The 111,286-nt window shown below is 64.7% G+C and carries 114 protein-coding genes and 3 tRNA genes (1 of these 117 only partly in view); 65 read left to right on the forward strand and 52 right to left on the reverse strand.

The annotated features are described in order from the left end of the window. Window positions 1-48, forward strand: the 3' portion of a protein-coding gene (locus E2484_RS09390; protein WP_137284936.1) for a short-chain fatty acid transporter. It extends 1,389 nt beyond the left edge of the window; 48 of the gene's 1,437 nt are visible here — the last part of the coding sequence; the start codon falls outside the window, past its left edge; its stop codon occupies window positions 46-48. 141 nt (window positions 49-189) lie between these two features. On the opposite strand, the gene E2484_RS25495 is transcribed toward E2484_RS09390, so the two are convergent. The 5 genes from E2484_RS25495 to E2484_RS09410 form a co-directional block, all read right to left on the reverse strand. Next, window positions 190-321, reverse strand: coding sequence for a hypothetical protein (locus E2484_RS25495; protein WP_321112240.1), 132 nt, complete (start codon window positions 319-321; stop codon window positions 190-192). A gap of 28 nt (window positions 322-349) precedes the next feature. Next, entirely contained in the window at window positions 350-706 is a 357-nt protein-coding gene (locus E2484_RS09395; protein ID WP_137284937.1) for a beta propeller repeat protein, read from the reverse strand. 305 nt (window positions 707-1,011) lie between these two features. After that, window positions 1,012-2,601 carry an amidohydrolase gene (locus E2484_RS09400; protein ID WP_137284938.1) on the reverse strand — a complete coding sequence of 530 codons (1,590 nt, stop codon included), beginning with the start codon at window positions 2,599-2,601 and terminating at the stop codon, window positions 1,012-1,014. A 63-nt stretch (window positions 2,602-2,664) separates the two neighbouring features. Continuing rightward, complete coding sequence (locus E2484_RS09405) at window positions 2,665-2,955, reverse strand: HalOD1 output domain-containing protein (RefSeq protein ID WP_137284939.1); 291 nt, start codon at window positions 2,953-2,955, stop codon at window positions 2,665-2,667. Between the two features lie 113 nt (window positions 2,956-3,068). Then, window positions 3,069-3,713, reverse strand: coding sequence for a helix-turn-helix domain-containing protein (locus E2484_RS09410; RefSeq protein ID WP_137284940.1), 645 nt, complete (start codon window positions 3,711-3,713; stop codon window positions 3,069-3,071). 144 nt (window positions 3,714-3,857) lie between these two features. On the opposite strand from E2484_RS09410, the gene E2484_RS09415 reads away from it, so the two are divergent. After that, a complete protein-coding gene (locus E2484_RS09415; protein WP_137284941.1) occupies window positions 3,858-4,943 on the forward strand; it encodes a thiamine pyrophosphate-dependent enzyme in 1,086 nt (361 codons plus the stop codon). 26 nt (window positions 4,944-4,969) lie between these two features. Here the strand turns inward: E2484_RS09415 and E2484_RS09420 are convergent, their stop codons facing one another. Beyond that, window positions 4,970-5,200: an Lrp/AsnC ligand binding domain-containing protein gene (locus E2484_RS09420; protein WP_137284942.1), complete on the reverse strand. Its 231-nt coding sequence runs from the start codon at window positions 5,198-5,200 to the stop codon at window positions 4,970-4,972. 82 nt (window positions 5,201-5,282) lie between these two features. Here E2484_RS09420 and E2484_RS09425 point away from each other — a divergent pair, with 82 nt between their 5' ends. Continuing rightward, window positions 5,283-5,978 (forward strand): potassium channel family protein, encoded by a 696-nt coding sequence (locus tag E2484_RS09425; protein ID WP_137284943.1) that lies wholly within the window; start codon window positions 5,283-5,285, stop codon window positions 5,976-5,978. Window position 5,979: 1 nt separating this feature from the next. Continuing rightward, a complete protein-coding gene (locus E2484_RS09430) occupies window positions 5,980-6,210 on the forward strand; it encodes an Lrp/AsnC family transcriptional regulator (protein ID WP_137284944.1) in 231 nt (76 codons plus the stop codon). Here E2484_RS09430 and E2484_RS09435 read toward each other — a convergent pair. Then, a complete protein-coding gene (locus tag E2484_RS09435; RefSeq protein ID WP_321112243.1) occupies window positions 6,207-6,773 on the reverse strand; it encodes a DUF5813 family protein in 567 nt (188 codons plus the stop codon). The two genes, E2484_RS09430 and E2484_RS09435, sit on opposite strands and share 4 nt — an antisense overlap. A gap of 99 nt (window positions 6,774-6,872) precedes the next feature. On the opposite strand from E2484_RS09435, the gene E2484_RS09440 reads away from it, so the two are divergent. Continuing rightward, window positions 6,873-9,242, forward strand: coding sequence for a PAS domain-containing protein (locus E2484_RS09440; RefSeq protein WP_137284945.1), 2,370 nt, complete (start codon window positions 6,873-6,875; stop codon window positions 9,240-9,242). 267 nt (window positions 9,243-9,509) lie between these two features. On the opposite strand, the gene E2484_RS09445 is transcribed toward E2484_RS09440, so the two are convergent. Continuing rightward, window positions 9,510-9,592: transfer RNA gene (locus E2484_RS09445), tRNA-Leu, on the reverse strand. 336 nt (window positions 9,593-9,928) lie between these two features. On the opposite strand from E2484_RS09445, the gene E2484_RS09450 reads away from it, so the two are divergent. The 5 genes from E2484_RS09450 (at window position 9,929) to E2484_RS09470 (ending at window position 16,106) form a co-directional block, all read left to right on the forward strand. Next, window positions 9,929-11,539 carry an ABC transporter substrate-binding protein gene (locus E2484_RS09450; protein ID WP_137284946.1) on the forward strand — a complete coding sequence of 537 codons (1,611 nt, stop codon included), beginning with the start codon at window positions 9,929-9,931 and terminating at the stop codon, window positions 11,537-11,539. Window positions 11,540-11,612: 73 nt separating this feature from the next. Beyond that, on the forward strand, window positions 11,613-12,614 hold the full coding sequence (locus E2484_RS09455) for an ABC transporter permease (protein ID WP_321112246.1): 1,002 nt from the start codon (window positions 11,613-11,615) through the stop codon (window positions 12,612-12,614). 2 nt (window positions 12,615-12,616) lie between these two features. Then, entirely contained in the window at window positions 12,617-13,618 is a 1,002-nt protein-coding gene (locus tag E2484_RS09460) for an ABC transporter permease (protein ID WP_137284947.1), read from the forward strand. A 6-nt stretch (window positions 13,619-13,624) separates the two neighbouring features. Further along, the gene (locus E2484_RS09465) at window positions 13,625-14,797 is read left to right on the forward strand and encodes an ABC transporter ATP-binding protein (protein WP_137284948.1); all 1,173 of its coding nucleotides are present in this window, start codon (window positions 13,625-13,627) and stop codon (window positions 14,795-14,797) included. Further along, complete coding sequence (locus E2484_RS09470) at window positions 14,790-16,106, forward strand: ABC transporter ATP-binding protein (protein ID WP_137284949.1); 1,317 nt, start codon at window positions 14,790-14,792, stop codon at window positions 16,104-16,106. The genes E2484_RS09465 and E2484_RS09470 overlap by 8 nt, the downstream gene beginning before the upstream one ends. 21 nt (window positions 16,107-16,127) lie before the next feature. Here the strand turns inward: E2484_RS09470 and E2484_RS09475 are convergent, their stop codons facing one another. From E2484_RS09475 to E2484_RS09510, 8 genes are all read right to left on the reverse strand, one after another. After that, on the reverse strand, window positions 16,128-16,619 hold the full coding sequence (locus E2484_RS09475) for a hypothetical protein (RefSeq protein WP_137284950.1): 492 nt from the start codon (window positions 16,617-16,619) through the stop codon (window positions 16,128-16,130). 13 nt (window positions 16,620-16,632) lie between these two features. Then, window positions 16,633-17,181, reverse strand: coding sequence for a peptidylprolyl isomerase (locus E2484_RS09480; RefSeq protein WP_137284951.1), 549 nt, complete (start codon window positions 17,179-17,181; stop codon window positions 16,633-16,635). A gap of 107 nt (window positions 17,182-17,288) precedes the next feature. Beyond that, complete coding sequence (locus E2484_RS09485; protein ID WP_137284952.1) at window positions 17,289-17,690, reverse strand: winged helix-turn-helix domain-containing protein; 402 nt, start codon at window positions 17,688-17,690, stop codon at window positions 17,289-17,291. 191 nt (window positions 17,691-17,881) lie between these two features. Beyond that, entirely contained in the window at window positions 17,882-18,946 is a 1,065-nt protein-coding gene (locus E2484_RS09490) for an ABC transporter ATP-binding protein (protein ID WP_137284953.1), read from the reverse strand. Continuing rightward, on the reverse strand, window positions 18,939-20,198 hold the full coding sequence (locus E2484_RS09495) for an ABC transporter ATP-binding protein (protein WP_137284954.1): 1,260 nt from the start codon (window positions 20,196-20,198) through the stop codon (window positions 18,939-18,941). The genes E2484_RS09490 and E2484_RS09495 overlap by 8 nt, the downstream gene beginning before the upstream one ends. Beyond that, the gene (locus E2484_RS09500) at window positions 20,198-21,214 is read right to left on the reverse strand and encodes an ABC transporter permease (protein WP_137284955.1); all 1,017 of its coding nucleotides are present in this window, start codon (window positions 21,212-21,214) and stop codon (window positions 20,198-20,200) included. The genes E2484_RS09495 and E2484_RS09500 overlap by 1 nt, the downstream gene beginning before the upstream one ends. Next, the gene (locus E2484_RS09505; protein WP_137284956.1) at window positions 21,211-22,200 is read right to left on the reverse strand and encodes an ABC transporter permease; all 990 of its coding nucleotides are present in this window, start codon (window positions 22,198-22,200) and stop codon (window positions 21,211-21,213) included. Before E2484_RS09505 ends, E2484_RS09500 begins: the two co-directional genes overlap by 4 nt. 72 nt (window positions 22,201-22,272) lie before the next feature. Beyond that, on the reverse strand, window positions 22,273-23,910 hold the full coding sequence (locus tag E2484_RS09510) for an ABC transporter substrate-binding protein (RefSeq protein ID WP_137284957.1): 1,638 nt from the start codon (window positions 23,908-23,910) through the stop codon (window positions 22,273-22,275). 131 nt (window positions 23,911-24,041) lie between these two features. Here E2484_RS09510 and E2484_RS09515 point away from each other — a divergent pair, with 131 nt between their 5' ends. From E2484_RS09515 to E2484_RS09535, 5 genes are all read left to right on the forward strand, one after another. Continuing rightward, window positions 24,042-24,692: a reverse transcriptase-like protein gene (locus tag E2484_RS09515; protein WP_137284958.1), complete on the forward strand. Its 651-nt coding sequence runs from the start codon at window positions 24,042-24,044 to the stop codon at window positions 24,690-24,692. Between the two features lie 569 nt (window positions 24,693-25,261). Continuing rightward, entirely contained in the window at window positions 25,262-25,774 is a 513-nt protein-coding gene (locus E2484_RS09520) for a CBS domain-containing protein (RefSeq protein WP_137285349.1), read from the forward strand. A 78-nt stretch (window positions 25,775-25,852) separates the two neighbouring features. Next, window positions 25,853-26,785: a DMT family transporter gene (locus E2484_RS09525; protein WP_137284959.1), complete on the forward strand. Its 933-nt coding sequence runs from the start codon at window positions 25,853-25,855 to the stop codon at window positions 26,783-26,785. A gap of 106 nt (window positions 26,786-26,891) precedes the next feature. Then, complete coding sequence (locus tag E2484_RS09530; protein WP_137284960.1) at window positions 26,892-27,116, forward strand: hypothetical protein; 225 nt, start codon at window positions 26,892-26,894, stop codon at window positions 27,114-27,116. Between the two features lie 84 nt (window positions 27,117-27,200). After that, the gene (locus E2484_RS09535; RefSeq protein WP_137284961.1) at window positions 27,201-27,914 is read left to right on the forward strand and encodes a PepSY domain-containing protein; all 714 of its coding nucleotides are present in this window, start codon (window positions 27,201-27,203) and stop codon (window positions 27,912-27,914) included. Window positions 27,915-27,926: 12 nt separating this feature from the next. Here the strand turns inward: E2484_RS09535 and E2484_RS09540 are convergent, their stop codons facing one another. Both E2484_RS09540 and E2484_RS09545 read right to left on the reverse strand, forming a co-directional pair. Next, window positions 27,927-28,895 carry an aldo/keto reductase gene (locus tag E2484_RS09540; RefSeq protein ID WP_137284962.1) on the reverse strand — a complete coding sequence of 323 codons (969 nt, stop codon included), beginning with the start codon at window positions 28,893-28,895 and terminating at the stop codon, window positions 27,927-27,929. A 105-nt stretch (window positions 28,896-29,000) separates the two neighbouring features. Next, window positions 29,001-29,297: a hypothetical protein gene (locus E2484_RS09545; RefSeq protein WP_137284963.1), complete on the reverse strand. Its 297-nt coding sequence runs from the start codon at window positions 29,295-29,297 to the stop codon at window positions 29,001-29,003. A gap of 346 nt (window positions 29,298-29,643) precedes the next feature. Between E2484_RS09545 and E2484_RS09550 the strand changes: the two genes are divergently transcribed. Both E2484_RS09550 and E2484_RS09555 read left to right on the forward strand, forming a co-directional pair. After that, entirely contained in the window at window positions 29,644-29,913 is a 270-nt protein-coding gene (locus E2484_RS09550) for a MarR family transcriptional regulator (protein WP_137284964.1), read from the forward strand. A gap of 267 nt (window positions 29,914-30,180) precedes the next feature. Beyond that, window positions 30,181-30,519 carry a DUF7344 domain-containing protein gene (locus E2484_RS09555; RefSeq protein WP_137284965.1) on the forward strand — a complete coding sequence of 113 codons (339 nt, stop codon included), beginning with the start codon at window positions 30,181-30,183 and terminating at the stop codon, window positions 30,517-30,519. A 20-nt stretch (window positions 30,520-30,539) separates the two neighbouring features. Here the strand turns inward: E2484_RS09555 and E2484_RS24875 are convergent, their stop codons facing one another. From E2484_RS24875 to E2484_RS09565, 3 genes are all read right to left on the reverse strand, one after another. Then, window positions 30,540-30,710 carry a hypothetical protein gene (locus tag E2484_RS24875; protein ID WP_170977280.1) on the reverse strand — a complete coding sequence of 57 codons (171 nt, stop codon included), beginning with the start codon at window positions 30,708-30,710 and terminating at the stop codon, window positions 30,540-30,542. 8 nt (window positions 30,711-30,718) lie between these two features. Beyond that, window positions 30,719-31,666 (reverse strand): BGTF surface domain-containing protein, encoded by a 948-nt coding sequence (locus E2484_RS09560; RefSeq protein ID WP_137284966.1) that lies wholly within the window; start codon window positions 31,664-31,666, stop codon window positions 30,719-30,721. A gap of 221 nt (window positions 31,667-31,887) precedes the next feature. Further along, window positions 31,888-32,037 (reverse strand) — tRNA-Met (locus E2484_RS09565). A gap of 404 nt (window positions 32,038-32,441) precedes the next feature. Here E2484_RS09565 and E2484_RS09570 point away from each other — a divergent pair. Continuing rightward, on the forward strand, window positions 32,442-33,698 hold the full coding sequence (locus tag E2484_RS09570) for a DUF7115 domain-containing protein (RefSeq protein ID WP_137284967.1): 1,257 nt from the start codon (window positions 32,442-32,444) through the stop codon (window positions 33,696-33,698). A gap of 16 nt (window positions 33,699-33,714) precedes the next feature. On the opposite strand, the gene E2484_RS09575 is transcribed toward E2484_RS09570, so the two are convergent. Then, the gene (locus E2484_RS09575; RefSeq protein ID WP_321112253.1) at window positions 33,715-34,149 is read right to left on the reverse strand and encodes a DUF5830 family protein; all 435 of its coding nucleotides are present in this window, start codon (window positions 34,147-34,149) and stop codon (window positions 33,715-33,717) included. Window positions 34,150-34,363: 214 nt separating this feature from the next. On the opposite strand from E2484_RS09575, the gene E2484_RS09580 reads away from it, so the two are divergent. The 4 genes from E2484_RS09580 to E2484_RS09595 all read left to right on the forward strand — a co-directional run bounded on the left by E2484_RS09580 (window position 34,364) and on the right by E2484_RS09595 (window position 37,224). Then, complete coding sequence (locus E2484_RS09580) at window positions 34,364-35,011, forward strand: TVP38/TMEM64 family protein (protein ID WP_137284968.1); 648 nt, start codon at window positions 34,364-34,366, stop codon at window positions 35,009-35,011. 127 nt (window positions 35,012-35,138) lie between these two features. Beyond that, on the forward strand, window positions 35,139-36,608 hold the full coding sequence (locus E2484_RS09585) for a molybdopterin-dependent oxidoreductase (protein WP_137284969.1): 1,470 nt from the start codon (window positions 35,139-35,141) through the stop codon (window positions 36,606-36,608). A 37-nt stretch (window positions 36,609-36,645) separates the two neighbouring features. Next, window positions 36,646-36,921, forward strand: coding sequence for an ArsR/SmtB family transcription factor (locus tag E2484_RS09590; protein ID WP_137284970.1), 276 nt, complete (start codon window positions 36,646-36,648; stop codon window positions 36,919-36,921). A gap of 15 nt (window positions 36,922-36,936) precedes the next feature. Further along, window positions 36,937-37,224, forward strand: a complete 288-nt coding sequence (locus tag E2484_RS09595) for a hypothetical protein (protein WP_137284971.1) — start codon at window positions 36,937-36,939, stop codon at window positions 37,222-37,224. Here E2484_RS09595 and E2484_RS24880 read toward each other — a convergent pair whose 3' ends face one another. The 3 genes from E2484_RS24880 to E2484_RS09605 all read right to left on the reverse strand — a co-directional run bounded on the left by E2484_RS24880 (window position 37,225) and on the right by E2484_RS09605 (window position 41,917). Next, window positions 37,225-37,377, reverse strand: coding sequence for an HVO_2523 family zinc finger protein (locus E2484_RS24880; protein WP_170977281.1), 153 nt, complete (start codon window positions 37,375-37,377; stop codon window positions 37,225-37,227). Between the two features lie 26 nt (window positions 37,378-37,403). Continuing rightward, the gene (locus E2484_RS09600) at window positions 37,404-38,654 is read right to left on the reverse strand and encodes an aryl-sulfate sulfotransferase (protein WP_137284972.1); all 1,251 of its coding nucleotides are present in this window, start codon (window positions 38,652-38,654) and stop codon (window positions 37,404-37,406) included. A 131-nt stretch (window positions 38,655-38,785) separates the two neighbouring features. Beyond that, window positions 38,786-41,917, reverse strand: a complete 3,132-nt coding sequence (locus E2484_RS09605) for an adenosylcobalamin-dependent ribonucleoside-diphosphate reductase (RefSeq protein WP_137284973.1) — start codon at window positions 41,915-41,917, stop codon at window positions 38,786-38,788. Between the two features lie 399 nt (window positions 41,918-42,316). Here E2484_RS09605 and E2484_RS09610 point away from each other — a divergent pair, with 399 nt between their 5' ends. Continuing rightward, window positions 42,317-42,496 (forward strand): hypothetical protein, encoded by a 180-nt coding sequence (locus E2484_RS09610; protein WP_137284974.1) that lies wholly within the window; start codon window positions 42,317-42,319, stop codon window positions 42,494-42,496. Window positions 42,497-42,624: 128 nt separating this feature from the next. Here E2484_RS09610 and trpG read toward each other — a convergent pair whose 3' ends face one another. Genes trpG through trpD form a run of 4 tightly spaced genes read right to left on the reverse strand, consistent with a single transcriptional unit; the run spans window position 42,625 to window position 46,512 of the window. Beyond that, the gene (gene trpG, locus E2484_RS09615) at window positions 42,625-43,245 is read right to left on the reverse strand and encodes an anthranilate synthase component II (protein ID WP_137284975.1); all 621 of its coding nucleotides are present in this window, start codon (window positions 43,243-43,245) and stop codon (window positions 42,625-42,627) included. Then, on the reverse strand, window positions 43,242-44,852 hold the full coding sequence (gene trpE / locus E2484_RS09620) for an anthranilate synthase component I (RefSeq protein WP_137284976.1): 1,611 nt from the start codon (window positions 44,850-44,852) through the stop codon (window positions 43,242-43,244). Before trpE ends, trpG begins: the two co-directional genes overlap by 4 nt. Further along, window positions 44,849-45,511 (reverse strand): phosphoribosylanthranilate isomerase, encoded by a 663-nt coding sequence (locus E2484_RS09625; RefSeq protein ID WP_137284977.1) that lies wholly within the window; start codon window positions 45,509-45,511, stop codon window positions 44,849-44,851. Before E2484_RS09625 ends, trpE begins: the two co-directional genes overlap by 4 nt. Next, entirely contained in the window at window positions 45,508-46,512 is a 1,005-nt protein-coding gene (gene trpD / locus E2484_RS09630; protein ID WP_137284978.1) for an anthranilate phosphoribosyltransferase, read from the reverse strand. Before trpD ends, E2484_RS09625 begins: the two co-directional genes overlap by 4 nt. 848 nt (window positions 46,513-47,360) lie before the next feature. Here trpD and E2484_RS09635 point away from each other — a divergent pair. From E2484_RS09635 to E2484_RS09645, 4 genes are all read left to right on the forward strand, one after another. Then, window positions 47,361-47,434 (forward strand) — tRNA-Val (locus E2484_RS09635). A 316-nt stretch (window positions 47,435-47,750) separates the two neighbouring features. After that, window positions 47,751-48,020 (forward strand): hypothetical protein, encoded by a 270-nt coding sequence (locus tag E2484_RS24885; RefSeq protein WP_170977282.1) that lies wholly within the window; start codon window positions 47,751-47,753, stop codon window positions 48,018-48,020. A 94-nt stretch (window positions 48,021-48,114) separates the two neighbouring features. Beyond that, the gene (locus E2484_RS09640) at window positions 48,115-48,342 is read left to right on the forward strand and encodes a hypothetical protein (protein WP_137284979.1); all 228 of its coding nucleotides are present in this window, start codon (window positions 48,115-48,117) and stop codon (window positions 48,340-48,342) included. Between the two features lie 519 nt (window positions 48,343-48,861). Then, window positions 48,862-50,496 carry an alkaline phosphatase family protein gene (locus E2484_RS09645; RefSeq protein ID WP_137284980.1) on the forward strand — a complete coding sequence of 545 codons (1,635 nt, stop codon included), beginning with the start codon at window positions 48,862-48,864 and terminating at the stop codon, window positions 50,494-50,496. A gap of 3 nt (window positions 50,497-50,499) precedes the next feature. Here the strand turns inward: E2484_RS09645 and E2484_RS09650 are convergent, their stop codons facing one another. The 4 genes from E2484_RS09650 to E2484_RS09665 all read right to left on the reverse strand — a co-directional run bounded on the left by E2484_RS09650 (window position 50,500) and on the right by E2484_RS09665 (window position 53,289). Next, the gene (locus E2484_RS09650; protein WP_137284981.1) at window positions 50,500-51,351 is read right to left on the reverse strand and encodes a Rieske 2Fe-2S domain-containing protein; all 852 of its coding nucleotides are present in this window, start codon (window positions 51,349-51,351) and stop codon (window positions 50,500-50,502) included. A 208-nt stretch (window positions 51,352-51,559) separates the two neighbouring features. Beyond that, window positions 51,560-52,123 (reverse strand): DUF7504 family protein, encoded by a 564-nt coding sequence (locus tag E2484_RS09655; protein WP_137284982.1) that lies wholly within the window; start codon window positions 52,121-52,123, stop codon window positions 51,560-51,562. Between the two features lie 2 nt (window positions 52,124-52,125). Next, window positions 52,126-52,794 carry a DUF7344 domain-containing protein gene (locus E2484_RS09660; RefSeq protein ID WP_137284983.1) on the reverse strand — a complete coding sequence of 223 codons (669 nt, stop codon included), beginning with the start codon at window positions 52,792-52,794 and terminating at the stop codon, window positions 52,126-52,128. A 189-nt stretch (window positions 52,795-52,983) separates the two neighbouring features. Beyond that, on the reverse strand, window positions 52,984-53,289 hold the full coding sequence (locus E2484_RS09665) for a lycopene cyclase domain-containing protein (RefSeq protein ID WP_137284984.1): 306 nt from the start codon (window positions 53,287-53,289) through the stop codon (window positions 52,984-52,986). Between the two features lie 115 nt (window positions 53,290-53,404). Here E2484_RS09665 and E2484_RS09670 point away from each other — a divergent pair, with 115 nt between their 5' ends. Further along, on the forward strand, window positions 53,405-54,547 hold the full coding sequence (locus E2484_RS09670) for a CBS domain-containing protein (protein ID WP_137284985.1): 1,143 nt from the start codon (window positions 53,405-53,407) through the stop codon (window positions 54,545-54,547). Between the two features lie 8 nt (window positions 54,548-54,555). Here the strand turns inward: E2484_RS09670 and E2484_RS09675 are convergent, their stop codons facing one another. Further along, window positions 54,556-55,557 carry a PhoU domain-containing protein gene (locus E2484_RS09675; protein ID WP_137284986.1) on the reverse strand — a complete coding sequence of 334 codons (1,002 nt, stop codon included), beginning with the start codon at window positions 55,555-55,557 and terminating at the stop codon, window positions 54,556-54,558. A 269-nt stretch (window positions 55,558-55,826) separates the two neighbouring features. Here E2484_RS09675 and E2484_RS09680 point away from each other — a divergent pair, with 269 nt between their 5' ends. The 5 genes from E2484_RS09680 to E2484_RS09700 all read left to right on the forward strand — a co-directional run bounded on the left by E2484_RS09680 (window position 55,827) and on the right by E2484_RS09700 (window position 61,567). Continuing rightward, window positions 55,827-56,915 carry a PstS family phosphate ABC transporter substrate-binding protein gene (locus tag E2484_RS09680; RefSeq protein WP_137284987.1) on the forward strand — a complete coding sequence of 363 codons (1,089 nt, stop codon included), beginning with the start codon at window positions 55,827-55,829 and terminating at the stop codon, window positions 56,913-56,915. A gap of 50 nt (window positions 56,916-56,965) precedes the next feature. Continuing rightward, window positions 56,966-57,985 (forward strand): phosphate ABC transporter permease subunit PstC, encoded by a 1,020-nt coding sequence (pstC, locus tag E2484_RS09685; RefSeq protein ID WP_321112259.1) that lies wholly within the window; start codon window positions 56,966-56,968, stop codon window positions 57,983-57,985. Beyond that, window positions 57,982-59,604, forward strand: a complete 1,623-nt coding sequence (gene pstA, locus E2484_RS09690) for a phosphate ABC transporter permease PstA (RefSeq protein WP_137284989.1) — start codon at window positions 57,982-57,984, stop codon at window positions 59,602-59,604. Before pstC ends, pstA begins: the two co-directional genes overlap by 4 nt. Beyond that, the gene (gene pstB / locus E2484_RS09695; RefSeq protein ID WP_137284990.1) at window positions 59,601-60,518 is read left to right on the forward strand and encodes a phosphate ABC transporter ATP-binding protein PstB; all 918 of its coding nucleotides are present in this window, start codon (window positions 59,601-59,603) and stop codon (window positions 60,516-60,518) included. The genes pstA and pstB overlap by 4 nt, the downstream gene beginning before the upstream one ends. A gap of 218 nt (window positions 60,519-60,736) precedes the next feature. Continuing rightward, window positions 60,737-61,567 carry a DUF4097 family beta strand repeat-containing protein gene (locus E2484_RS09700; RefSeq protein ID WP_137284991.1) on the forward strand — a complete coding sequence of 277 codons (831 nt, stop codon included), beginning with the start codon at window positions 60,737-60,739 and terminating at the stop codon, window positions 61,565-61,567. Window positions 61,568-61,644: 77 nt separating this feature from the next. Here E2484_RS09700 and E2484_RS09705 read toward each other — a convergent pair whose 3' ends face one another. Genes E2484_RS09705 through E2484_RS09715 form a run of 3 tightly spaced genes read right to left on the reverse strand, consistent with a single transcriptional unit; the run spans window position 61,645 to window position 62,538 of the window. Then, window positions 61,645-61,917 carry a DUF7521 family protein gene (locus tag E2484_RS09705; RefSeq protein ID WP_137284992.1) on the reverse strand — a complete coding sequence of 91 codons (273 nt, stop codon included), beginning with the start codon at window positions 61,915-61,917 and terminating at the stop codon, window positions 61,645-61,647. Then, window positions 61,907-62,224: a hypothetical protein gene (locus E2484_RS09710; RefSeq protein ID WP_137284993.1), complete on the reverse strand. Its 318-nt coding sequence runs from the start codon at window positions 62,222-62,224 to the stop codon at window positions 61,907-61,909. The genes E2484_RS09705 and E2484_RS09710 overlap by 11 nt, the downstream gene beginning before the upstream one ends. After that, the gene (locus E2484_RS09715) at window positions 62,221-62,538 is read right to left on the reverse strand and encodes a helix-turn-helix domain-containing protein (RefSeq protein ID WP_137285351.1); all 318 of its coding nucleotides are present in this window, start codon (window positions 62,536-62,538) and stop codon (window positions 62,221-62,223) included. Before E2484_RS09715 ends, E2484_RS09710 begins: the two co-directional genes overlap by 4 nt. A gap of 401 nt (window positions 62,539-62,939) precedes the next feature. On the opposite strand from E2484_RS09715, the gene E2484_RS09720 reads away from it, so the two are divergent. Further along, the gene (locus E2484_RS09720) at window positions 62,940-63,596 is read left to right on the forward strand and encodes a sensor domain-containing protein (protein ID WP_321112265.1); all 657 of its coding nucleotides are present in this window, start codon (window positions 62,940-62,942) and stop codon (window positions 63,594-63,596) included. Window positions 63,597-63,715: 119 nt separating this feature from the next. Here the strand turns inward: E2484_RS09720 and phoU are convergent, their stop codons facing one another. Then, a complete protein-coding gene (gene phoU / locus E2484_RS09725) occupies window positions 63,716-64,393 on the reverse strand; it encodes a phosphate signaling complex protein PhoU (protein ID WP_137284995.1) in 678 nt (225 codons plus the stop codon). Window positions 64,394-64,746: 353 nt separating this feature from the next. Then, window positions 64,747-66,972, reverse strand: coding sequence for a CDC48 family AAA ATPase (locus E2484_RS09730; RefSeq protein WP_137284996.1), 2,226 nt, complete (start codon window positions 66,970-66,972; stop codon window positions 64,747-64,749). A gap of 587 nt (window positions 66,973-67,559) precedes the next feature. On the opposite strand from E2484_RS09730, the gene larC reads away from it, so the two are divergent. Continuing rightward, complete coding sequence (gene larC, locus E2484_RS09735; RefSeq protein ID WP_137284997.1) at window positions 67,560-68,915, forward strand: nickel pincer cofactor biosynthesis protein LarC; 1,356 nt, start codon at window positions 67,560-67,562, stop codon at window positions 68,913-68,915. Between the two features lie 51 nt (window positions 68,916-68,966). On the opposite strand, the gene E2484_RS09740 is transcribed toward larC, so the two are convergent. Further along, on the reverse strand, window positions 68,967-69,731 hold the full coding sequence (locus E2484_RS09740; protein ID WP_137284998.1) for a hypothetical protein: 765 nt from the start codon (window positions 69,729-69,731) through the stop codon (window positions 68,967-68,969). Between the two features lie 443 nt (window positions 69,732-70,174). On the opposite strand from E2484_RS09740, the gene radB reads away from it, so the two are divergent. Next, window positions 70,175-70,894 (forward strand): DNA repair and recombination protein RadB, encoded by a 720-nt coding sequence (gene radB, locus E2484_RS09745; protein WP_137284999.1) that lies wholly within the window; start codon window positions 70,175-70,177, stop codon window positions 70,892-70,894. Between the two features lie 188 nt (window positions 70,895-71,082). Further along, on the forward strand, window positions 71,083-71,691 hold the full coding sequence (locus tag E2484_RS09750) for a hypothetical protein (protein ID WP_137285000.1): 609 nt from the start codon (window positions 71,083-71,085) through the stop codon (window positions 71,689-71,691). Window positions 71,692-71,694: 3 nt separating this feature from the next. Here E2484_RS09750 and E2484_RS09755 read toward each other — a convergent pair whose 3' ends face one another. After that, the gene (locus tag E2484_RS09755) at window positions 71,695-72,069 is read right to left on the reverse strand and encodes a 30S ribosomal protein S8e (protein ID WP_137285001.1); all 375 of its coding nucleotides are present in this window, start codon (window positions 72,067-72,069) and stop codon (window positions 71,695-71,697) included. Between the two features lie 233 nt (window positions 72,070-72,302). Here E2484_RS09755 and E2484_RS09760 point away from each other — a divergent pair, with 233 nt between their 5' ends. The 3 genes from E2484_RS09760 (at window position 72,303) to E2484_RS09770 (ending at window position 75,725) form a co-directional block, all read left to right on the forward strand. Beyond that, the gene (locus E2484_RS09760) at window positions 72,303-73,736 is read left to right on the forward strand and encodes an MFS transporter (protein WP_137285002.1); all 1,434 of its coding nucleotides are present in this window, start codon (window positions 72,303-72,305) and stop codon (window positions 73,734-73,736) included. A gap of 55 nt (window positions 73,737-73,791) precedes the next feature. After that, the gene (locus tag E2484_RS09765) at window positions 73,792-74,400 is read left to right on the forward strand and encodes a hypothetical protein (RefSeq protein WP_137285003.1); all 609 of its coding nucleotides are present in this window, start codon (window positions 73,792-73,794) and stop codon (window positions 74,398-74,400) included. A gap of 83 nt (window positions 74,401-74,483) precedes the next feature. Beyond that, window positions 74,484-75,725, forward strand: coding sequence for an AI-2E family transporter (locus E2484_RS09770; protein ID WP_137285004.1), 1,242 nt, complete (start codon window positions 74,484-74,486; stop codon window positions 75,723-75,725). 21 nt (window positions 75,726-75,746) lie between these two features. On the opposite strand, the gene E2484_RS09775 is transcribed toward E2484_RS09770, so the two are convergent. Further along, the gene (locus E2484_RS09775) at window positions 75,747-77,171 is read right to left on the reverse strand and encodes a glycosyltransferase family 1 protein (protein ID WP_137285005.1); all 1,425 of its coding nucleotides are present in this window, start codon (window positions 77,169-77,171) and stop codon (window positions 75,747-75,749) included. Window positions 77,172-77,535: 364 nt separating this feature from the next. Between E2484_RS09775 and E2484_RS09780 the strand changes: the two genes are divergently transcribed. Further along, window positions 77,536-78,258, forward strand: a complete 723-nt coding sequence (locus E2484_RS09780; RefSeq protein WP_137285006.1) for a sugar phosphate isomerase/epimerase family protein — start codon at window positions 77,536-77,538, stop codon at window positions 78,256-78,258. Here the strand turns inward: E2484_RS09780 and E2484_RS09785 are convergent. Further along, window positions 78,247-79,650, reverse strand: coding sequence for a glycosyltransferase (locus E2484_RS09785; protein ID WP_137285007.1), 1,404 nt, complete (start codon window positions 79,648-79,650; stop codon window positions 78,247-78,249). The two genes, E2484_RS09780 and E2484_RS09785, sit on opposite strands and share 12 nt — an antisense overlap. A 209-nt stretch (window positions 79,651-79,859) precedes the next feature. On the opposite strand from E2484_RS09785, the gene dnaG reads away from it, so the two are divergent. Further along, window positions 79,860-81,356, forward strand: coding sequence for a DNA primase DnaG (dnaG, locus tag E2484_RS09790; protein ID WP_137285008.1), 1,497 nt, complete (start codon window positions 79,860-79,862; stop codon window positions 81,354-81,356). 98 nt (window positions 81,357-81,454) lie between these two features. Here the strand turns inward: dnaG and E2484_RS09795 are convergent, their stop codons facing one another. Together E2484_RS09795 and E2484_RS09800 are read right to left on the reverse strand one after the other, a co-directional pair. Then, window positions 81,455-81,877: a GNAT family N-acetyltransferase gene (locus tag E2484_RS09795; protein WP_137285009.1), complete on the reverse strand. Its 423-nt coding sequence runs from the start codon at window positions 81,875-81,877 to the stop codon at window positions 81,455-81,457. Further along, window positions 81,874-83,178 carry a DUF92 domain-containing protein gene (locus E2484_RS09800; RefSeq protein WP_137285010.1) on the reverse strand — a complete coding sequence of 435 codons (1,305 nt, stop codon included), beginning with the start codon at window positions 83,176-83,178 and terminating at the stop codon, window positions 81,874-81,876. The genes E2484_RS09795 and E2484_RS09800 overlap by 4 nt, the downstream gene beginning before the upstream one ends. 364 nt (window positions 83,179-83,542) lie before the next feature. Here E2484_RS09800 and E2484_RS09805 point away from each other — a divergent pair, with 364 nt between their 5' ends. After that, on the forward strand, window positions 83,543-84,151 hold the full coding sequence (locus E2484_RS09805; RefSeq protein ID WP_137285011.1) for an undecaprenyl diphosphate synthase family protein: 609 nt from the start codon (window positions 83,543-83,545) through the stop codon (window positions 84,149-84,151). A gap of 1 nt (window position 84,152) precedes the next feature. On the opposite strand, the gene uppS is transcribed toward E2484_RS09805, so the two are convergent. Then, window positions 84,153-85,103 (reverse strand): polyprenyl diphosphate synthase, encoded by a 951-nt coding sequence (gene uppS, locus E2484_RS09810; RefSeq protein WP_137285012.1) that lies wholly within the window; start codon window positions 85,101-85,103, stop codon window positions 84,153-84,155. 134 nt (window positions 85,104-85,237) lie between these two features. Here uppS and E2484_RS09815 point away from each other — a divergent pair, with 134 nt between their 5' ends. From E2484_RS09815 to E2484_RS09855, 9 genes are all read left to right on the forward strand, one after another. Continuing rightward, the gene (locus E2484_RS09815) at window positions 85,238-85,432 is read left to right on the forward strand and encodes a cold-shock protein (RefSeq protein ID WP_137285013.1); all 195 of its coding nucleotides are present in this window, start codon (window positions 85,238-85,240) and stop codon (window positions 85,430-85,432) included. Between the two features lie 102 nt (window positions 85,433-85,534). Then, entirely contained in the window at window positions 85,535-85,936 is a 402-nt protein-coding gene (locus tag E2484_RS09820; protein ID WP_137285014.1) for a DUF5778 family protein, read from the forward strand. 162 nt (window positions 85,937-86,098) lie between these two features. Continuing rightward, window positions 86,099-87,463 carry a glutamyl-tRNA reductase gene (gene hemA / locus E2484_RS09825; protein ID WP_137285015.1) on the forward strand — a complete coding sequence of 455 codons (1,365 nt, stop codon included), beginning with the start codon at window positions 86,099-86,101 and terminating at the stop codon, window positions 87,461-87,463. An 80-nt stretch (window positions 87,464-87,543) separates the two neighbouring features. Continuing rightward, a complete protein-coding gene (locus tag E2484_RS09830) occupies window positions 87,544-87,819 on the forward strand; it encodes a 4a-hydroxytetrahydrobiopterin dehydratase (protein ID WP_137285016.1) in 276 nt (91 codons plus the stop codon). A 16-nt stretch (window positions 87,820-87,835) separates the two neighbouring features. Next, on the forward strand, window positions 87,836-88,207 hold the full coding sequence (lwrS, locus tag E2484_RS09835) for an LWR-salt protein (RefSeq protein WP_137285017.1): 372 nt from the start codon (window positions 87,836-87,838) through the stop codon (window positions 88,205-88,207). A gap of 122 nt (window positions 88,208-88,329) precedes the next feature. Beyond that, window positions 88,330-88,992, forward strand: a complete 663-nt coding sequence (locus E2484_RS09840; protein ID WP_394347901.1) for an HAD family hydrolase — start codon at window positions 88,330-88,332, stop codon at window positions 88,990-88,992. An 88-nt stretch (window positions 88,993-89,080) separates the two neighbouring features. Continuing rightward, window positions 89,081-89,782: a potassium channel family protein gene (locus tag E2484_RS09845; protein WP_137285018.1), complete on the forward strand. Its 702-nt coding sequence runs from the start codon at window positions 89,081-89,083 to the stop codon at window positions 89,780-89,782. Window position 89,783: 1 nt separating this feature from the next. After that, window positions 89,784-91,469 (forward strand): potassium transporter TrkG, encoded by a 1,686-nt coding sequence (locus E2484_RS09850; RefSeq protein ID WP_137285019.1) that lies wholly within the window; start codon window positions 89,784-89,786, stop codon window positions 91,467-91,469. A 66-nt stretch (window positions 91,470-91,535) separates the two neighbouring features. Then, entirely contained in the window at window positions 91,536-91,766 is a 231-nt protein-coding gene (locus E2484_RS09855; RefSeq protein WP_137285020.1) for an amphi-Trp domain-containing protein, read from the forward strand. A gap of 73 nt (window positions 91,767-91,839) precedes the next feature. Here the strand turns inward: E2484_RS09855 and E2484_RS09860 are convergent, their stop codons facing one another. Then, window positions 91,840-92,511 (reverse strand): potassium channel family protein, encoded by a 672-nt coding sequence (locus E2484_RS09860; protein ID WP_137285021.1) that lies wholly within the window; start codon window positions 92,509-92,511, stop codon window positions 91,840-91,842. Window positions 92,512-92,595: 84 nt separating this feature from the next. Here E2484_RS09860 and E2484_RS09865 point away from each other — a divergent pair, with 84 nt between their 5' ends. Further along, window positions 92,596-92,961, forward strand: a complete 366-nt coding sequence (locus tag E2484_RS09865; RefSeq protein ID WP_321112276.1) for a hypothetical protein — start codon at window positions 92,596-92,598, stop codon at window positions 92,959-92,961. 61 nt (window positions 92,962-93,022) lie between these two features. Here E2484_RS09865 and E2484_RS09870 read toward each other — a convergent pair whose 3' ends face one another. Continuing rightward, a complete protein-coding gene (locus E2484_RS09870) occupies window positions 93,023-93,229 on the reverse strand; it encodes a hypothetical protein (RefSeq protein WP_137285022.1) in 207 nt (68 codons plus the stop codon). Further along, complete coding sequence (locus E2484_RS09875; protein WP_137285023.1) at window positions 93,226-94,830, reverse strand: TrkH family potassium uptake protein; 1,605 nt, start codon at window positions 94,828-94,830, stop codon at window positions 93,226-93,228. Before E2484_RS09875 ends, E2484_RS09870 begins: the two co-directional genes overlap by 4 nt. A 292-nt stretch (window positions 94,831-95,122) precedes the next feature. Between E2484_RS09875 and E2484_RS09880 the strand changes: the two genes are divergently transcribed. Then, the gene (locus E2484_RS09880) at window positions 95,123-95,605 is read left to right on the forward strand and encodes a hypothetical protein (protein ID WP_137285024.1); all 483 of its coding nucleotides are present in this window, start codon (window positions 95,123-95,125) and stop codon (window positions 95,603-95,605) included. Window positions 95,606-95,612: 7 nt separating this feature from the next. Here E2484_RS09880 and E2484_RS09885 read toward each other — a convergent pair whose 3' ends face one another. After that, window positions 95,613-96,356: a winged helix-turn-helix transcriptional regulator gene (locus E2484_RS09885; RefSeq protein ID WP_137285025.1), complete on the reverse strand. Its 744-nt coding sequence runs from the start codon at window positions 96,354-96,356 to the stop codon at window positions 95,613-95,615. 212 nt (window positions 96,357-96,568) lie between these two features. On the opposite strand from E2484_RS09885, the gene E2484_RS09890 reads away from it, so the two are divergent. Next, window positions 96,569-97,012 carry a universal stress protein gene (locus E2484_RS09890; protein WP_137285026.1) on the forward strand — a complete coding sequence of 148 codons (444 nt, stop codon included), beginning with the start codon at window positions 96,569-96,571 and terminating at the stop codon, window positions 97,010-97,012. Beyond that, complete coding sequence (locus tag E2484_RS09895) at window positions 97,009-99,300, forward strand: amino acid permease (RefSeq protein ID WP_137285027.1); 2,292 nt, start codon at window positions 97,009-97,011, stop codon at window positions 99,298-99,300. The genes E2484_RS09890 and E2484_RS09895 overlap by 4 nt, the downstream gene beginning before the upstream one ends. Before the next feature lie 193 nt (window positions 99,301-99,493). Here the strand turns inward: E2484_RS09895 and E2484_RS09900 are convergent, their stop codons facing one another. Next, window positions 99,494-101,428 carry a molybdopterin biosynthesis protein gene (locus E2484_RS09900; RefSeq protein ID WP_137285353.1) on the reverse strand — a complete coding sequence of 645 codons (1,935 nt, stop codon included), beginning with the start codon at window positions 101,426-101,428 and terminating at the stop codon, window positions 99,494-99,496. Window positions 101,429-101,831: 403 nt separating this feature from the next. Then, a complete protein-coding gene (locus tag E2484_RS09905; protein WP_137285028.1) occupies window positions 101,832-103,097 on the reverse strand; it encodes a molybdopterin molybdotransferase MoeA in 1,266 nt (421 codons plus the stop codon). Window positions 103,098-103,191: 94 nt separating this feature from the next. On the opposite strand from E2484_RS09905, the gene E2484_RS09910 reads away from it, so the two are divergent. From E2484_RS09910 to E2484_RS09950, 9 genes are all read left to right on the forward strand, one after another. Further along, window positions 103,192-103,548 (forward strand): Hsp20/alpha crystallin family protein, encoded by a 357-nt coding sequence (locus tag E2484_RS09910; protein WP_137285029.1) that lies wholly within the window; start codon window positions 103,192-103,194, stop codon window positions 103,546-103,548. A gap of 9 nt (window positions 103,549-103,557) precedes the next feature. Continuing rightward, the gene (locus tag E2484_RS09915; protein ID WP_137285030.1) at window positions 103,558-105,231 is read left to right on the forward strand and encodes an ABC1 kinase family protein; all 1,674 of its coding nucleotides are present in this window, start codon (window positions 103,558-103,560) and stop codon (window positions 105,229-105,231) included. Window positions 105,232-105,304: 73 nt separating this feature from the next. Next, window positions 105,305-106,246: a ZIP family metal transporter gene (locus E2484_RS09920; protein ID WP_137285031.1), complete on the forward strand. Its 942-nt coding sequence runs from the start codon at window positions 105,305-105,307 to the stop codon at window positions 106,244-106,246. 245 nt (window positions 106,247-106,491) lie between these two features. Beyond that, window positions 106,492-107,610 (forward strand): aminotransferase class I/II-fold pyridoxal phosphate-dependent enzyme, encoded by a 1,119-nt coding sequence (locus E2484_RS09925; RefSeq protein WP_137285032.1) that lies wholly within the window; start codon window positions 106,492-106,494, stop codon window positions 107,608-107,610. Window positions 107,611-107,843: 233 nt separating this feature from the next. Then, window positions 107,844-108,113: a hypothetical protein gene (locus E2484_RS09930; RefSeq protein WP_137285033.1), complete on the forward strand. Its 270-nt coding sequence runs from the start codon at window positions 107,844-107,846 to the stop codon at window positions 108,111-108,113. A gap of 272 nt (window positions 108,114-108,385) precedes the next feature. Continuing rightward, window positions 108,386-108,766 (forward strand): translation initiation factor IF-5A, encoded by a 381-nt coding sequence (locus tag E2484_RS09935; RefSeq protein ID WP_137285034.1) that lies wholly within the window; start codon window positions 108,386-108,388, stop codon window positions 108,764-108,766. Then, window positions 108,767-109,612, forward strand: coding sequence for an agmatinase (gene speB / locus E2484_RS09940; RefSeq protein WP_137285035.1), 846 nt, complete (start codon window positions 108,767-108,769; stop codon window positions 109,610-109,612). A gap of 241 nt (window positions 109,613-109,853) precedes the next feature. Beyond that, window positions 109,854-110,621 (forward strand): Nif3-like dinuclear metal center hexameric protein, encoded by a 768-nt coding sequence (locus E2484_RS09945; RefSeq protein WP_137285036.1) that lies wholly within the window; start codon window positions 109,854-109,856, stop codon window positions 110,619-110,621. 5 nt (window positions 110,622-110,626) lie between these two features. Next, window positions 110,627-111,049 (forward strand): DUF488 domain-containing protein, encoded by a 423-nt coding sequence (locus E2484_RS09950; RefSeq protein ID WP_137285037.1) that lies wholly within the window; start codon window positions 110,627-110,629, stop codon window positions 111,047-111,049. Window positions 111,050-111,286 lie beyond the last annotated feature (237 nt).

The raw sequence follows: 111,286 nt of genomic DNA on the forward strand, positions 1-111,286 counted from the left end.
GCGCTGATTCCGTTCCTCGCCATCGTGCTGTACGCCATCCCGTACTGAAGCGGGCGAATCGGAGTCGATAGGCCCTCGGTCTTTCGCCGACTGATTTCCGTTTTTGCGCACGACTACCGACTCACCTCGCAGGGCCTCGACGTCGTCGAGCGAACGCGGACCCCGGACGAGTACTCCGAACCGTACGTTTCACGCTCCGACGAGCGACCGCACGGTCGAGTCGAACTCGTCGGCGGACTCCCACTCGCCGGGTCCGACCAGCAACCGACCGCGCACCGTTCCGGCCACGAGGTGTTCCTCGACGGACGCCCACGCGTTCACGTAGTCGTCCTCGGAGCCGGGGAACGTCTCACCTTTCAGGGTGGTTCCCCCCGTCGCCCGACCGCAGAACGACGCCCTCGTCTAGATCCTCGAAGCGGTGTTGCGAACGGTCCATCGCACACGTGAAGTACGTCCCCTCGTGAACGATGCCCTCCCGGAAGTACTGGAACCAGAAGTGTCGCTGGTGGGTGTCCAGTCGGTACCAGGTGCGACCGCCGTCGTCGGTTCGGTAGAGGCCGTCCTCGGTTGCGGCGTAGTACTCACCGGTGGCGGTGCCCCGTTCCAGCTGGTGAACCGACGCGTCGTCGAGGACGCTCGCGGAAACGTGCTCGTCGAGTCGCTGTCTGAACACGCCGTCGTCCGTGCCGACGAGGACCGAAGGCATACGCTTCCGATGACAGCGAACTAACGTAGGATTTGCGCTCAGTTGTGGGTCACGCGCCCCAGAATCTAATTCGTCCGGAACGCGGGTGCTACCCTACCTCCCGTGACAGGAACGCGAACTCGACGGGTTCGTGATGGCGAACCACTTCGGTTTCTCCCGGTCGGTCGCCGACCTCGCCGAAGCGGAGCGACGGGCGCGGCGTTCTGCATCGCTCCTGCTCGCCACCATAATTGATCCCGAGGGAAACGTATACGAGTTCGAGACATACGAGAATACGTCTAAAAGAAATATATACGTTTCTCCTACTACCGGCCGTCGTAGACGATTTCACCGTCGACCACGGTCAGCGCCACGTCGACGTCCGCGATCTCCTCCGGATTATCCCACGGAGACCGCTCCAGGGCCACGAAGTCCGCCCGCTTCCCGACTTCGATGGTCCCGAGACGGTCCTCGTCGAATCCGGCGTAGGCCGCGCCGCGGGTGTAGGCCCGGAGCGCCTCCGTCACCGAGAGACGCTGGCGCTCGGCGGGCGCGTTGACCGTCTGGTGGATTCCGAACAGGGGGTCCAGCGGCATGCAGTCGCTCCCGAACGCGAGGGGTGCGCCCGCCTCCAGTAGGTCGGCGTAGCGGTTCGACCGCTTCCGGCGCTCGGACCCGAGGCGGTCGTCGTAGAGACCGTCCTCCTGCGCCCACTTCAGGAAGTTCGGCTGGACCGACGCGACGATTCCCGAGTCGGCGAATCGCTCGACGCTCTCGTCGGCGACGAGTTCGGCGTGTTCGACTCGGTGGCGAGCGGTCGCGGGGTCGCCGGTCTCGTCGTAGGCCGCCAGGACCGCTTCGACCGCTTCGTCGCCGATTGCGTGGGCGGTCATCTGGAAGCCAGCGTCGTCGGCCCCGGCGACCAACTCGCGGAGTTCCTCCGGCGGGACGACCCACTGGCCGGTGTTCTCGGCGTCCGAGTCGCCGGAGTGGTCCGCGTCGGCGTAGGGTTCCGAGAGCTTTGCAGTTCGTCCGCCGAGGCTCCCGTCGGTGAAGGTCTTGACGCCGCCGGTCCGGACGAACTCGCTCCCGTGGTTGGTCCGGAGACCGGTCTCCACGAGGGCGTCCAAGTGGTCCGACCAGTAGTTGAGTCGCACCCTGAGCGCGAGGTCGCCGTCCAGGTCCATCCGGCGGTAGACCTCCGGGGCGCGCGACTGGCGAACCATCTCGTGGACGCCCGTGACGCCCTTCCGGTGGGCCTCGCGCTGTGCGGCGTCGAGGAGTTTCCGGGTCTCCTCGGCGTCGGGTTCGATGGCTTCGTATATCACGTCGACCGCCTCCTCGACGACGACGCCCGTGGGGTCGCCGTCCTCGGTCCGAACGTCCTCGTCCGGCATCTCGTCCACGAAGCGGTCGAGCGCGACCGAGTTGACCGCCGCGATGTGCATGTCCTCGCGGAACGCCGCGACCGGGCGCTCGCCGCTCACGCGGTCCAAGTCCTCGCGCGTCAGATAGCGGGCCTCGTCCCACGTACTCTCGTCGTAGCCGAATCCCAGAATCCACTCGTCGCCCGATTCTGCTTCGCCGTCGGAGTCCGCTCCGTCGCCCGACTCCGCCTCGTCGCCGAGCAGGGTCACGCAGTCGTCGGGCGAGTCGGCCTCCGCGAGGTCGGCGTAGACCAGCGAGCGCCCGAGGTGTTGCAGGTGAGTGTGGGCGTCGATGAACCCCGGTAGGAGGACGCGACCGCCGAGGTCGACGACTTCCGTCTCGACGCCGTTCAGAAACTCGACTTCGTAGGCGTCGTCTACGCGTACGATTACGCCGTCCCGGACCGCCACCGCCTCCGCGGTCTCGTCGGGATCGCCGAGCGTGTGAATCTCCGCGTTCGTGAAGATGCAGTCTGCCGCCGCTGTCATGTCCGAGACGTGCGCCGGAGAGGCGATAACCGTTGGGGAATCGGCGACCGAGCAGTTCCGCTGCTAGACCGAGTCCAGCACGGAGATGCGACCATCGCTGCTCACGACGATGTCGTAATCGAAGAAGGAGAAGCGGGCGTTTCCGACTGCCCGCGGCGTCCCGTCGTGTTGGGCCGCGAACAGGGAGTTCAGCGCGTCCGGGTCGATGGTTTCCGCGAGCGGGTCCATCTCGGCGGGGTCGGTGTCAGAAACAGTCGAGACGGCCGCGACGACTCCTTCGCTTAACCGCTCGCTGCCGTCTACTTCGTATGTCAGTACCGTTCCGCGATTGACTGATGATTGCTTTTCGCTCATGGATAACTCGGCTTCGCGGAGCAGGTCGATCTCCGCGGAGTTCACTACGCCGAAGAGAGGAGGCCCGAGGGTGTACCCTGTCTGGTTCGTTTCTGAACGGTTTTAAATAGGGGCTAATCTTCGGTCACCAGGGTCGCCGCGATGAGATTCCGGAGTCCGCGGCGCATTCGCTTCGAGACCGCCCGCGAAGAGATGTCGAACTGGTCGGAGAGTTCTTCGAGGGTCGTCTCTCGCGGTTCGTCGAAGTAGCCAGCCTCGAAGGCCGCCACGATGGTCCGGCGCTGGTCGTCGGTGAGGCCGTACTGTTCGCCGGCCTTGACCTCCGTGAGGGTGTGTATCCAGTTGAGTCGGAGGTCGATGTCGTGGTCCGCGCAGTAGCGCTGGAGAGCGACGACCGCCTCGCGGTCGGGCGACCGGAGTCGGAACTTCCAGACGTCGTCGCGTCGATTCACCTCCAACAGGATCGCCTCCGACTCCACGATGGCCTCGATAATTCCGGGTTCCTCGGTCCACGTCGCGCGCAGGAGTGCACCGTCGTCAACCCGATCCAGTATCGCGAGTTCCTCGATACCGCCATCGTCCTGCAACTTCGACACGAACGCCTCGACGTCGTCGCCCCAGACCCAGAAGAACGGGAGCGTACCGTCACCTGTCGGAACGATGCGTTCGAGTTCGACCTCCATGTCGGGCGTCACCGTGAGGGCTCGGCCGAGTGGAAAGTCGTCGACCGGAACGGATAGCTCCACGATGACACTCATTCGAGTTCGATTTGGGCGTGAGATAGTAAGGCCATTGTGGTATTTATTTTACATTATCGGAATCGCATCCACCGCGGGTCGAATCGAATTCTCGCGTCCGGCAGTTCCGGAACCAATATGCGACGGGCGGTCAAACCGCGGTCCATGAACCGCATCATCGGCGAGCGCGACCTTTCGGAGACGCCGTTTTCCCCCGAGCAGGCCCGGGAAACCTACCGCGAACTGGTCCGAGCGCGGGCGTTCGACGAACGAGCGCTGGCGCTCCAGCGACGAGGTTGGATGAGCAGTTGGCCGCCGTACCGGGGTCAGGAGGGGTCGCAGGTCGGGGCCGCGCTGGCTATGGCCGACGACGACTGGCTGTTCCCGACCTACCGGTCGAACGCGATGCAGATCGCCCGCGACGTACCGATTAGCGACGTTCTGCTCTTCCGGCGAGGCATGCCCGAGTTCCACTCGGGCCACGACGTGCCGAACTTCCCGCAGGCGGTCCCCATCGCTACCCAGATTCCCCACGCCGCGGGCGTCGGCATGGCGATGAACTACGAACAGAACGTGAAGGGCGACGGCACCGACGGCGACGACGGGGGCGCGAACCCCGCGACGCTCTGTTACTTCGGCGACGGCGCGACCAGCGAGGGCGACTTCCACGAGGGACTGAACTTCGCGGGCGTCTTCGACGCGCCGACCGTCTTCTTCTGCGAGAACAACGAATGGGCAATCAGTTTGCCCCGGCACCGCCAGACCGCCGCGGACAGCATCGCCCAGAAAGCCGCCGCCTACGGCTTCGAAGGCGTGCAGGTGGACGGCAACGACCCCCTCGCAGTCCGGGAGACGGTCGCCGAGGCCCTCGACTCGGCCCGCGACGGGAACCCGGTCCTCGTGGAGAGTCTGACCTACCGGCAGGGCGCACACACCACCAGCGACGACCCGAGCCAATACGAGGAGGCGGCCCGCGACCTCCCCGACTGGCGGACCGCCGACCCCCTCGAACGCTCCGAGGAGTACCTCCGCGAGCAGGACGTGCTGAACGACGAGTTCGTCGCCGAAGTCGAAGACGAGGCCGACGCACAACTCGACGAGGCCGTCGAGCGCGCCGAGTCGGCCGACCCCGGCGACCCCCACGACGTGTTCGACCGTGTGTACGAGAACCTGCCGCCGAACCTCCGCGAGCAGAAGGCGTGGCTCGACTCGTTCCTCGCCGACCACGACGTCCAGGAGTTAGACCACTAGCGGTCGGACGTCAGGTTTCGGTGCAGTCAGTCGAGCGCCATGTACGTCTTGGTGTCCGCGACTCCGTCTATCCCCGAGATGTCCGAGGAAGCGGCGTGAAGTACGTCGTACACCTCGCCGGCGTCTGCCTCCACGATAACGTCGAACTCGCCCGCGACGACGTGGGCCTCCGAGACGTGGTCCAATCCGTGGACTTCCTCTAGCACGTCCTCGGAGCGTCCAGCGGCCGTTTTCACCATGATAAAAGCGTGAACCATCGCACTGTGTGATTCTGTACCATACGAGAAAAACCTTTGGGGTGGAGAAAAGTTATTCAACTAGTCCCGCGTAAACGTTAGCATGCGATTTGTTATCATCGGCTCTGGTCGGGTCGGACTTCGGACGGCCCGCGTCCTTCGGGAGGAGGGCCACGAGGTCACGCTCATCGAGCGCGACGCCAACAAGGTCGAGCGCGCTCGCAACGACGACTTCGAAGTCGTCGAGGGTGACGGTGCCCGCGAGGAGATTCTGAAGCAGGCCGACCTCGACTCCGCCGACGCCGTGGGCGCGCTCACGGGCGACCTGAACGTCAACTTCGCGGCGTGCATGGTCGGCAAGCACTACGACTGTCGGACGGTCCTGCGCATCGACGAGGACTACCGCGAGGAGATCTACCGCAAGTTCGCCAGCGACGTAGACGAGGTGGTCTACCCCGAGCGTCTCGGAGCTATCGGCGCGAAGAACGCGCTACTCGGCGGCAACATCCGAGCCATCGCCGACATCGCCCAGAACCTCCAGGTCGTCGAACTCACCATCACCGACGACTCGCCGGTCAAGGGCTACTCCATCAGCGAACTCTCTCTCCCGGCCAACTCCCGGATTCTGGCGTTCGGCAAGGCCGACGAAGCGATGGGCATCCCCCTACCGGACGACTCGCTGGCGGTCGGCGACCGGGTGGCGGTGTTGGCCGACTTCGACGTGTTGGAGGACGTGCGCCGGATTCTGGTCGGCGACGCCAGCAGAGCGAGCGCACAAGCGATGACGGGAGGAAACTGACATGGTCACTGCATACGTCATGGTCAAGGCGAACACGGGCGAAGCGGACAGGCTCAAGAACTCGGTTCTCGACCTCGACGGAGTCGTGGACGCCCACATCGTCGCGGGCGACGTGGACATTATCGCCAAACTCGATGTGGACTCGCCCGCGGACGTGAAGGAAATCGCGGCCGACGGGATTCAGGGCATCCGCGGCGTCGAAGGCACCCAGACCTACATCGCGATGGATTAGCGCGGCGCGTCGCCCGTGCCTCCCGTTTTTCCCGGACCGCCTGCATCACCCGTCTCTCCCGGGCCGCCTCCGTTCCCGTCGTCGTAGTTCTGTCGCGCGTTCTCGCGCAGGCTTGCGGCGGGTTCCCGGTAATCGTAGCCGGGAATGATGCCCTGCACCCACGTTCCTTCGACGTACTCGGCTATCGCCAGCGCGTCCTCGGCGGCGCGCTCGGGGTCCGCCGACTCGAACTCGACGGTAACGACCACTTCGTCGCCGTCGCGCTCGACTTCCGGCGGCGCGGCGCTGTCGGTACCGGCGACGGTATGGGTGTCGTCCAGTCGGAGTTCCAGCGTCTCGAACCAGCCGTCTTCCACGACTTCGGCTACCTCCTCGCCCTCGACGACTGCGTCGAGCATCGGCGTCCGGACGACGACGCGGTAGTCGTCGTCGTCCTCGCTCCCGGTGTCGGTCACGGTGACGACGTTCTCGAAGGGCTTTGCGGGCGTCTCGAACTCGTTCTCGCCGGTCTGCTCGAAGTCGGGATGTCGTCGGAAGGCGCGTTCGACTCGCTCGTCGGTCATTGAGTCTCGGTAGGAGGTTCGGGAAAATGGGGGTTTCGACTGGCCCCGCTCGGTCGTCCGCATCCAAACCCCTATATCGTTCAGTTCGGAAAGGGGAGTATGGATTCGGGGAGAGCGACGCCCGCCGAAGTTCTGGCGACGCTCGAAGAGATGGAGATAGCGTGTGAGCCGATTACTGCGGACGAACTCGCCGACGCACTCGGATGTCCTCCGGAGGCGGCGGCCGAGCAACTCGATGCCCTCGTCGAGCGCGGCGACGTAGAGACCAAGCCCGTCGGCGAGGACGGCCGCGTGTGGTGGCGACCGCCCGATTCGGACGCGTTCGACCGGGAGCGGTTCAGGGCAATCGTCCAGGCGGTCGAGGAGTACGCCATCTTCATGCTCGACCCCGACGGCCACGTCGTCACGTGGAACAAGGGTGCGAAGAAGAGCAAGGGCTACGGCGACGAGATACTCGGCGAACACTTCTCTATGTTCTACACCGACGAGGACGTCGAGGCTGGCGTCCCGGAACAGAACCTCGCGGCCGCCGTGGAACGAGGTCGAACCGAGGACGAGGGGTGGCGGGTTCGGAAGGACGGGTCGAAGTTCTGGGCGAACGTCGTCATCACCGCCATTCGGGACGACGACGGAACGCTTCGGGGGTTCGCCAAGGTAACGCGAGACATGACCGAGCGCCGGGAGCGCGAGGAGCAACTCCGGCGAGAACGCGACCAGACCGAGCAGTTGCTGAAGACCTCGCCGGTAGCAATCACCGTACGGGACGACGAGAGAAACGTGGTGCTGGCGAACGAGCGGGCGCAGAACGTCCTCGGACTCTCCGGGCAGGAACTCCTCGGGGACTCGCGGATAGACGCGTTGGACGTGTACGACGGGATGGGCCGACCGCTCGACGCCGAAGAACTGCCGCCTGTGCGAGTCCGCGAGACCGGCGACCCCGTGTTCGACGAGCAGATAGCGGTAGAGCGACCCGACGGCGTGCGTCGGTGGCTCTCGGTGAACTCGACCCCGGTGTTCAGCCCCGACGGCGACCTCGAACGAGTGATCACTACGGCCGAAGACGTTACCGAACTCAAGACGCGGGAGCGCGAACTCGAAACCGAACTCAGCGAGATCTTCGGTCGAATCTCCGACGCCTTCTACGCGCTCGACGAGGAGTTCCGGTTCACGCACGTCAACGAGCAGGCCGCGGAACTCCTCCAGCACTCCGAGGAGGAACTCCTCGGTAAGCGCCTCTGGGAGATATTTCCGGAGGCCGCCGAAGAGGACGCCGTGTGGGAGAGCTTTCACACGGCGGTCGAGACCCAGGAACCGACCAGTTACCAACTCTACTTCGACCCACTCGACTTCTGGGTGGAAGCCAACATCTACCCCTCCGAGACCGGCATGTCGGTCTACTTCCGGGACGTCACCGAGCGCATCCAGCGCGAGCAACGACTCGAAGAGTCCGAGAGGCGCTATCGCACGCTCGCCGAGAACTTTCCGAACGGTCTGGTCACGCTGTTCGACGCCGACCGCCGGTACACGGTCGCCGCGGGGGAGGCGTTCGACTATCTCGACGTCTCACCCGCAGACGTCGAGGAACGAGTGCCCAGAGAGGTGTGGAACGACGAGGAGGTAGCCGACACGATAGACGACATGCTACAGTCCGCGCTCGACGGGTCTCACGAGTCGGCCGAGGTCACGTACGCTGGCCGGGAGTGGATACTCTACGCGGTCCCCGTCGCGGACCAGGACGGCAACGTCTCGTCCGGAATGACCATGGCGCTGGACATCACCGAGCGCAAAGAGCGCGAGAAGCGACTGGAGCGGTTCGCCAGCGTCATCTCCCACGGGTTACGGAATCCGCTGGAGATCGCCCAGATATACCTCAACATGGCCCGCGACGACGGCAACCCCGAGAGCTTCGAGCAGGTCGAGCAGGCGCTCGACCGGATGGAGACCATCATCCAGAACTTACTGACGACGACGCGCGAGGGGCAGGCGTCGGATACGGGAGCGGTCTCGCTCAGTGCGGTCGCCGAGAACGCGTGGCAGACGGTCGAGACGGCCGACGCGACGCTGGTCCTCGACGAGGACCTCGACGGGGTGATGGCCGACGACGACCAACTCCAGACCGTGCTGGAGAACCTGTTCCGCAACGCTGTCGAACACGGCACCGACGACGTGACCGTCCGCGTCGGACGGTTGGACGACGACTCCGCGAACAGCGCGGCCGGAGCCTCGACGGACGAGTTCGACACGGGGTTCTACGTGGCGGACGACGGGCCGGGCATCTCGCCGGAGAACCGGACCGAGGTGTTCGAGTACGGCTACACCTCGGGGAGCGGGACGGGAATCGGTCTCGCGGTCGTCCGGGACATCGTGGACGTACACGGGTGGGACATCTCCGCGACCGAAGCGGCCGAGGGCGGCGCGCGGTTCGAGATTCACGGCGTGAGACAGGAGTCGGTGGAGTCCGAGGAGTAGCCGCATCGGTTTCGTCGCCCGGTGGGGTTGTCGTCCTGTTGCCAGGCCGTCCCGAGTGGTCATCCCGTTACTGTCGAGTTGCTTTCGAGGCCTGTTACTGCCGAGTCGAGTTGCTGTCGAGCCGAGTTGTCCTACCGCGAGTGAGGAGCGAAGCGACGAACGAGCGGGCCAAGCGACGACCAACGGAAGGAGCGCAGTGCTTTTTGGTCGAGCTTTTTATCGAGCGCAGTCGCCGCTGGCGACTGCGCTCGCGATAAAAAGGTCCTATGCGAGGGATGGGATTCGAACCCATGGACTCCTACGAGAGCGGGTCTTAAGCCCGCCGCCTTTGGCCGCTCGGCAACCCTCGCGCAGGAGAGGATTGACGGTTCATCCCGAAGTGGGTTTCGGTCCGACTTCCCTGGAAGAATCCTCGTCGGCCGACCGCGGGCGAGCACCCGGGCCACCCGGGACTCCGCGTCGGGACCGTCAAAATCACCGCCTCGTCACGACGATGAATCGTCCGGAGGGGAGCGCAGTTGGTTTTCGGAGAGTATAGATAATACTTTTGGCTAACCTTCTGACACGGCGACAACGATGCGTTGAAACGCGCTCACATTCGTAAGCATACCATTAATAATGAATAACCACGATAAACTTTTACTGTCGCTGGTTGATTTGTGTTTTGCCATACGTGGTGGTGTGTCATGGCGGAGAACGACAAATACGAATCGTCGAATCGAACGACGACCGGCGTAAAACGACGCGGAGTACTGCAAGGTATCGGGGCGGTCGGGGCCGCCTCGGTGCTGGGATACACGGGAAGTGCGACTGCACAAGAGGGCGGTAGGTTGGCACTGGCGCAAGTCAAGAGTCCGTTGGAGTTCGACCCGATCGTGCTGAACGACGTGCCGTCTGCGCAGGTGGCCGACCGCGTCTTCGACGGGTTGTACACCTACGACAGCGGAACGCAGGTCATCCCGGAGATGGCGACGGACATGCCGGAGGTCAGCAACGACGGCCAGACCTACGAGGTCAGCATCCGCGAGGAGGCGACCTTCCAGAACGGCGACCCCGTCACGGCCGAGGACGTGAAACACAGCTTCGAGGCACCGGTCGCCGAAGAGACCGAGAACGCATCGGAGTTCGACATGATCGACACCGTGGAGGTCGTCGACGAGAAGACCGCGCGGTTCCAGTTGAAGTTCCCGTTCGGGCCGTTTATGAACACGCTTACGCACAACATCGTGCCCAAATCGGTTCGGACGGAGGACAAGGAAGCGTTCAACACTCAGAACCCCGTCGGAGCGGGGCCGTTCGAGTTCGTCGAGTGGCAGCAGGGGGGCTTCGTCCGACTCGAACGCTGGGACGACTACTGGGGCGAACCCATGCCGAACCTCGCGGAGGTCGAGATGGTGCCGGTCGAGGAGCCGACGACCCGCATCACGAGCATTCGGACGGGAGAGAACGACGTTATCGAGGAGATTCCGCCGAAGCTGTGGGCTCAGACCGAATCGATGAACAACGTCGCCATCGACGACGAACTCGGCATCGGCTACTTCTACCTCGCGTTCAACATCAACGAAGGGCCGACGACCGACCCGAAGGTCCGGGAGGCCATCGACTACACGTTCTCGATGGACCAGGCCATCTCGAACTTCGTCGAACCGACCGGCGAGCGCCAGTACAGCCCGATTCCGCGCCCGGTCGCGGACGAGTGGGATTTCCCGGTCGAGGAGTGGCAACAGGTACCACACGACAAGGACATCGAACAGGCCCAGCAACTGTTCGACGAGGCCGGTGTGCCAGGCGACTGGACGGCCCGTATCATCGTGCCGCCGGACGACAAGCGCGAACAACTCGGTCTGACGGTCGCCAACGGTATCGAGGAGGCCGGGTTCAGCGCGAACGTCCAGCGGTTCGACTGGGGCAAGTTCCTCGACACCTACGTCACGGGCAACGCCGACCAGTACAACATGTACACGCTCGGGTGGGCCGGCGTCCCCGACCCGAACTCGTTCATGTATCCACTGTTCTCGACGGTCGACGAGGTGCTGGGCGTCACGAACGGCACCTTCTACCGGAACGAGGAGATGAACCAGAAGATCGTGAACGCCCGCCAGTCGGCCGACAGGGACGAGCGCCGGAACCTCTACATCGAGGCCATCAACACGGTCCTCCAGGACCGTGTCCACCTCCCGGCGTACAACCTCAAGAACAGCTTCGGCGTCCGGGACAGGGTCTCGGACTTCGACGCTCACCCGGTGGATAGCTTCCGACTCGTGAGCGATTCGAACAACGTCTCGGTCGAGAACTGAACGTTTGGGACCGCTCGATTCCGCACCGAGCGGTCGTAAACATCATTTACATTAATGACATAGGTGATACTGCGTGGGACTGTTTCGATACACGGTGCGAAGGCTGCTACAGGCGATTCCAGTACTGTTGGGTATCCTGACGATAACGTTCCTGCTGACCGACGCGATACCGGGCGACCCGGTCGACATCATGCTGGGACCGTCGCCAGCCCAACGAGTGGCAGAGGAGATTCGCGCCAAGTACGGTCTGAACCGGCCGTTACACGTCCGTTACTTCAACTACGTGTCGGACGTCGTGTTGCACGGCGACCTCGGACGGAGCCTCTACTACAAGACGCCGGTTTCGCAGAAGATACTCGAACGGCTGCCGGTGACGATGTTACTCATGCTCTCCAGTTTCGCGTTCGCATTGGCGACCGCAATTCCGCTCGGCGTGATTTCGGCGAAGCGTCGCAACAAACCGACCGACCACGTCTCGCGGGTGGTCGCACTCATCGGCGTGAGCACGCCGTCGTTCTGGATCGGCCTGATGCTCATCATCGTCTTCGCCTTCCACCTCGGGTGGTTGCCCGCGACCGGACTGATACTGCCGTGGGCGGCCCCCGCGTCAGTGGAAGGAGCGAACTCCCGCGTGGACGTGTTGGTGAGGTCGGCCCGACACCTCGTGATGCCGATGGTGTCGCTGGGGACGCTCCAGATGGCGGCCATCATGCGCATCGAGCGGTCGTCGATGCTGGAAGTGCTGAGCAAGGAGTACGTCAAGTTGGCACGGGCGTACGGCGTTCCCGAGAGCACCATCGTCCGCAAGCACGCCTTCCACAACGCCCAGTTACCCGTCATCACGGTCGTCGGACTCCAACTGTCTTCGGCCATCGGTGGCGCGGTACTGACCGAAACCGTGTTCAACATCAACGGACTCGGACGGCTGATAATCACCGCGGTCAACAATCAGGACATCCAACTCATCATGGGAACGACGTTCGTGTTCGGTCTCGTCTTCGTTATCGGGGTCATCGTGACCGACCTATCGTACGCCTATATCGACCCGAGAGTGTCCTACGGGGAGGCCGAGTAACGATGGCGACCGAAACCGATTCCGACGACGTGCTCTCCGAAACGTGGAGAGACGCCGACGAAGAGACCGAATCGGAAGGAAGACGCGAAGTCGAGTCGCGCGTCGGGTGGCGATACACGGTTTCGCAGGTGCGCGAAGACGCGACGGCCCGTTTCGGACTGTACGTCATCGTGTTCATGACCGCCGTGGCGGTGTTCGCGTTCGTCGATGCGGAACTGCTGAACTACGCTATCGCCGAGCAGTTCTGGTACCATCCGGAGAACGACCCCGACTCGGTGACGACGCTGCTCCCGCCGGTTGGAATCGAGAACTCGTTCGGTCAGGGGACGTGGGAGCATCCGCTCGGGACCGACCACCGCGGCCGGGACGTGCTCGTCCGATTGATTTACGGCACGCGCATCGCCATTCAGGTCGGATTCATCTCGACCGCGCTCGGCATGACGGCCGGAACCGTGGTCGGTGCAGTCGCGGGCTACTACGGTGGTTGGACCGACGACGCCCTGATGCGGGCGGTCGAGACGATTTACGCCATCCCCTTCCTGGTGCTGGTCATCGCCTTCATGACCGCGTTCGGGCGCAACCTCACGTTCGCGATGGTCGGGGTCGGCATCACGACGATTCCGGTGTTCGCGCGACTCATCCGCTCGCGGGTGGTCAGCGTCCGCGAGGAGGACTACGTGGAGGCGGCCCGCGCCGCCGGGGTCAAGGACAGCCGAATCATCCTCAGACACGTCATCCCGAACAGTTTCGCGCCGGTACTCGTGCAGGCGACGCTCCAGATCGGTATCAGCATCCTCATCGTCGCCGGCCTGTCGTTCCTCGGGTTCGGCGCGCAACCGCCCACGCCGTCGTGGGGACAGATGCTGTCGAAATCGCGGGGGTTCATGCTGGTCGATCCGTGGTTCAGCGTCTGGCCGGGACTGGCCATTCTCGCAACCGTGATGGGGTTCAACCTGCTGGGTGACGGCCTCAGGGACGCGCTCGACCCGCGCATCAAGAACTGACTTACCATGAGCGAACCACTACTGCAAGTCGAAGACCTCAAAACTCGGTTCTACACGGAAGAAGGCGTCGTCCGCGCCGTCGACGGTATCTCGTTCACCGTCGAGGAGGGCGAGATAGTCGGCCTGGTCGGCGAGAGCGGTGCCGGAAAGAGCGTCGCCGTCTCGTCGATTCTCCGACTCGTCGAGGAACCGGGCGAGATAGTCGGCGGCGAAGTACGATTCGAGGGCGAACTCCTCGTGGGGTTCGAGGAGGGACCCGACGGGGAGTTGCGCCAGCGCGACGAGATGTTGTCGAACGCCCAGATGCGAAAGCAAATTCGGGGTCGGGAGATCGCCATCATCTTCCAGGACCCCATGGAGAGCCTGAACCCCGTGTTCACGGTCGGCGGACAGCTCCGGGAGTTCATCGAGCTCAACCGAAACATGGGCGAGAAGGCCGCCGAGGAAGAGGCTATTCACATGCTCCGGGAGGTCGGTATTCCCGAACCCGAAGAGCGATACGACAACTACCCCCACGAGTTCTCCGGCGGGATGCGCCAGCGAGTCCTCATCGCGATGGCGCTGGCCTGTGAGCCGAGCCTCATCATCGCCGACGAGCCGACCACCGCGCTCGACGTGACGGTGGAGGGCCAGATTCTCGAACTGGTGGACGACCTCCAGACGGAGTACGAGACGAGTTTCGTGTGGGTCACCCACGACATGGGCGTCGTCGCGGAGATTTGCGACCGAGTGAACGTGATGTATCTGGGCGAGATTATCGAGCAGGCCGAGGTGGACGATCTCTTCCACGACACCAAACACCCCTACACGTCCGCGCTGTTGGACTCGATTCCGCGTCCAGACGAGACGGTCGAGAATCTCGACCCCATCGAGGGGGTGATGCCGGAGGCCATCGACCCGCCGCGAGGCTGTCGGTTCCACACGCGGTGTCCCGACGCCCGGGAAATCTGCACTCGGGTCCACCCGGACCTCCGCGAAGTGGTCGACGGCGACCGCCCCCACCGCGCCGCCTGCGTGAAACACGACGTCTTCGACGTGGATTACGACGCGAGCGAACCGCTCGCGGAGAAGGGCCGCCGGGAGTTCGGCAGCGACATCCGAACCGACGGACGCGGAGTGGGGACCAGAACTGCCAGCGACCGTACGGCCGACTCGCAGGAGGTGAGCGACGATGAGTGACGCCGCGACCCCGCCGGACTCGGCGACCGACCTCGGCGTCGAGGACGAAGACGAGACGCTGCTACGCGTCGAAGGAGTGACCAAGCACTTCGACAACAGCAGGGGCATCCTCGGCGGACTGACCGTCGACCCGAACGGCGACGGTCCCGTGGTCGGGTTCGACAAGGAGATGGTCCGGGCGGTCGAGGACGTGAGTTTCGAGGTCCGACGCGGCGAGACGCTGGGTCTCGTCGGCGAGTCGGGGTGCGGTAAGTCCACGCTGGCCCGGACCATCCTCCGGTTGCTCAAACCGACGGCCGGTCGGATAGAGTTCAAGGGCGAGGACCTGGCAGAGATGAGCGGCGAACGGTTGCGCTCCAGACGGTCGGACATGCAGATGATCTTCCAGGACCCCCAGTCCAGCCTCGACCCGCGGATGGAGGTCGGTCGCATCGTCGAGGAACCGATGCAGGCCCACGGGATGTTGGACAGCGAGGGTCGAGAGGAGCGCGCCCGCGAACTGCTGGAGAAGGTCGGCTTGGACCCCCAGCACTACAACCGCTATCCCCACGAGTTCTCGGGCGGCCAGCGCCAGCGAATCAACCTCGCCCGCGCGCTCTCGGTCAATCCGGACTTCATCGTGTGCGACGAACCGGTGTCGGCGCTCGACGTGTCGATTCAGGCGCAGGTCCTCAACACCATGCGTCGTCTCCAGGACGAGTTCGGCCTGACCTACCTGTTCATCGCCCACGACCTGAGCGTCATCCGTCACATCTCCGACCGGGTGGCCGTGATGTATCTCGGTCAGTTGGTCGAACTCGCCGACAAGGAGGAGCTGTTCGAGAACCCACAGCACCCCTACACACAGGCGCTGCTGGACTCGATTCCGGTTCCCGACCCGCGGAAGACGGAGACGCGCGGCGCGCTGGAGGGCGACGTTCCGAGTCCCATCGACCCGCCGTCCGGTTGCCGGTTCCGCACGCGGTGTCCGAAACTCATCGCGCCTGCCGAGTACGACATGAGCGACGAGGAGTGGGCCGGAGTTCGCCGGTTCACCCGTGCGGTCAAGCGTCGCTCGTTCGAGCGCGAAGAAACCGACCTCCGGCAGGAGTTCTTCGCCGAGGGCGTTCCGGGCGGCGAAGCGGGCGACATCGTCTCGGCGGCCATCGAGAGCGTCGAAACCGGCGAGTGGTCGGCGGCGGCCGACCTGTTGCAGTCGTCGTTCGCCGAGCAGAGCATCTGTGCCCGCGAGGAACCCGACTACGAGGTCGACCCCGAATACGGGACGAATCGCCACTACGCGGCCTGCCACCTCCATCGGGAGTCCTGACTACTCGGGTCGTCCCGGTCTTTAGAATCGTGTAATTTCGATGGTCGTCACGTCGCAGGGTCGCCGCTCGGTAGTGGCGACGAACGCCCTGATTTCGTACGTGCCGGGCGAGAGGGTCTCGCGTACGCGGTCGTCGACGCGTTCGACTCTTCCATCCCAGGTCCGCCGGACCCGTTTTCGCTCGCGGGCACGAAATCTGAACGCTCCCGGCGAGTCGGGGACGTAGCGCGGTTCGTCGCTGGCCTCCAGTCGACCGTCGACGGTCCACCCCCAGAGCCGACGACTCGGCGTGGCGACGACGACGGGGACGGGGAACCGGTTGCGAAATTCGATGTCGATGTCGACCGACTCGCCCGGCCGATACCGGTGCTTGTCGGTCCGGACCCGAACCGCGACCGAGCGCCGCGCTAGCGACTGGGGGACGAGTTTCCGGAGCGCGCCCGTCAGGCGACTCTCGGAGAACCCGAACCGGTCGTCGTCCTCGGTGCGCGCGCCGGGGTTCGCGTCGACCATCTCTCGGAGCGGTTCAGTCGTGAATTTCGACCGATTCGAGGACCACGTCTTCGTTGGGGTTGTCGTTGTGGTCGGTCGAAACCGAACCGATCTCCTCGACCACGTCCATCCCGTCGATGACCTCGCCGAAGACCGCGTGGCGGTCGTCCAGATGCGGTTGGGCGTCGAGGGTGATGAAGAACTGCGAACCGTTGGTGTCCGGGCCGCTGTTGGCCATCGAGAGAATGCCCGCGTCGTCGTGGCGGAGTTCGTCGTGGAACTCGTCTTCGAACTCGTAGCCGGGACCGCCGCGGCCGGTGGCCGTCGGGTCACCGCCCTGAATCATGAAGTCCGCGATGATGCGGTGGAAGGGAACGTCGTTGTACAGCGCGTCGCCGCGAATCTCGCCCGTCTCGGGGTCTTCCCACGTGGTCGTGTCGGGCGCGGGGTCGTCGTTCGCGGCGGGGTCGTGCTTCGCCAGGTTGACGAAGTTCTCGACGGTCTTCGGCGCACGCTCGTCGAACAGTCGAACCTCGATGTCGCCGTGAGTCGTGTGGAGTGTCGCGGTCAGATCGTCTACCATGGTTCCGAAGAGGGTCGCCGGATAGAAAACGGTGCCGGACCCGACTCGGGACTCGCTGCTGTCCGAGAACGGCGATAGTTACCTCGACACGTCGAAAAAACGCGGTCCTACTGGAGGTCTACACCCGAGGCCGCCTGCAAGCAGTCGGTGACGCCGGGCGAGTCGGCGAGGCGAACGACCCCCTCGTCGCCGTCGTGTTCCACGATGCCCGCCTCCGTCAGTTTCGGCAGATGCATCCGGTGGAGTTCGGTTCGCGTCTTCTCGATTTCCGCCGTCGTGAGGACGGCGCGGGTCTTCTCGCTCATCGACGCGGCCAGTAGTTCCGCCAGTTCGTCCACCGTCATCGGTCCGTCGTTTCGGGCGAGGTAGTGACAGAGGCATCGCCGTCGGTGGTCCGAGAGCGCCCGGAACACCGAATCGAGCGACTCGCTTTCGCTGTCGATTGACAGTACGTCCTCCTCGGCGACGTGCGGTGGGGAGCCGCCTCCCCGATTCTGGTCTTGGCTCATGTCTATCGTGTGTGACGCTCGCGGTGCGAACGGCACTCCGTTCGTGGCTACCGACCACCGACTCTCCAGCGGCAGGAGAGTTACACCGGGCGTCGTGCCGTAGTTCGATAACTACACTCTCTAAGAAAAGGGTATTGCCCGACTATTCATGCCAGACGCGTCCCGCCACTGCGAACGGCGACCAGCGGCCGTCAGTCGTCGTCGGCCGTTTCGACCTCGGCTATCTGATCGTCGGTGTCGAGCGTCTGACTGGACCAGTACTCGTGGTCGTCGACCCGCCGGAAGCAGGCCGCCCGATGCTCGGCGTCGCCGTCGACCTCGTACCCCTCGGGGGTCTCCTGTGCACAGACCTCGCGGGCGTACGGGCACCGCGTGTGGAACCGACAGCCGGCGGGCGGGTTCCGCGGCGAGGGCACGTCGCCCGCCAACGTCTCGACTTCGCGGCCCTGCTCGCTCGTGTCCGCGCGCGGGACGCTCTCCAGGAGGGCCTCGGTGTAGGGGTGGCCCGGGTTCTCGAATATCTCCTCGACCGGGCCGACCTCCACGATTTCGCCCAGATACATCACGGCCACGCGGTCGGAGATGTGGCGGACCACGCTCAGGTCGTGGGCGATGAACAGGTAGGTCAGGCCGAACTCGTCCTGCAGGTCTTCGAGCAGGTTGAGAATCTGGGCCTGCACCGACACGTCGAGCGCCGACACCGGTTCGTCGCAGACCACGAAGTCGGGTTCGAGCGCCAGTGCTCGCGCGATGCCGATGCGCTGGCGCTGACCGCCCGAGAACTCGTGGGGGTAGCGGTCGACCTGTTCGGCCGATAGGCCCACCCGTTCCATCAGTTCCGCGACGCGCTCCCGGCGCTCCGTTCGGCTATCGATACCGTGAACGTCGAGCGGTTCGCGCACGATTTCGCCCGCGGTCATCCGCGGGTCGAGGCTGGAGAAGGGGTCCTGAAAGACGACCTGCGCGCGTTCGCGGAACTCGGTCAGGTCGTCGGCCTCGAAGACGTTCTCACCGTCGAAGTACACCGCGCCGTCGGTCGGTTCGCGGAGGTTGAGCAGGGTCTCGCCCGTCGTGGACTTGCCGCACCCCGACTCGCCGACGAGACCCAGCGTCTCGCCCTCGCGGACCTCGAAACTCACGCCGTCGACGGCCTGCACGCTCTCGGGTTCCCGACCGAGCAGTCGGTCGGTGAGGTTGTCCTGCTCGTAGTAGTACTTCCGGAGGTCTTCGACGCGGACGAGGGGGTCGTCAGTCATCCGCGCTCACCTCCTCGTCTTCGCCGCTGGCAGGTGCCGAGGCGCTTCGGGTCTCGCTCTCGAAGTAGTCGTCGGGGAGCGCCCGCGAGGGGTCGTACTCGTGGTCCGCGAGGACGCACCGCGCGCCGTGTTCGCCGGGTTCGGTTTTCCCGTTCCTCGGTTCGCCGGTCTCCACGTCGAACTCCGGCGGGTGGTTCAGACACTCTTCCATCGCGTAGGGACAACGGTCGGCGAAGTAACATCGGTCTTCCATCTCGTCGTCGTAGAGGTCCGGTACGTTCCCCTCGATGGGTTGGAGGCGCGGCGCGGGGTCGTCCAAGTCGGGAATCGACCCGAGAAGCCCCTGCGTGTAGGGATGAACGGGGTCGTCGAACACGTCCTCCAGCGTCCCGCGCTCGACGATTTCGCCCGCGTACATCACGCCGACCCGGTCGCACATCCGGGCGATGACCCCGAGGTTGTGGGTTATCATCACGATGCTCATCCCGGTGTCCTCCTGGAGGTCTCGCAGGAGGTCGAGAATCTGGGCCTGAATCGTCACGTCGAGCGCGGTGGTGGGTTCGTCGGCGATGAGCAGGTCGGGTTCGCCCGCGAGGGCCTGGGCTATCATCGCGCGCTGGAGCATCCCGCCCGAGAACTCGTGGGGGTACTCGTCGGCCCGGTCGGCCGGGTCGGGGATGCCGACCTGTTCGAGCAGGTCGATCGCCTCGGCCCGACTCTCCTCGCTGACGTAGTTCCGCGACGGCAAGACCGTGCTGGTCAGCAGGTCGGCGAGTCCGAATCCCTGCGTGCGCGAGCGAGTCGAGCGCGGGTTCGAGCGCGCGCGGCGCTGGACCTCGACCGCCTCGGCTATCTGCTCGCCGACGGTCAACGAGGGGTTGAGGCTACTCATCGGGTCCTGGAAGATGGTGCTGAACGACGGTCCGCGGAGCATTCGCCGGATGTTCTCGGGTACTCGGCGCACGTCCACGAAGTCGCCGTCCACGGCTTCGGGCGAGTCGGCCCGAATCTCCTCGGCGAGGTCGGGGTTACGATACCAGATTTCGCCGCTGGTGATGCGACCCGGCGAGTCCACGAGGTCGATGACCGACAGCGCGGTCACGCTCTTGCCCGACCCAGACTCGCCGACGATGCCGAACACCTCGCCGTCTCGCACGTCGAAGTCGACGGACTCGACCGCGTTGACCTGCCCGTTCTCGGTGAAGAAGCGGGTCGAGAGGTCTCGGACGCGCAGGAGGTCTCGCTCGGTCATCAGACCCCACCTCCTTCGCCCTCGATGCCGGGGTCCAGGGCGTCTCGGAGCCAGTCACCCACGAGATTGATGCCGATGACCGTCAGCACGATGGCGATACCGGGCACGGTCGAAATCCACCACGACGACGCCAGATAGTCGCGGCCCTGCGCGATGTCGAAGCCCCACGAGAGGGTCGTCCCCGAGAAGCCGAGGAACGAGAGGGCCGATTCGAGCAGGATGATGGCCGCGATTTGAATCGTCGCCAGCACGAGGATGGGAGTCACGCTGTTGGGCAGGACGTGTTTGCGAAGGATGAATCCGTCGCCAGCACCCACCGAGCGAGCGGCCTTGACGTACTCTTCGCCCTCGATGGACAGCGCCTCGCCGCGGGCCACGCGGGCGAACCACACCCAGTTCACCAGTCCGACGACGATGATGACCGTCCCCGGAAGGGCGAACGTCTCTGGCATTCCGGATTCGAGTCCCGCGGCCACTATCGGGTCCGGCACCGCTATCGACACCTTTCCGAACAGACCGACCAGCGCGACCGCCAACACGAGCGACGGGAACGCCAACATCACGTCCGCGCTCCGCATCAGCGCGTCGTCGACCCGACCGCCGTAGTAGCCCGCCACGAGACCGACCGTGACGCCGACTCCCGCGGCGATGATGGTGCCCAACAGCCCGACGAGCAGGGAGGTCCGCGCGCCGTAGATGACCCGCGAGAGCATGTCGCGACCGAGCGAATCGGTCCCGAGCGGGTGCGCGGGGTCGGCCTCGACGTAGACCGTCTCGTTGACGACCTCGATGCTCCCGTTGACCATCTCCGAAGAGGTCTCGGTAGTCTGCTTGCTGAAGCCGAGCGGCGGGAGGTTCGACTCCTCCAGACTCTGGGCGCGCGGGTCGTGGGGTGCCAGCACCGGCGCGAACACCGCGACGAGTATCACTGCGACGACCAGCGCGACGCCCAGTTTGGCCAGCAAACTCCGTCGGAACTCCGAGCGCAGATTGCGAAGCGTACGAGGCGAAATCATTCGGTTCTCACCTGCGGGTTGATGTACGCGTACATGGCGTCGACGGCGATGTTCAGAATCACGAACCCGGCACCGATGACCACCAGCGACCCCTGAATCAGCACCCAGTCGCGGGAGTTTATGGCGTTGATGACCAGCGTGCCGAGTCCGGGCCAGTTGAACACGGCCTCGGTGATTACCGCACCGCCGATGAGGGTCCCCAGTTGGAGACCCAAAACCGTGATAACCGGAATCAGCGTGTTCCGGAGGACGTGCTTGTACCGGACCAGCGTCTCGGGCAGTCCCTTCGCTCGGGAGGCCCGAACGTAGGGCTTGCCGAGTTCGTCGAGCATCCCGCTCCGCGTGAGTCGCGTGATGAGCGCGGTGAAGTACGTCCCGAGGGTGATAGACGGGAGCGTGATGTGCCACAGCCACGTCACCAGTCCGTCGGGGTCGAAGTCGGTGAGCAGCATCTCGACCGCGGGCAGGAAGCCGATGGCTCTCCGACTGGTCGGGAACAGTCCGAGTCCGACCGCGAGTACCAGCACCAGCATGATGCCCAGCCAGAAGTTCGGCGTGCTGATGCCGACGAGCGAGAACGTCGTCGCGGCGTAGTCGGCGGGTTCGTGTCGCCGAGTGGCGCTAATCACGCCCAGCGGAATCGACAGTACGACGGCGACGATGCTCGCCATGACGGCCAGTTCCACCGTGGCCGGAAGTCGGTTGAAGATACGCGTGCTCGCTTCGGTTCCGGAGATGTACGAGTAGCCCATGTCGCCCTGTACGAGTCCGACCAGATAGTCGAAGTACTGGACGTACAGCGGCTGGTGAAGGCCGAGTTCCCGAGCGATGTTCTCGCGGACCTCCGGACCGGCGTCTAACGGTGCGATGAACGTAATCGGGTCGCCCGGGGTCACGAACCGAAGCAGGAAAACCACGGTCACGACCCCCCAGATTACGAATACGCCCTGCAAGCTTCGTTTGAGTAGAAACCGCCCCATCGACATGCTTGTCAACCACTGGGTAACCCAGATATAAAAAGCCGCAGTGTATCGGCGTTACTTCGCAGCGTATCGGCGCTACTTCGGACTCATCGCGTAGGCGTTGATGCGTTCGTCGCGCCGGGCCTGCCATTCGACGCGCTCGCTCACGCCGTAGACGCTGTACTGGCGGTTGAGGTAGACCCACGGAGCCTTCTCGTGGAGCATCGCGTTCAGCTCCTGAAGGGTCTGCTCGCGCTGGTCCTCGTCGCTCTGGCTCTGGGCCTGTTGGAGGAGTTGGTCGACCTCCTCGTCCTTGAACGAGGTGAGCGCACCCTCGCTGGTCAGCAGCGCGTCGATGGTGAGCGCTCCCTCGAAGGTGGCTTCGCCCCAGCCCAGCAGGTAGAAGTGGGGCTTGTCCTCGATGTCGCCCGTCGTGAGTTCGCTAACCATCGAGGAGAACTCCCGCTGGTTGTACGAACAGGTGACGTTCGATAGCTGGTTGATCTGGTTGGCGATCGCCTGCCCGATTTCGACGTCCTTGAGGTAGCGACCGGTGGGGCCGTCGAGGGTGATTTCGGCGCCCGCGAAGCCGCTCTCTTCGACCAGCGACTCGGCCTGGTCGGGGTCGTGCGGGTAGGGGTCCACGTCGGGGTTGTACCCCACGAACCCTTCGAGCGTGGGCTGGCTCGTCGGGTCGCCGAAGCCCGAGAGCACGTTCTCGATGATACCTTCGAGGTTGACCGCGTAGTTCATCGCCTGCCGGAACTGCTGGTTGGCGAACGGCTCGACGTCGTAGCGCATCGCGGCGAACAGCAGTCGGGTGCTGGGCTCGGCCGAGAGACGGGTGCCGTCGTTCTGTCGAACCCGATTGGCGGCCTGCGGCGGAACGTTGACGATGACGTCGGTCTCGTCGTTGAGAAGCTGGTTGACCCGGGTACTCGACTCCGACGCCGCGAGGAACGTCAGTTGCGACACGTCGGCTGGCTCTTGCCAGTAGTCGTCGTAGCGCTCGAAGACGACTGACTCGTCCTGATTGTACTCGGCGAGCTGGAACGGCCCGGTGCCGTTCATGTTCTGGTTGATGTAGTTGCTGTCGTTGTTCTCTACCCACGACTTCTGGACCACGTCGCCGTAGGTCGCGAACGCCGAGAACACGACCGGGTTGAACCCGTCGGAGGTCACTTCGACGGTGTTACCGTTGCCGGCTTCCGCACCCGTCACGCCAGCGAGCTGGTCGTTCTGCGGGCTCTCGAACCCGACGTCGGGGTTTACGATGCGGTTGATGCTGTACGCGACGTCCTCGGGAGTGAGATCGTCGCCGTTGTGGAAGGTGACGCCGTCTCGGAGGGTGAACCGGACCCGGCCGTCTTCGACGCGTTCGTACTCGGTCGCCAGCGCCTCGCCGATGCTGCCCTGTTGGTCACGGGTGAGGACGCCCTCGTATGCCTGACGCATCACGTTGTCGGTGGGCGTCTCGCGGTGGTCGTGAGGGTCGAGACCGCTCGGCATCTGACCCTGCGTAATGCTGACCGAGAAGTCCCCCTGCTGGTCGCCACCGTCGTCTTCGGTGGTTTCGGTCCCCTCTTCGGTGGTTTCCGCCGTCGTGGTGTCGGTCCCGGTCGTCGTCTCCTGTCCACCCTCGCCGCCGGTACAACCGGCGAACGAAGCTGCTGCAGCCGCGGTCCCAGCGGCCGTCAAAAACTTCCGGCGGGACGTACCGTCGTCTCGTACCATATCCACTAAAACATCTACTTAGACATAAATATGCTGTGGTGACACAGGATATTCGCCGGTCTCGCGGTTCGTTCGTCCCCGAGGGAGGTTCTGGCCGTAAGCTTAAGTCGTTCGGAAACGAAACGGAGGATATGGCCGTTCACGGCCGTTCCTCCCCACTCCGGGCACTGTTCGACGAATCGCCCACGCCGCACATCGCTCATCCGCCGCGGACCCACCACCGCGATTTCTACGTCGCCACGGACGGTTCTTACGACCTCGAGAGCGGCGTCGGTGGACTGGGCGTCATCATCGAAACGCGAGACGGCGAGCGAGTCACCCGTCTCTCCATCCCCGACGACACGGTCGCGGACAACAACGTCGCCGAGTATCGGGCGCTCCACCTCGGACTCGACGTACTCGCGGCTCACGCGCCGGCAGAAGCGCGCGTCGGCGTCGTCGTAGACCACGACGACCTCGCGGCCAACGTCAATAGCGCGGCGCTGGCGACTCGTCGGACGGACCACACGCCGCCGCGGGAACTGACGGTTCCGACGGCGGGCAGGTACCACTGGCGCGGGATTCGCGCTCGCGTCTGTAACTTCGGCGAACTCCGGGCGGCCGTCCTCCAAAGCGACCGCAACCCCGCTCACGCGCTGGCGAACGCGCCCGAGGAGTACGCTCACGTCAATCACGAGACCGACCGGTGTCTCCTGCCAGAGCGACCGGCCTCCAGCGAGGCCCAGATTCCGCCGCCGTCGCGGGCCGACCGGAAGGCCGGCGACTCGCGAGCGAGCGACTGACGAAGCCGAGGCTACGCGCCCTCGCGGTCGGGGGCTTGCTGGCCGTCCGTCGTCCCTTCCGTCCCGCTCGGCGGTGGCTTGCGCGGCCAGTTCGACGGCGGCCTACTCCACCAGTCCAACGGCGGAAACGTGTTTGCGGAGTTCCTCCTCGGATTCGAACGATTCCCCACACGCCTCGCAGACGTACCGCTGTTGCTCCCCCATGTACGAGGGAACGACCGGAGAGGGTGTAAGCGTTGCCCGGGTCGTCGGTGAATCGTCACGACGAAGAGACCCACGAGTAGCGAGAGCGGCGACCGACCTGCGCGAGCGCGGCGGCGAACGGGCACGCCACGAGTTCCTCCCGTTCAGGTACGTAAAGTTTCGTGCGTCGCGGAGCAAGGAGTCCGCCCAGCCTAGACATCTATACTGATGTAAGGAAAATAAATATGATTCTCAAGACCGTATCTGTATTTCCTCGACTCACCGTCACCTCCGAAGACGCCCTCTCGACCTGCGAGCGGCGAGACGACCGACGAACCCACCGCGCGACCGGAAACGATACGACCCGCCGTCGCTCAATTACGAACATGAACGCCCGTGACCTGATGACGACCGACGTAGAGACGGTTCACCCGAACGACGATATCGGCGAGGTGCTGACCCGACTCGCGCGCGCCGACTTCAACGGGTTCCCGGTCGTGGACGACGACGACCGGGTGGTCGGTATCGTGACCCAACACGACCTCGTCCACATCTTCCAACCCAGCGACCGGACGCTCTGGATTCCGGTCGGGTTCCCGCCGTTCCTCGAAACCCTCGAATACGCCATCGACCTCTCGTGGGACGAACTCGACAGGGAACTCGACCTGCTGAAACACGCCGGAAAGCCGGTCCGGACCGTCATGACCGACGACGTGGTGACGGTCGAACCGGACACCGACTTCGACACCATCCTCGACCTGTTGGCCGACGACGAGCGCGACATCAACCGCCTGCCGGTCGTGGACGAGGACGACCGATTGGTCGGTATCGTCGCCCGACAGGACGTGCTTCGGGCGGTCCGCGACGAACGTCGGACTACCGGCGAACCGGTGTCGTAAGCCGGTCGTCCAGTCGCGCAACCGGCAAACCCTGTCGCCCTTCGAAACGTTGACTCTCCGGCGGCGTCCAGTTCAGTCGTGACCAGATACCGGAACGTCGCGCTGTTCGTCGTGTTGGCCGCCGTCTGGGGGTCGGCGTTCATGGCCATCAAGGCCGGACTCGAATACTTCCCGCCGGTACTCTTCGCCGCGATCCGCTACGACATCGCTGGCGTGCTGATGTTGGGGTACGCCGCCTACGCCGTCGACCGCTGGCGACCCCGCGGCCGGAGCGAGTGGACGCTGGTTCTCGTCGGCGGAACCTTGATGATAGCCGCCTACCACGCCTTCCTGTTCGTCGGCGAGGGGTACGCCAGCGTGACGAGCGCAGTCGCAGCGGTCGTCGTCAGCCTCAGTCCCGTCCTGACCACCGGGTTCGCCCGCCTCCTGCTCCCGAGCGAGCGCCTGACTCCGGCGGGCATCGCGGGCCTGCTGTTGGGTCTCGTCGGCGTCGTGATTCTGAGCGACCCGAATCCGAACAGCCTCGTGACCTCGAGCGTGGTCGGCAAGGGACTGGTGTTCGCCGCGGCCGGGTCGTTCGCACTCGGAAGCGTCCTGACCAGGCGCATCGACGCCGAACTGCCGATAGAGACGATGGAAGCGTGGTCGATGATACTCGGTGCGGTCGTGATGCACGTCGTCAGCGTCGCCCGCCCGACCGAGTCGTTCGCCGCGATTCGGTGGACGCCCGAGGCCATCGCTGCGATGGCCTACCTCTCCATCGCCGCGAGCGCGCTCGGATTCCTCGTCTACTTCGACCTGCTGGACCGCCTCGGACCCATCGAAATCAACCTCGTCTCGTACGTCGCCCCGGTGTTCGCGGCCCTCTCGGGGTGGTGGTTCCTCGGCGAAGTCATCGACCTCACGACCGTCGGGGGCTTTCTCGTCATCTTCGCCGGGTTCTGTCTGATGAAACGCGAGGCACTGGCCCGCGAACTTCCCAAAATCCGGGCGGCCGTGTTGCGCCAGTGATGGGGGCCGAGAGTTTCCCGGTACCGAGCGACGAGTGGTGAGACTCGGCAGGACGGCTACCGCGACTCCACAAGGATTTTAGCCTCCCGACGAACACGAACGAGCAATGACCGAACGGGGGACCGAGTTCACCGGGTTCACGTCAGACGCGGAGCAGTTACGGGTCGACGCCGAGCGGTCGCCACTCGCCACGGCACTGTTCGTCGTCGGCGTCGTCGCCGTCGCGGTGAACAGCGCGCTCTACTTCTTCGGCGTCGAGGCGCTGTCCCACCCGGCCGTCTCGGTGTTCGGACTCGCCTTGCTGGTGCCGCTGTATCTCGAAGAGCGGTGACCGGAACGGCCGTCACCGGCCGTCCGGTCGGGTCGTCTGGCCGCAACTGCTTTTCGACCGAATCCAGTAGATCCTCTACTCTCGATGAACACGTTCACCATCGCCCGGCCGACAGTCGTCGCGGTCGGAATCGGCATCCTCCTCGTCGTCGGGGCCGTCGGCGGCGGGGCCGTCGGCGTCGAAGCGCTCGACGCAGAGCAGAACAGCACCGTCAAGCAAACGACCGCCGCGACCGCCGGTGGAGCAGTCGCGGTTCAGAACGAGAGCGACGGAAACGACTCCACCGTCCCGCCGAACCAGACCGTCGAAGCGATGCGAGCGGTGGAAAATCGGACGAACGGCACCGTTGTCGGAGCGCGACTCCGCGGCGAGGAAGACGCCGAACTGGAAGCGGCGGTGTTCGTCTACGAACTCGACGTGTTGACGGCTAACGGAACGAGCCTCGTCGCCGAGGTGTACGCCGGGAACGCGACCGTAATCGGCGTCGAAGAAGCCAACGAGAGCGACGGCGTCCTCGGCGACCTGTTCGAGTCGGACGACGGCGTCCCCGACGAGGCGCGAAACGCGAGCTCGCTTCGGTCGGCCACCGAGGCTGTCCGACTCGCTGTGAACGAAACAGAGGCCGAGCGGGCGAATCAGACCGTCACCGCGGTCGAACTCGGTACCCGGGACGACGCTCCGGTCTACACGGTGACGCTATTCGAATCCGGTGGCGAACCTCGGGAGATAGTGGTGTCCGCCGAGAGAGGAGCGGACGACGACATCGTCACGACCGACCCTGAGAGTCGCGGGAACTGACCGCGAAACCCGTCACTTCGCGTTCGCCAGTCGGTCGAACTGCTCGTCCGTGAGGTCGATGTCGGTGGCCGCGAGATTCTCGTCCAGTTGGTCTACGGTGCGTGCGCCGACGATGGGTGCCGTGACCTGCTCGTGGTCGGTCAGCCACGCGAGACTGACCTGCGCGGGCGTCGCGCCGACTTCCTCGGCGACGGCCTCGGCGGCCTCCAGCACGTCGAAGTTCTCGCCGGTGAGGTACGAGTCGCGGAACTGTTCGTCGGTCGCGCCCCGCGTCCCTTCCGGCGGTTCCTCGCCGCGTTCGTACTTGCCCGTGAGGAACCCGCCGGCGAGGGGACTCCACGGCACGACGCCGACGTCGTAGTCGGCGCACATCTCGAGGTAGTTCCCCTCGATTTCGCGGTTAGCGAGGTTGTACCGCGGCTGTGCGAGTTTGAACGGTTCGTAGCCGCGTTTGTCGGCGAGTTCGTTGGCCTTGGCGACCTTCCAAGCGTTGGGTTCGAGCGTCGAAGCCCCGAGGTAGTTGACCTTGCCGTCGCGAACGAACCCGTCTAGGGTTCGCATAAACTCCTCGGCGGGCGTCTCGTCGTCCCAGCGGTGAACGTAGAGCAGGTCCACGTAGTCGGTACCGAGGCGGTCCAGAATCTCGTCGACGTTGTTCCGGAGGTGTTTGCGCGAGAGGCCCTTCCCGTTCGGGTCGTCGCGGGTCGGCCAGTAGATTTTGGACGCGACGACGAAGTCCTCACGGTCGCGGTCGGACAACCAGTCCCCGATGTACTCCTCGCTCCGGCCGTCGCCGTACATGTCGGCGGTGTCGATGAAGTTACCGCCAGCGTCGGCGTAGGCGTCGAGGAGGTTGTGCGCGCGCTTCTCGCCGATTTCGATCTCGCCTTCGTCGTTCTTCCGGCCGAAACGCCACGTTCCGAACGCGACTTCGCTGACTTTCGTGCCGGTACGACCGAGCGACACCGTGTCGAGGTCCATGGCCAGTCGTTACCCCAGGGCGCTGTTAAACCCGTCTCTTTCGACGGAACGGAGAGTATCAGGAGGAGTCGAAAACGGGAAGGCGGACGGAGGGCCGACGCGTCGTCACTCCCGCTTGTGGCCGTGTCCAGCGAGGAGCGCCGCGAGGTTCAGGACGAGGAGACCGACGAACGTGAGCAGTTCGGCCTGCGTCGAGATGCCGGTCAGCAGGAGGGGTAGGTAGAGGAACGGGAGAGCGACCGCCGACCAGAAACCGACGACTTCGAGTGGGGTCGTCAGCGTGTGTTCGTGGTAGCGGTCGTGGAGAGCGGCGAACTTGTGACTCCCTGCAGTCGCTTCACCGGCCTCTGCAGGGGACCCGATGGCGGACTTGTTTTCCTTTTGGAGGGTGGAATCGGTCATGGGGACGTCTCGACCTCAACGTATCATTACACCCCACGGGTAATATAACGGGCCGAGCGTTAGTGCGATTTCAGAATAGTTCATCGGACGCGAGCCGAAAACGGTACCTTTCAAAACGGTCTCTAATCGGCCGATAAAATTTAAAACCTCATCTGCATCCTCTTTTACCTCTTTTCCCCACCTGTAGAAATGTTGGAATACCGGTGGCCGAGACGAGATAATCAGGCGTTGCTTGCGGCCCGATAGGAACCCGATATCGGTTCCGTCTTCGCCGGCAGTCCACGCAGCGATGTCGGAGCGATTCCGGCAGCAAAAAATGAAGGTCACCGGGGAGAAAACGGAAACCATGAGCGAGCGAGCGGACTGGATGCGGCCGGAGGACGACCACTTGCTCGCCCTGCTCCGGACGGAGCGCAAGGACACCTTCAACGCCATCGCCGCGCAGTTACCGCTCTCGCGCGAACGGGTCGCCGACCGCTGTCGGACGCTCGCCACCTACGGCTTAGTCGAACATCTCGGGAGCGACATCTACACCATCAGTTCGCTCGGGGAGCGATACCTCGACGGCGAAGTCGAGGTGGTCGAACTCGGAGACCCCGGAAACGACGGAGAGTGACCGCCGGAACCTCACGACGGTAGCACTCTGTTCGGGACGCAGCAAAACCGGTCTGTGACCGTTCCGGAGGTCGAAACCCGGCCGAAACCGACGAGTCCACAGGTGAGATGGTGAAAATCTGGAAGCAGTACGGCGGCGTACTTGATTTCCGAGTCGGGTGGAACGGTCGAAACCGTCGGGAATCGTCGGGAGTGACGGGGGCGTTTACCAGGTACCCCTGAGTGGTGACCCGTAGACGCGGGTAGTTCCCGCGACGAATCGAACACCATGGCCGCAACGACGAACCCTGAAACCATGAACCGCAACACGACGTTCGACCTGTTGAGTAGTCCCGTGCGCCGAGAGATCATCGTGACCCTCCACGAGTCCGAGGCGGTCGACTGGGACCGGCTGACGGAGGCAGTGGCGACGGCCGAAACCGACACCGACAAAGACGCCCGTCGCCAGATTCGCATCGCACTCCACCACAACCACCTCCCCCGCCTGGCCGAGGCCGGGTTGGTCGTCTACGACGACGAGACGGTGACGGCGACGACCCGACTCGATACGGTCGCCGACGAAATAGCGCGCTTCGATGGGGCCGGCGAAGCCCTCACGCAGGCCTGACTCATGGTCGTTCACGCACTTCAGTGTACGGAGTGTACAGAGACCAGAATCGGCCGCGACACCGACGACGGTATCACCCCCGTCAAGCGGACGTGCCCGAACTGCGGGTCCTCGTCGTACGTGCCGTTGGCCAGAACGCGAAGCGACTGAGTCGCTGTCTCTGTATTTTCGGTCTGCTCGACGCCGAACATCGCCCGGGCTACTCGCCGCGACGGAGTGCGAGCAGCGCTACCGCCGCTAGCGCGAGGACGCCGGTGGAGAGGCCGAATCCCGGAACGTCCTCTGTGTGAGTCGTAGACTCGGTCGTTTCGTCCTGTACTGCTCGCTTCGTCGTCTCGGCGGTCTCTCGGTTGGTCGGCGGAGTCCGGAAGACACCCGTTACTTCCTTCTGCGATTCGCCGTTCGCTCGGACGCGGAGGGTGAACTCGGTCCCGTTCTCGACGTCACTCGGCAGTCCCTCGAAGTCGAACGAGGCGCGGAACCGGCCGCCGTCGGTAACGGTCGCGGTTTCGGACTGTACGAACGTGTCGCCGCGAGCGAGAACCTGTATCACCGTCCCTGGCGTGAGGTCGACCGTCCCGGTAATGGTTTGATTCTTCGCTCGGGCGACGACGACTCCGTCTTCGATATCGGCCACGTGGCCGGCGTACGGACCCGGGGTGGTGGTTTCGGTCTCGGGTTCCGAATCCGACTCGGGCGGTCGAGTGACGACGAGTCTCGACACGTCGGTCGCGTTGGCATCACTCGCGTTACCCGGCGCGACGGCGAGATCGTAAATGCCCACGGTGAGGAGGTGGTCGTCGTCGAGGTCGGTCTCGTTCTCGACGGTCACGGTGTCGGCCTCGACGGTGACGGAGAATGCCCCGCCGTGACCTGCGTTACTGGTGTCGTACTGGAGGGTGACGTTTCGGTCACCGTTCCCGTCGCGGACGACGACAGTTGCGACGTAGTTGACCGCTTCCGAACCGATAGTAACGGTCGCAGTGTCCGTGTTCGAGAGTCCGACGGGGATTTCCGCCGTTTCACCGGCGGTCGTCTCGACGGTACCTGCGTCGAACTCTGCCGAGGGAGACGTGCCGAGAACCGGTGCAGTGGTCGATAGGAGGACGACGAGTGCGAGGGTCAGGGTGCGACGTTTCCGTTGCATCTTCCATCTGCCGATTCACTTACCTCGATAAAAGATGTTAGGTAAGATACAATCAGTGTTTTAATCCAGGATCGTTCGTGATGGTCCGGGGGTTCCGTAGCCGGAACACGGATTATCGGGGATTCTGCGACTGGGAGTGCGTCCGGCGATTACGGGACCGAAGGGGGTGTCGGCCCAGCCGTCACTCCGTGGTCTGATCAAGCGTGACGAAAGCGGGAAAATGCCCGGGGAGGGCTCCGAACCCTCGATCTCCGCATGACCCAGGTTAGAGGCTCGGCGGGCCTCTCGGGCATGGGAGGCTTCCAAGGCCTGAGCACCGAATCTCAGTAACCCTATGAGTGCGGCGCTATGTCCAGCTAAGCCACCCGGGCTCGGTTTCGAGTAGGGGGGTGTTACTCTTTAAAGTTCTCATCTTCCGGCGGTTCGGGACGGCGGGGCACGGGAATTTTCGTGGAACTGAATCGGTTCGGGGGACTGCAGGAAGCGAATCGAAACGTGGAGCACGTGAGTCGAGAGAGCTACTGCTAGCCACCGCAACGGCACGGCCACTGCACCGCGACCGCAGACCTCGCACGGTGGGCGCGGCGCACGAGTACGCCGCACCCGTACGCGCCGCGTACGAAGAACGGACGAGATACAGGCGAAGGAGAACAGGCGAAGGAGAACCGGAGAGCAGGATACGCACGGGCGATCAGGGGACGGGTTCTCGCGTCGAGCCGAATACCTCGCGCGGCTACCCGGCGGATTTAAGCCGGGGGGCTAATCATACCAGTGCATGAGCGCTCCCGCCATCGTACAGTCTCGATTGAACGGCGAACAGGTCGCAGCACAGGTCTCGCTCGGAGGCGAAGACGGTCTCTACGTGACCCGTACGCGGACCCTCATCTACCGCGCGGACGGACTCCTGAGCGACGAGTCCGTCGAGGAGTACCCTCACGAGGCCGAGCGCATCGAAATCTCGGAGGGTCGGCGCAAGTCGGCCGTCGAACTCGACTACGGTATCGAGGGCGAAGAGAAGTTCAAGGTCCCGAGCAACCGACTCTACGAGGCGCTCCACCCCGTGCTGGCGGGCGTGCTGAACGCCGCCGACGTGACCGGTCCCGACGAGACGGTCAAGCAGACCTACCAGTTCAGCGAACTCACGCTGGTCATCACCAGCGAGCGCGTCGTCAAGCACGTCGGCGCGGCGGTCTGGGACCAGGACTACGAGGAGTTCCACTTCGACGACGTGACCGCGCTCGACGTCGAAGAAGGGAGCGTCTCGTCGCAGATCATCATCGAGACCGACGGCCGACCGCAGCGCATCAAGACCCCGAGCGACCAGACCCGCGAAGTCCGCGAGCGCATCGAGCGCGCACTCCTCGACCACTACGACGCTGGCTCCTACGAGGAGTTCGCTCGCGAACACGCCGACCCGGACGACCACGCCGACGCCGAGGGCGACCCGTCCGCCGACGCCGAGTCCGAGATCGACGAGGACGCCGACCCGCTGGCCGGTGGCGGCGTGGACCCCATCGACGCCAACCCGCCGGAACTCGACGAGGACGGTGCCATCGTGGAGGACGAGGCGAGCATGAGGACGGGCGACCGGTCCGACGACGCCGAAGAGGTGAGCGCCGCCGAGGCGAGTGACGCCGCCGCGAAGGCCGCGGCCGCGAGCGAGACGGAAGCGACCGAGAACGCCGAGGCCGCCGACGGCACCGACGACGAGTCGGCGCGAGCGCAGTCGGACGACGGCGCGTCGGCAGTCGGCGATGCGGAACAGTCGGCTGACGCGGGCGACGCGGCCCTGACCGCCGACCCCGCCGACGGGGGTCGGGCCGCCACTGCCACGAACGCGGACGGCGAGGCCGCCAGTTCGGACGGGTTCGCCGACTCGGGCTTCGAGCCAGCGAGTTCGGAGTTGGAGGCCGACACCACCGAAGCGCAACTGGCGGCGTTGACCGAGGCGGTCGAGCGCCAGAACGAACTACTGGCCGAGCAACAGCGCACGCTCGAAACGCTCATCGAGGAACTGAGTCGCGGTCGGTGAGTCGTTCGTCGGGAGTTCAGTCTCGCCCAGTTACCTTCCGGATGCACTCCGGGCCGAACGCGCCGTGTTCGGCCGCGTCTAACTCGATGAAGTAGCCCGTCGAGATGCTCGCTCCGCAACGCCGACACGAGAAGTCGCCCTCCTTCGTGACGACCTCGCTCTGGAAACTGACGTAGCCGCCGCCGGTGGTTTTGACGATGCCGTCCTCGCGCTCGATGAAGCCCCGCTTCTCGGCCTCGTCCAGAATCTTCCGCGTGGTCGCGGGATGGGTGGTGACGGTCTCGATGCGGTCCACCGCCTCCGCGACCGTCAACTCGGGATGTTCGAGTTTCGAGAGGAGTTCGACGCCGACCTCCACGGGGTCTGCGTCGTCCTGCGCCGGGTCGGCGTCGTCGCTCGCCGAGTCGTCGGTTGCGGGACCGTCACTCGCCGGTTCCTCGTCGTCGGCCATCACCTCGGATTCGCTCGCGAATCGGATTAAACCTTGCGCGAGGGGAGCCTTACGTTGTCAGGAGCGATACACAGCGACCGCTTAGAGAAATACAAAATTGCCTTTAACCAATGAATAAATTGCTCTAGCAAATACCGGGGGCTCCGAAATCCGAAGCACACCTCGTGGCCCCGACCCAAAAAGAAGTTACCCGCCGAACGAAAACCCCTCCGCGATGACCGCGTTCGCGCGCCGCCAAGCCGCCGGACTCGCCCTCCTCGCCGTCGCCGCGGCCGCGAGCGTCCTCGCCGGACCGGAGTACCTCCTCGACCCCGCCCGGCGACTCGCGGGGCGGCCCGTCCTCTTCGGCGCGCTCCTCGTCGGCGTCTACCTCGTCCGGCCCCTGTTCGCGTGGCCGACCACCCTCGTCGCCATCCTCGCAGGGTTCGCCTACGGTCCCGTCGTCGGTTTTCCCGTCGCGCTCGCCGGGACGACCGGGAGCGCGCTCCTCCCGTTCCTCGTCGCGCGCTACGTCGGCACGGGGACGGGACTGGTGGCGCGCCTCGGCGACTCCGGCGAGCGTTTCTTCGCCGCGACGGGCGACCTGCGCGGGATGGTCGCCTCCCGACTCGCGCCCGCGCCCTCCGACCCCGTCTCCGCCGCGGCGGGCCTCTCGGGCGTTTCGACCGGCGCGTTCGTCGCCGGGACCGCGATCGGCGAGGTACCGTGGACCGTCGCCGCCGTGCTGGCCGGGAGTTCGCTGGACGACCTCTCGACCGCGGGACTGACCGCAATCGGGTGGGAACTCGTCGCCGCGGCGGCCGCGGTGGCGGTCGCGCTCCTCGCGGGTCCGGCCTACCGGGCCGTGAGTGCCCGGCGGTGAGGTTTCAGGTTCGGACGGTAGTGATTCCTACGAGATACGGAATTTGGAACAGAGTTGGAAGAGACTCGGTGCGAAGTGGGCGAGAGTTCGAAAAACCCCTTTTAGTGTGTCGATACCCCGTCTTAGCATGAAAAACGCGCTCGAATCGATGGTCGTCGCGGCCGCGGCCGGAGTCGCGGCGGTCGCGGGGTCGTACGCGGTGACGGGACTCACGCCCGGGTTCGTCGCCGCGCCGGTCAGCGACCTCGTGGTCGCCTCGACGCCCGACGCGGTGGTTGCGTGGTCCATCCAGACCCTCGGCGATCTCGGGAGCCAACTCGGGTTCCTGTTGGCGCTCGCCCTCACCGTCGGCCTGTTCGCGCTCGCTTCCGCCGCCGGAACCGTCCTCGCTCGACGCTTCGCGTTCCCGGCCGCGCCGGTCGCCGCCGTCGTCTGCGTCGCCGTGGCGCTGGCACTCACCGGGTCGGCCGCCTCCACCCTCGCCGCGGGCGCGAGCGCGGGCACCGTCGTCGGTCTCGCGTCGGTCGGCAGGGACGCGAACGAGTCCGACTCGGCCTCGCCCGCCGCGGCCCGGCGGCGCGTCCTCCAGGCCGTCGCCGGCGCGTTCGCGGTCGGTAGCGTCGGCGCAGTTCTCGGGTCCGGCGAGGGCGGCGAGGTCCCCGACGACGACGGCGAACTCTCGGCCGGCGTCGAGTCGCTGCTCGCGGAGGCCGACCGGAAGTCCCTCGACGTTGCCGGAATCGAACCGCTCGTCAGCGAGAACTTCTATCAGGTGGATATCAACAGCGTGAACCCCACCGTGGACCGCGAAGACTGGACGCTCGGCGTGACCGGCGCGGTCGAAGAGGATGCGGAGTTCGGCTACGACGAGATAACGGGGATGACCGATTCGGTCGAACGCCGGTTCGTCACGCTACGGTGCGTCGGCGAAGGACTGAACGGCAAGAAGATGGACAACGCGCTCTGGACCGGCGTGCCCGTGATGGACCTGCTCGAGTCGGCTGGCATCGACGATTTAGACGAGTGCTGTGTCATGCTCCGGGCCGACGACGACTTCTTCGAGGAGTTCCCGCTGTCGGCGCTCGAAGACGGCTTCCTCGCGTTCGAGATGAACGGCCGACCGCTCCCCCGCGGCCACGGCTACCCGATGCGGGCGCTGATTCCGGGCCACTGGGGCGAGATCAACGTGAAGTGGCTCACCGAAATCGAGGTGCTGGAGCAGGAAGCCGACGGGTACTGGGAGAAGCGCGGGTGGCACGGCACCGGCCCGGTGAACACCGTCACGAAGCTTCACACCGTCAACCGCCTCGATAGCGGCGAGATACAGGTCGGCGGCCACGCCTACGCGGGCACGCGAGGAATTCGACGGGTCGAAGTTTCAGTTGACGGCGGCGACTCGTGGACCGAGGCGACGCTCTCGGAACCGCTCCCCGCAAAAGACGCGTGGCGACAGTGGGAATACACCTACGAAGCCGCCAATCCCCATCGGGTCGTCGTCCGGGCGACCGACGGCGAAGGGAATCTCCAGTCGGACGAGGATAGCGAGCCCTTCCCGAGCGGACCGACCGGGTGGGTGTCGAAGCGCGTGGAGCCGTAATTATAAGGGTCGTGGCTGAGAACCGGGGGACAGCGCGATGGACAAGGCGCTCTGGTACCTGCTCACGGCGACCCGCGGCGGCGAGAACCGCGCGCGGCTCATCCGCGAACTCTCCGAGCGCCCCCGCAACGCCAATCAACTCGCCGACGCGCTCGACGTGCGATACAAGACGGTTCGACACCACCTCGACATGCTCGAAGACCACGGCGTGGTCGAATCCGGCGACAACGAGTACGGGAAGCTCTACTTCCTCACCGACCAGTTCGAACAGCACCGGGAAGCGTTCGAGGAGATTATGGAGCACATCGAATGACACGGAGGCCATAGCATGAGTACGATACAAATCGCAAGCGGAATCGCGGTCGTGAACATCCTCCTTCTCGGTCTGCTCACGACCGTGTGGGTCCGCAACTACCGGAAGTTCCGCACGTCACTCCTGCTCGGGCTGGTCGCGTTCGGCAGCGTCATGCTCGCCGAGAACGTGGTCGCTATCTACTTCTTCTTCAGCATGAAGATGCTCTACTCGGGCGACCCGACGGTCCAGCAGGCCGTGCTGGTGCTTCGCGGCCTCCAGTTGGTCGCCGTCGCCTTCCTGACGTGGGTGACGATGAAGTAGTCAGTAGAAGGTGTCGGCGCAGTCGTAGACCACGCCGTGTTGCGGACAGACGTACTTGCAGTGCCGAGAGTACATCGGTTCCTCGCAGATGGGACACGGACGGCCGCCCGCCCCGTCCCCGTCGGCGTCCCGACTTTCCCGTTCGTCGCTCATACTCGAACGACCGAGAGCGAGCGCCATCACTGTTTCCGTAACCCCGTGCGAGCCAGCAGGTATCCACCCCGAATCCAGAGTACGAGCGCGACGCCGACCACCAGTAGGTGAATCTCCGACACCCAGTACGGGACCGCGACGACGTGGCGAGCGCCCGCGAGGAGCGTCGTGAGAACCGGAATCCTCTGGTCGAACGGACCTACCTCGGCCTCGTGAGCTGAACCGTACGGCGACCCGTCGGACTCGCCGTACGGCAGTCGGTCGGCCTCGTAGGGGAGCGACGGGACCGAATAGCTCGCCACGAGGGTTCCGTTCTCGCGTATCTCGACCACGCGGTTGTTCCGGCTGTCGGTTATCAGCGTGTGGCCGTTCGCCAGTCGGTCGGCGTCCCGCGGCCAGTCGAGGCGGATGCCGCCGACCGTCCCCACCGACCACGCCACTTCCCACTCGCCGGTCGTGTCGTTCAGGTGGAGTTCGACCACGCGGTGGTTCTCGGAGTCGGCCACGACCACCGCCCCGTCGCCGAGCCAGTGGGGGTTGTGTTGCTGGTTCAGCACGTCCGAGTCGCCGTCCTCGTTTACCACCTCGACCACGCCCTGTCCGCGCTCGACGACGAGGAGTTGGTTCCGGTTCCGAATCGAGACGAGGTATCGACCGTCTCCGATTCGGTCTACGTCGTTGAGATGGAGCCAGTCGGTCTTCGTGGGGTCGGCGGGTGCGTCGTAGTACTGGCTGGCGTTCCAGGTCCAGACGTGCTCGCCCGTCTTCGGATTCAACACGAAGATGCTCTCCCACTCCATGTCTGCGACGAGGACGTTCCCCGAGGGGAGCATCTCGGCGTCGTGGACCTCGCTGTCTTTCCGGGTGCGGACCGGATAGCTCCACTCCCAGACGACGTGCGGGTCGGGGTTCGGTTCGATGATGCGGACCCCCGTGCGCTTGCAGGGCGAGTCGTAGGGGCCGCAGTCCTCGTAGTCGCCCGCCGCGAACGTGGCCAAGACCGACCCGTTGTCGAGTTTCTCGACGTTCTGGTAGCTGATGATGTCACCGATGCTCCACCGCACCTCGCCGTGACCGTCCAGTGCTGTCACGTTCCCGTTCGGTCCCGGTCCCTGTACGCCCACCAGTATCGACGTGTTGTTCGCGTCCGCTCCTTTCGTGACGGTTTCCGTGTCCGGCACGAGTGCCCAACTCCCGCCGAACGCTCCGGCGACGAGTAACGTGCCTACTCCGAACAGGACGAGACCACGCTGGAACTCGCCAGTCAGGCCTCCCACGCCGATTCCCCCCGACGCCGACTCGCTGCTCGCCCATCTGTTCCCATGACTGACCCGTGGCTATGTCGTTCACTTACCTAACATCTCTGGCCGTCAAAAAAGGAGTCGAAAGTTAGTTCGGGCTTAAACGGTCAGCACTCGCTCCAGCCACAGGACTCGCAGGTCTTGCAGCCTTCGGAGTAGTACAGCGACAGCGACCCGCAGTCGGGACACTCCGGACTCTCGCCCGAGTCGATGATGTCCTGCTGGTCGGCCTCCTTGCTGGCGGCGACCGACCCGCCGTCGGTATGGGTGTCGGTGTCGCCCGCGGTGTCAGTCGCGGCCGTGCCTTCCTGAACTTCGTCTTCGACCTCGCTCAGGTTCTTCTGCTGAGGGTAGGCCTTCTCGACTTCGCCGTCGAGGTACCGGCGCAGCGCCGTCCCGATGGCGTCCGGGATGGAGTTTATCTGCTCGCCCTTGTCCCAGGCGACCTTCGGACTTCGGATGCCCTGCAGTTCGTCGGCGATCTCCTCGGGGTCCACGCCCGAGCGCAGCGCCGTCGAGATGGTCTTGGCGAGCGCTTCGGTGAACGAGGCGGTGAAGCCGCCGGAGTTGCCGATGTTAGCGAATAGCTCGAACGGTCGGCCGTCGTCGTCCTCGTTGATGTTGACGTAGAGCTTTCCGTACCCGGTGTCGATGCGCTGGGTGATGCCGTGGAGCACGTCGGGTCGGGGGCGCTTGCTGGCGTACGGCCCCTCTACGTCCTCGCCGTCGGCGACTTCGAGGATGGACTCGACCTCGCGGTCGAGCGCGGCCTGCACGTCCCCGTTGTCGAGGAAGCCCTCGATGCCGCCGAAGACCTCCTCGATTTGTTCGACGAGTTTCTCGGCGGCCTCGGACTCGTCTGCGAACTCCTTGTTGTCCGCGCGGGTCGTGAGTACCTGCTTGGAGCGGGTGCCGTCGCGGTAGACGGTCACGCCCTTGCCGCCGTTCTCGTAGATGTACTCGTAGACCTCCTGCATGTCCTCCTTGCTGGCGTCGTTCGGGAAGTTACAGGTCTTCGAGATGGCCGAGTCCACGCCCTCCTGACAGGCGCACTGGACCGCGGCGTGGTCCTTGCCCGAGAGGTCGGAGGTCACGACGAACAGTTCGCCGATGGCGTCCGGCACGGTTTCGAGGCCTTCCACGCCGTCGAACTCGTTGTTCGCCATCTGCTCTTGGGCTTCCTGCTTGACCTCCTCGACGTCGATGTCGTTGTCCTCCAACACGCGGAGGAAGTAGTCGTCGAACTCCACGAGCATCTCGTCGCCCTGCACGTCGTCGGAGACGTTCTTGTAGTAGGCGACGTTGTAGATGGGTTCACAGCCACCCGTGGTGTTGCCGACCATCGAGGTGGTGCCGGTCGGCGCGATGGTGGTCGTGTTGTGGTTCCGGACCGCGAAGCCGTCCTCCCAATCGTCGGCGTTCAGGCCGGTCTGCTTCTCGAACCACTCGGCGTACTCGGCGGGGTTCGCGTACTTGCTGTTGTCCCACTCGTCGAACGACCCGCGCTCCTCGGCGAGTTCGTGGGAGGCCCACTTGCTCTCGTGGTTGATGTACCGCATCAACTGACGCGCGATTTCGTTGGCTTCGTCGCTCCCGTACTCGACGCCCAACTGGATGTAGAGCTGGGCGAGACCCATGATGCCGAGACCGATTTTGCGCATCTCCCGGACCTTCTGCTCTATCTTGTCGACCGGGAAGTCCGACATCGTGACGACGTTCTCGAGGAAGCGCGTGCCGTACTCGATGCGGTGGTCGAACTCGTCCCACGCCATCGCGTCGGCGAGGAAGGCGTCGACGGCCTCCTCGAAGTCGTCGTACTCGTCGCCGTGTTCGTCGTACCAGACCCGCCAGTCGGGGGCCTCGGTGTCGGCCAGCGTCGAGAGATTGATGTGACCGAGGTTGCAGGCCTCGTACTCTTCGAGCGGTTGCTCGCCGCACGGGTTGGTCGCCAGAATCTGATGCTCCGGATGCTCCTCCACGTCGAAGGAGTGTTCCTTGTTGACGCGTTCGAGGTAGATGACGCCGGGTTCGCCGTTCTCGTGGGCACCGTCCACGATGCGGTCCCAGACGAGTTCGGCCGGAACCGAGAGTTCCTCGCCGACCTCGACGTACTCGCCGAGGTCGAACATCTCGTACAGTTCCTTGGTGTGCTCGGTGGCGACGTGGGGTTCTTCCGTACGGGGGTTCGTGAAGGTGAACTCCTCGCCGTTCTGGACCGCCTCCATGAAGTCGTCGGTGACACCGACCGAGATATTGAAGTTAGAGAGGTGGCCCTCCGCGGCGTTCCGGAGGTGCTTGGGCACGCGACCCTCGTCGTCGATGAGTTCGCGGGCCTCTTCGAGGGCGTCCGTGAACGAGTTGTGAGTGTAGTCGTCGGGGTCGTTCAGGCGGAGCGTGTGAGCGAGGCTCACGTCCTTGTTCTTGGCGTGGATGAACTGGATGACGTCGGGGTGGGAGATTCGCATGACGCCCATCTGGGCGCCGCGCCGGGCACCGCCCTGTGCGATGGTTTCGCACATCTGGTCGTAGGTCCGCATGAAGGTGATGGGGCCCGAGGCGATGCCGCCCGTGCTACCCACGGCGTCGCCGTAGGGTCGGAGCTTCCAGAAGGCGTAACCCATGCCGCCACCCGACTGGAAGACCTGTGCGGCCTCCTTGGCGGTCTGGTGGATGTCGTCGATGTCGTCGGCCGGGGAGTCGACGAAACAGGCCGACAGCTGTTGGAGTTCGTCGCCCGCGTTCATCAGAGTGGGCGAGTTCGGCATGAACGAGAGGTCCTCCATCAGGGTCTGGAACTCCTCGCGCACGTCCTCGACGTGAGTGCGAATCTCGTCGGGGAGTTCCGGAACGACGGTCTCGTAGGAGAACTTGTTGACGTTGTAGACCGAGAGCGTGGTCTCGGCGTCGTCGTCGGCCGCGGTGCCCGCGCCGAACACTTCCTCGGCGAGTTCGTCACGACGGGGGTGGTCGGGCTTGAGCTGGTCGGGCGTGACCGTGACTTCCTCGTCGCGCTTCTCGGCCTCGTAGACGGCCTCGGCCAGCGCGATGTTCTCGGCGACGCGCGGGAAGAGGTCCTCCTGTTCCTCGATGAGATTTCCGTCGGCGTTCTTCCGGAGGTAGCGCGCCGGGAGGATGTTGTGGTAAGCGTTGCTCGTCAGGCGGTCTTCGAGGGTCTCGCCCTCGGTCCGCTTGATGGGGAGCGTGAGTTCGTCGGCAGTGAGTTCGCCCGCACCGCTCATGCGTGGCTCACCTCGCTCGTCTGTCCGCCGATTCCGGCTACTGTGAATGGCGTAGTTCGTTTCATTCGTGACGACGATTTCATTCTGAGGCCTCCTGTTTAGTCCTTACTGTCTGAGTTTCACTATTCCAAATTCGATTGGATTGTGATGCCTCTTTCCGAAATTATACGCACCGCGAACGCCGGTTATCGACAAGCCGGATTCGCGGCTATTGGTTGTCACTCCAAGGTAGCATCCGCAACCTAATAAGAGTATGCAGACCGCGGCGAAAGTAGTCAGCGAACCGAACGAGTATATGAGTAATCGGAGCCTACCGCACCGGAGTCGGGCGATTTAGATAACGCCACCGATGTTGAAGGGCCGATACGTTTACCACGACTGGCTCGCGTTGATTTTAGTATGGCTGTCGCGCTCGCCGCTGGACTCCTCGCAACACCGCTCGGGACACTGCTCGTCGCTCTCGTCGCGCTCGCGGCCACGGTACTGGTCGGCCGAATCCTCCTGAACGTCGCGTGGAAAATCCTGCTCGTCGCTATCGTGGTCGTCGGCGCACTCTACACGGCGGGCGTCTTGTTGTAGACCTGCCCGGAATTTTACGTCCGAGAACGGGACGAACCCCGCTCGGACGCCTCGCGCGGTCGCTCGGAGGTCGAGGTCGAGGACCGTCAGTCCGACTGATCCGAGAGGACGGAGCCGAGCAACGCTACTCACGCCACGCCGTCGACGAAGTTGTGAATCACGTCGTGGCCGACAGCCGTCAGCACGCTCTCGGGGTGGAACTGGACGCACTCGATGGGATGCTCGCGGTGGCGCACGCCCATCACCAGTTCCGTTCCCTCGTGGTCGGTCGTCGCGGTCACCTCGAAGCAGTCCGGCACCTCGGTCGCCACCAGCGAGTGGTAGCGCCCGGCGCGGAACCCCTGCTCTAGCCCCGCGTACACGCCGCGCCCGTCGTGGGAGACCGGGAACGCCTTCCCGTGAACAGGTTCGGGCGCGCGGCCGACCGACCCGCCGTAGGCGTAGACTGCGGCTTCCAATCCGAGGCAGACTCCGAGCGTCGGGACCTCGGGACTCACCTCGCGGAACACGTCGAGAGTGACGCCCACGTCTCGCTCGTTCTCGGGGTGGCCCGGCCCCGGCGAAACGACGATTGCGTCGGGGTCGGCCTCGCGTACGTCCGACAGCGTTGCCGTGTTCCGGACGACTTCGGTCTCGGCGTGTTCGCTCGTGTACTCCACGAGGTTGTACGTGAACGAGTCGAAGTTGTCCACGAACAAGACCCGCGAGTCGGTCGTCGTCGCCGCTTCGTCTCCGGCGCTCGCGGTCATCGCCCCACCTCCGGAGCGTCGGCGGCGTCAGGCGTGTCCGACTCCTCGATTCGTTCGAGGGCGGTCAGCACCCCGTCCATCTTCTTCTCGGTCTCCTCGTACTCGGCGGCGGGGTCGCTGTCGGCGACGATACCCGCTCCGGCCTGCACCGTGATTCGGTCCGAGTCGTCGACTCCCGTGCCGGACTCGACCGTCGCGGTCCGGATGACGATAGCGAAGTCGGCGTCGCCCGACCACGAGTAGTAGCCGACGCCGCCGCCGTAGAGACCGCGGGCCGTCAGTTCGAGGTCGTCGATGATCTCCATCGCGCGAATCTTGGGTGCGCCCGAGAGGGTCCCGGCCGGGAACGACGCCCGCGTCGCGTCGAAGGGGTCGGAATCGTCGGCGAGACGCCCGGTCACGGTACTCTCGATGTGCTGGACGTGACTGTACTTGAGGACGTTCATGAACTCCTCGACCTGCACGCTACCTGGGTCGCTGACCCGGCGAACGTCGTTGCGCGCGAGGTCCACGAGCATCGTGTGTTCGGCGCGCTCCTTGCCGTCGGCGAGCATCTCGCCCGCGAGACGGCGGTCCTCTACGGGACTCGACCCGCGCGAGCAGGTGCCCGCGATGGGGTTCGCCATCACTTCGTGACCGCGGACCGAGACCAGCGTCTCGGGACTCGCACCGACCACGGTCAGGTCGTCGTAGCCGAGGAGATACATGTACGGCGAGGGATTCACCTCCCGGAGCGCCTCGTAGAAGCCCAGCGAGTCGACTTCCCCGCGGAGTTCTCGCTTCCGGGAGATGACTCCCTGATAGATGTCACCGTCGAGAACGTGTTCTTTCGCGGTTCGGACCGCGTCCTCGTACTCGTCTCTCGGTCCGGCGGTTTCGCTCCGGCGGACGAAACCGCCCGTCTCCGGAGTGTCGGCCGACTCGAGGAGGTCGGCTATCCGGTCGGCCTCGGTTCGGAGGTCGTCGTAGACCGCTCTCGGGTCGTCGTCGGGTCCGACGAGCGGCGTGAACACCAGCGAGACCGTCTCCTCGAGGTGGTCGAACGCCACGGTCTTGGTGTTCAGTACGAACTGAGCGTCGGGGAACCGCGACTCGGGACGCTCGACTCCCACCTCGTCAAGCCAGAGGTCGTACACCGCGTCGTATGCCAGAAAGCCGACCAGACCGCCCTCGAAGTGCTGGCGGTCCCCGTCGGGGAAGCCGCGCTGTTCGGCGTCCGGCATGACCGACCGGAGGGTGTCGAGGGCGTCGCCCTCGCGGTCGGCGGAGACGTACCTCGCGGCCCGGCCACCGAGCGATTCGACCTGCACCTCTTCGGGGTCGACGGTCACGACTGCTTCGGGGTCGTAGCCGACGTAGGAGTATCTGGCGTGGCGGTCGCCCGACGAGGCGGGGGAGAACGCACCGTCGGGGTCGCTAGAGGCGGTCTTCTCGGCGCTCTCGAGTAGGAAGGCGTACTCCGAGAGGTCGGTCTCGGTCGAGCGCCCGGTCAGCGCCGCGTAAGCCGACAGCGGCGTGGCGTCCACGTCGAGTTCCGCCTCGACCCGAATCACGGCCGGGTCGTCGCGTCCGGCGAAGTCGACGAACTGCTCGCGTTCGGGTTTCATGGCGTCGGAGCGGTGGAGGTGCGTTTCGCGTTCGCCACGAACTCGGCGACCGCTTCGGGGTCTTTTCGGCCGGGGATGGACTCGACGTTGCGCTCGACGCCACTCGCCACGTCTACGGCGAACGGTTCGACGGCACGGACGGCGTCGCCGACGTTCTCCGGGGTCAGCCCTCCGGCGAGGACGACCGGCGAGTCGAGGGTCGCGGCGACTTCGGCGGTCCGTTCCCAGTCGTGCGTTCGCCCGGTGCCGCCAGCGCCGTCCTCGTCCACCGAATCGACCAGTAGCCCGTCGGCCACTTCGTCGTACCGTCGGGCCTGCTCGGGGTCGGTGGCGTCGACGACCTTGAGGACCTGCGGTTCGACGGTAGCGGTCAGGTAGGCGAGGTCCCCCGCGCCCAGCTCGCCGTGAATCTGTATCGCGTCGGGTCCGACGATTCGAGCGAGTTCGACCGCCCGTTCGGGCGTCTCGGGCATCGTGACCAGTACGGTCGTGACGAACGGGGGAGCGGCGGCGGCGAGTTCGACTGCTAACTCCGGTTCGATTTCGCGCGGGGAATCGACCGGTACGTCGACGAGCAGGCCGACCGCGTCCGCACCCGCTTCGACGGCCACCCGGAGGTCGTCGCGGCAGGTGAGACCACAGACTTTCACGCGCGTCATGCTCTCACAGGTCGGCAGAGTTCTTCGAGTTGGTCGGCGGCCCCACCGTCGTCGATGGCCTTCGCGGCGCGTTCGGCACCGTCTTCGAGGGAGTCGGCCTCCCCGGCGACGTAGATGGCCGCCCCGGCGTTGGCGAGGATGATATCGCGCTTCGCGCCGGTAACGTCTCCCTCCACGATGCCGCGGAGGTCGGCGGCGTTCTCCTCGGGGGTGCCGCCGGCGACGGCGGACACGTCGTGGCGCGGGAGGCCGAGGTCGGCGGGCGTGATGGTGTACTCCTCGATGTCGTCACCGTGGACCTCCGCGACGGTTGTCTCGTCGTGGATTGCGATTTCGTCCATGCCGGACCCGTGGACGACCAGCGCGCGCTCTACGTTCATGTGGGAGAGCGAGCGTGCGAGGACCGGCACGAGGTCGGGGTCGTAGACGCCGACGATCTGGGCGTCCGCACCGGCGGGGTTGGTCAGCGGGCCGAGGACGTTGAACACGGTGCGCATTCCGAGTTCCTTCCGGGGGCCGATGACGGCCTTCATCGCGGGGTGGAACACGGGCGCGAGCATGAACCCGATGCCGTCGTCCTCGATGGCTCGCTCGACCGCCGGCGGTTCGGCGTCGATTTCGACCCCGACCGTTTCGAGTACGTCCGCGCTCCCGGAGGAAGAGGAGACCGAGTAGTTGCCGTGCTTGGCGACCGGGACGCCCGCACCGCTGGCGACGACGGCGCTCGTGGTCGAGACGTTGATGGTGTTGTAGTCGTCGCCGCCGGTCCCGCAGGTGTCCACGAGCGGCGAGCGGTCGGGGTCGATGGTCCGGGCCGCGTCGCGCATCCCCTGCGCGAATCCGGCGATTTCGGTCTCGGTCTCGCCCTTCGCGCGGAGGGCCGTGAGGAGCGACCCGATCTGCGCCTCGGTCGCGCCCTCGAAGACGGCCGTGGCCGCCTCGCGTGCTTCGTCGAGCGTGAGGTCCTCGCCGTCGGTCGCGCGTTCGATGTAGTCCTGCATTTTAACTCACCAATGTACTTCTTCGTCTTACAATGAACACAATCGTACATCCACTTAAGGGTGTCGGGGAGCGGAAGGGAGACAACCGACGACGCGCTCCTCCGTGAGGCCACGCTCGTCGCTCGGTGACACCCTCGCCCTCGGCACGCGGTGGCCCTCTTTCCCGCGCCAACTACAGGCCACCTTCATCCTGGCTCACGCTACAGGCTACCTTCATCCCGGCGCGTGCTGGCGCAGTCTGGCGGTTTGAGACCGCGCCAGGGCGCGCGAGGGACGACCGAGCAAAGCGAGGGAGTCGGTTGGTGAGGGTGTGGCCCGCGGCCGCAGTGCGGTTGCGGTGCCGTGCGGTAGACTCCGTGGTGCAAGGAGTAGCTAGCTTTGCTGAATCTGCTCCTGTCTACAGTTGGCCGCAGAGTAGCTAGCTTTTCGACCCGACTCGCATCTCCACGTTGGTGGTTGCTCTGCTGTGCGGTGTCGTACAGCCGTCGCAGATTCGAACAGTCACGTCCTCTTTCGCTCTCCGTCTATCCGGTGTGACAGCGCACAGCTACGAGTTGGTCGGTCGTTCCGGCGGTTCCCACGTAAGAAATATACTTGCACGTCTAAACCGGGCAAACACATAGTAAGAAAATATTTACCATTCTAAGAAGCAGGCTTTTACGTCCCAACTGCGAACTACTGTCGCCGGACTCGATCATCTGCTCGGCGGTTTTCTACCCCTTCGAGGGTCACGCAGCACCTCCGCGACAGACCCTCATGGTAAATCGCCGGACCGCGCCGGAATCCGAAAGGTTCAATTATCCCCCGGACAAACCCAGAAATGCGTCCGACGGAGGCCGCACCAACGTGGGTTTGTGGTCTAGTTGGTTATGACACCTCCTTGACATGGAGGAGGCCGGCAGTTCAAATCTGCCCAAACCCACTTCTTCCCGACGTTCGTCCCAACTAGCACGCGGTAACGGGATTCCCTTGAGCGTGTCTGCGAGTCCGACGAGTGACCTCGTTCACCAGTCGTTCAGGTCCAGTTTGGTCAGGCGCGCCCACCAAAAGCTAATACGGGTGACGTGTTGTGAAAGCTTGTGGATTACACGAGTTCCAATAAGGTCGTCGCGACTACTGGTGCGGCCATATTCGCCACTTCTACGGCAGTGAATCTCGTTCGGATAGCACTCGGGAGTAGTCTTCCTTCGACGCTGGAGTTGTTCTCTCACCAACCAGTACTTCCGACGGGACTTCTCGTGGCAATCGTCGCTGTTGGCTTATTACTCGTAGGTTCCTGGTCGAAACGAACTGCGTCTATTGCTCTCATCCTCGGCGTAGTCATGACTGTTCTATCGGTTACTGGACTGTACAGCCTCTGGAAATTGACTGAGGCATCTGCCGTTCCACTCGGGACAGTCGTATGGGCGTTTCCCACCGTTAACCTCCTCGGCGGCATTCTCGTGTTAGTAGGTGCATTTAGAGAACTAGACAGAAACCGTGTCGGCGACGTACCGACGATGACGTAACACCGCCGATACGTGCGCACCACGGGGCGAGCAATACAGAGCCTGTAGGTAACGAAACCGAAGATACTTAATCTACCCTGGATGACCTACGGAGGTGGTAGAGAGTCCGTTCACCTATCTAAAAGGGATTGGGTTGCTTCTCGCGCTGTTCTTCGTCTTCTATCCAGTCGTCCTCGTTCTCCAATTACTTACGGGCACAGTCACGGAGTCGATCGGTCAGATTGCAGTTCTCCTGGTCTCGTCTCTCATCGCGTGGGTCTGGCTGATTCGGCTGTATCGAGCGTACGGCTCTGTTGATGTAACGACGAAAGCGACTGAATAACGGTAACGTCGCGCACGATCGCTTCGGCGGTGAGGTCGCACCACGCACCGAGTATTCAGAGCGTTGATTCGTCGTCGAGCGGTTGCAGGAGCGCGGCGTCGGTCGTCCGAACGAAGGGGGACGTTACAGGAGTACTCCTGACCAACCAGTTCGACGGTCGTCTGGACACTCCGGGAGTTACAGTCGCAAGGTCGTCGAAGCCGATTCGGCGTACTCTTCGTCGTCGGTTCCCACGTTTCTTTCCACACCGTATAGTCCACTGGACACACCCGTCGTGACGGATATCGGGCAGGGGTGGCTCTCGGAGTGCAAACGCGAAGACTCCGGCGAGCCGACGACTTCCTCCAGTGGTCGTGGCGCAACCCCGACGGAGAGGGCCGGTTTAGGCGTTGTATAATGAAATGACGGGGGTGAAAACGGACTAGTAATGAACGCGGTGAACGTTGGGGGAGGAACTCTCCGTTCCGACCGTACCGGCGAACGAGACTTTGGAACTGGCCGCTTCGGGGGGAGTGCGTGATGGCCGAAACGAGCCTCGACGTCCTGCTCGTCGGCATCGACGCGGGGTGTCTTCCGGTCTTCGACCGACTCCGTGACGACGAGATACCGACCATCCGCTCGATCTGCGACGACGGCGTCGTCGCGCCGCTGGAGTCCCAGATGCCGCCGTGGACGCCGAGCGCGTGGCCGTCGATGTACACCGGCGTCAACCCCGGCAAACACGGTGTCTGCGGGTTCGTGACCTACGACGGATACGATTTCCGCGTCGTCACCGGTGACGACGTCGAGGAGCACTCCATCTGGTCGCTACTCGACGACCACGGCGTGACGAGCGTGGTCGTCAACGTCCCCGTCACGCATCCGCCGGAGAAGCTAGACGGCGCGGTGATTCCGGGGTTCATCGGACCCGAAGACCCGCGCTGTCACCCCGAGGGAGCGCTCGAGGACGTCCGGGACGCCATCGGCGAGTACCGGGTCTACCCGACGTACTCCCGCGAGGACTCGGACTACACCGACGCCCAGAAGATGGAGGAGTACACCGACCTGGTCAGGATGCGCGGCGAGGCGTTCCGGCATCTGGCCGACCAACACGACCCCGAGTTCGGGTTCGTCCAGTTCCAGAAACCGGATACCGTGTTCCACGAGTTCGAGGGCGACTGGGAGAAGGTGTCGACGGTCTACGAGGAGACGGACCGCCAAATCGGGAAGATACTCGACAGGAACGACCCCGACACCGTCGTGATAGCCAGCGACCACGGCATGGGACCGTACGACGAGTACGAGTTCCGCGTCAACGAGTTCCTGCGCGACGAGGGATTCGTGAAAGCCACTCGGGGCGGCAAGGGGATGCCGTCGTGGAACCCCATCCAAGACGAACTGCGAGAGGGCAAGGAGACGACGACCTGGGAACCGAACGCGGTCGAGCGCATGGCGGCGACCGCAGCGAAGTTCGGCTTCACCGCCCGTCGCATCCGGACGGCGTTAGAGAAGGTGGGACTCGCCGACGTCGCGCTCCAGTACGCGCCGAAAAACGTCGCCCGGACCGGCAACGAGCAGGTCGACTTCGAGAACTCGGCTGCCTACATGCGCGCCCGGACCGAACTCGGCGTCCGCGTCAACCTCGAGGGTCGCGAACCGGAGGGCGTCGTCCCGCCCGAGAAGTACGACGACGTGCGCGAGGCGCTCGTCGAACGACTGAGCGACGTCCGGACGCCCGACGGCGACCCGGTGTTCGAAGAGGTCGTCCCGCGCGAAGAGTACTTCCACGGCAAGAACGTCGAGAACGCGCCCGACGTCGTCATCGTCCCGAACGAGATGGAACAGTTCCTCTCCGCGCAACTGCTCGGCGACTACTTCGCACCGCCGACCGAACCCTGGAACCACAAACTCGACGGCGTCTTCGCGGCGAAAGGCGAAGCCATCGACCCCCACGGCATCGAGGAGCGACCTCGCCCACACCTGTTCGACGTGGCTCCGACGGTCATGTCCGCGCTCGGCGTTCCCTACAGCGACCGGATGGACGGCGAGGTCATCCCCGTGGTCGAGGACGCCGGCGCGACGACGTACCCCGAGTACGACGAGACGGGCGACGCCTCGATGAAAGACGAGGGGGAAGTCGAGGAACGACTGGCCGACCTCGGCTACGTACAGTAGCTGTCACTCCGGTCGCGGGAAGGCGTTGAACGACAGTTCTACGGGGGAGAACGGGTCGTACACCGACTGGTGGCACTGGCAGTACACCGCGTCGGTCGCGTTGAACTTCGAGGCGTCCTGGGAGGCGTTGAACCCTGGCGTGCAACAGAAGTGGGTGCACTTGTCGAGCCACGCGACGAAGTCCGATTCGGTGGCCGCTCGCAGGAAGTCGGCGTTCTCGCTCTCCTCGGGGAGGTCCGAGACTTTCGGCGAGCGCAACACCTGTACCGGGAGTTGCTTCACGTCTTCGTCGTCGTCCGACTGCGAGCGCCACGTCGTCTGGGCGGCTTTGCCAGCACCGACCGACCCGATGCCGTTGCTCCACTCCTCGTAGTCGGCGAAGTCGTCGACGTGGAGTTTCTGGCCCTGCTCGTGGTCGGCCTGCCACTCGTAGAGACCGGGCTTGGACCGCAGGAAGTTGTCCTGGTCGGCGTCGGGTCGCACGCCCTCTGCGATCTGGACGCCACAGTACTGGAACCACCGGCCCGTGTAGGTGACGCCGCCGATTTCCTGCTCGGTGATCGTGAGGGTACTGCCGTCTTTCAGTTCCTTCTCTTTCACCTCGGGCCATATGCCCTTCAAGTACCCCTCGTCGTCGATGGTGAGGGGGACGAGGGGCATCCCGCGCGGGGCGGGACCGGCGGTGTTCTCGATACCGACGTAACTCGTCGGACCGCCGGTTCCACCCGCGGCGGAGGTGGCGGCGTTCAGAGCGCCACTGGCGGCAGTACCGACGCTGGTGAGTGTCGCGGTGCCGACGACGCCTTTCACGAATCGCCGTCGGCCGTCTTCGGGCGGATACTTGTCTGAATCCATCGGGACCCGACGGTAGTTCGGCCGATAGTGTTGTAAAAATTATGAATTATGTCCAATGTTTGGAAATTGGCCCAAACGTTAAGTGCCCTTTTCTACGAGGCGACGACACTGACCTGTGAGAACCGCTCAGGGAGTCCCTGACGCCGCAGTAGGGACCGCCAACCGACCACTCGGGCCAGTTTTTCTAGCCGGCTTTCCTCGACCGACTTCAACCCAACTCGTACTCCGCGTCGCACATCGCGCGAAGTCGCTCGTAGGTCTCGTCGGCTATCGCGTTGGGATTGGCACAGTAGACGCCTCGAACGTCTCGCGCTCGGACTCGATTGGTAAGCGTCTGGAAGAATCGACACACTCGCGCGTCGTCGGCGTAGACGAGAAGAACTCCGAGTCCGTCCGCAACGACCCAGCCGTTTCGAGGTTCGGCGTGTCGCACGGCGTCGGAGAACCGCATCGCTAGTCCCGTGAGGTCGTCGGGATCGACGGAGTCCGTCGTCCAGAGGTCGCCGTCGTACTCGTCTACCGTGGGGACCACCGGCACGACGCCGACGTTGGCGGAGCCGTGCCCGGCGCGTTCGAGACGCGTCTGGAGTCGCTTCGGATGGTCGCGTGCCGACACCACGAGGAGGTTGTCGAACGCGCGTTCGGGCAGGGCGGAAAACGGGTCGGCGTCGGTCGGCGTTCGGACGAGCGTCTGCGCTCCTGCGGTGGCGAACGCGTCTGCGAGGTCGTCGTCACTGACCCCGGTCTCCCCGGACCGCACTGCTTCTTCCATGACTACGACTCCTGAATTTCCGGTGGCGTTTCACCCGCCCCGTTCGCGTGCCGTGAGAAGTACGTGTGTGCGACCGCCACGAAGCCGTACACGGCGACGATGACGGTTGCGAGAAGCACGTCCGCGACCAGCGAGAAGGGCGGGAGACCGAGCCAGGCGCCCGTGAGTAGACCGAGGCCTCCGATTGCGAGTCCGAGATACCAGTTACACCACGGAATGTCTGGCTGGGATTCGAGGTCCAAATACACGTCGAGTTGTTCGGCGGCACTCGATAGCTCCACGATGCCGCGATTTTGGTTGTACTCCACGATACCTGCGTCGTCCAATTTTGGCAGGTGAGACTGGTATAATGCTGTGTAAACCCGCTTGCGTTCTGCCGCGGAAATAGCGTCGACCGCGATATCGTTCTCCCACGCCGCTACCTGCTCGGCCAGTTCGGACAACTGGACCGTGTCGTCTGCACGTCGAAGGTAGTGGAGGGCGTACCGCCGCCGTCGGTTCTTCAGAACGTCGAAGACGAGATCGCGCGAGAGGTCTTCCTCGGTCTGCTCTTCGTCTTCGGAGTCGACGATGTCGGAGACCTGCGATTCCGTGGCAGCCGCTTCCTGCTGGTCTGGAGTCTCGTCTGGTTCGGTGCTTTCTGTTCCTGATGAGTCACCAATGGTGCTCATTACTATGCCACCCCTTGCTCGTAACCCAGCATGGATAGAACACATCGCCGGGATTAGTCTTTGTTATTCACCATTTACCCACTGGAAATCATTGCTTACGAACAGTTGTACGTCCGTTCCAACCCTCCGTCGTCTTGCGGTAACTACCGCTTACCCCCAGTTTTCGGGAGGTTCAGGCGATGGCGTCGTTCAACTCCAGTTACGCAAGTTCTCGTGTATCCCGAGAACGAGCGCCGGAACTACCACCATGAATATGTGTTCCTCGATTGGAATACCGAGGAGTTCCACCCCGGTCCGAAGGGGGATAGCGAACACGCCGATATGGAGTGTGTACCAGTCCCACAAATAGGCGATTGGATAGAGAACTGCAATAGTGCGGGCGGCTTGAACGAGCGCGGCGGCTCGATAGAGGAGCCCTACTGCGACGGTCCCCCAGACGATTTCGGTGACGAGGTACGTGTACTCACCGAACGCAGCGCCGATGTCGGGTATCACCTGCGAGAGTTCGGCCGGAATCGGCAAAAATCCCGGCGTCGGACCGAATCCGATTCTCGGAATCCTGTAATTCGGCTAAGCTTCATTAGAAGGGGCGGTGTACGTCTAGGTGACGATGGACATTGCCGATATTGCCACGACGGACTTCACCGAGCTAGACGCCGAAACGAATCTCGGAAAAGCTCGTTCCGTCTTCGAAGAGGAGAATCCGAAGGGTATCATCGTGACCAAGGCTGGCGACTACGAGGGAGTCATTACCCAGAAGCAACTGCTCCGTTCACACATCGAGGACCACACGAAAGTCGAGACGCTGACCAAATCCGCACCGAAAGTCGAACGAACGGACGACGTTCGAGACGTCGCCCGGGCGCTCGTGGAGGGCGGCACCAAGGTCGCACCCGTCTTCGAGTCGGGGTCGCTCTGGGGCGTCGTCAGCCAGGACCTCATCCTCGAAGCGGTGCTCGAACACCTCGACTCGCTGATAGTCGAACAGATCTACACGGAGAACGCGATCACCATCGCCGAAGACGCTACGCTCGGACAGGCCATCAACCGCCTGCGAGAACACGGCGTCTCTCGGCTTCCCGTCGTGGACGAGGACGGGTTCCTGACCGGCGTCGTCACCACCCACGACGTGGTGGAGTTCGCCACTCGGAACGTCCAGAAGACCACGCGAGGCGACAGGTCGGGCGAGGGCGACCGACTCCTCGACCTGCCGGTGTACGACGTGATGTCGAGTCCCGCGGCGACGACGACGCTGGACGAGAGCGTCCGAGACGCGGTCGAACGCATGTTCGACAAGGACTACTCGGGGCTCGTCGTCACGCCCGAAGGCGACGACCGCGTGGTCGGCGGCGTCGTCACCAAGACCGACGTGCTTCGCGCGCTGTCGTACACCGAGGAGGACGTGATGGACGTTCAGATCACCAACGTGAACCTGCTCGACACCCTCAGCCGCGAGTCGATTCGGTCGTCCATCGAGGAGATCTCCGAGAAGTACGGAAAGATGCGGGTTCGCCACGCCCACGTCCGGTTCCACGAACACAAGGAGAAACTTCGCGGGACGCCGCTGATTCAGTGTAAGATTCGGCTTCGGACCAACCGCGGGCAGGTCGCGGGTTCGGGCGAAGGCTACGGGGCCGAACAGGCGTTCAGCGTCGCGCGCGACAAACTAGAACGGAACGTCCTCGAAGTCAAGGGCGTCGAGAGCGACCGCGAGTACGAGGGCCAACTCCTCCGAAAGCTGGGCGAACTGTAGCGCAACCTCTAGTTTTCCGGTCGCGGCGCGGCCTTCTGAAGCGCGGTTTCGGCGATGTTGCCGCCGTAGTCGGCGCTCCGGGACAGCGAGTCGACTACGAGACTCAGATGTTGGGCGCGCTCGGCGTCCATCTCGCGGATGAGGTCGTCCACTGCGCGAGTGTACTCGTCCACGTTGCGGACGCGCTCGCGGGTCGTATTGCCGAGTCTGGTGGCTTCCGTCCCGTCGTCCTCCAGTAGGGCGTCCATCGACATGTCCACGATTTCGGCGGCCTCGCCGTGGAGTTCTTCGAGCGCGTCGGCCACTTCGTCGGGGACCTCGCCGAGTTTGAGCGCGAGTTGGCCGATTTTGGCGGCGTGGTCCGCGATTCGTTCCAACTGGCGGGCGCTGGAGTGGTAGTCGAAACACGTCTCTCGCGGAAGTCCGATGTCGGTGGCGGTACTCGGGTTTCGAAGCGCAGACCGGAACACCCGCGAAATCATGAACCAGAGCCGGTCCACGTCGTCGTCGCGTTCGATGACGTCCGTCGCGAGGTCGTCGTCGTTCTCGACCAGCGCGGTCACTGCGTCTTGGAGCATCGTCATCGAAACGAGACGCATTCGCGTGATGGCGTTGTGAATCGACAGTTCCGAGGAGTCGAGCAGATCCTGCAACACTACTCGGTCGCCGGTCTCCTCGATGACTTCCAGACCGACGAGTCCCTGCGTGGCGTCTCGGACCGTCCGACGCTGGTCGGGAGTCACGCGGGTCGCTTCGAGGTTGATGAGGTCGAATCCGCTGACGTACAGCGTGAACACCGTCCGCATGAGCTCCGGTCCTTCGAGGTCCGTGATGTCCACGGTGCCCTCGACGGTGTCTTCGGTCGTTCGCGGCGAGAGCAACAGCGAGTCGCCCTCCGGATGAAACTCGACGCGGTCGCCCGCCTCGATACCGGTCTCGGTCGCCCACCCCTTCGGGATGGAAACCGTGAAGGTAGAACCACCCGTCACCTGGACTTTCCGCGTTTCCATGTCACGAACCGGGGCGCGACGCACAATAAATCTACTCAAATCTATATACGAGCCAATCTGTTTGCCAATGTCCGACGACCGAACGTGAAATTCCCCCGACACCCGCTAATCGAGTACCTCACTACAATGCCTCCTCTAACCCCTTATCGGCCGATATCGAGATTTTGAGACGATCTTCGATCGTCCCCGAACCTGGATATGCATGAGTAAATATTTCTATATAGTTGTAATAGAAGGGTATTTACTTTGCCTTGGGCAAAGAAATCGTAATGCGGGAAAGACCCTCTGTCGACCGTCGAGCCGTTCTCCTTGGAGGGGGCACCGCCATCGCGTCCCTGGCTGGTTGTATCAGCACGAGTCCGACACCGCCCAGTAGCCGGGCGGGTACGACGGCTGCGTCCGAGGGTTCGGGCGAGTCGTCCGGCCAGTTGAAAGCAGGCGGTTCCTCGACGGTGTACCCGATAACGAGCAAAGCCGCGTCGGTGTGGAACTCCAATCCGCCCGCCGACGACGAAGAGTACTGGGGGCCGAGCAACTACGGTATCGAGACCGACAAACGACTGGCGAACTACTGGGCCAGCGAGTACGGTTTCGACGCCGAGGGGTCCACGCCGCCGTTCAAAGTGAACGTCGGCCTGAGTCACTCCGGGACGGGGCTGGAAAAGCTCAAGAACGGTCTCGTGGACATCGGTAACGCGAGCGCATCCGTGGACGCCGAACTCCCGGACTTGAGCGAGGAGGAGCGTGCGAAGTACACCAACCACGTCGTGGGCGTGGACGCCCAGCCCATCGTCGTGAGTAAGGAAATCGCCGACGCGGGCGTCGAGAAACTGACCGCCGAGCAGGTCCGGAAAATCTACACGGGTGAAATCGAGAACTGGTCGGAGATTCCGTCCTACGAGGGCGAAGACAAGGACATTCAGGCTATCGGCCGGGCCGAAGGCTCGGGCACCGACACCGCGTTCCGCGTGAACATGCTCGGCGGTCCCGACGCGGAGATGGGTGGCGTCGACGTGCGCAAGGGTCAGAACCAACAGGTCAAAACCATCGTCTCGCGGTCGAACAACGCCATCGCGTACATGGCGCTGGCGTTCGTCACCAGCGAGGTCGCGTCCATCAAACTGGAGTTCGACGGGAAGGTGTACGAACCCGGCAAGAACCTCGCTGACCAGAGCTACCCCCTGTCGCGTGACCTCCACTGTTACACCTACGACGGCACCACCGGTCGGGAGGCCGCCTACCTCGGGATGATAATCAGCGAGTTCGGACAGCAGAACTTCGTCGAGCCATCCGGGTACGCGATGCTGACGCAGAAACGCCGCGAGAACCAACTCGAAAAGCTCTCCGACGCCAAATGATCGGAAGCATCGCCACCCGCGCTCGGTCCGCTCGCAGGACGTTCGAGGACATGGACCGCGGGGAGCAGTTCGTCGACGGCGTGGCCGTCGCGTCGGTCCTCGGCGCACTGTTTGCGTTCCTCGTCGCGCCCGCGTACACGGTGTTCCCTCTGCTGGCGTTCTTCGGCGTCGTCACATACGGATGGAAGTCCCATCAGGCCACCACCGCGAAACTCCTGATGTTCCTGATGACGGCCTCGACCATCGTCATCCTCGGTCTCATCTCGATATATCTCGTTCTGCGAGCGATTCCGGTGTTTCGGGTGATGGGACTGGACCTGATCCTCCGGACGCAGGAACCGATGTGGAGTACCGGCGAGGGAATCTACTCGCTGGTGCCGATGATGTGGGGGACGCTCGTGACCACCGTCCTGGCGATGGCCATCGCCGGACCGCTCGGCGTGGCCGGTGCGCTGTTCATCAGCGAAATCGCCCCTCGGTGGGCGCGCGAAGTCATCAAGCCCGGCATCGAAATCCTGGCCGGCGTCCCGTCCATCGTCTACGGGTTCATCGGCTACGTCATCATCAACACGTACATGATGGAGGAGTTTCAGCTTGCGAACTTCGGGAGCCTGTTCGCGGCCGCGCTGGTCATCGGCGTGATGGCCCTGCCGACCGTGGTCTCGGTCGCCGAGGACGCCATCGGGAGCGTGCCGGAGTCGATGAAGAGTGGGTCGCTGGCGCTCGGCGCGACCGACTGGCAGACCATCAAGAGCGTCACCATCCCGGCGTCGTTCTCGGGCGTCTCGGCCGCGGTCCTGCTCGGGGTCGGCCGGGCCGTCGGCGAGACCATGGCCGTGACCGTGATGTTGCCCCACCAGCAAGTGCTTCCCGACCCCATCTACGACGTGTTCAAGGGGACCGAGACGCTGACTAGCGTCATCGCGGGCCAGTACGGCATCGCTTCGGGCGACCAGATGTCGGCGCTGTTCGCGGCCGGGGTCGTGCTGTTCGTGACCGTCCTCGGTCTCAGTATCGCCTCGCAACTCGTCGAAGCACACATGAAGCGCAAACTCGGGGGGAGCCAATGAGCTACGAGACGAACGATCTGGTCGCCGAGGAATCGTCGCTGGCCGAACGCGTCGCCTCCGGCGTCGTCGGCCTGAACGTCCTGTCGGTGATTATGGGGTTCGCGGCCATCTTCCAGTGGACCGAGGTCGACAGCGAGTTCTTCGGCGTGACCCTCTTCAACCTCTACGGAGCGAGTCTGGTCCTGGCCGGCGTCGGCGTGGTGGCGCTCGGAGTCGCTTCGCGCGCCGACCTCGTGGACACGACGCCGAACCGGAGCGCCGGACTGCTCACCGGCGGTCTCTTCGGTCTCGTCGGCGTCGTCGCCGGCGGTCTCTTCGCGTCTCAGACGCTCGGCCTCGGACTCTTCGGTTGGCTTTCCGCGGCGCTACTGGTCGGCGCTGGCGTCGGCGCGGTGACGGTCCTGCCCCGCGAGGACGTCGGTTCGACGCTCCCCGCGGGTGCGCTGTCGGTCCTCGTCGGCGCGCTGTTCCTGCTGGACGTGTTCACGACCGAGTGGGAGTGGGCACCACAGGGCTTCTCGGCCACCTTTACCGGTCACGTAATCGGCCCGGTGTTGACCATCTTCGCGGGACTCGTCTGCGCGTGGGCGGCCGCGAAAGCCCACGAAGGGTTCGGTAGCCGTGGACGCCAGGCCGGGGCCTACCTGCTGGTCGGTCTGAACGCCTTCGGCATGCTCGGTGTGCTCCTGCTTCTGGTCGCCTTCATCGCGGAGAAGGGCTGGTCCCGAATGGTCGAGGGCATCAAACTCGGCCTGTTCAGCGAACCCGCGTTCTGGTTCCACGTTCCCGGATTCGACCAGTACGTCATCTTCGAGATTCCCGGCGTCTGGTTCTACTGGCCGTTCACGATGAACGGCTACTCGCTGTCCGGAGACGTGATGAACGGCGTGATGCCCTCCATCGTCGGCACGGTGTGGCTCGTCGTCGGGTCGGTGCTGTTCGCGGTGCCGCTCGGCGTCGGCGCGGCCGTCTTCCTGACCGAGTACGCCGAACAGGGCGGGTTCACCCGCGCGGTCGAAATCGCCACCAACGGCCTGTGGAGTACGCCGAGCATCGTCTACGGCCTGTTCGGCTACGCCTTCCTCGTGCCGCGCCTCGGCAACACCACCTCGCTGATGGCGGGCCAGTTGGTACTCGGGTTCATGCTCCTGCCGCTGGTGCTCATCACCAGTCGGGAGGCCATCAAGACGGTGCCCGACGAGTACCGGGACGCGAGCGCGGCGCTCGGCGTCAGTCAGTGGGAGACCATCAAGAGCGTCGTCATTCCGGCCGCGATGCCCGGCGTCATCACCGGCGTCATCCTCGGTATCGGCCGCATCGCGGGCGAGACCGCACCTATCCTGCTGGTGGCCACCGGTAACCCGGAGGCCAGTTCCGGCCCTGCAGTCCTGAGCGGCTTCCAGTTCACCTCCAGTCCGCCGTTCGTGGCGAACCCGGCACTGCTGGACAGCATCAGCGCCCTGCCGTACAAACTCTACGCGACTATCACCGCAGGAGTCGTGAGTTCCGACCCCGCGTTCGGGTGGGCGACGGCGCTGGTGCTACTCGTGGTCGTGCTGTCGTTCTACGCGGTGGGCATCGTGTCTCGAATTTACTTCCGGAAAAAACTAGAGCAATGAGCAACGCAGAATTCAAACAGAGCGAGCAAGCGGGCGAACAGGTAGAGAGCCAGCAGACGACGGTCAGCGGGGAGAGCCAAGAGCAACTCGAAGACGAGTGGATCGAGTACGAGTTCGACGGCGCACCCAAAATCTCCGTCGAGGACCTCGACGTGTTCTACGGCGACGACCACGCCATCCACTCGGTGTCGATGGACATCCCCGAGAACAGCGTGACGGCGCTCATCGGCCCGTCGGGGTGTGGGAAATCGACGTTCCTGCGGTGTCTCAACCGGATGAACGACCGTATCAACTCGGCACGCGTCGAGGGGTCGGTCGAAATCGACGGCGAGGAGATCTATCAGGACGGCGTGAACCTGGTCGAACTCCGCAAGCGGGTCGGCATGGTGTTCCAAGCGCCCAACCCCTTCCCGAAGTCGATTCGGGACAACATCGCCTACGGTCCGCGCAAGCACGGCGACATCAACGACGGTCTGCTCGACAAACTGCTCGGCCGGGCCGACCCGGAGAAAGAGGACGAACTCGTCGAACGCTCGCTCAAGCAGGCCGCGCTCTGGGACGAAGTGAGCGACCGACTAGACGACAACGCGCTCGGCCTGTCCGGCGGTCAGCAACAACGCCTCTGCATCGGTCGGTGTCTCGCCGTGGACCCGGAGGTCATCCTGATGGACGAACCCGCCTCCGCGCTCGACCCCATCGCCACCGCCAAAATCGAGGACCTCATCGAGGAACTCTCCGAGGACTACACGGTCGTCGTCGTGACCCACAACATGCAACAGGCCGCCCGCATCTCCGACCAGACCGCCGTCTTCCTGACCGGTGGCGACCTCGTCGAGTACGGCGGGACCGACCAGATCTTCGAGAACCCCAACAGCCAGCGCGTCGAAGACTACATCACCGGGAAGTTCGGATAGAATCTCTTACTCCTGTCGAGCGCGCCGCAGGCGCGCTCTCCATGGTGAATCGTTCGTGAACGCCGGCAGACGACTCGCGTCTGCCGAGCGGTCGGTCACTTCGGTTCCGACGACACGGCGCGGGCCGAGCGAAGTTGCTAATAAATCTTCGGGACGGCCGCTGGCTCTGCGAATGTGTTGCTTTATTTATGAAGGGCTAGCGAGTATTCCGGCGTGTGATGAAGATAGACAGTCAGCGTCGAAGGCTCCTCGCGCTGGGTGGCACCGCCACCCTCACGAATCTCGCGGGTTGTAGCGGTGCGACGCCCTTCGTCGGAAAGCACTCCGAGGACACGCGGACGTACGACGCGGACTCGGTCGACGCGGTGACCGTGAACGGACAAAACGGCGAAGTGACCGCGCGGCCGACCGACGGCGAGCAGGTTCGCGTCGAGACCGTCAAGAAGGCGGGGTCGGTGTTCGCCGACTTGAACGACGTGAGCGTCGAGACTACCGTCGAGGGCGGCGAACTCCGCATCGAGACGCGCCAGACCGGCGACGGGTCGTGGCTCGCGGGCGTTCCCTCGGTAGAGGTGAACGTCGGACTCCCCTCCGAGGTCGGTCTCGGCGAACTACGAACCGAGAACGGAAGCGTGGACGTTCGCGACGTCGAGACCGACGCGACGTTAGTCACCGAGAACGGAAGCCTCGAAGCTCACGACGTGGACGGAGTCGTCTCGGCCGAGACCGAAAACGGGAGCGTGACCGTGCGGAACGTCTCGGGTATCGGCGACCTGCGAACCGAAAACGGGAGCGTCGAGACCGACGTGCCGGCGATACGCGGAGACACGACCGTCGAGAGCCAGAACGGGAGCGTGACCGCTGCACTCTCGCCCGACGTGGACGCGAGCGTGGTAGCGACGAACGACCACGGGAGCGTCGAGTTCGACGTGTCGAACTTCGAGACGACGACCCGAAGCGAACATCGAGTCGAGGGAACGCTGGGAGACGGCGGGCCGAAACTCCGGTTCGCTACCGAGAACGGAAGCGTCACCGTCTCGGAACTCTGACGGGCTTTTCTCGGTTCGCGTTCTACGCATCGGAGCGGTCTAACAGCGCCTCGGCGAATCGAAAGAAGAGGCTCGTGTCACCTCTCGCGGAGCGACCAGAGGATGGCCGCGAGTCCGGCGTTGTAGGCCGTGACGATTGCGAGTAGCGTGAGGGCGTCCGACCACGCCAGCGCAGGTGCGAGGAGCGACGACACCGCGAACGGAATCGCGGTGAAACACGCGATGCCGACCGCGAGCAGTCCCATCGTCTCGCTCCCGTGGCGACGGTAGCCCCGATACGCCTGATACGAGACGAACAGGCCGAGCGCGGCAGGGAGTGCCGACGCGAGCGTGGCGATGTTAGGGGTCATAGATGGCGTACAGGATGGCCGAGAGGCCGAGCAGTTCGGATGCGGTCGTGGCGACCGACCGCGCTACGGGCGATACGGCGACGACGTTGGCGAACGCGAGTCGCAGGAAGATGGGACCGGTGACGAGCAGTACGAGTCCGATACCGAGGGTCAGCATCGGTCGGGTGCCGTTCCGCCGGTAGCCGTCTATGAGTCGGTAGACCACTCCCAGCGACAGGACTGCCGCGACTAGTAGTCCCGCGAGCGCGAGGAGAGCGACGGTCCGGGACCCGCCGACTGTCGTCTGTAGTGCGATTCCCGTCGTCATTTGAATCCCTCGTAGAGTCTGGTGAATCGGTCCACCGCGTCTTCGTCCCGGTCCACGTCGAGTTCGATTCCGTCCCCGGTCAGTTCGACAGTGACGCGCTGGAGGCGGGCAGAGTACACCTCGTGGTGGTGGCCGTCCGGGTCGATGCGCTGTTCGGCGTCGAGCAAGCGCTGGTCTTCGAGACGCTCGACCCGCCGGTAGATGGTCGATGGCGAGGCGTCACAGGTCTCCGCGAGCGCCTCGGCCGACATCGGTTCTCGATAGGTCGCCACGAGGATGGTCCGAGCGTACTCGTCGTCGAGCAACTCGAACATCGCGCTGGCCTCGGACTCGCTCACGCCGACTCCCTCCCGTCGTATGGCGACGTTCTTTCGTCGCACCACGACGCTCTTCCGTCGTTTCGGCGGCGCGGACGACACACTCTGTAGGGGGGTCGCGGACGACCTCCTCCGGGTAGAGGTCGGAACCGCGGGCGAGCGCCGGGCGAGTCGAGCCAACGTTCCATTCCCGTCCGAGCGTCGTTTCGTAACCGTTCGTGTAAAACACTACGGACGGTCGCCGAGTCCGAAAATGTACGAAAATTTATTGTTGCGCCCGGATAACTTCGGCGTAGCTCGATGGCGACCGACCACCGCGACGCGAGTCTGGCCCGACGCCTCCGGGCGATCTTCGAGGTCCCTTCAGGCTCCAGACCTACCGGAATCTGTTGTATCTCGTGCTGGCGTTTCCGCTCGGGTTGGCGTACTTCGTTTTCCTGTCGGTCGGCCTCTCGGTCGGCGTCGGTCTCACTATCGCCGTCGTGGGGATTCCGATACTGCTGGCGGTGTTGGCCATCTCGACCGGTCTCGCCAGCGTCGAGCGAGCGATTGCCACGGTTCTGCTCGGCGTGGAGGTCGAATCCCCGGGGTCGGCCGTAACCGAGTCGGGTCCGGTACTCGAACGCGTCAAGCGCCTCGTGACCGACTTCGGGACGTGGAAGGCGCTGGTCTACCTCGGGACGAAACTGATTATCGGCGTCACGTCGTTCGTGGCCGTCACGACGCTGCTCGTGACCTCCGTGAGCCTGCTCACCGTCCCGCTCGTCTACGACCAACCCGGGGTGTACGTCGGCGTCGTGACCGACGCGCCGATTCGGTTCCATCCCTCGCTGTACGTGGTGTGGCACAACCTGCTCGTCGGCGTCGAGACGGTCGTCAGCGTCGGGTCGTGGCAGGTGCAGACGCTCCCGGCCGCGCTCGGCGTGGCGGGCGTCGGCGTCCTGCTCGGGATCGCCTCGCTCCACCTGCTCAACGGACTGGCGCGGTTCTCGGCGTGGTACACTAAACTCATGCTCGGGACCGGCGTCGAGATACCGACGCCGCGTCGGTGGTGACTCCCGTTTCGTCCGGAGTCGGGTCTTCTCGGACGATGCGGTTAATAGCAGTTCAACCGCGAGCGAAGGAGCGAAGCGAGCGGACCGAGGAATCCCTCGAAAGAGCGTCGAAGGCCGTCTCAGTAGATGAGTTCGTCGTCGTTCTCGACCATGTAGAGGGTCCGAGCGGCGATGTTGACCGCGTGGTCGCCGACGCGTTCGAGGTCCCGAACCGTCAAGAGCAGGCGCGACACGTCCTGGAGGAGTTGCTCGACTTCCTCTTCGGTGTTGTTCTCCAGTTCGGTCTCGATGAGGTCCCGAACCACGATTTCGCTGGCGCGTTCGCAGAGTCGGTCGAGGTCGTCGTCGCGGTCGGCGATGCCGTAACAGCCGTCGGTGTCCTCGTCGGCGTAGGCCGTCATCGCGTCCTCTATCATGTCGAGAGTGAGCGTACCGAGTTCCTGGATGTCCACCTCCGGGAACACGTCGTGGTTGGCCTCGTGGGTGTACTCGCCGAGGTTGGTGGCGAGGTCGCCGATGCGTTCGAGGTCGGTGATGATCTTGAACGACGCCGCGATGAACCGCAGGTCGCCCGCGACGGGTTGCTGGAGCGCGAGCAGGTCGATGCACTCCTGTTCGAGGTCGAGGTAGAGTTGGTTGACCTCCTCGTCGCCCTCGATGACCTCCCACGCGAGGTCGTCGTCCTTCTGCTCGAGGGCGTCGAGTCCCATGCGGAGTCGTTCCATCACGACCTCGCTCATGTAGAGGACGTTCTCGCGGAGGTCGATGAGTTTCTGTTGGTAGTCCTCTCTGGGCATAGTTACGAATGCGCGTGTCCCCGTGTTGTACCTTTCGACCGGAGCGACGTGTTCCAGAGCCATCGTGACAGACTCTCGCCGCTTCTACGACAGTTCCGGTGGAGAACGGGGAGAAGTCCCGACCGGTCGCCACCGGAAGACGGTCCTGCTCGCTTCGCTCGGATAGTGGTCGCCGAGACGACCACGCGATGCGCGACAGGGCGGCCCTTCTGGTCACGCTTCGAAGATTACGTAACGAAGTGGCCGACCGCTCGGCAGACGCGAGTCGTCTTCTGGCGGTTTTCGTGAACGGCCTGCCAGCGGGGAAGTCCGCCGCAGGCGAAGTTCCGAGCGCAGTAAAAGGGTCTACGGTTTCACTGGAAGCCGATCCGGCCGCCGCGCCGACCCTCCGTGGGACTGGACGAACCGCCCTTGAACTCGTCTTTCATCTGCTCGTAGTAGTCGAGCAGGTCCTCGGTGATGGTCGGCCGGACGTTCTCCATGGCCTGCCGGAAGTGGCGCATCTCGACCTCGGTGGCGTCGTCGTCCTCGCGGAGCGCCTCGATGGCGGCCTCGCGGCCGATGGATTCGAGGTCGCTACCCACGTAGCCGTCGGTTATCTCGGCGAGTTCCCGGAGGCTCACGTCGGCCGACAGCGGCGTGTCGTCGGTGTGAATCTTCAGAATCTGCTCGCGGCCCTCCTCGTCGGGTTGGCCGATCATGACGAGGCGGTCGAACCGACCCGACCGGATGAGCGCGGGGTCTATCATGTCCGGGCGGTTGGTCGCGCCGATGACCATCACGTCGCCCTTCTCTTCGAGTCCGTCGAGTTCGGTCAGCAGTTGGTTGACCACGCGCTCGGAGACGTTACTGCCCATCTCCTGACTCCGCGAGGGCGCGAGGCTGTCCAACTCGTCGAAGAAGATGACGGTCGGGGAGACCTGCCGGGCCTTCCGGAACGTCTGGCGGATGGCCTTCTCGGACTCGCCGACCCACTTCGAGAGGAGTTGCGGTCCGCGAACCGAGATGAAGTTGGCGTTGGTCTCGTTGGCGACGGCCTTCGCCATCAGGGTCTTGCCCGTGCCGGGCGGGCCGTAGAGCAGGACGCCGCTCGGCGGGTTGATGCCCATCCGCTGGAACTTCTCGGGCGAGGAGAGCGGCCACTCGACGCTCTCTTTGACCTCCTGTTTGGCCTGTTCGAGACCGCCCACGTCGTCCCACGATATCTTGGGCAGTTCCACGAGGACTTCGCGCATCGCCGAGGGTTCGACCTCGTTGAGCGCGCCGTTGAAGTCCTGGCGCTTGACTATCATCCGGTCGATGAGGCTCGGCGGGATGTCCTCCTCATCGAGGTCGATTTCGGGGAGGTAGCGCCGCAGGGCCTTCATCGCGGCCTCTTTCGTCAGGCTCTCGATGTCCGCGCCGACGAAGCCGTGGGTGTCGTTGGCCAGCGAGTCGAGCGCCACGTCGTCGCTGAGGGGCATCCCGCGGGTGTGAATCTGCAGGATCTCCTCGCGGCCGGTCTCGTCTGGCACGCCGATTTCGATTTCGCGGTCGAACCGGCCGGGACGCCGGAGCGCGGGGTCCACCGAGTCCACGCGGTTCGTGGCGGCGATGACGATGACCTGCCCGCGGGATTCGAGGCCGTCCATCATGGTCAGTAACTGGGCGACGACCCGGCGTTCGACCTCGCCGGTCACGTCCTCGCGCTTGGGCGCGATGGAGTCGAGTTCGTCGATGAAGATGATGGAGGGCGACTCTTCGGTGGCGTCCTCGAAGATTTCCCTCAGTTGCTGCTCGGACTCGCCGTAGTACTTGGAGATGATTTCCGGCCCCGCGATGGAGAAGAAGCTCGCGGAGGTCTCGTTGGCGACCGCCTTGGCGAGCAGGGTCTTGCCCGTGCCGGGCGGGCCGTGAAGCAGGACGCCCTGTGGCGGCTCGATGCCCAGTTTCTTGAAGATCTGGGGATGCTTCATCGGGAGTTCGACCATCTCCCGGACGCGCTGGATCTCGTTCTCGAGGCCGCCGATGTCCTCGTAGGTGATGCCGCCGCCGGTCTTCTCGAAGCCCGAAATCGGTTCCTCGCGGAGTTCGACCTCGGTGTCTTCGGTGATGAGACAGACGCCGTCCGGTTCGGTCTCGACCGCGATGAGCGGAATCGCCTGTCCGGGCGACCGCATGAACGGGTGGTTGGTCGAGGACATCACCGGCACGATGTCGCGCTCGACCACCGGTCGCTTGAGAATCTGGCGCTTGACCATCCCGGCCGCGTCGGACCCGAACTGGACGCTGGCCTCTTCCGGGGGTGCCAGCACCAGTTTGTCGGCCTTCTCGGCCTCGGCTTTCCGGATTTCGACGCGCTCGCCGATACCGACGTCGGCGTTCTGTCGCGTGAAGCCGTCAATGCGAACCGTGTCGGTGTTCCAGTCCTGCCGGTCCGCGCGCCAGACCTTCGCAGCGGTCGTGTCGGCACCTTCGATTTCGATAATGTCGCCCGGACTCAGCTTCAAGTGGAGCAGCGTGTCCGGGTCGAGACGGGCGATACCGCGACCCGAATCGTTCGGGTACGCCTTTGCCACCTCTAGTTGAACTTCATTCATGATTCGATAATACGGGGATTGTTTGTCGGTCCGCGCCCGCGAAGGATAAGTCCTTTGCTACCGGGGGAAACTCGCTTGAACCGGCCGACGAGGTCGTCACGTCCGGGCGCATGCTATGAATTTGCATACGGGGTCTGGCTACAAAGCCGTTTGGCCTTTGGGTGTACTTTGTGGCTAGGCGCGGGATGCGCTCGGTGCGATAGACGACAGGGTACGCCCGGCGAAACAGAGACGATGTCGCCCGGGGAGTAAACCATAGGATGCGCCGGAGGACGAACCGCGTCCTCCGAGCCTGCACTCGACTTCGCTCGCGCAGACGACGCGCGCTCGGCCGCGTTGCGGTTCTGCGGCCGAGCGCGCACACCGGAAGACGACCCGCGTCTTCCGAGCCGTGCCTCACTCCGTTCGGCAAGACGCGGGGAGGTACGGGGCGCGGCGCTGTCGCGGTGCGGTGCTGTTGCGGTCCTCGTTGGCACGAGCAGTAGCTAGCTTCCTCGAAGTAGCCGCCTCGTCGCAGGACGTCACCGATTCCAACCGTCACGAGAACAATCATCGCCTTTTTCGCCGCGAACGACCCACAGTAGTCCATGAAAACGCTCGCATTCGATGGACGAATGGGCGCGAGTGGCGACATGATACTCGCGGCCCTGCTCGCGGCAGGCGCGGACCGCGACGCGCTCGCGCCCGTCGAGGACGCCCTGCCGGTGCGCTACGAGGTCGGCGAGACCGAGAAGAACGGGATTTCGGCGACGACGGTCTCGGTACTGCTCGAAGACGTGGACACCGAAGGAGCCGACGAAGGTCACACGCACGACCACGGAAATCACGAGGACCACGACCATTCGCATAGCCACGAGGCCGACGGTCACGACCACTCTCACGACCACGGCCACAGCGACCATTCGCACGACCACGACGATTACGACTACGACCACACCCACGCCGAAGGCTCGGGTCCCCTCAGAACCTACCCCGAGGTGGTCGAAATCGTGGAGTCGATGGACCTCCCCGAGAGCGTCGAGGACGACGCACTGACCGTCTTCGAGTTGCTCGGCGAGGCCGAGGCCAGCGTCCACGGCACCGACCTCGAATCGACCCACTTCCACGAGGTCGGCGCGGACGACGCCATCGCCGACGTAGTGGGCGCGGCGCTCCTCGTCGCCGACCTCGAACCGGAGCGCGTCGTGACCACGCCGCTGGCGACGGGCGGCGGCACGATGGAGATGAGCCACGGCGTCTACCCGGTGCCGACGCCCGCCGTGGTCGAAGTCGCCGGGCGCGCCGACTGGTCGCTCCGCGGCGGGCCGGTCGAGGCCGAACTGCTGACCCCGACCGGCGCGGCGATCCTCGCGCACTTCGCCGAGGGCGTCGAGACGCTCCCCTCGCTCCGAATCGACGCCTCGGGCTACGGCGCGGGCGGGTACGACTTCCCCGAGCATCCGAACGTCCTCCGGGCGATGGTCGGGGAGAGCGACGGTAGTCTGGTGTACGGCGACGTCGCGGTCCTCGAAACGAATCTGGACGACGCACCGCCCGAGATTCTGGGCGGCTTGCAGGAGTCGCTGGCGGAGGTCGGCGCGCGCGACGTGTCTATCGTCCCGCTGACGATGAAGAAGTCACGCCCGGGCCACCTCGTGAAGGTCATCTGCCAGCCAGAGGACGCCGAGGCCGTCGCGCGCCGACTCGCCGAGGAGACCGGGACGCTCGGCGTTCGCCAGACCGGCGCGACCCACCGCTGGATAGCGAATCGGGAGTTCGAGTCGGTCGTCGTGTCCATCGACGGCGAACGCTACGAGGTGGACGTGAAAGTCGCCAGCGACGACGCGGGCGAAACCTACGACGTGAGCGCCGAGTACGACGACTGCGCCGCGGTGGCGCGAGAGGCGGGCGTACCCGTGCGCGAGGTCCTTCGGCGGGCCGAGAACGCAGTTCGACAGTCGTAGCGCGTTGCTGTGGAATCATTTTCATTTCTAAGGGAAACGTGTACGTTTCTTTCAGCTATCGCCGCCGTTCCGATGCTCGTCCATCGCCTCCTCCAGCGTCAGGTCCCCCGACGCCACGCGCCGGGCCAACTCCTCGTCGATTTCCCGGTTGTCGTCGGCCTGCTCTCGCGACCTGTTCTTGATGACCTGTAGCTCTCCGGCGGTCGGTTCGATCTCCCGTCCCTCGACGCGCTCGCCCTCCAGTCGGGCGATGTTCACCGCGGCCAGCACGTCGCCCATCCCGCGCGCACCGGTTCCGAGGTAGGGCGTCGTCCCGGTCTCGTCCACGAGTTCGACCGGCGCGTCCTCCAACTCGCGGACGAGTTGCGCGCCCTGCAAGCGCGCGCCGTCGCCGATGCGGACCACGGGGTCCACCGCGTCTTCGACCTCTCGGCGGACCGTCTCGGCCACGTCGGCCAGCGGGACGTGGAACGCCGCGACCACCATCTCGCCCGACAGCACCGCGATTCCGGGTCGCGTGCCGGGGTCGATACCGACAACGGTTCGACCCTCGCCCCCGCGCAGGCGAGCGAGGGCTTCGTCCACTGCTCGTCGGGGGTTCTCGGGGTCGGCGACGACGGTCGCTACGTCGTCTTCGATTTCGTCGGCGTTCGGCGTCTCGGCGTCCTCGTCGTCCTCGGCCCGAATCAGCACCGTCGCTCTGTCCGGAAGCGACTCGCCGGGTTCGACCGTGGTGAAGGTCACGCCTCTGTCGCGTAGCTCGTTCACCACGCCGTGATACACCTCGAAGTCTTCGGTGGCGACGACGACTGTCACTACTCGGGGTTGGTCGTCGGGGGTGAAAAGTTCAACTGCCTCGGCTAGGTGTTCGGTCGGAATTGGTAAAGCCAGAGGGGCGGAGAGTCGGGGTGAGTCGAATTAGTATCAGCAGAATCGACGTTAGTCGAAGCAGTATCCGCATAGAAGACTTTCAGAAAGCCCTCGCCCGGTCGCCGCCGGAAGACGGTCCTGCTCGCTTCGCTGTCTCCGGAAATCTTCGATTTTCGAACCACGCGTGTTGCGACTTCCGAGCCTGCGGTCACGTCCGTTCCCGCCGACCCCGCGCCAGAACGCGCCGGAGACCGGTGTATCATCGAGTGCGTCCTCCAGTGGATCGCACCACCGAGTGCGTCTTCCGGTGGCGGGTGAGACCGAGCGCCGAACCGGCGTGACAGCGACGAATCCTGAACCTTTTGACCGGGTAGACCCAAGCCAGCGACGTGAACGAAGAGGCCATCCCGACCGGGTGCGGACCGCTCGACGACCTGCTGGGCGGCGGATTCGAGGCCGGAACCGTGACGCAGGTGTACGGCCCGCCCGCCGCAGGCAAGACCAACGTCGCGTTGGGCGCGGCGGTCGAGGTCGCCGCCGGCGGCGGAACCGCGGTCTACATCGACACCGAGGGACTCTCGCTGGCGCGGTTCCAGCAGGTCGCCGAAGCCCGCGTGGACGCCGCGAGCGGCGCGGACGACGTGGAGGAGTTGACCTCCCGCATCATCGTCAAGGAGGCCTACGACTTCGACGAGCAGGAGGAGGCGGTCCGGGACACCGCCGAACTCGCCGAGCGCGCCGACCTCGTGGTCCTCGACAGCGCGACCGGGTTCTACCGACTCGAACGCGCCGAGGACGAGGAGGGCGGCGAGGCCCTCCGCGAAGTCGCCAGTCAGGTCACGCACCTGCTGTCGCTGGCGCGCAAGCACGACCTGGCGGTCGTCCTGACGAATCAGGTGTACACCGACCCCGACACCGACCGCGCCCGACCGCTGGGCGGCCACACACTCGAACACTGGACCGGCACGGTGGTCCGCATCGAGCGATTCCGCGGGGGCAACCGCCGAGCGACCCTCGAAAAGCACCGCGCCAAACCCGCGGGCGAGAAGGCCCAGTTCCGGATTACGGACTCGGGCATCGAAGGCGTCGACGACACGCCCGGCGTCTGAGTTGGTCGACCGTAAAGTTACTACCTCCTAACACTTAACGCTCCGGTCCGATTCTCGCGTCGATAAAACGGACGCGCCTAACAGGTGTGGCGGAGTCGAACGTTCGGCGAGGTTTCAGCGATGAACTGCCCTGACTCCGTTCGACCGCATCGACTCGCCGAACCCCCGCCGCTCCTGGAGGGACGACGATGAACCGCCGTCTCGTCGTCGCCGCGCTAGCGTGTTCGCTCGTCCTCGCTGGCTGTCTCGGCGGGTCGGCGGGCACACCCGACTCCACGACGACTTTCGAGACGACCGCGACGACCACGGACGCGACCGAACCGGGCGAAACTGCGACGACTGAGGTCGCGGCGACTGAAGCGACTCCCAACGAGACGACCGCGACCGATTCCCCGCCGCGCCAGCGCACCTACGACACGTACGACGCACTCGCTGACGACGCCTCGTTCTCGGTGCCCGACCCGGACGTGCCCGAACCCTTCGCCTTCGAGAGCGGTATCACGGTGCAACTCCCTGACAGCGAGTACGTCGCTATGGCCTACAACGACGTCGAAAACGGGAATCTCGAAAACGTCCTCTCGATTCGGAAGGCCGAGAACGAGTCGGCCTACGACTTCACCGCCGGAAACGCGACGACCGTCGACGACTCCGACGCGCGCTACGTCGAATCCGACGGCGGTGGGAAATTCCTCTGGGAGTGCGACGGCTACGCATATCGAGTGAGCGTCCAGCAGTTCACCGACGAGTTCGGCAAAGCGCAACTGCGCGCGGTCGCCGAATCGGTCGGTTGCGAGTGAGAATTACTCGTCGACGAGGACCGCGTTCACGTTGCCGGTCTGGCCCGGACGGGAGGTGACGCGGGCCGTTCCCTCGCTGGTCTCGATGACTGCGCCCTTGGTGACGATGTTCCGCCGGACGTAGTTGGGGTTGGCGGCGTTCTCCACGACGTCCTCGATGGTGGCCTCGATGGTCTCGCCGTCGATGGCGACGTTGGCTACGTCGGTCGAGAGCGCGCGGACTTTCTGGGTGTTGCCCCGGGCGTCGGTGGTCCGGAGTCGGGTCTCGCCGACGGTGGTCTCGGTGGGTTCACGGCCCAGTTCGTACTTTTTCTTCTTTCGGGACGGTCGGAGTCGGCCGCCGGTACGCTTGCGCGTGGAGCGTCCTTGGTCTTTCATACCCGGGAAATCGGCTACGGGCGTACTTATATCCAACGTATCGCGGGGGACTCGGGTGTCGCGGCGACCCGAGATCTCGCGGAAGTCCCACCTCCGGCCGGCAAGATAGAACTCGAAACCGTTCCAGTTTGCCGAATAGAAGAGAAAATTCCTTCAAAACCCCCGACTGTTGCTCTATTTCCTTACTCTTAAGTGCGTCCGATACCGAGCCTCTATCGAGGGAGTGGCAATCAATGGCAGACGGAGTTACGACAGAAGAGCGCGTGACCGTCTCGCAGGTGATGGACCGAATCCCCGTCGGCCGATTCCACCGTCGCCTGCTGGCGATCTGCGGGAGCGCGTGGGCGTTCGACGGCATGGAAGTCATCATCATCAGCTTCACGCTCCCGGTCCTCATCTCCGCGTGGGGTCTCTCGGGGCTGAGCGCCGGACTGCTGGGGAGCGCGAGTCTGATGGGCATGATAGCTGGCAACTGGGCGTGGGGCTGGTACGCCGACGAACACGGCCGGAAGGACGCCTTCCAGTGGACTGTCCTCACCTACTCGCTGTTCGCCGGCCTGACCGCGTTCGCCACCGGATTCTACTCCGGGTTCGCGCTCCGGTTCCTGACGGGCGTCGGACTCGGCGGTGCGCTCGCGGTTGACACCTCTTACCTTTCGGAACATCTCCCGACCGACCGACGGGGGCGCTACCTCGTCTATCTGGACGCGTTCTGGCCCCTCGGCAACGTCCTCGCCGTGGTGCTGGCGTGGTTGTTCCTCTCGGCGCTCTCCACCGGCGGTACCGTCGCGGTGCCGGTCCTCGGTGCGGTCGCGGGGTGGCGACTCCTGTTCGCCAGCGCGGCGTTCCCGGCCCTGCTCGTGTTCGTCATCCGAAGTCAGCTACGGGAGACGCCCTACTACCTCGCCCGCCGAGGCGACATCGAAGGGGCCAACGACCGCATCCGTGCCATCGCCGACGAGAACGACGAGGAGTTCACTCCCATCACCGCCGAGTCGGTCGAGACCCGCGAGTCGGCGAGTTACTCGCGGCTGTTCGAGTCGGACCTCCGCAACTCCACCGCGATGATAGCGACCGCGTGGTTCGCCATCAACTTCGGCTACTACGGCGTGTTCATCTGGCTCCCGCAGACGGTCGGTGCGGCGGGCGTCGTCGAGAGCGTCACGTTCGCCGGAGCGACGGTAGAGGGTATCTATCTCTACTTCCTGCTCATCGCGCTGGTCCAGTTCCCCGGCTACTTCAGCGCGGCCTACCTCGTGGAGAAGATCGGCCGGAAGCCGACTCTGGGGAGCTATCTTGCCCTCTCGGGCGTGTTCACCTTCGTCTTCGCGGCCTCGATGCCGAACGTCTCACTGTTCGGTGCGGGACTGTCGGGCTTCTGGCCGTTCTTCGGCGGCCTGCTCGCGGCGAGTTTCTTCACGCTCGGCGCGTGGGGTGCCATCTACGCCTACACTCCGGAACTGTTCCCGACCGAAGTCCGGGGCACGGGCAACGGGTTCGCGGGCGGCGTCGGGAAAATCGGTGCGGTCGTCGGCCCGATTCTGGCCGGTGCACTCGTGGAAATCGGGTATCTGACCGCGCTCGCGCCACTCGCGGTCGCCTTCGTCCTCGGCGGACTCGTCGTCTTCGCCTTCGGCCGCGAGACGATGGGCGAACCGCTTTTCTGAGGCCGACCGAATGTCACCCAGAAAGGATTTGTCGAGCGTGGCCCTACCGAGGGTCGTGACGAACTCCCCTTCCCGACGGTCGGTCCTCGAGACCGCGGCTACCTGCTCTCTCGTCGCCCTCGCGGGATGCGTCTCCTCGGAGGGCGACGGCGAGCAGTCGTCCCGGCCCGACTCGGCGACGGCCGACGCGACCGACTCCTCGACCCCCGAATGGGTGGACTGCGACGAGGTGGAGTCCCCACCGAACCCCGCGGACACCGACGAAGTCGCTCCGAAGACGTACCCAGATTTCCCGGCGCGACTCGCACGCTCGAGTGTGACCGAGTTCGTGACGGCCTACGAGCGAGTCTACAAGCACAACGAAATCCTCGCCCGCGAACGAAATCTGACCTACGTCGACGTCGGCCGCGTCGAGGTGTCGGACGCGGAGCGTACGGACGAGGGGTTCGTCGTCTACGTCACCGTCGAGTTCGGCTGGGGCGAAGGTGGCGGTAGCGACGACGAAACCGCGACTTCGCTCCACGCGGACGGCGGGAGTAAGGTGAGCTACTTCGTCGGGGAACGAGCCCTGAAGCGCGTCGAACCCGACGAGTGGAAGTTCGCGGACCCGCGGACGACGGCCGGAGCAGTGCTTCGGTGCAGGTCGGCGACGACCACCGAGTAGCCTGCTCGAAACCGAACCGTTCCCCGGAGAGACAACCGAGTAACTCCCCGGGGGACTTACGTCTGGGCGTCCTACGTCCGGGCATGGGTTGGGTACGAGAGTTCTCGTTCGACCGGGAGCGAATCGCGTGGTGGCTGGTCGCAGTTGTGCTCGTCCTCGCTGTCGGCTACGTCGTCACGTCGTTCCTGGGAACGTTTCTGCTCGGCCTGTTCGTCTACTACGCGACCCGGCCGATGTACCGGCGACTCCTCGGACAAATGCGCCAACCGACGCTGACCGCCGTCACGGCACTCGTCGGACTGGCGCTTCCGGGCCTCGTTCTACTTGGTTACACCGTCGTCGTCAGCGTCCAAGAACTGAGTTCGCTGGCGGGAATCGGTCTCTCGGAGTTCGAGGGGATGCTCGGGCCTTACATGGACACCTCGCTCCTGCTCGACCCGCAACGACTGTTCGACGTCGTTCAGGCGAACCCTCAGCAGTTCGTCTCCGACCGCGGGGCCGAGGCCGTGAGCGACGTTCTCGGGTCCATCGTCGCGGTGGTCGGCGTCCTCGCCAGCACTGTGCTGGGTATCGTCATCGTGCTGGTGGTCGCCTTCTACCTGCTCCGGGACGACCACCGACTCGCGTCGTGGTTCCGGACGGAGATCGCGGGCGAGGACAGTCCGACGGTCGCGTTCGCACGCGCGGTGGACGACGACCTCGAAACCGTCTACTTCGGCAACATCCTGACCGCGTTCGTCATCGCCATCATATCCGCCATCATCTACAATCTCCTCGATATGATAGCTCCGGCCGCCGTCTCGCTCCCGTCGCCGACCTTGCTGGGGTTGCTCACTGGACTCGCCAGCCTCGTCCCGGTCGTCGGGATGAAACTGGTGTACGTCCCGCTCGGCATCGTGCTGGCGGTGGTGGCCGGACTCGGCGACCCCGCTCTGCTGTGGTTCCCGGTGCTCTTCCTGCTCGTGGCCTTCGTCGTCGTGGACACGATTCCCGAACTCGTCCTGCGGCCGTACGTCTCCGGGCGGGACCTCCACACCGGCCTCGTCCTGCTCGCGTACGTCCTCGGTCCCGTCCTGTTCGGCTGGTACGGCCTGTTCCTCGGCCCGCTCCTCCTCGTGCTGGTCGTCCACTTCGTGCGCGTCATCGTACCGGAGTTGGTCGAACGCGACGAGTTCGACGTCGACCAGGCCACCACCGAGTCCGACGTGCTCGGCGAGTCGTCGGTGCGTCGCCGCGCCGGGAATCTCCGCGCCGTCCGTGCCCCCGTTCCGGCGCTCGCACGCCGCGAGCGCACTCCCGACGGTGGGCCGGAGGAGACGGAGTAGGCGACCGACGGCACGCCCCGCCTACTCGCGCTTCTCGAAGATGGGCGTCCCCGGACCGCCGGTGTCCTCGTACCCCCGACGCCGGAGCGCGAACACCACCTCGCTCAGGGCGCACTCGCCCGATAGAATCGGCTCGCCGTCGTCGGTGAACTCGGCGGTCGCCCGGTTCAGGTCGTCCAGCGCGAACGAATCGTCGACCTCTCGGAGCGTCTCACCGACCGTCTCGTCGTTCCCGTCGGGGTCGTAGGCTTCGACCTTCGCCGCCGCGCGCTCGGCCATGTCGTCGTACGTGCGCTGGCCCGACCGCTCGGGGTCCCGAATCTCCTTGGCGTACTCCAGCATTCGCTTGCTCTCGGCGACCGCGTCGTCCCAGTGTTCGACCGCCCAGACCGCGAGGTCCGGCAGTTCCTCGATGGTTCCGGCCAACTCGTAGTCTCGCGGGATGGCGTCGTAAATCCAGGGCTGATTCCTGGCGATTAACACCTGTCCGCTCCCGGCCTGCTCGAACCACGTCCGGGCCAGCGTCTCGTACTCGGTCGCGGAGATACAGAGGTCGCCCATTCGGAGGGCGGCCTCGAACTCCTCGCGGGAGGCCTGCGGGTAGGTCTCGACCCACGGCAGGTCGGCGTACTCGGTCGGAATCCGACTCATGCTCGTCATCACGGTTCGGACGCCGAACCTGTCGTGGAGCATCTCGGCGATGCCCATGACGGTGCCGACCTGCTTCTTGTCCCAGATAGACCCCGCGATGTGGAGATACTGGGGTTCGTCGGCGTACTCGGCGTCGAACCGCGAGAAGTCGATTGGACTGCCGGTCTGGACAGCGTCGTCTAACGCCCGGTCGATCACCGACCCCTGCATGAACTCGTGGCCGTACTCGCGCATCCCCTCGACGTCGATGGCGGCCTTGAACCACATCCCGTCGGAGAGGACCGACTCGCTGATTTCGGTCTCGCGCTGGAACTCGTTGCGCCAACCGGTGTTCGCGTACTTGAAGGGGAGTTGCAGGTCGTGGACGTTGGCGACGATGTCGACGGGCCACGGCTGGCCGACCCGGTGGCCGTCGAGCGCGAGGAGCCACTTGTAGAGGTCCGCGCGCCCGCGCCGGAGTTGGTCGATGACCACGTCGACGTAGCCCAACCGGTCGTAGGTCACTTCCGCGAGCGCCTCCAGTTGGGCCTCGCTGTACCCCGACTCGGTGAACGCGTCCTGATGTCGGTGGCCGTGCATGAACGGTTCGGCCTCGACGAGGGTCACCCGGTCGCGGTCGGCGAGGACGTACTCGGGGTCGTAGTCGGCCACCTCCGGCGGCGCGAGCAACCAGTAGACGTGGAGGTCCGGGTCGATGTCGAGCCACTCTTCGACCCACACTACTGCGTCGTTGAGGGTGCCGTTGGCGGTGGCGTCGTCGGGCCGATAGAGTTCGGGTACGATGAGTATGCGCATCTAAAATCCTCCGAATAATTCCGAAAACGGGAGACTGGACCTTGAAAGTATCTGGATATGCGGAGGGCGGACTTCGGACTTCTCGGCCCCTCACCGTGACGAACTGGCCGATAATCGACTCAGCGCGTGCTGGCGCGGTCGTCGCGAGCGGAGCGAAGTGACTGACGGCTCGTCGGAGCGTGCCTCTGACGGTGGACGAGTGAGCGCAGTGAGGAGTAGCTAGCTATTTCTCCGCCTCCTCTCGTCCTTCCCTCCAATACCGCCGATACCAACGATACTGACGATACCCAACGGCATCAGGGAACCGACTCGCGCCAGCCACTTCGCAACAACCGATTTACCACGTCGGGACCTACCCCTCGCCATGCGACCCGCGATTCAACTCTACACGCTCCGCGAACTAGACGAACCGCTGCCCGACCTCCTCCGGCGAGTCGGCGAGACCGAGTTCGAAGGCGTCGAGTTCGCCGGACTCGGCGACTCGGACCCCGAGGAAATCCGGAACGCGCTGGACGAGGCCGGACTCGACGCCGCCGCGGCCCATGTCGGTATCGAGGCCCTCGAAGCCGACCTCGAAACCGTCGCCGAGACCTACGACCCCCTCGACTGCGACCGCGTCGTCGTCCCGTACCTCGACGAGGCCGAGTTCGCCAGCAAGGAGGCCGTGGCCGACACCGCTCGCCGCCTCCAGACGCTGGCCGGGCGACTGGACGAGAGGGGCATCGCGCTCGGCTACCACAACCACGACCACGAGTTCGCGGACCTCGACGGTCGGACTGCCTTCGACCTGCTCGCCGACGAGACCGACTTCGACCTCGAACTCGACGTCGGGTGGGCGACCGCCGCGGGCCACGACCCCATCGGCCTGCTCGGCCACCTCCGCGGGCGAGTCCCGCTGGTCCACCTCAAGGACGTGTCGGGCACCACGCCGGTCGAACTCGGCGACGGCGACCTCGAAATCCAGGCCTGCGTCCGGGCGGCCCGGGAGGCCGGAACCGAGTGGCTGGTCTACGAACACGACGAACCGGACGACCCCGAGCAGTCGCTGGAACACGGCGCGGAGACGCTGGCCGAACTACTCGGTTGAGCGCACGAACACCGGCGTCCCCGGATTTCCGGCGTCCCGATACCCGAGCGACCGCAGGGCGTACACGAGGTCGGTGACGGTGCAGTCGTCTGCTCGTTCGGCCACGCGCTTCCGGAGGTCGTCCAGCGGAACCCGACCGTCGAACGTCGAAACCGCCGCCTCCACGTCCTCCCGAATCCCACTGCCCTCGAATCCCGAAACCCGGCGTTCGACGCGCTCGGCGAGGTCCCGATAGGTTCGTCGTCCGCACTGCTCCGGACCGCGGACCTCCCGGACGCGCTCTACCATCCGGCGGTTCTCGGCGACCGCCTCGTCCCAGTTGCGGACCGCTCGGACGGCGATGGCTTCGAGTTCTTCGAGACCTCCGGCGAGTCGGTAGTCCTCGGGCACGCAGTCGTAGGCCCACGGTTCGTCGCGGACCACGAGGACCTGCCCGCTGGCGGCCTGCTCGAAGGGCGTCCGGGGCATCGTCTCGTGGTCCGAGGCACAGATGGTGAGGTCGCCGCGCCGGAGCGCGTCGTCGTACTCCTCGCGGGAGCACTCGGGGACGGCGTCCACGAACTCGCGGGCCGCGAAGCCGTCCGGAATCGGGTCCATGTTCGTCATCAGCGTCCGGATTCCGAACTCGCGGTGGAGGGTCTCGGCGGCGTCGAGCACCACGTCGAGGTTCTTCTTTCCCCATCCCGACCCCGCGACGTGGAGCAACTCGGGGACGGCGGCGTACTCCTCCTCGAAGTCGGCGAAGTCGAGCGGACTTCCGGTTTCGAGCGCGCCGTCGAGCAGGTCGTCCAGGAACTCCTCGCGGAGAAGGGCGGTGCCGTACTCTCGCATGCGCTCGGCGTCGACTCCGGCCTTGAACCAGAGACCGTCGGCGACCGCCGCGGCCGACAACTCGGCTTTCATCGGAGCGTCGTCGGGGAGTTCTCGCCCGTGGCGCTTGAACGGGAGTCGGAGGTCGTGGACGTAGCCGACGAGTTCGGTGGGGCGGACCGCGGCGTCCGGGCCGCCGCCGAGGCGGTGGAGCCACTTGTAGAGGTCGTATCGGCCGGTCACTTGCTGGTCCACCGCCACGTCCACGTAGCTCGTCGGGTCGAAAATCGCCTCTTCGACGGCCCGGAACTGGGCTTCGGTGTATCCCGTTTCGGAAAACGCGTCTTCGTGTTCGTGGCCGTGGAGGAAGGGTTCGGCCCCGACGAGGGTCACCCGGTCGCGGTCGGCGAGGACGTACTCGGGGTCGTAGTCGGCCACCTCCGGCGGCGCGAGCAACCAGTAGACGTGGAGGTGTGGGTCGATGTCGAGCCACTCGGCGACCAACTCCACTGCGTCGTTGAGGGTACCGTTGGCGGTGGCGTCGTCGGGTCGATAGAGTTCGGGTACGAAGAGAACGCGCATTCGGTTTCCGCACCGACTGACGACGAAGGCGGTCTTTACCGTGGCGGCCGAGGACCGACGCCCGTATCAAATTGTGGTAATAATTCCGTCGTAAACAGTTCTGCTGACGACAGGTATTTCAGTCGGGCCGTGTGATTTTAAAACATCCATGGCCGCGCAGCTCATGGACACATCATCATCCAGCCCCGACAAGGGGCAGTTCACCACACATGGACGACACAGCAAAATACGTCATTCACGCCGACATCACCGCAGACGGGGTGGTAGAACGGAGTGACGTCGTCGGCGCGGTCTTCGGGCAAACCGAAGGCCTGCTCGGCGACGACCTGGACCTCCGTGACCTCCAGCAGTCATCCAAACTCGGACGTATCGACGTAAACATCGACAGCGAGAACGGACAGTCGTTCGGGACCATAACGATTTCGTCGAGTCTCGACAAAGTAGAGACCTCCATCCTCGCGGCCGCGCTGGAGACCATCAGTCGCGTCGGCCCCTGTCGGGCCACCGTCTCCGTCGCGAGCATCGAGGACGTGCGCGCCGCCAAGCGCCGGAAGGTCGTGGACCGCGCGAAGCAACTCCTCTCGGAGTCGTTCGACGAGGACGTGATGACCTCGCGCGAGATTCTGGAGGAGGTCCGCCAGAGCGTCCGCGTCGAGGACATCGCGGAGTACGAGGGCCTGCCAGCAGGTCCCCGCGTCGCGGACAGCGACGCCATCATCGTGGTCGAGGGCCGGTCGGACGTGCTGAACCTCCTCCGCTACGGCGTCAAGAACGCCGTCGCGGTCGAAGGAACCAACGTCCCCGACGCGGTGGCCGACCTCACGCAGAACCGAACCGTCACCGCCTTCCTCGACGGCGACCGCGGCGGCGACCTCATCCGGAGGGAACTCGCGCAGGTCGGCGACATCGACTACGTGGCGTTCGCGCCCGCGAACAAGTCGGTCGAAGACCTCGCGCGTCACGAGGTCATGTCCGCGCTCCGGAGCAAGCGGCCCTTCGAGGAGTCGATGGTCGGCGACGAATCGGACGAACCAGAACCAGCGGACGCCGACGCACCCGACGCCGACCCGACGTCGGCCAACTCCGGCGCGAGCGAGGCCGGTCCCGCCGCGACCGACGGGAGCGCCCGTCCCGCGCCCGAGAGCCAAGAGACCGTCGGGACGAGCGGTCCCGCGACGCCGGACCCCGAGGCAGAGTCGCCGACCGCAGAGTCCGCGATAGCCGACGCGGAGAGCGTCGACTCTGCGATAGTCGAGGCCACGGCGGAGTCCGACGAGGCCGACCCGATGGACGGTCCCGACGTAATCGACGGCCCGGAGGGATTGGCTGGCGAGTCCCCGACCGACGCCGAGAGTGACGTCGAAACGGACGCCGAGAGTGGCGACGACGAGTCGGTTCCGGCGGTCGACTCCGAACCGGCGACCCTGCGTGGTCACATCGAGGCCGTCGTGGACGCCGAGACCGGAACTGCTCGCCTGCTGGACGAGTCGTTCGAGACCATCGCCGAGGTGGCGGCCGAGAACGCCTTCGACGGCGTGGAGAGCGCCGACGAGGTGCCCTACGCGGTGGTCCTCGACGGGACGCTCGACCAGCGCGTCCTCGACGTGTCGGCCCAGCGCGGCGTCGGTCAGGTCGTCGCTCGGGAGTTCGGCGAGTTCGTCAAGCGACCCGCCGACGTGCGGATTCGGACTGCCGAGCAGTTCTGAAATCGGTTCCGACCCCGCGAAGTTCCGCACCCCGCGACGGCATCGCGGGGTGCGGAACTTCGCAGTTTTTTGCGATGACTATCGTACGAGGTCCCGACTCAGAGGTCGCGGCACATCGTTATCGCGTCGCTCCCGTCGTCGTAGTACGCAGACTCCCGGCCGACCTCCTCGAAGTCCATCGACTCGTAGAGGCTTCTGGCGGCGTCGTTCTCGGGGTGGACCGTCAGCCGGAGTCCCGAACAGCCGGCGTCTCGAAGGTGGTCGACGGTCGCCGAGAGGAGCCGTCGCGCCCGGCCCTCGCGCCGACGTTCGGGCGCGACCGCTATCTCCGCGACGTAACCCGCCTCGTCGTCGTGGAAGGCGACGAGGTAGCCGACCGGAACGTCGTCGGTGGTCGTCGTGACGAGAACGACCGGCGGGCCGTCGATGGCGTACGTCAGCAGGGCGGGATTCGGCTCTCGGAGGGTGGTCTGAAGCTCTCGGAGCGCGCTCCGGTCGTCCGGACGAGCGACTCGAATCACGCCAGCACGACCACCGCGAGGCCCGCGCCGACGAGCGCGCCCGATAGGGTGGCGAGGAAGTTGACGCTCTGATTCCCGAGGCGGTCGCCCTCGACGGTCGCACCGAGCAGGCTGTCCATCGTCATCCCGGCCGTACCGGCGAGGGTGATTACGACCGCGCCGTCGGTGCCGACGCTCCCGAAGAGCAGGCCCACGATGGCCGCGACGACTGCCGCGCCGACGACGCCCGCGAGTTCGCCCTGCCACGTCACCGCGCCGTCGGTGCCGGGTTCGACGCGCTCGAGCGTGGTGACGAGTCTCGGCTGGTCGAAAACGCCGCCGATCTCCGACGAGAGGGTGTCGCTCATCGCGGTGGCGATGGACCCGGCGAACGCGAACAGGAAAACGTCGCCGGGAATCGGAAACTTCGCGCGCGCGGCGTACGCGAGGACGGCCACGAGCGCGACGGCGGCGTTCCCGAGGACGTTGCCGCTCCCGCGCGCGCCCTCGTTGTCCTCGGCGACCCCGCGGGCCTTCTTCTCGTCGTAGCGGAACTTGGTCGAGAGGCTCCCGATGCCGAAGAAGGCGATGAGGACCGCGAACCAGCCGTATCCGCCGAGGACGATGGTCAGCATGGCGAGTAGCGCGCCGGTCATCATCCCCGGAATCGACGCGGTGTCGAGCGCCCACGAGACGTAGCCGAACAGCGCCGTCACACCGATTGCGACCGCGATGCCGTCTACCGTCACCATCACTGTGAGGTCGGCGAACAGCCAGAGCAGGAACGCGACCGACAGCATCACGAGCGGGTCGTCGCGGGCGAACAGTACCGATCGAAGGAGTCCGGCGAGAAGCGCGCCGCTGGCGGCCAGAAAGACGATTTCGGGGAGAGCGGCCGTCGCGCCTTGGACTCGAAGCGCGACGACTTGTCCGGCCACGGCGGCCACGATTCCGCCGGTGACGAACGCGCCGGTCCGGAGTATCGGTTCGGCGTCGAACTCCCACGCGACCTGCTGAGCGAGGTTACCGTAGCCGACGACGAGGATGCTCGCCACGAGGACGTGGCTCGGGAGGCCCGCGAAGGAGGACAGGAGCGTGATTCCGGTCGCCGCGAAGGCGAACGCCGCTAACCCGTGGAGGTGTCCCTCCTGCCGGTCGGCAGGGCGGGCGAACCACTCGAACACCGGCCCGTCGGTGACCGACAGTGCGCCCACGGCGATTGCGCCGAACGCGATGGCTGAGGCCGCCCCCAGCGCCGGGGCCGCGAGCGCTAGCGTCGAGACCGCGGCGTACGCCGCCGCGCGCCGAACTCTAGTCGTCACGTTAGTCCCCCGTTCCGCCGACGCCCACTTAACCTTCCCGAAGCGAGAGGCGTCGTTCGGCGTCGAATCGTCAGACGCGCGTCGGACGGCGGCCAACGCGGGGATTCCTCTCGGAAATCCGGTCCGCTCGTCGTCTCGAAAACGCCTCCCGTCTCGCCACTGCCTGGGCAAACAATCCGCTAAGCCAGAGACGGCTCCTCGTGGCGTGGCAATAGAAATATATTTATTTCCTAAACATAGCATAATATGCTTCCAAAATTCGTAATCATTGCTTACGAGTGGCGTTATCCACGTCGTCGAACGCGACTCCGATTCCTAATTCGAGTCCGTGACGTTTAGGACGGTGGCCGGCGAATCCCCGTCAGTGGGAGTGTACGACCGGTATCTCGCCGCCCGCCTCCGTAGACACGACGCCGACCCGCCCAGTCACGTCGCCGTCAATATAACCGAGCGCGACCTGCTCGAACAGGGCGCGTACGCCACTCTCGAAGCTTTCTTCGAGTGGGCGTTCGAGTACGGGGTCGAGCGCATCACCGTCTACGTCAGCGTTCTCGACCCCGAAGCGGCCCCGACGCTTCGGCGCGAGTTGGACAAGGTGTCGGCTCCGCGCCCGTTGGCGGTCCGCGGACCCGAGGACACCCAGCGCGCCGACGCACCGATTCAGGTCTCCATCGGCCTGGGCGGCAAGCACGAGTTCGCTGGCGCAGTCCGAAAGATCGCCGAGGACGTACGGGACGGCGAACTGACCGCCGAGCAGGTGGACGAGAGCGAAGTCGAGGAGCAGTTGGTGTTCCCCGAGAACCCCGACTTGGTGCTCAAGACCGGCGCGGAGCGTCTCTCGGACTTCATGATCTGGCAGTCGGTCTACTCGGAACTCTACTTTACCGACGTGAACTGGCGGGACTTCAGGAAGCGCGACTACCTGCGGGCGCTGTTGGATTACAAGAATCGCCAGCGCAGGTTCGGTCGGTGAGTCACTCCACCGACGACTCGCCGTCCACGTCCAACTCCTCGATACGTAACTCCTCTGTGCCCAACTCCTCGACGCTCGATTCCTCCGGTAGGTTACTTCGGAATCGGTCGATGATGCTTCGCGCTTCGGCCAGTTCCACGCCGCCGAGTGCCTTCACCAGCGCCAAGGCCCGTTTCACTTTCGCGCGGCGCCACGACTCCTCGCGGGACTCGTAGGTCCGAATCCCCCTGAGGAAGTCCACCTTCGAGAACTCCGGCCAGTAGGGCGTGCAGAAGAACACCGCGGCCTCGTTGCCGTTGGCGTGCCACGGCAGGAAGTTCGAAGTGCGCTCGTCGCCGCCGGTCCGGATGATGAGGTCCACGTCGCGGAGCGGGCGGTCGTAGATGCGGTTCTCTATCTCGGCCACGTCGATGTCTTCGGGGTCCAGATCGCCGTCTTCGACCGCCTCGGCGACGTCGCGGGCGGCCCCGAGGAGTTCGTTCCGGCCGCCGTAGGCTAACGCGACGTTGAGCGTGAACGAGTCGTAGTCGGCGGTCCGGCGCTCGGCGTAGCCGACGGCCTCCTGTACCCGTTCGGGAAGTCGCTCCCGGTCGCCGATGACCTGAATGCGGACTTCGCCGTCGTGAACTCGGTCGTCGTCGCCGAACTCGTAGAGTTTCTCTTCCAGCAAGTCGAACAGCGCCTCGCGTTCGTGGTCGGGTCGCTCGAAGTTCTCGGTCGAGAAGGCGTACAGCGTCAGCTCTTCGACTCCCAAGTCCTGACACCAGTTCAGCACGCGCTCTGTCGTCTGCGCGCCCGCTCGGTGGCCGTCCGGGGCGTCCTCGCCCTGCTTGCTGGCGTACCGCCGGTTGCCGTCCTGAATGACGGCGACGTGCGTCGGTGCACCGGATATCTCCCGTCTGAGGAGTCGCTCGTAGGCGGCCCGAACTCGCCGTCGTGCCCACTGTAACATCCGTTAGTGGCATCGACACCACCGAGAGCAATTAGCCTTTTGACCTCGACTCCGTCTCGGCGCGACCTGTCGCCGGAACAGATTCAGCTAGTTGCATACCTTTTTAAGCGTGGAGGGACTTTAGACAGAACGCAATGGCGAAAGGTACGGTTGATTTCTTCAACGACACTGGCGGTTACGGTTTCATCGACACTGAGGACGCTGACGAAGACGTGTTCTTCCACATGGAAGACATCGGCGGTCCGGACCTCGAAGAGGGGCAGGAAGTCGAGTTCGAAATAGAACAGGCGGACAAGGGTCCGCGAGCAACGAACCTCAAGCGCCTGTAAACGTATCGCGTCGAACTGAGCTTTTATTGACACCGCCCCGACTAGCGGCGGCTATCCTCGCAAACCGCAGGGCGTTTAACCGGCGGTCGGTTTCCTCCACACATGGAAGACGCAGTCGACGAAGACCTCTACCGGCGGACGAAGCAACTGCTCGAACCCGGCGACATCGAACTCAACGGGGCCATCGTCCACACCGACTTCGGGGGCGACGAGGACATCGAGATGCACCAGGCCACCGTGGAGGTCGGCGAAATCATCGCCGAGCACGCGGGCCACGACCCGAAAGACACCTTCGTCTACTCCGGCACCGACGACACCGACTTCGCCTCGAACCAACACCAGGGCCTGACGCTGGACGACGAGTCGTTCGTCTGGGAGTGCCAGCAACTCCTCCGCGAGGGAAGCTTCGACATGGTGTTCTACTACGAGGCCACCGCCGACCACGAGGCCATCCTCGAAGACGTGCGCGACCTCGGGTTCGACGTGACCGGCGTCGAGGGGTGAATCGACGCTTGCAGGTCCCGGCACGACGTGTCGCGTTTGGAAGGGTTTACGTACCGGCCGAACTTAGCTTCCGACGAGAACGGTGCGATGGGTGCATCCAAAGGGTGAAAACATGACTCTCGGAATATCTCTCTCTGGCACGCGATTCGGGAGGCGATCCCCGTGAGTGCGGCGACGGGCGTCGTCTCGGGCATTCGGGTCAGCCACGACCGCGCGAGTCTGGACGAGGTCGAGGCTGCCTGCCACGCCGACGAACAGATGGTTCTCCAACGACTCCTCGACGTACCGGGGGTTCACGAAGCCTTCACGCTCCAGACGTGCAACCGCTTCGAAGCCTACGTCGTCACCGACGCGGACGCGGCCGGGAGAGCGGCGCTGGCCGACTTCGCCCCCGACGTAGGCGGTCATTCGGTCGTGGAGATGAGCCACGAGCAGAGTCTCCGACACCTGTTGCGGGTGGCGGCCGGACTCGAATCGCTCGTCCTCGGCGAGGACCAGATACTCGGACAGATTCGAGACGCCTACGAGTCGGCCCGCGAGGCGGGCGCGCTCGGTCCGATGCTGGACGCGGCAGTGACGAAAGCCATCCACGTCGGCGAGCGCGCACGGACCGAGACCGACATCAACGACGGCGCGGTGTCGGTCGGGAGCGCGGCGGTGAAACTGCTGGGCGACAGGACCGACCTCGCCGAGGCGACCGGACTGGTCGTCGGCACGGGCGAGATGGGGACCATCGCGGCCCACGCCCTCGCCGACGCCGACGTCGGGACGCTCTACCTCGCCAATCGCTCGCTCGACGGCGCGGCCGAGGTGGCTAGAGAGGTGGACCACGACGACGTGCGCACGCTGGCGCTGAGCGACCTCGCCTCGGCGCTCGACTCCGCGGACGTGGTGGTCAGCGCGACGGGGAGCGAGACTCACGTCCTCACCGCCGACGACTTCCGCGGTTCGGGGGAGGTGCTGGTCGTAGATATCGCACAACCGCGGGACGTATCACCCGCCGCGGACACGGTGAACGGCGTGAGCGTCCACGGCATGTCGGCACTGGAGTCGGTCACCGACGAGACCGAACGCCAACGTCGGGCCGCCGCCGAATCGGTCGAGTCGATGATAGACCGGGAGTTCGCTCACCTGCTGGAGAGTTACAAGCGCAAGCGCGCCGACGAGGTCATCTCGGCGATGTACGAGAGCGCAGAGCGCGTCAAGGAACGCGAACTATCGGAGGCACTCACGAAACTCGACGCCCGCGGCGACCTCACCGACGACCAGCGCGAAGTCGTCTCGTCGCTGGCCGACGCGCTGGTCTCGCAACTGCTCGCGCCGCCGACCAAGAGCCTGCGGGACGCCGCCGCCGAGGACGACTGGGGGACCATCAACACGGCGCTCCAACTGTTCGACCCCGACTTCGGTGAGGACGGCCAACCCCCCGCGTTCGTCCGAGAACAGTTCGGCGGCGAGATTCCCGAAGACGTGGCCGAGCAGATGCCCGACGACGTTCGGGCGATGATCGCTGGCGACGACGACTGACGCCGGTCGTCGCGTTCGTGTAGAACTGCTTCGACGCTGCGCCACCGAACTTTATCTGCGATAACGTCGAACTCACACGCATGGCAGACCTGCTTTCCGACGACGAGATTCAGGCTCGGCTACCCGACGGTTGGGAGCGCGTCGACGACGAAATCGTCCGCGTCTTCGAGTTCGACGACTACCTCGAAGGCGTCGCGTTCGCGAGCGAGATCGGCGAACTCGCCGAAGAGGAGTTCCACCACCCGACGATAGAGATTCGGTACGGGGAGGTCGAAGTCCGGTTCACCAGCCACGAGGAAGGGGGCATCACCGACGCCGACGTGGAGATGGCCGAACTGACAAACGACCTGCGCTGATTCGCCTCCGACAGCGATGGACGCCAGATACGTCTTCACGGTCCGCTTCCGCGTCGAACCCGAAACCGACGGCGTCTCGCTCGACCCCGACGAGTTCGAGACTCGGCTCTACCGCGATGCGGACCCGCCGGGCGAGGAAGGATGGCTGTTCTTCCGCGACAACCTCTGGCGCGGCGAGATAAACGACGAGCGCCACTTCCGGCGACTGACCGAGGAGGAACTGGGCGCGAGGGTGCTGTCGGCCGAGTACCGCGCGCTGGAGACCGACGAGGAGTATCTGGAGGCGCTGAAAGACGAGATACGAACCGACCTCGGGACGTTCAACGCCGATTCGGTCTCGGAGGTGCTGAACAAGTATCTCGGGAGTTCGCTGGAGGTGCAGAGATAGGACTCTACCGCAGGAGTTGGTCGGAGAGCGTTCAGAAAGCCCCACGGTGGTTTGGCCAGTCGCTTCTCGCGTAACCGCCGTCGGATGTAACCGGAAAACGTTTAAATTTCCCGAGCACCTACATGTCTGTCCCTATGGTCGCCCGCGAGTACGATTACTGGTTGCTCGACTTAGACGGCACCCTCATCGACGTGGACTGGTCGTATCCGCGCTCGGTGTTCGACCGGGTAGGCGACCGTCTCGGTCGGGAGTTCACCGACCGCGAGGCCGAGATCCTCTGGCACGGCCTCGGCGGGAACCGCAACGACCAGTTGCGAGAGTGGGACATCGACCCCGAGGACTTCTGGCCCGCGTTCCACGACATCGAGGACCCACAGCGCCGGGCCGAGGAGACGTACCTCTACGACGACGCCGCGTTCGTCGGCGAGTTGGACTGCCCGGTCGGACTCGTCACCCACTGCCAGCCGTTCCTCGCCAACCCCGTGCTGGACGAACTCGACATCCGCGACTGGTTCGACACCGTCATCTGCTGTGACGAGGAGTTGGGATGGAAGCCCGACCCCGCGCCGCTCCACCACGCCCGCGAGCAGATCGGCGTCCACCAGAACGGTCACGACGGCGTGTACGCGGGCGACGGCGCGAGCGACGTGGGTGCGGCGTGGAACGCCGGACTCGACGCAATTCACGTCGAGCGCCACGGCCACCACCGCCGCGAACAGTGCGTCCTCGGCGACTACCGCGTCGAGACTTTCGACGAACTGCTGGCTAACGCCAGCGCGGACTGAGACGGCATCTCGAACCTACCTACGGCGGGTTCTTCGGAATCAGACGATAACGATACCTTTTCGGGCGTACCGGAGCGAATGATGCACGATGTATATCGTTATCGTCGGTGCCGGAAACATCGGCAGCCCTCTCATCGAGATAGCGACGGCTGGCGGCAACGAAGTCGTCGTCATCGAACGCGACGAGAAAAAGGCCGACTACGCGGCTTCGGCGTACGATTGTCTCGTACTCAACGACGATGCGACGACGAAGGAGACGCTTATCGACGCGGGTGCCGACCGCGCTGACGCACTCATCTCCACGACCGATGAGGACGCGACCAACATCATGGTCAGTCTACTCGCTCAGGAACTCGACGTTCCCAACATCGTCTCGGTCGTCCACAACCCCGAACACATGGAACTGTTCGCCCGAATCGGCGTGAACACGATGCAGAATCCCCAGCGCCTCATCGCAGAGTATCTCTACCGGGCGGTCAAGCGACCGTCCATCGTCGATTACATGCGCATCGGCGACGAGGCGGAAGTGTTCGAGATTCGGGTCGGCGATAACGCGGGTATCGCCGGTAAGACCATCCAACAGGCAGATTCCGAGGGTTTGCTCGAAGAGGACATGCTCATCGTCGCCATCGAGCGCAACGGTGGCGGCCAACCCATCACGCCTCGCGGGAACACGGAAATCCACGCTGGCGACCTCGTGACGGTGTACTCGGGCGAAGGTGCGACGCCTGAGGTGACCGACGTGTTCGGTCACTTCGAGGACCACAACGTCGCCTCGGACGAAGTCTGACATGGGACGGAATCGGACGATCCGTCAGATTCCCGCGGACCTCGCTATCATCGCGCGTGACGTCGGGTCGCTGCTCGCGATGGAGGCCGCGTTGATGGTCGTAACCGTCGGGGTCGCGGCTATCTTCCGTGAATGGTACGGCGCAGTTTCCTTCCTCGTCGCTTCCGGTCTCACCGCCGCAGTCGGTCTCGGCGCGCGGCGCGTGTTCGCGGACGCCCCCGACCCCCGGATGAAACACGGGATGGTAATCGCCGCCTCCGGGTGGTTCTGCGTCGCGTTCTTCGGCGCGATTCCGTTCCTCCTGACCGCTCACCTCACCCCGCCGGAGGTCATGGAGTCGTACGTCCTGTCGGCACCTCGACCCGACGCCTACGAGGCGGTGACCATTCTCGGAGTGGAGTCCCGTTCCAGTCTGGTCTACTTCCGCCACCCCTTGCACGCCTTCTTCGAGAGCATGAGCGGGTGGACCGGGTCGGGACTGACGATGGCGGTCCACGAACCGACGCTCCCGCGGACGATTCAGTGGTGGCGGTCGCTCATGCAGTGGGTCGGCGGCGTGGGCGTCATCGTCCTCACGACCGCCATCCTCGCTCGGCCCGGAAGTGGAAGTTACTCCCTCTACCGGAGCGAGGCCCGCGAGGAGAAGATTCACCCGAGCATCATCTCGACGGTCCGGACGGTCTGGAAGATATTCGTCCTCTACACCGCGTTCTCTATCGTCGCCATGTTCGTCGCCATCTCGCTGTCGGACTACGGGTCTCAGTTGCCGACGTGGGAGGTGTTCTGGCAGGCGCTCAACCACGCGATGACCGGACTGGCGACCGGAGGGTTCTCCGTCACGGACAACTCCATCGCCACCTACGACTCCCCGCTCATCGAGACCGTGCTGTTGCCGATAATGGCGCTCGGGGCCATCGCCTTCCCGATTCATTACGTCGTCCTCTCGAATCGTGACGCCGACCCGTTCTGGGAGGACTTACAGACCCGATGGCTGTTCATCCTGTTCGGGGCTGGCATCGTCGTCCTCTCTATCCAGAACGCGACGGTCGTCACCGCGGCGTTCGACGCGGCGAACTACGCCGGGTTGCAGACGGTCGGTCTCTCGGCGGCACAGACCACTGCGGTCCGAGACTCTACCTTCCAGTGGATCAGTGCCCTCTCGTGTACCGGCTTCCAGTCGTCGGGTATCGGGGAGTGGGCCGACGGCGGGAAACTGTTGCTCTCGATAGCGATGGTAATCGGCGGGGCCGCCGGTTCGACGGTCGGTGGCATCAAACTCATCCGGGCGTACACCATCGGGCGCGGTATCATCTGGCAGTTCTCTCGGGTGTTCCTGCCCGAAAGTGCGGTCGTCACCGCGAAAATAAACGGGCGGAACCTCGGTCGAAACGAGATGGAGCGCGAGTTCAGCGAGGCGGCCATCGTCAGTCTGCTCTGGATCGGCTTGCTCGTCGTCAGTTCGCTCGTGCTGGTGAACGTCGCCGGGCCTGACTTCAACTACGCCGACGCGCTCTTCGAAGTCGCCAGCGCACAGGGGAACGTCGGTCTCTCGTCGGGCATCACCGGTCCGGAGATGAACCCGCTGGCCGAGGCCATGTTCGTCCTCAACATGTGGATCGGCCGCCTCGAAATCATCCCGGTGTTGGTGTTCGGGCGCTCGCTCATCTACGGCCTGAACCCGCGCTGATTCGCCGACTGTCGCCCGTCGAGAATCACCCCGTCCGATTACTGCGATGCGCGTTGGCAACCGATTATGGGGGTACTCGAAACAGAAGCCGAGAAGTCCCGAGCAGGGATTGCGACGTACGTTCGGGAGTTAGCCGACCAACTCGACGCTGGCGGCGACGTGACGCTCGAACTCGGTGGGAAGCAGGTGGCGCTGAACCCGACCGAACCGGTGACGTTCGAGATGGAAGGCGAGTCCGACTGGACGGAAGGTGACGAAGAGGCGAAACAGAGTATCGAGTTCGAGATGGTGTGGTAGCGCGAGGCCCAGACGGTCGAGGAGGGTACGCTGGACGTTTCGGACGCGGAAACCAACTGACGCTCGTCCTCGGCTACGACTCGTCACCGACGAACGTTCGGATAATCTCCGAATTGAAGCCCTGTTTCGAGAACACCGTCACTAAATCGCCGTCCTGTATCCGCGTGTCGCCTTGAGGCAGAAGGACGGAGTGGTTACGCTCGACGGCGACGATCCGAACGTCGTCCGGTATGGTTCCCGTTTCGTCGGCATCGGCGAGCGTCCGACCTGCGACCGGGCTTTTTTCCGTAACGGTGATCTCGAAGATCTCCGCCTCGCCGGAGAGATGCATGAAGTCCTTGATCGACGGCCGTTGGACCGCTCGATAGAGATACTCTGCAATCAGTCGCTCCGGATTCTCGAGTACGTTGACGCCCAGTCGGCGGAAGAGAGTCATATGTTCCGCATCCTGGACGACCGACACCTGGGAGGGGATTTCGAGTTCCTGCGCGAGGAGCATCACCATGACGTTCGTGGCGTCGGATTCGGTCGTGCTGATGATGGCGTCTGCTCGGTCGCCACCTGCTTCCACGAGCGCGTCCATCGTCGTTGCGTCCCTGTTCATCACGAGACAGTCGTAGTTCTGGGCGATACTGTTGGCTACCGTCTCGTCTCTCTCGACAACGACGACGTCGTGACTCTCCCGAGTAGCGAAACCGATGAGTTGAGAACCGATGTCACCCGCGCCAACGATGACGACGTACATACTCTTTTTCGGAATGCGAAATGGTATAAAAACACCCGATACTAGTTCCACAATTCTAAATAGGATAACTACGAAGTACGAATTATGTCGCCGAATTCAGCCGACGGGTCCGAACCCTCCCGTTCTTCGTCGCGGGAACTCCCCGACGACTTCGGAGAACGTCTCTCCCAACTCGACGAGTCGGAACTCCGTGCCGTTATCTCGTACGCCAAGTCGCTCTTACCGCGACCGCCGACGGTGGAGGACTTGCTCGCAGAGCGACCCGGCGAGGAAATCCTCGAAGTAGAGGAACGAGACGGCTACACGAAGGTCGTCAAGCGGCAATCGTGTGCGCAGGGGTGTGCGGAGTGCCCTCACGGGCCGTATCTGTATCACGTCCGGGTGGAGAACCATCCGGAAGACACGAAAGGACCGTCCTTACATTGGGAGTTCATCGGTCTCGTCCGGTAGTGACACTCTTCTTCACCGAGTGTGACGTCCCTGATCTCAGGGACCGTATCGCGTTGGGAGTTCACGATTCCGTCGTGGCCTTGAAAAAGGTGTATCCAATAAACGTCGCGAGGTAACTCACTGTCAAGAGCGTCGTGAGTAGCGACCGGCCGACGAGAGCGACGAAGACTATCAGGAGCGGTCCGGCGAGGAGTAACGAGTCGAACACTCGGTCGCTGGGGCCTGCGGCGAACAACTCGCCGACGATCGGAACGCTATCTGTCTTCATTTGTACCCTCCGAACCGCGTGAAGGCTCCCCGAAGGAGAACCAACACGGGGATGATTTCGAGGCGGCCGATCCACATGTTGAACAGGAACATCACCTTCGCGGGCGTCGGCATGCTCGGTCCCGTGATGCCCGACGAGAGACCGACGTTTCCTTGCGCACTCGCGACCTCGAACAGGACGTTTTCGAGCGTGAATCCGTCGGTACCGCCGACGGGAAGAACGACGAGCAGAACGAACGCTCCGAGCGCGAGAAACACGAACCAGAGGAACGTGATGATGGCCGCCTCTTCGAACTCCTTGGACGCCTCCTCGTCCGAGAGTTGCCGACCATCGAGGCTGAAGGTCCGTACCGCGGAGGGAGGGTAGAAGACGTCCTGTATTCGGAACCTCGTTCCTTTCACGAGCGTCAGTGCACGGACGAGTTTGATACCGCCGACGGTCGAACCCGCGGCGGCACCGACGACCATCCCGAACGACACGAGCAGTTGGGCCTGTGGCGACCAGTCGGTCCCGAGTGACCCGGCGGTCTGGAAACCGGTACAGGAAGCCGCCGACACGAACTGGAAGGCCCCGTATCGGAACGACTGGAACAGCGACGCGACGGTTCCGTTCAGCGTGACACCTCCGAGAACTACCGACGAAGGCGCGTACACGTCGTTCGAGTGGAGTATCGCCGTGAGACCGAGCGTTCCCACGGTGAAATAGAGGAACACCCATCGCGTCTGGAGGTCCCGGTAGAAGTTCCGTAGGTCGCCCTGCAAGATGAGGTAGTGAACCGGAAACGCGATGCTTCCGAGGACCATGACAGGGAGCAGAGCGAAGTCGATAGCGACGCTGTCGTAGGTCGCAATGCTGTTGTCCGTAATGGAGAACCCACCCGTTGCGAGACCGGTCATCGCGTGGTTGATGGCGTCCCACATCGGCATCCCGGCGACCCACAGTAGGAGAACGGAGACGAACGTGAACAGCAGGAAGATCCACCAAATCGTTCGGACCGTCGAGACGATACTCGGGTGAATCTTCTCCGAGCGGGCTTCGCTCTCGTAGAGGGTGAGCGACCCGCTCCCCGGCCGGGCGAGGATGGCGGTCGTGAGGACGATGACGCCCACGCCGCCGACCCACTCGATGAACGACCGCCACCACTGGAGCGTGTGGGGCAGGGAACTCTCGTCGTCTGTCATCGTCAATCCCGTGCCGGTGAATCCTGACATCGACTCGAAGAACGCGTTGAGCGGGTCGCGAAACGCCGCGAGTGTCGAAGCCGCCCGCCCGGTCAGGTTCGGTGTACCGAGGACACCGGGGTCCAGGTGAACCGTCCACGCAACGAGTAGGAACGGTAGTGAGCCAAAGAGCGCGACGAAGAACCATCCCGACGCGGCGATGGTCATCCCGTGGAGTTGTCCGGGGTCGGCGGCGTCGGCGTATCGCGCGGTGAGCCACTCTCCGATCGCGAACGGAACCAACCCGGAGACCGCTATCGGCGGTATCGCGTAGTATTCACCCCAGACGAGCGGAATCAGGAGCGAGGCGAACGTAAGCACTGCGAGGGCTTCGAGCATCCGCCCGAGGTCACGACCGATAGTCTCGAATTGGCGGTTCATCTCTACTCGTCGTCTTTCGGTCGGGAGACGACGTGAGCCGAAAGTCCCTCGGTCGAACTCCACGTATCGTCCTGCCGCACTGTTCCACGTATTGCCATCACTACGCAAGACCTGACTGAGATGGCTTAAAACTTCTCATCAAGAAAGGAGAGTTATAAGTGGGGTTCGTATACTGTACCTAGTTTTATACGCCAGCGTGGAGTGCTCCCCACTAAATGACAGTATTATTGGGGATAACTCGTCGCTCTCGTCTTCAGGAGGTGGTCGGTCCGAGTTCCAGTGGAGAACAGCGATGGACCGACGAGAAAACGACCAGCGGGCACTCGGTGACTCCCTCGTTGCAATGACGCCCAGTCCCCCCGACAACGACCGTCCGACTCACACGTGGGCCGGCGACGTAGCCCACTGGATCAGCGGAGGATGTCGAACGGTACTCCAACTTTCGTTCGACGGTGTACTACTCTCGTGTATCGGTCTTTTCCTCTACGTACTCTTCGGTGTTCTCGGTCTCTCCACTACCGTCTGGACACCCGACTACCCCGTCCTGTCTCCCACGTCCGACCCGTATTTTGCCGGACTCGCGTTCATCGCTGGCTGTTTCACCTGTCTCTGCACGGGGTCGTTCGTCGTCATCGCGACGCCGTTCGGTAGAGACACCGACGAGAACGCCCTCGCAGTGTTCTGGGCGCTCGTGGGGTTCGGCTTCGGTGCGAGCGTCCTCCGCTGGACTGCTCCAACGGTGTTCCACGGTTTGATGGCTACCCTTCCGTGGTAACTCGGACCTACGACCCGTCGAACGCGGCGATGGTCTCGTCGCCGATGCCGGTCCGCGAGAAGAGCGTCACCACGTCGTCCGGGCGGACGTGCGTGTCGCCCTTCGGCGTGAGCATCGCCTCGTCGCGCTCTATCGAGATGATGAGTGCCTCCGAGTCGATGATATCCCTCTGGTTCGCCTCCTGAAGCGTGAGACCCGCAATCGGGGCCGACTTGCCGACGGCCAGTTCGACGACCTCCGCGCCGCCCGAGAGGTTCATGAAGTCAGTTATCGAGTGACCTTCGCCCTCGTCTTCGGGACCGAATGCGTCGTAGGGGCCGCAGTACTCCTGCTGAACGAGATTCTCCTCTTCGATTTCGATACCGAGACCCGCGAGGTCGCGGGCGGTCCGCGAGAGGTCGGCCATGTCTTCGCCGACCGCAGTGACGTGCAGGTTGCCACGCCCCGTCATCAGTTCACGGACGCCGATGACGCCGGGGATGTCGGCGACCTGTTTGGCGATGCGCTCGCGGTCGGGAACGTCGGTCGAACAGATGAAGAGATTCGTGAGCCGACGTTCGGCGCGCTCGTAGTCGATGCGCGCGTGGTACCCCTCGACCACGCCCTCGTCTTCGAGTTGCTCGATGCGGTTTCGAATCGTTCCCGCCGAGACGTGGACCTCTTCGGCGATGTCGGGCGCGGAGACGCCGCGCGCGTCTCGCGCGAGATGATAAAGGATACGCTTGTCTATTTCGTCCAAGCGAACGCTCATACTCCGATTTCGGCGTAGGCGGATAAACCGCTTCTGACTTCTCGTTCGCCGTGCCAGGGCCGATACCGACGGACCGAGCGGGTGGAAGCGATCGTGTTCAACTGGGGCCGAATACGGGAACGAGGAATTAGAACGGAGGAATTTACGGTTACAAAAGCACCTTTATATACAATAAGGATTAAACAGCCTCTCAAGACCAGGTATCGACACACATGACAGACAATCTATTTCGACGAATCGTTCTCCCAGTTGCGTCCGAAGCGGACGCCAGAACGACCGCCGAAAGTGTTCTCCCTCGACTCCGCGACGAGGCCGGTGACGTACTGGCGGTCCACGTCGTCGAGAAGGCTGGGGGTGCGCCCGACAAAGCCTCCGTCGAACAGCGCGAGAGCCAAGCACGTGACGTCTTCGCGGTAGTCGAGGAGGCGCTCGCTGGAGAGGGAATCGACGTCGAAACAGAAATCCTGTACGGAACGGACGTCGCCCAGACGATTCTCGACGCCGCCGACGAGTTCGACGCGTCGGCCATCGTCTTCACGCCTCGCGGCGGCAGTCGGTGGCTCAAACTGCTCACGGGCGACACGGCTACGGGGTTAATCGAGAACGCCGACCGGCCGGTCGTCGTTCTGCCGAGCGGCGAGGGAGGTGACGGATGACGGACCAGGAACTCGCCCGCGACCTCGGCTTCCTCGAAGCGTACACCATCGGTCTCGGCACGATGATCGGCGCGGGTATCTTCGTCCTGCCGGGCATCGCCGCCGAGGCGGCGGGACCGGCGAGCATGATTTCGTTCACCATCGGCGGTCTCGTCTCGCTACTCGCGGCGCTCTCGCTGTCGGAGTTGGCGACGGGCATGCCGAAAGCCGGCGGTAGCTACTACTACGTGAACCAGTCGCTCGGGAGTTTCTTCGGGAGCATCGTCGGGTGGGGCATGTGGGCCGGCCTGATGTTCGCGTCGGCGTTCTACATGCTCGGGTTCGGTCAGTACCTGACCTACTTCGTCCCGATGGGTTCGACCGGCGTGGCCGTCGCCGCGCTCGTCATGGCCGCCATCCTGACGGGCGTCAACTACTACGGCGTCAAGGAGACCGGCGCGCTCCAGAACGTCATCGTCCTCGCGCTGGTCGGCCTCATCGTCGTGTTCATCGCGTTCGGCCTCCTGAACGTCGATATGGAGACGCTCGCCCCGTTCAACCCCAACGGCTGGCCCGCGGTCGCGGCCACCGCCGGACTCATCTACGTCTCGTTCATCGGGTTCGAGGTCATCGCCACCAGTGCGGAAGAAATCAAGAATCCGAGTCGAAACCTCCCGCTGTCGATGATTGCGGCGGTCGTCACGCCGACGCTCCTCTACGTGTTGGTGATGTTCGTCAGCACGGGGACCCTCTCCATCGACGTCCTCGCCGACACGAACATTCCGGTCGCCCGCGTGGCCGAGACGATGATGAGTTCGTTCGGAACGCTCGAACTCGGGCCGGTCTCGCTGTCGATGGCCGAGGTGGGCGCGTTCGCCATGGTGGTCGGTGCGATGCTGGCCACGGTGTCGAGCGCGAACGCGTCCATCCTGTCGGCGGCACGGGTCAACTTCGCCATGGGCCGGGACGAGATTCTCACTAACTGGCTCAATCAGGTTCACGACCGATTCCGGACGCCCTACCGGGCCATCGTCGCGACCGGCGCGGTCATCCTCGCGCTCATCGCCAGCGGCGTCCCCATCGGGACGCTGGCGGAAGTCGCGTCCTTCTCGTATCTCGTCACCTACTCGCTCGTCCACGTCGCAGTCGTCGTGATGCGCCGGGCCGACCCCGCCGACTACGACCCGGCGTTCCAGATTCCGAGCGTCCTCTACCCGGTCGTCCCTATCGTCGGATTCGTCGCCTGTATCGCCATCCTCCTCCAGATGAGTTTCGTCGTCCAGGCCGTCGGTGTCGCTATCGTCGTGGTGGGTATCGCGTGGTACTTCGCGTACGCCCGCGACCGGGCGATTACCGAGGGACTGGTCGGTGAGGCGATCGCGCCGGAACCGACGACTGCGACGGACGGCAAAGGAAACTATCGCGTCGTCGTCCCCGTCGCCAATCCGGATACCGAGCGTGACCTGCTCCGGTTGGCGGCCGCCAACGCGCACGCCCACGAAGACAAGGCCGCCGAAATCATCGCCGTCAACGTCATCGAAGTGCCACAGCAAACGTCGCTCTCGCAGGACGTCGAGTTCGAGGAAGAGCGCGTCCAGCGCCAGCAGGAACTCCTCGATGCGGCCCGAGACATCGCCGAAGACCTCGACATCGGTATCCGGACGCGAGCAATCGTCGGGCGGAACGTCGGCGACGTCGTCGTCGACGTTATCGACGACGAGCAGGCCGACCACGTGCTGATGGGTTGGAAGGGGTCGCGGAGCGCCCGCGAACACATCCTCGGGTCGAACATCGACCGGGTCGTTCAGGACGCACCCTGCGAGGTCACGCTGGTGAAACTCGCGACGACCGAACGCGACGATACGGTCGAGGACGTCGTCGCACTCGCGGGTGAAGGTCCTCACGCACCCGTGGCGGCCCGCCGAGCCGCCGAGTTCGTTTCGACCACCCGCGGAGACGCCTCGCTCACGTTACTCAACGTCCAGCAACCCGACGAGGAGTCCGACCCGCGGGAGCGCGGCGAGGAGGTAATCGCCGACGTGGCGGAGCAGGCCGGCATCGAGTACGTCGACTACGAAACGAGCGTGATAGTGAGCGAAGACGTCGAAGAGACGCTGCTCGAATCGGTCGCGGCGTTCGACACGGTCTGCGTGGGTGCGACCCGCTCGGGGTCGGTCTCTCGGGCGCTGTTCGGGTCGATTCCCGAGACCATCGGCGAAGAGGTAGATTCGACCGTGGCGATGGTTCGCGGACGGAAGGAGACGACGCGCAGCGTCCGAGAAGGAGTCATCGACCGGTTGAACGAGTAGCGGGCGGGTTGGCGGTCACGACCTGTCCGTCTTTGAGACAGGAGAATCTTTCTCTGAGAAGTGATTTCGTTTGCTTTCAGTGATTATACGTTGGTGGGGGGAGAGTGGCCGCGAGTGTCGGGGAGAAGCGGTCTTCGAAATCCCCGCCCGGTCGCGCAACGGGGCGGCAGACGGTAGTTAGCGTCACCGGGTGCTACCGACCGAACCCCGGCAGATTGGCGAGAACGGCGTCCAACTCCTCGTCCAGCACTGCCTCTAGTTCCCGGACGCCGGGTTTCCCCGCGCGGTCGGGATTCGCCAGCACCCGGACCGTCTCGGTACCGACCGGCACGAAGTCGAGCCCCAGTTTCTCGGCGGTCGCGCGCAGGCCGAGTCCGGCGTCCGCCTGCCCTCCGGCGACCTTTCTGGCGGGACTCTCGTGGGCCTTCGCCGCGAGTTCGAAGCCGTCGATGGACTCCACGAGGTCGTGGCGGGTCGCGCCGCGCTCGTCGGCGAGGTCGGCGAGCGCGTTGCCGAGGGTGGTCCGGAGGCCGGAATCGCTCCCCCGGTTCACGAATCGCAGGTCGCGGTCCACCAGGTCCGCGAGGCCCCCGACCTCCTCGGGGTTACCCGCGGGCACGACCAGTCCCCACTCGCGCTCGTAGGTCCCGAGTTCGGTCGCGTCGATGCCGCGGTCGTCCGCGGAGTCCGTCGACGTGACCGCGACGTCCGGCACGCCGTCGCGGAGTCTGCGCAGTCCCTCGCGCGACCCGACCGAGAGGTAGCGCGGTCGTTCGAGGGCGTCCAGCAAGCGCGCCAGCGCGGGGTCGTCCTCGCCGACGCCCAGCACCGTGGGCGGGCGCACGTCGGGCGAGAACAACTGGACTTCGACGGTCTCGCCCTCGGCGACGTAGGCGGTGTCTGCCGGCACCTCGACCACGCCGTCGGCCTCCACGAGGCTGGTGGTCGCGCCGCTTCCCTTGTCCACGGCGTAGGCCAGTAGGCTCCCGGTGGCGCTACTCGCGTTTTCCGAGGCGCGGTGCGCCTCGCCGTCCTCGACCAGTCCGACGGGCATCATCCGCATCCGGCCCTCTCCGTAGCGCTCTTCGGCGGCCATCCGGGCCTCGACTGTCGCCGTCACGGGTTCCGGAACGCCAGCGGCCCGCCGAATCGCGGGCGCGACGAACGTCCGGAAGATGGTGAGCGCCGAGACGGGGTAGCCCGGTAGCCCGACGTAGGCCGACTCGCCCACGCGACCCACGAGCATCGGCTTGCCGGGCTTGACCGCCACGCCGTGCATGAGGAGTTCGCCGCGCTCCTCGATGACCCGGTAGATTACGTCCACCGCGCTCGCGCTGGTCGAACCGGACGAGAGGACGAAGTCGCACTCGTCGGCGGCCTCCCGCAGAATCCGCTCCATCTCGTCGTAGTCGTCGCCCGCGTGAGGGTAGAGTTCGGGGTCGCCGCCCGCCTCCTCGACCGCGGTGGCGATGGTGTAGCTGTTCACGTCGTAGATCTGGCCCGCCGCGCTGTCTACCGACTCGCCGGGCCGGACCAACTCGTCGCCGGTCGAGACGATGCCGACAGTGGGCTTCCCTCGGACCGGGACCGACTCGACGCCGAGCGCCGACAGCAGCCCGATTTCGCGGGCCGTGAGCCGCGTGCCGGGACCGAGTGCGCGCTCGCCGGCCGCCACGTCCGCGCCCGCGAGCATCACGTGGTCGCCCGGCGCGACGGCGGTGCGAACGAGGACGGAACTGCCGTCTTCCGACTCTTCCGTGCGCTCGACCATCACCACGGCGTCCGCGCCAGCGGGCATGACGGCGCCGGTCGAGATTTCTACGGCTTGGCCCTCGCGGACTTTCACGTCTGGTTCCTCGCCCGCGTGGACCGTCCCGGCGAGTTCGAGGTTCGCGGGTTCGGTCTCGTCAGCGCCGAAGGTGTCGCGGGCGCGCACGGCGTAGCCGTCCATGCTCGCGCGGTCGAACCCCGGCACGTCGAGGTCGGCGTCGATTCGCTCGGACAACGTTCGTCCGCGGGCGTCGGCGAGGGGGACTTCCTCGGAGTCGGGCGTGAGGTCGAGGCTGGCGATCGCGTCTCTGGCGTCTTCGGGGTCCGAGAGGTCTCTGAACTCCTTTCTGTCGGTCATCGGTTTCGGTCTCCTGATTCTCGCTGGGTCGGTGTTTTCGGGGTCGTTCGACGGGTACTGGTCGGAGAAGCCGGATTGGTCGCAGAAGTCGGAATCGACGAGAAGGGCTGGGAAGCCCCCGCCCGCCGAGCAGTCGCGCCGTCGGCGCGACGACGCCAGCGCGCGCCGGTCGCTGGCCGACCAACCGTCGCGTTTCGTGGTCCTTCGCATTCACCGTCCTCGGCGGACTGAAAGGGCGAGCGCGCTCCGGGAACCCCGACGACGTAAGCACTGGAGGGCGTCCCGGCAGGGTCGCCCGAAGCGCGCAACGGGTCGCGGGGGCGGAGCGCGCGAGGGCTTTCGAGGCAGTCGTCACGACCGACTCGTTCGCGGTAACGTCGCTGAGACGAACTCGTTTGCATCGTCACGCCGACCACTCCCAGTCCTGAACCGCCACGGTCTCGCCCTCTGGAATCCCCTCGCGGCCCTCGGGCACTTCGACCCACCCGTCGGCCAGTGCTACGCTGGAGAGGACCCCGGACCCGGAGGCCCTGGTCGGCGTCGCAATCCGCTCGCCCTCTTCGTCCCCCTCGCGCAGTTGCACCCGGGCGAACGTCCGGATTCCGGGTTCGCTCCGAATCTTCCGGTCCAAGCGCGCCTCGGTCGTCGGGAACGACTGGCGGGGAAGGCCGCCGATCTCCTTCATCGCGGGCCGGAGGAACTGGACCGCGTTGATGATGCACGCGACGGGGTAGCCGGGGAGCATGACGACGGGAGTCTCCTCGACCACGCCCACTGCGACCGGGTGGCCGGGCTTGAGCGCGACTCCGTGGAACAGGATCTCGCCGAGGTCCGAGACGACTTCGGGGAGCAGGTCGCGCTCGCCGACGGAGGACCCGCCGGTCGTGACCACCACGTCCTTGGTCAGGTCGCGCTGGATGGCCGCCCGGAGCGCGTCGTGGTCGTCGGTCACGACGTCGCGGTAGGTCGCTCGGCCGCCCCATCGCTCGACGTAGCGCGAGACCGTCAGGCCGTTCGTCTCGACGACTTCGCCGGGGTCGGGATTCGACTGGACCAGTTCCTCGCCGGTCGGAATCACCCCGACCGTGGGTCGCTCGCGGACCGTCACGGTATCGACGCCGACCGACTTGAGGAGGCCGAGGTCGGAGGGCCGAAGGCGATGACCGGGGTCGTAGAGGTGCTGGCCCGACGCCACGTCCTCGCCGACCGGCGCGACGTTCTCGCCCTCCGCGACTGCATCGAAGACTTCGACCTCGTCGCCGAACTCGTCCACCTGCTCTATCATCACTACGCTGTCCGCGCCGGAGGGGAGTTCGCTCCCGGTGTGGACTCGGACCGCGGCGTCCGGGGTCACCTCGTCCGGTCCGTCCTCTTCGTCGGCCTCCCCGGGGCCGCCTGCGTGCCGAAGCACCTCTGGCGACCGGTCGCTCGCGCCGAAGGTGTCCTCGGCACGGACCGCGTAGCCGTCCATCGCCGCTCTGGGGTAGTGGGGCACGTCGCGCGCCGCGACTACTTCCTCGGCGAGCGCCCGGCCGTCCGCGGCGGCGAGTGGTACCTCCTCGGTCCGGTCGTGGGGCTTCGCGGCGGCGAGCAGGCGCTCGCGGGCGTCCGCGACCCGGGTCTTGTCCTTGAACCCGGACTGCTTCCGGTCCGGTTGTTCTTCGCTCATGTGTGGAAATCCGCCTGCCGCGGGCAAAAACGTGTGGGAAAGCCCCGCAGACCGGACCACACCCTTTTTCGCCCTTCCGTCCTAACACGCAGGTATGTCAGCGCTTCGTGAGGCCATGCGGGAGTTGCCGGACGCGGTGTTCGCCGACCTGCTGGAGAGCGACGACGCCTACCTGTTGGTCATCGACCTGCCGGGGGCCAACGAGAAGACGGTGGACGTGGGCGTCGCCGAGGGGCGACTCGAGATCGAGGCGCGTCGGGAGAAAGACGTGCCGATGGACTTCTCGTACCTCCAAGAGGAGCGTTCGCTGTTCCTCGACGCCGACCTGCCACTGCCGCCGGACGCCACCGGGGCGGGCGCCGAGGCGACCATCGACCGCGGCGTGCTGGAACTTCGCCTGCCCAAGCGCGACGCCACACCGGAGCAGGAAATCCCCATCGAGAGTCGGTGACCCCGCGGGGTGGTCACACTGGCTAACCTCCGTGCGTACCGGCGGTTCTTCGTCGTCGCGTACCACTTCCTGCCGCTTCTGCTGAGTTACGCCCGCGACAGACGCCGGTACCTGCTGTTCGGCGGTCCCCGCCGCGTCGATAGCCAGACGCGCGTCGAGCGCGCGAACACCCTGCTGGAGTCGCTGTTTACTCTCGGCCCGACGTTCATCAAACTCGGGCAACTCCTCTCGACCCGGCCCGACGTCCTGCCGCCCGAGTACGTGGACGTCCTGTCGAAGCTACAGGACGAGGTGCCGCCAGCGCCGTGGGCCGAGGCGCGGGCCGTCCTCGAAGACGAACTCGGTCCGGTCGAGGAGCGATTCGACGACTTCGATTCCGACGCCATCTCCGGTGCGAGTCTCGGACAGGTCTACACCGCCGAAGTCGATGGGACGGAGGTGGCCGTGAAAGTTCGACGGCCCAACATCGAGGAGCTGGTGAACGCCGACCTCCGAGTGATTCGGTGGTCGCTTCCGATTCTGCTCCGGTTCCTCGGACAGGCCCGGGCGTTCTCGCTGGAGAACCTCGCCGACGAGTTCGATCGCACGATTCGCCAAGAGATGGACTACGACCGGGAGGCCGCCATGCTCGAAGAGATTCGGTCGAACTTCGATGGCGACGACGCCGTGGCGATTCCGGCGGTTCTCGACTCGCACTCGGGACCGCGCGTGCTGACGATGGAGTACATCGCGGGCACCAAAATCAACGACGTGGAGGAACTCGACGCGATGGGTCTGGACCGCCACGAGCTCGCGGTCAACCTGCAGGAGGCGTACCTCCAGATGCTGCTGGAGGACGGGGTGTTCCACGCCGACCCTCACCCCGGCAATCTCGCGGTGTGCGACGACGGCACCATCGTCTTCTACGACTTCGGGATGTCGGGCCGGGTGGACGAGTTCGTCCAGAACAAGATAATCGACTTCTACATCGCTGTCGCCAATCAGAACATCGACGGGATTCTCGACGCCCTCGTCGAGATGGGTACCCTCAGTCCCGAGGCCGACCGGGCGACGATGGGCAAGGTGATGGAACTCGCCATCGAGGACGCCCGCGGTGAGGACATCGAGACCTACCGCGTCCAGCAGATCGTCGAACAGGTCGAGGACACCATCTACGAGTTCCCCCTGCGACTGCCCTCGAATCTCGCGCTGGTCCTGCGGGTCGCCACCGTGGTCGAGGGAGTCTGCGTCACGTTGGACCCCGAGTTCGACTTCATCTCGGTGGCGACCGACTACCTGACCGAGCAGGGCTACCGCGAGGAGTCGATAAAGCAGTTCGCCGGGGAGGCCAGCGACCAGGTTCAGCGGTCGGTCCGGTCGTCGGTTCGGGTCCCCCCGAAACTGGAGGACGCCTTGGACCGCATCGACCGCGACGACTTCTACGTCCGGGCAGACGTGGAAGACGGCAACGACGTGTTCGAGGTGCTGGCCAAGCGCCTCGTCTACGGCATGCTGTTGGCCTCCGGGGCGTTCTCGACCGCGTTCCTCTACGCGCTGGCCGACGTGGAGGCGGCCGCAATCGCGGCGGCCTTCTCGGTGGGCATCGCGCTCCTGCTCTACCGGACCTTCCGCGAGCGCAAGGGGACGCGGGTGACGCCGCAGTTCACCCGTCACGAGATGCGCCAGCGACGAGGCGGGGAGTGAGCGTTTTAGGATAGCCAAAAACTAGTTTGCGTTTTGGAAAACTCTTTTTGAGTAGTAGTGAGAAGACCGAGACATGGGACTACTGGAGAATCTCGTGCTGGTGTTCGTCGCGGGCCTCGTGACCGCGCTGGCGACGGGACTCGGCGCGATTCCGTTCTTCGTCGTGGACGATTTCAGCGACCGCTGGAACGTCGCGCTGTGGGGCGTGGCGTCGGGTATCATGGTGTCGGCGTCGCTGTTCGGTCTCGTCAACGAGGGGTTGGCCTACGCGGCGGGCGGCTTTCCCACCCTGATGGTCGGCGGCCTCCTCACGGGCGTCGTGCTGGTGGAAGTCGCCGATTGGGCGCTCGACGCCATCGACATCGAAGGAGACGACGAGTCGTCCGAGAGCGCACACCACTCCGAGGGGAGTGACGACCACGCGGGCGAGGACCACACTCACGAGACTGAGGAGGTCCACGCGGACGGCGGCGGTCACAGCCACGACGAACACGCGATGGAGGCCGAGGCGTTCGCCGAGGGCGACCTCAAGAAACTCGTCCTCATCCTCGGCATCCTGACGGTCCACAGTTTCCCCGAAGGCGTCGCGGTGGGCGTCTCGTTCGCCGAGTTGGGACTCGAAGGGGGCATCCCAGTCCTCGGCTTCTCGGTGCCTCTCCTCGCCGTCTTCATGACCGTCGCCATCTCCATACACAACATCCCGGAGGGGACTGCCATCGCCATCCCGATGCGCGCGATGGACGTGAGCAAGTGGCGGATGGTCGGCGCGGCGGTGTTTTCGAGTCTGCCCCAACCTATCGGCGCGGTCATCGCCTTCGCGTTCGTCCGGTGGGCCAAGGAGTTCCTTCCCTTCGGTTTCGGGTTCGCCGCGGGCGCGATGATTTATCTAGTCGCCACCGAGTTCATCCCCGAGGCGCTCGAAACCGGCGAGCACCTGCCGGGAGAGGGCCACCGGGAACTGGTCGTGGGTCTCTCACTGGGCGTCGCGGCGATGGTTCCGCTGATGTACGTGTGACTCGACGAGGGTACTGGCTCCGTGGAAGTGTCCACCCTCGATTCCGCCGGACGTCTCCCGAATCGCGTCGGTCGGTCTCTCGAACGTCTACGTCTACTGGGCCGACTGTCCGGTATTAGCGCCGCTCTGGCCGCGTATCTCGACGGCTTCGACCTGCTGGAATCGCGACGTGGACGTGTCGGTGAACGTCGAGTACGGATTTCCGGCTTCCCCTGACTTTACTCCCCTCCCGCCGTAGGCCCTGCATGGACATCGCCCCGTTCGAACTCGAACGCTGGTTCGCCGAGTACGAACACGAAGCCGACATCATGCTCGCGGAAAGCGGTATCCGGAGCTTAGAAGCCGACAGGTTCGACCTGAACCCCGGAAAACTCGGCTACGTCATCCCGACCAATGGCGACCCCGAGTTCCGTTCCGAGGTGGCCGACCGATACGACCGCGAGGCCGACGAAGTGCTGTTCGCTTGCGGGGCCCAAGAGGCGAACTTCCTCGCGTTTCTCTCGCTGATGGACGAGGCGACGCACGCCGGCGATGCCGCCTCGTCGTCCGGTTCTGCGGCGCGGAACCCGCACGCAGTCGTCGTCACGCCGACCTATCAGGCGCTTCACGCCGTGCCGGAAGCCATCGGCGACGTGAGCAGGGTGTGGCTCGAACCGCCGAACTGGGAGTTGGACGTGGACGCCGTCGCCGACGCGATTCGGCCCGAAACCGCCGTCGTGGTCCTCAACAACCCGAACAACCCGACCGGGCGCTACCACCCCGAGGAGAGGGTCCGGGCGCTCTACGACCTCGCGGCGGACAACGACGCCTACCTCCTCTGCGACGAGGTGTATCGCCTGCTGTCCGACGACCCACTGCCGACCGTGGCGAGCATGGGCGAGTACGGCATCAGCACGACCAGTCTCACGAAGGCCTACGGTCTCGCTGGCCTGCGATTCGGTTGGATTGCCGGCCCCGAAGAGGTCGTAGAGCAAGCGTGGCAGTGGAAGGACTACACCACCATCTCGCCGTCCGTCTTCGGCCAGCACCTCGCCCGTCAGGCGCTCGGCGAGCGCGAGGAGTCGATTCTGGCCGAGAATCGCGAACTCGCGGCGCACAACGGCGAGCGCGTCCGGGAGTTCGTCGCTACGCACGACCTGTCGTGGTACGACCCGGTCGGCGTCAACGGCTTCGTGTCGGTTCCGGACGGATTCTCGGGGAGCGAGGAGTTCTGCCGGACGGTCGTAGAGGAAGAGAGCGTCGTCCTCGCGCCGGGCGAGCTGTTCGGCTACGACGACTACTTCCGTATCGGGTTCGGCCTGCCGACCGACGAACTGGAAGAGGGACTCTCGCGGGTCGGCGACTGCATCGAGCGACACGGCTAATCGGGGTCGGCGCACTCGTGTCGATACGACGTATCACGAATTGGAGCTATTCGTCGAAACGTTCGTAGCTTTGGTTTTGAAACTTTTAGACAGCTCTCGTCCCGTCGTAAAACGTCAGCCGCCATCGTGAAACCAGGAGAAATCGGCCATCGGTGCGGAAAACGAACAAATTTCCGCTAACGCTCTCCCCTTTATATGGGGTTGGGGGTTCTGGGTGAGAGTAGGTCATCACGATGTCGAATGCGCCCTCCCCACTCAACGAACGGACGACCCGACTTCCAGACGACACTCGCTCGGAACTGCGAGACGGCGTCGAGTCGGCGCTCGAAACGCTCACGGCTCCGTTCCGGTTCGCCGGATTCTGGTCGGCCGTGGTCCTCCCGGTCGTCTACCTGCCGATGCTCGCTGGCGGTATCACCGCCGACGAACGGTCGGTTTTCGCCGTCCTCCTCGCGGCCCACGTGCTCGCGCTGGTCGTCGGGCACGGTTACCGGAGCAACTGACGACCTCCTGACACCCCGTCGGTATCCCCGACGATGCTCCTCCGCTCTCCGTCCGCGAGTTGCCTCCCTCCCCGTTCGCTGCCCGCCCGCTCACGGTCCTCGCTGACGCGCTCCCTCCGTTCGCTTCTCTCCGCTCGCTTCTCCGCTCGGTCCGCTGACGGTATCCGTCTCCGTCCCCGATACTCTCCCGACTCGCCACGTATCGCGTCGGCCCGAAACGCTGGAAATCCCATTCCAAACCGTTTATACTACCCCGGACGCTATCCCGGCGTATGGCAAAAGAGCAGAAGGAAGTACGAGACCTCCAAGAAGGTAACTACGTGATGATCGACGATGCGGCGTGCGTTATCAACTCCTACAGCACGGCCAAGCCCGGCAAGCACGGAAGTGCGAAGGCCCGCATCGACGCCGAGGGCGTCTTCGACGGCAAGAAGCGAAGTCTCTCCCAACCCGTGGACGCCAAGATTTGGGTCCCCATCGTCGAGCGCAAGCAAGGTCAGGTCGTCTCGGTCGAGAGCGACGACATCGCGCAGGTCATGGACCTCGAAACCTACGAGACCATCACCATCAAGACTCCCGGTGACGTGGACCTCTCGCCCGACGACGAGATCGAGTACCTCCAGATGGAAGAACAGCGGAAGATTCTCGAGTAGATGTTTCCCGGCGCGTCCGCCGACCGCGAGGCGGCGGCCTACGTGGTGGTGGGTGCGCCGCTCGACGTTTCCACGACGTTCCAACCCGGTGCGCGATTCGGTCCCGACCGAATCCGCCAGTTTTCCTGGACGTACGACGACTACGACGCCCGCACCGACCGACACTTCTCGGACCTCGCGGTCCACGACCACGGCGACGTTCGAGCGTGGGACGACGCCGCGGAGTATCTGGAGTATCTGGAGGGCGTCCTGACCGACGTCCGGCGGGACGACGCCGTTCCGCTCCTGCTCGGCGGCGAACACACGGTAACGGTCGCGGGCGTGCGAGCGACCGACCCCGACACCTACGTCTGTCTCGACGCCCACCTCGACCTCCGCGAGGAGTACGACGGCAACCCGCTGAGTCACGCCACCGTGACCCGCCACGCTCTCGACGTCGCGGACGAAGCCGTCGTCCTCGGCGCGAGAACCGGGAGCCAAGCGGAGTACGAGCGCGCCAGCGAGTCGGACGTGACGGTCGTTCCTCCGGAAGACGTGGCCGACTGGACGCCGGAGTTCGGCGACGAGTCGGTCTACCTCAGCGTGGACATCGACGGTGCGGACCCGGGATTCGCACCCGGCACGGGGACGATGGAACCGTTCGGCCTCACCCCCCGCGAGATGCGCGACGTTGTCCGCGACGTCGCCGAGTCCGGCGACGTGACCGGCTTCGACGTGGTGGAGGTCAACGACCGCGACGACGGCCAGTCCGCGGCGCTCGGCGGGAAGTTGCTCCGCGAGTTCGCGTTCTCGGACGCCGACTCCTCGGTTTCGGATGCCGATTCCCCGGCGTCCGACGCCGAGTAGGTCGAACGGCGAACGGATCGGACGGACGACCGAAGCAATATTTCTGTTTCTTTTGCACCCCTTTACGTTTCCTACACAATTGACTACTAGTCTCTCGGGCACACGCTGGCACAGCGTCGTCGGGAGCGAAGCAAGGCTCGGAAGACGCGGGTCGTCTTCCGGTGACCGTTCGACACCGAACCGAGAAGACGAACGGAGATACAGATACAAGCCCCTCGCTCTGCAACTGACGAGATAGAACATGGACCTCACCGAGTTAGTCGAGCGATACGACGAGGAGCTACGTACCAGCGACTTCGCCGACGTGGACGCCAGCGCCAACGGCCTGCAGGTCGGCCCGGACCACTGCGAGGTCGAGACCGTCGCGTTCGCGGTGGACGCCGCCGAGCAGACCGTCGAGGCCGCGGCCGACAGCGGCGCGGACGCGCTCGTGACCCACCACGGTCTCTCGTGGGGTGGCATCGAGCGCGTGTCCGGTCGCCAGTACGACCGCATCGCGCCGCTCGTCGAGAACGACGTGGCGCTGTACGTCTCCCACCTCCCGCTCGACGCCCACCCCGAGTTGGGCAACGCCGCCGGAATCGCCGACCTGCTCGGTCTCGAAGACCGGGAGCCGTTCGGACAGATGGGACCGGAACACGTCGGCCAGCGCGGGCGCGCGCCCGACTCGATTCCGACCGACCGCCTGCGCGAGACCCTCGAAACCGAACTCGACCACTTCGGACAGGGCGTGCGCGTCCTCGACTTCGGCCCGGAGCAGGTCGAAGACGTCGCCATCGTGACCGGAAGCGGCGTCGATTGGCTGGACGAAGCCGTCGAGTCGGGAGCAGATGCCCTGATTACGGGCGAGGGCAAGCAGAAGGTCTACCACGAGGCGCGCGAGGCCGGACTGACCGTCTTCCTCGCGGGTCACTACGCCACAGAGACGTTCGGCGTCCAGTCGCTACAGTCGCTCGCAGAGGACTGGGGGTTAGAGACGACCTACGTCGACGCGCCGACCGGGTTGTGAGTTCGATGCCGACCGCTACGCACGAACTCCGCGACACCTACCACGCCGCGCTCCAGCACGGCCACGTCGATCCCGACGACGAGGACCTCGTGGTGGGCGTCGTTCGACGACCCGTCTACGGCATCGAGAACTATCTCGACCGAAACGTTCCGGCGCTCGCCCCGCCCGACGACTTGCTGAACGAGTTCGAGCGAGTGGTCGAGTCGGCCGACGAGACGACTCACGACGAGGCGTGGGCCGAGGTGGAGTTCGACGAGCGGTACCGCGACCACCTCCGGGACCCCGAACCGCGGCGGGCGATGGACGACCTGCTAGCGGAACTCGAATCGCGGGACGTGTGGCTCGTCTGCTACGAGAACACCGACCAGAAGCGGTGTCACCGAACGATTCTGAAGACCGTACTGGAGGAACGAACCGGCGAGGTCTGAGCCGTGGTACCGAAGAACGGTCGGCCGACTAAGTCCCGGTGAAAAGGATAATATTAAAACCCCTCCGTTCAACTTGAATAACGTGTCCGCCGGGTTTCAACAACCCGAGAAGGTTGCCGGAGCTACGGTCACGCGACGGTTCTCGGCGGAGACGGGCCGCGGCCAACCGGCCCCGACAGCCGACCCTCCGGGTGCGGCTAATTGAACCGCCGCTGGCGTCCGACCACCGCTACGCGG

Origin of the sequence: Halorussus salinisoli (assembly GCA_005239435.1) — an archaeon.
GTDB classification, from domain to species: domain Archaea; phylum Halobacteriota; class Halobacteria; order Halobacteriales; family Haladaptataceae; genus Halorussus; species Halorussus salinisoli.

Bases quoted from the DNA above. Each gene is read 5' to 3' on its own strand.
- E2484_RS09395 (WP_137284937.1), bottom strand. From the start codon at position 706: ATGCCTTCGGTCCTCGTCGGCACGGACGACGGCGTGTTCAGACAGCGA.
- E2484_RS09400 (WP_137284938.1), bottom strand. From the start codon at position 2,601: ATGACAGCGGCGGCAGACTGCATCTTCACGAACGCGGAGATTCACACG.
- E2484_RS09405 (WP_137284939.1), bottom strand. From the start codon at position 2,955: ATGAGCGAAAAGCAATCATCAGTCAATCGCGGAACGGTACTGACATAC.
- E2484_RS09410 (WP_137284940.1), bottom strand. From the start codon at position 3,713: ATGAGTGTCATCGTGGAGCTATCCGTTCCGGTCGACGACTTTCCACTC.
- E2484_RS09415 (WP_137284941.1), top strand. From the start codon at position 3,858: ATGAACCGCATCATCGGCGAGCGCGACCTTTCGGAGACGCCGTTTTCC.
- E2484_RS09420 (WP_137284942.1), bottom strand. From the start codon at position 5,200: ATGGTTCACGCTTTTATCATGGTGAAAACGGCCGCTGGACGCTCCGAG.
- E2484_RS09425 (WP_137284943.1), top strand. From the start codon at position 5,283: ATGCGATTTGTTATCATCGGCTCTGGTCGGGTCGGACTTCGGACGGCC.
- E2484_RS09430 (WP_137284944.1), top strand. From the start codon at position 5,980: ATGGTCACTGCATACGTCATGGTCAAGGCGAACACGGGCGAAGCGGAC.
- E2484_RS09435 (WP_321112243.1), bottom strand. From the start codon at position 6,773: ATGACCGACGAGCGAGTCGAACGCGCCTTCCGACGACATCCCGACTTC.
- E2484_RS09440 (WP_137284945.1), top strand. From the start codon at position 6,873: ATGGATTCGGGGAGAGCGACGCCCGCCGAAGTTCTGGCGACGCTCGAA.
- E2484_RS09450 (WP_137284946.1), top strand. From the start codon at position 9,929: ATGGCGGAGAACGACAAATACGAATCGTCGAATCGAACGACGACCGGC.
- E2484_RS09460 (WP_137284947.1), top strand. From the start codon at position 12,617: ATGGCGACCGAAACCGATTCCGACGACGTGCTCTCCGAAACGTGGAGA.
- E2484_RS09465 (WP_137284948.1), top strand. From the start codon at position 13,625: ATGAGCGAACCACTACTGCAAGTCGAAGACCTCAAAACTCGGTTCTAC.
- E2484_RS09470 (WP_137284949.1), top strand. From the start codon at position 14,790: ATGAGTGACGCCGCGACCCCGCCGGACTCGGCGACCGACCTCGGCGTC.
- E2484_RS09475 (WP_137284950.1), bottom strand. From the start codon at position 16,619: ATGGTCGACGCGAACCCCGGCGCGCGCACCGAGGACGACGACCGGTTC.
- E2484_RS09480 (WP_137284951.1), bottom strand. From the start codon at position 17,181: ATGGTAGACGATCTGACCGCGACACTCCACACGACTCACGGCGACATC.
- E2484_RS09485 (WP_137284952.1), bottom strand. From the start codon at position 17,690: ATGAGCCAAGACCAGAATCGGGGAGGCGGCTCCCCACCGCACGTCGCC.
- E2484_RS09490 (WP_137284953.1), bottom strand. From the start codon at position 18,946: ATGACTGACGACCCCCTCGTCCGCGTCGAAGACCTCCGGAAGTACTAC.
- E2484_RS09495 (WP_137284954.1), bottom strand. From the start codon at position 20,198: ATGACCGAGCGAGACCTCCTGCGCGTCCGAGACCTCTCGACCCGCTTC.
- E2484_RS09500 (WP_137284955.1), bottom strand. From the start codon at position 21,214: ATGATTTCGCCTCGTACGCTTCGCAATCTGCGCTCGGAGTTCCGACGG.
- E2484_RS09505 (WP_137284956.1), bottom strand. From the start codon at position 22,200: ATGTCGATGGGGCGGTTTCTACTCAAACGAAGCTTGCAGGGCGTATTC.
- E2484_RS09510 (WP_137284957.1), bottom strand. From the start codon at position 23,910: ATGGTACGAGACGACGGTACGTCCCGCCGGAAGTTTTTGACGGCCGCT.
- E2484_RS09515 (WP_137284958.1), top strand. From the start codon at position 24,042: ATGGCCGTTCACGGCCGTTCCTCCCCACTCCGGGCACTGTTCGACGAA.
- E2484_RS09520 (WP_137285349.1), top strand. From the start codon at position 25,262: ATGAACGCCCGTGACCTGATGACGACCGACGTAGAGACGGTTCACCCG.
- E2484_RS09530 (WP_137284960.1), top strand. From the start codon at position 26,892: ATGACCGAACGGGGGACCGAGTTCACCGGGTTCACGTCAGACGCGGAG.
- E2484_RS09535 (WP_137284961.1), top strand. From the start codon at position 27,201: ATGAACACGTTCACCATCGCCCGGCCGACAGTCGTCGCGGTCGGAATC.
- E2484_RS09540 (WP_137284962.1), bottom strand. From the start codon at position 28,895: ATGGACCTCGACACGGTGTCGCTCGGTCGTACCGGCACGAAAGTCAGC.
- E2484_RS09545 (WP_137284963.1), bottom strand. From the start codon at position 29,297: ATGACCGATTCCACCCTCCAAAAGGAAAACAAGTCCGCCATCGGGTCC.
- E2484_RS09550 (WP_137284964.1), top strand. From the start codon at position 29,644: ATGAGCGAGCGAGCGGACTGGATGCGGCCGGAGGACGACCACTTGCTC.
- E2484_RS09555 (WP_137284965.1), top strand. From the start codon at position 30,181: ATGGCCGCAACGACGAACCCTGAAACCATGAACCGCAACACGACGTTC.
- E2484_RS24875 (WP_170977280.1), bottom strand. From the start codon at position 30,710: ATGTTCGGCGTCGAGCAGACCGAAAATACAGAGACAGCGACTCAGTCG.
- E2484_RS09560 (WP_137284966.1), bottom strand. From the start codon at position 31,666: ATGCAACGGAAACGTCGCACCCTGACCCTCGCACTCGTCGTCCTCCTA.
- E2484_RS09570 (WP_137284967.1), top strand. From the start codon at position 32,442: ATGAGCGCTCCCGCCATCGTACAGTCTCGATTGAACGGCGAACAGGTC.
- E2484_RS09575 (WP_321112253.1), bottom strand. From the start codon at position 34,149: ATGGCCGACGACGAGGAACCGGCGAGTGACGGTCCCGCAACCGACGAC.
- E2484_RS09580 (WP_137284968.1), top strand. From the start codon at position 34,364: ATGACCGCGTTCGCGCGCCGCCAAGCCGCCGGACTCGCCCTCCTCGCC.
- E2484_RS09585 (WP_137284969.1), top strand. From the start codon at position 35,139: ATGAAAAACGCGCTCGAATCGATGGTCGTCGCGGCCGCGGCCGGAGTC.
- E2484_RS09590 (WP_137284970.1), top strand. From the start codon at position 36,646: ATGGACAAGGCGCTCTGGTACCTGCTCACGGCGACCCGCGGCGGCGAG.
- E2484_RS09595 (WP_137284971.1), top strand. From the start codon at position 36,937: ATGAGTACGATACAAATCGCAAGCGGAATCGCGGTCGTGAACATCCTC.
- E2484_RS24880 (WP_170977281.1), bottom strand. From the start codon at position 37,377: ATGAGCGACGAACGGGAAAGTCGGGACGCCGACGGGGACGGGGCGGGC.
- E2484_RS09605 (WP_137284973.1), bottom strand. From the start codon at position 41,917: ATGAGCGGTGCGGGCGAACTCACTGCCGACGAACTCACGCTCCCCATC.
- E2484_RS09610 (WP_137284974.1), top strand. From the start codon at position 42,317: ATGGCTGTCGCGCTCGCCGCTGGACTCCTCGCAACACCGCTCGGGACA.
- trpG (WP_137284975.1), bottom strand. From the start codon at position 43,245: ATGACCGCGAGCGCCGGAGACGAAGCGGCGACGACGACCGACTCGCGG.
- trpE (WP_137284976.1), bottom strand. From the start codon at position 44,852: ATGAAACCCGAACGCGAGCAGTTCGTCGACTTCGCCGGACGCGACGAC.
- E2484_RS09625 (WP_137284977.1), bottom strand. From the start codon at position 45,511: ATGACGCGCGTGAAAGTCTGTGGTCTCACCTGCCGCGACGACCTCCGG.
- trpD (WP_137284978.1), bottom strand. From the start codon at position 46,512: ATGCAGGACTACATCGAACGCGCGACCGACGGCGAGGACCTCACGCTC.
- E2484_RS09645 (WP_137284980.1), top strand. From the start codon at position 48,862: ATGGCCGAAACGAGCCTCGACGTCCTGCTCGTCGGCATCGACGCGGGG.
- E2484_RS09650 (WP_137284981.1), bottom strand. From the start codon at position 51,351: ATGGATTCAGACAAGTATCCGCCCGAAGACGGCCGACGGCGATTCGTG.
- E2484_RS09655 (WP_137284982.1), bottom strand. From the start codon at position 52,123: ATGGAAGAAGCAGTGCGGTCCGGGGAGACCGGGGTCAGTGACGACGAC.
- E2484_RS09660 (WP_137284983.1), bottom strand. From the start codon at position 52,794: ATGAGCACCATTGGTGACTCATCAGGAACAGAAAGCACCGAACCAGAC.
- E2484_RS09670 (WP_137284985.1), top strand. From the start codon at position 53,405: ATGGACATTGCCGATATTGCCACGACGGACTTCACCGAGCTAGACGCC.
- E2484_RS09675 (WP_137284986.1), bottom strand. From the start codon at position 55,557: ATGGAAACGCGGAAAGTCCAGGTGACGGGTGGTTCTACCTTCACGGTT.
- E2484_RS09680 (WP_137284987.1), top strand. From the start codon at position 55,827: ATGCGGGAAAGACCCTCTGTCGACCGTCGAGCCGTTCTCCTTGGAGGG.
- pstC (WP_321112259.1), top strand. From the start codon at position 56,966: ATGGACCGCGGGGAGCAGTTCGTCGACGGCGTGGCCGTCGCGTCGGTC.
- pstA (WP_137284989.1), top strand. From the start codon at position 57,982: ATGAGCTACGAGACGAACGATCTGGTCGCCGAGGAATCGTCGCTGGCC.
- pstB (WP_137284990.1), top strand. From the start codon at position 59,601: ATGAGCAACGCAGAATTCAAACAGAGCGAGCAAGCGGGCGAACAGGTA.
- E2484_RS09700 (WP_137284991.1), top strand. From the start codon at position 60,737: ATGAAGATAGACAGTCAGCGTCGAAGGCTCCTCGCGCTGGGTGGCACC.
- E2484_RS09705 (WP_137284992.1), bottom strand. From the start codon at position 61,917: ATGACCCCTAACATCGCCACGCTCGCGTCGGCACTCCCTGCCGCGCTC.
- E2484_RS09710 (WP_137284993.1), bottom strand. From the start codon at position 62,224: ATGACGACGGGAATCGCACTACAGACGACAGTCGGCGGGTCCCGGACC.
- E2484_RS09715 (WP_137285351.1), bottom strand. From the start codon at position 62,538: ATGTTCGAGTTGCTCGACGACGAGTACGCTCGGACCATCCTCGTGGCG.
- phoU (WP_137284995.1), bottom strand. From the start codon at position 64,393: ATGCCCAGAGAGGACTACCAACAGAAACTCATCGACCTCCGCGAGAAC.
- E2484_RS09730 (WP_137284996.1), bottom strand. From the start codon at position 66,972: ATGAATGAAGTTCAACTAGAGGTGGCAAAGGCGTACCCGAACGATTCG.
- larC (WP_137284997.1), top strand. From the start codon at position 67,560: ATGAAAACGCTCGCATTCGATGGACGAATGGGCGCGAGTGGCGACATG.
- E2484_RS09750 (WP_137285000.1), top strand. From the start codon at position 71,083: ATGAACCGCCGTCTCGTCGTCGCCGCGCTAGCGTGTTCGCTCGTCCTC.
- E2484_RS09755 (WP_137285001.1), bottom strand. From the start codon at position 72,069: ATGAAAGACCAAGGACGCTCCACGCGCAAGCGTACCGGCGGCCGACTC.
- E2484_RS09760 (WP_137285002.1), top strand. From the start codon at position 72,303: ATGGCAGACGGAGTTACGACAGAAGAGCGCGTGACCGTCTCGCAGGTG.
- E2484_RS09770 (WP_137285004.1), top strand. From the start codon at position 74,484: ATGGGTTGGGTACGAGAGTTCTCGTTCGACCGGGAGCGAATCGCGTGG.
- E2484_RS09775 (WP_137285005.1), bottom strand. From the start codon at position 77,171: ATGCGCATACTCATCGTACCCGAACTCTATCGGCCCGACGACGCCACC.
- E2484_RS09780 (WP_137285006.1), top strand. From the start codon at position 77,536: ATGCGACCCGCGATTCAACTCTACACGCTCCGCGAACTAGACGAACCG.
- E2484_RS09785 (WP_137285007.1), bottom strand. From the start codon at position 79,650: ATGCGCGTTCTCTTCGTACCCGAACTCTATCGACCCGACGACGCCACC.
- dnaG (WP_137285008.1), top strand. From the start codon at position 79,860: ATGGACGACACAGCAAAATACGTCATTCACGCCGACATCACCGCAGAC.
- uppS (WP_137285012.1), bottom strand. From the start codon at position 85,103: ATGTTACAGTGGGCACGACGGCGAGTTCGGGCCGCCTACGAGCGACTC.
- E2484_RS09815 (WP_137285013.1), top strand. From the start codon at position 85,238: ATGGCGAAAGGTACGGTTGATTTCTTCAACGACACTGGCGGTTACGGT.
- E2484_RS09820 (WP_137285014.1), top strand. From the start codon at position 85,535: ATGGAAGACGCAGTCGACGAAGACCTCTACCGGCGGACGAAGCAACTG.
- E2484_RS09830 (WP_137285016.1), top strand. From the start codon at position 87,544: ATGGCAGACCTGCTTTCCGACGACGAGATTCAGGCTCGGCTACCCGAC.
- lwrS (WP_137285017.1), top strand. From the start codon at position 87,836: ATGGACGCCAGATACGTCTTCACGGTCCGCTTCCGCGTCGAACCCGAA.
- E2484_RS09840 (WP_394347901.1), top strand. From the start codon at position 88,330: ATGTCTGTCCCTATGGTCGCCCGCGAGTACGATTACTGGTTGCTCGAC.
- E2484_RS09845 (WP_137285018.1), top strand. From the start codon at position 89,081: ATGTATATCGTTATCGTCGGTGCCGGAAACATCGGCAGCCCTCTCATC.
- E2484_RS09850 (WP_137285019.1), top strand. From the start codon at position 89,784: ATGGGACGGAATCGGACGATCCGTCAGATTCCCGCGGACCTCGCTATC.
- E2484_RS09855 (WP_137285020.1), top strand. From the start codon at position 91,536: ATGGGGGTACTCGAAACAGAAGCCGAGAAGTCCCGAGCAGGGATTGCG.
- E2484_RS09860 (WP_137285021.1), bottom strand. From the start codon at position 92,511: ATGTACGTCGTCATCGTTGGCGCGGGTGACATCGGTTCTCAACTCATC.
- E2484_RS09865 (WP_321112276.1), top strand. From the start codon at position 92,596: ATGTCGCCGAATTCAGCCGACGGGTCCGAACCCTCCCGTTCTTCGTCG.
- E2484_RS09870 (WP_137285022.1), bottom strand. From the start codon at position 93,229: ATGAAGACAGATAGCGTTCCGATCGTCGGCGAGTTGTTCGCCGCAGGC.
- E2484_RS09875 (WP_137285023.1), bottom strand. From the start codon at position 94,830: ATGAACCGCCAATTCGAGACTATCGGTCGTGACCTCGGGCGGATGCTC.
- E2484_RS09880 (WP_137285024.1), top strand. From the start codon at position 95,123: ATGGACCGACGAGAAAACGACCAGCGGGCACTCGGTGACTCCCTCGTT.
- E2484_RS09885 (WP_137285025.1), bottom strand. From the start codon at position 96,356: ATGAGCGTTCGCTTGGACGAAATAGACAAGCGTATCCTTTATCATCTC.
- E2484_RS09890 (WP_137285026.1), top strand. From the start codon at position 96,569: ATGACAGACAATCTATTTCGACGAATCGTTCTCCCAGTTGCGTCCGAA.
- E2484_RS09895 (WP_137285027.1), top strand. From the start codon at position 97,009: ATGACGGACCAGGAACTCGCCCGCGACCTCGGCTTCCTCGAAGCGTAC.
- E2484_RS09900 (WP_137285353.1), bottom strand. From the start codon at position 101,428: ATGACCGACAGAAAGGAGTTCAGAGACCTCTCGGACCCCGAAGACGCC.
- E2484_RS09905 (WP_137285028.1), bottom strand. From the start codon at position 103,097: ATGAGCGAAGAACAACCGGACCGGAAGCAGTCCGGGTTCAAGGACAAG.
- E2484_RS09910 (WP_137285029.1), top strand. From the start codon at position 103,192: ATGTCAGCGCTTCGTGAGGCCATGCGGGAGTTGCCGGACGCGGTGTTC.
- E2484_RS09920 (WP_137285031.1), top strand. From the start codon at position 105,305: ATGGGACTACTGGAGAATCTCGTGCTGGTGTTCGTCGCGGGCCTCGTG.
- E2484_RS09925 (WP_137285032.1), top strand. From the start codon at position 106,492: ATGGACATCGCCCCGTTCGAACTCGAACGCTGGTTCGCCGAGTACGAA.
- E2484_RS09930 (WP_137285033.1), top strand. From the start codon at position 107,844: ATGTCGAATGCGCCCTCCCCACTCAACGAACGGACGACCCGACTTCCA.
- E2484_RS09935 (WP_137285034.1), top strand. From the start codon at position 108,386: ATGGCAAAAGAGCAGAAGGAAGTACGAGACCTCCAAGAAGGTAACTAC.
- speB (WP_137285035.1), top strand. From the start codon at position 108,767: ATGTTTCCCGGCGCGTCCGCCGACCGCGAGGCGGCGGCCTACGTGGTG.
- E2484_RS09945 (WP_137285036.1), top strand. From the start codon at position 109,854: ATGGACCTCACCGAGTTAGTCGAGCGATACGACGAGGAGCTACGTACC.
- E2484_RS09950 (WP_137285037.1), top strand. From the start codon at position 110,627: ATGCCGACCGCTACGCACGAACTCCGCGACACCTACCACGCCGCGCTC.